Source organism: Nocardiopsis alba DSM 43377 (assembly GCF_000341225.1).
GTDB classification, from domain to species: domain Bacteria; phylum Actinomycetota; class Actinomycetes; order Streptosporangiales; family Streptosporangiaceae; genus Nocardiopsis; species Nocardiopsis alba.
This window is the reverse complement of sequence record NZ_ANAC01000017.1, coordinates 57672-173014: the sequence shown is the minus strand read 5'-3', so window position 1 is coordinate 173014 and position 115343 is coordinate 57672. Positions and strand designations below refer to the sequence as shown.

Here is a 115343-nt window from a genome sequence, read left to right as displayed (position 1 = left end):
TCAAGCCGACCTGGACGCTCTGGTTCCTGGTCGCCCTGTTCCTGTGGCGTCTGAGCGTGCCCGTGTGGAACCGTCTGCGCTGGCCCGTGGCGATCGCGATCGTCATCTCGTTGTTCGCGGCCACCGCCGACCTCGGCTCCACCCTGTCGATGGGGCGCGTGCTCAGCTTCCTGCCCTTCTTCGTGCTGGGCCTGAGCCTGCGCCGTGAGCACTTCGCCCACCTGGACCGACTCTGGGTGCGGATCGCCTCCGTCGTCGTCATGGTGGCCACCGCGGTTCTCGCCGTGCCGATCTCCGAGCACCTCAGCCGGGACTGGCTGTTCTGGCGGGACAGCCTCACCGACCGGGACATCGACCCCCTCCTGCCCAGCATCGGCATCCGGTTGGCCTTCATGGGCCTCGCCCTGGCCATGACCGTCGCCGTGCTCGCGCTCACCCCCAAGCGACGTACCTGGTTCACGTCGCTCGGCGCCTACACCCTGTTCATCTACCTGGGGCACTCGGTGGTCCTGATCGTCTTCAAGGCCTCCCCCTGGTACGACGTGCTCACCGGACCGGTGGCCTTGGCCGCCACCATCGCCTTGGGCGTGGGACTCACCTTCCTGCTGTGCGCCCCCTGGGTACGCGCGTGCATGAAGTGGGCCGTGGAGCCCCAGCCGACCTGGTTCCTCCGCAGGGAGGACCGCGAGGTCCAGGGCAAGAGGACCCCCGAACGCGAGAAGGGGCCGGACCCGGCGAAGACCCCCTCTCAGGGGTGAACGCCGGGCCCGGCCCCGAGGCCGGAACCGAGGTCGTCAGCTCCCGTCGGCGGACCCCGCCGGCGGGACGGCGGCCGCTTCACGGCGACGCGTCTCGAAGCGGCGGGTCTCCTTCCACAGGCGCAGGACCAGCACCATCTCGAAGAAGGCCAACGCCAGTACGGAGAAGACCGCCACCGGGATGATCAGGCTGTCGAGCGGTGAGACGAAGGCGATCAGCACGGTCAGCGGCGCCACCACGCACAGGAACATCTCGAACTCGATCCCGCTGAACAGGTGCGGACGCACCCGATGACGCAGCAGGGCGTCCCGGACCCGGGGGTAGAACCCCTTGGGGGCCGGGGAGCCCGCGGCCGGGGCCGACGGGGCGTCGGGGCCCTCCTCGTCCTCGGGATCGACGGCGCCGCCGACCGCCTCCTCGCGCAGGCGTTCGGTGTCGCCGCTGGCCAGGGCCAGGGCCTGCCTCATCGACTTGCGGGTCTTGGCGACCTGGGCGCCGTTGAGGTAGCGCAGCAGGTCGAAGAAGACCACCACCGGCGCGACGATCAGGTAGGCGGCGTTACCGGTGATCAGCCACTGACCGATCAACAACGCCATCACACAGCCGAAGAACCGGATCCGGTCGAAGACGAAGTCGACCCAGGCCCCGAAGATCGAGCCGTTGCCCTTCAGACGGGCGATCTTGCCGTCCATACAGTCGAGCACGAAGCTCAGGTGGAACAGCAGCGCTCCGGCCACCAGCCACGCCCACCCCAGGTCGCCGGCCCACACCGGGGCGATGAAGCACAGCGCCGAGAGCAGACCCAGGACTCCGGCCCCCAGCGTGAGCTGATTGGGGGTGATACCGGTGCGGTTGGCCGTCCACACCACCAGCCGGCCGGCCAACGGGTCGACCAGGAAGACCGTCCACCAGGCGTCCTTGGCCTTGTAGGTCTCTTCCTTGACTTGCGCGAGCGTGAAACGCGACATTGCGGAGTTCTCCTGGGGCGGCCCACGACCTCGCATGCCCACGGCGCACGGCGTTCGAGCGCCGGAGAAGGGCATGGGTCAGGGCCGGGTAGAGGCGGGAATCGGGTCATCATGCCAGACCGGGGTACCTCCACGGTAATCGGCCACGGCATAATTGACAGGTAAGAGGGGGATCAACAGGGTGCCGCCGGCGACCAGCCCGCGGAGTGGTCCACCCCCTTCGGTCTCGACCGAGGTAGAGGCATTGCGTTTTCTCAACGACCAGGTCCCCAGCCAGGACCTGACCTACAGCGACGTGTTCATGGTCCCCGGCCGCAGCGCCGTGGGCTCCCGGCTCAGCGTGGACCTGTCGTCGCCGGACGGCACCGGCACCACCATCCCCCTGGTCGTGGCGAACATGACCGCCGTCGCGGGGCGCCGGATGGCCGAGACGGTCTCCAGACGTGGTGGTATCACCGTCATCCCGCAGGACATCCCCATCGAGGTGGTGTCCGACGTCATCGCCTGGACCAAGCGGCGCGACCTGGTGTACGACACCGCCATCACGCTGAACCCGACGAGCACCGTCGGTGAGGCGCTCAACCTGCTGCCCAAGCGTGCGCACAACGCCCTGATCGTCGTGGACGACGAGCGTCGTCCGCTCGGTGTGGTCACCGAGGCCGACTGCGCGGGCGTGGACCGCTTCTCCCAGCTCCGCGACGTGATGTCCGCCGAACTGCTGACCATCCCGGCGGGCACCGAGCCGCGCGAGGCCTTCGGCATCCTGCACGAGTCCCGGCACCGGCTGGCACCGGTGGTGGACGGGCAGGGCGCCCTCGTCGGCGTGCTCACCCGGACCGGCGCTCTGCGCTCGACCCTGTACACGCCGGCCGTGGACTCCGAGGGGCGTCTGCGCGTGGCCGCCGCCGTCGGCATCAACGGCGACGTCGTGGGCAAGGCCTCCGAGCTGCTGGCCGCCGGTGTGGACACCCTGGTGATCGATACCGCGCACGGCCACCAGGAGAAGATGATCTCCGCGATCGAGAAGGTCCGCGGGCTCTCGCCCGACGTGCCCATCGCCGCGGGCAACATCGTGACGGCGCAGGGGACCCGCGACCTCATCGAGGCCGGGGCCGACATCGTCAAGGTCGGCGTGGGCCCGGGCGCCATGTGCACCACCCGGATGATGACCGCGGTGGGCCGTCCGCAGTTCTCCGCCGTCCTGGAGTGCGCGGCCGCGGCCCGCGAGATGGGCGGCCACGTGTGGGCCGACGGCGGCGTGCGCCACCCGCGCGACGTGGCCCTCGCTCTGGCGGCCGGCGCCTCCAACGTCATGGTGGGCTCCTGGTTCGCGGGCACCTACGAGTCGCCCGGCGACGTCATGCGCGACGCCCAGGGACGCCAGTACAAGGAGAGCTTCGGGATGGCGTCGGCGCGCGCGGTGCGGCTGCGCACCTCCGACGACTCCCCCTTCGACCGGGCGCGCAAGGCCCTGTTCGAGGAGGGCATCTCCACCGGGCGCATGTACCTGGACGCCGAGCGTCCCGGCGTGGAGGACCTCATCGACCAGATCATCGCCGGTGTGCGCAGCTCGATGACCTACGCGGGCGCCACCACCCTGGCCGAGTTCCACGAGCGGGCCGTGGTGGGCGTGCAGAGCGCCGCCGGTTACAACGAGGGCCGTCCCGTGGAGAACGGCTGGTGACCGAGGATCGCGCCACGATCGAGTGAGGGGAGGGGGCCCGGCCCCCTCCCCTCTCCGTTTCCCGCCTCTTCCTACTTCGCCGCCCCACCGGCCTCGTGCTCCTTGCGGTACAGACCGCACAGACGGTCGGCGTGCCTGATGGGCTCGGGGATCCGGTACTTGGGGGAGACCCGCATGATGAGGTCGGCGGCCCCCTCCAGGTCGACCCGGTGGCCCACGGAGACGTAGACCGGGCGGGTCCGGGAACGGGTGCGCAGAGTGCGGCCGATCACCTCGGCCCCCTCCTCCGCGAGGGCGAAGGTGTCGTCCACGATCTCGGAGCGCCCGGCGACCATCGGGGTCCAGGAACCGCGCTCCTCGCCGGGCGGGGTGTTGCGGCCGTACAGCACGGACTTGGCGGAGCCGACCACCCGCGCGTCGATCAGCACGCCCAAGTGGCTGGCGACCCCGAACCGGCGGGGGTGCGCCAGGCCGAAACCGTCGCTGACGAACACGTCGGGGGTCAGTGACAGTCCCTCGATCGCCTTCAGGACCGGCGGCAGCTCACGGAAGGCGAAGAGACCCGAGACGTAGGGGAAGGAGGGTGTGTCGGCCACCAGGGAGGTCTCGACCACCTCCAGCGTGCGGGCGTCGAGGACGACGGCGGCCGCGGCGAGTTCGGTGTCGCCCACTCCGTAGCTGACGTCCAGTCCGCAGACGAGTTCGACCCCTTCGGCGTCGAGGGGTTCGGTACGCACCCGGTCGGCGAGCAGACGTTGCCGGACCACCGCCTCCTTGGGGTCCTCCGGCCAGTTCTCCGGGTCGTCCAGCGCAGCGGCCGCCCGTTCGGCGATCTCCGTCATGTCCTCGGTCCCCCGTCGTCTTCCTTCGTGCGTCCAGGCGCAGTCTAGGTTTTCGCGAGACGCCCCGCCGTCAGGAGCCCGTCGCGTCGGCCCCGTTGCCGGTGGCCGGGACGGTGAAGACCTCGCCGTTCGGGGGGAGACCCACCCCGGTCCAGGTGAAGGGGAGCCCGGCGGCCCACTTCGGGTTCGCGTCGTCCATGAGTTGGAAGTGCAGGTGGGGCTCGCTGGAGTTGCCGGAGTTCCCGCACAGGCCGATCGGCGTGCCCTTCTCGACCCGGTCTCCGACCCGCACGCTCGCGGAGCCCCGACGCAGGTGGGCGTACAGAGCGTGGACGCCGTCCCCCAGATCGAGGATCACGTGGTTGCCGAGGACGCGGCGCGGGCCTCCCAGGGAACGGGCGAGCCCCTCCAGCATCAGGTAGGCCAGACCGGGATAGGTGTCGCGGCCTCGGTGGTCGCGTTGTCCGTCGTCGACGTGGACGACCGTGGCGTCGGCGACGGCGAGCAGCGGCTCACCGAAGGACGGATAGGCGGTCGCGGGGCGTCCGATCGGGCTCCAAGGGGAGGCGTCCTCACGCCCCTCGACCACGAGGACATCGATCGCGTAGGCCTGTCCGAGCCAGCGGACCCCGTGGCTGGGCACCTTGTCGGCCGGACCGTTCAACGCCTGCCAGGCCCCTCGGACCGGAGGGCCCACCTCCACGGGGGCGGAGGGCTCACGACGCACGGCCATCCGGTCGGCGCTCCAGGTGCACAGTACCGACGTCCCCCAGATCACGAAGCCGATCAGGGCCAGGAGGAGGGGCGAGTGATCGGGAACCGGGACATCGGTGAGCCAGGCGACGATCAGCGCCAGCAGCACGACCATGTACAGCAGGAAGAGTCTCGTCGTCGCCGATCCGATCCCGCGCAGTGTTCTCTCCCGCATGGCCGCTCCCCGCTGTCGATGTGACGTCACTCCTACACCTTCATTATTACGAGATTACGTATTTTTTCAAATTACACGAAGAACCTGGCAAGCGCCCCGTCAAATCCCGATTCGGATCCCCCCTGCCCCTGGAGCGCCTCTTTGTGCCGGAGGCCACAGGGCCCAACGCTCAGGAGCACCGACTCCGGGGAGTACCGTGGACCCGGAATTTGTACTGACCGGTCAGTTCAAAAAGGGAGGCCGCTAAGGATGCGTCGGGCCACCGGAGCACGTGTGCACGCCGAGGACGTCACACTCACCACCCGAGAGGGCCCCGTCTACACGGGGATCGACTTCACCGCGCGCCCAGGAACGCTCACCGTCTTCCAGGCCGATTCCGGCGGTGGACGCAGCGCCCTGTTGCTCACCCTCACCGGGAGGATGCGCCCCAGCCGGGGCACCCTGCACGTGGACGGCTTCTCCCTCCCGAAGCAGGCCCGCAAGGTCCGTCGAATCAGCTCTCTGGGGCTCATGAACGACGTCAACGACCTCGACGAACGCCTCCGGGTCCGCGAGCACCTCTCCGAGGCACGCCTGCTGCGCCTGCGCCCCTCCGCCCGTTCCGTGGCGGACGAGGCCATGGAGGCGGTCGGACTGGCCGACCTGGACCGCAAGACCCTGATCAAGGAACTCCCCCTGCCCGAACGCAGGCGCCTCGGCATGGCCCTGGGACTGGTCTACGAACCCCGCCTCCTGGCCGTCGACGACGTCGACGGCGGCCTGAGCGGCGAGCATCAGGCCGAGATGTGGCGCACCCTCAAGGACCTCTCCGAGGAGGGACTGACCGTCATCGCCACCTGCGCCGACGCCCGCGAACTCGGCACCGTGGCCGACGACGACACCCAGGGCCCCATCCCCATCCACCAGGGAGAGGCCCCCGAAAGCACCGAGGACGAAGGCGTGATCGGCATCTCCGACCTGCTCCACGGCGAGAAGGACGACACCGACGGCGACAAGAGGAACGGCCGTAAGGGAGGCGCCCACCGTGCCCAGAGCTGACAGAGCCCCTCGCTACCGCTTCCTCGCCGTCCCCCGCCTCGGACTGCTCACCATGCGGTCCTTCCTGCGCTCGCCGCTGCCCACCGCGGCGCTGGCCGCCCTCATGCTCATCCCCCTGCTCTACTCGGGGATGTACCTGTGGTCCTTCTGGGACCCCTTCGACCGCATGGAGCACCTGCCGGTCGCCCTGGTCAACGAGGACACGGGGGCCGAGGTCGACGGGGAGGAGGTCGACATCGGCGGGGAACTGGCCGACACCCTGTTGGAACGCGGCGACCTCGACTGGCACCTGGTCGACGCGGCCGAGGCCGCACGAGGCCTGGACGACGGCGACTACTACGTCACCCTCACCATCCCCTCGCACTTCAGCCAGGCCCTCACCTCACCCTCCCGAGACCGTGAGAACCCCACCCCCGCCCTCCTGGTCGCGAACTACAACGACTCCAACAGCTACATCGTCCGGCAGTTGGCGGGCAGCGCCTTCAAGGAGATCCGCGAGACGGCGGCGAGCACCGCCATCGGCGACTATCTGGACCAGATCTTCCTCGGCTTCAACGAGATCCACGGCAAGACCGAGGAGGCGGCCGACGGCGCCGGACAACTCGCGGACGGGGCGGGCGACGCCGAGAGCGGCTCCGGCGAGCTCTCCGAGGGCATCGGCGAGGCCCACACGGGCGCCGGTTCGCTCAGCGGCGGACTCTCCGAGCTGTACTCGGGCTCCGAGGAGCTGGCCGAGGGCGCGGGCAGCGCCTCGGACCAGGTCTCCGCGAAGGTCGAGCGACTGGACGAGCTCGCCGACGACCTCCTCCCCCGCCTGGAAGAGGACATCCCGGACATCCAGGCGCGCGCCGAGACCATCGCCGACGTCACCGACGGCGTCTCCCAGGCCCTCACTCGACTGCCGGAGGAGATCGACGTGAGCGGCATGGAGGCGGTCGACGGACGTCTCGACACGTTCTTGGAGGAGAACCCCGACCTGGAGAAGGACCAGCCCGACCTGTACGCGCTGCTGACCGACCTGGACGACGCGATGGGCACCGCCCTGTCCGTGGCGGGGTTCGTCAACGACAACCGGGACGAGATCGACTCCACCGCCGCCGAGGCCGCCGCGCTGAGCGAGAGGGCGGTCGAGGTCGCCGACGACCTGCCGAACACCGTGAGCAAGGCCGAGGACGCCCGCGACCAGATCGACGCCCTGGCCGAAGGCCTGGAGGAACTGGCCGAGGGTTCCCGGAAGATCCGGGACGGCCTCTCCGACGCCTCCAGCGGTGCGAGCGACCTCGACAGCGGACTGGGCGAGCTCAGCGGCGGCGCCGACCGTCTGCACGACGGTCTGGGCGACCTGTCCTCCGGCTCCGAGGAGTTGGCCGACGGACTCAACGACGGCGTCGACGAGATCCCCACCTACTCCGATTCCGGCCGGGCCGACGCCGCCGACATGATGAGCGAGCCGGTCCGTTTGGACAGCGAGGTGGACAACGAGGTGCCCAACTACGGCACCGGCTTCGCCCCGTTCTTCGTGCCCCTGTCCCTGTGGGTCGGCGCGATGGTGGTGTTCATGGTGCTGCCGGCCCTGTCCAACCGGGGTCTGGCCTCCTCCTCTCCGTCCTGGCGCGTGGCGCTGGCCGGCCGTATGGTCCCGATGATGCTCGGTTGGGCGCAGGTGCTGGTCATGATGGGCGTGCTGCACGTGGGCCTGGGACTGGAGTCACGGAACTGGCCACTGATGCTGGCGTTCCTGCTGCTCACGGCATCCGCCTTCGCCGCCACCGTCCAGTTCCTCACCGTGCGGTTCGGTGCGGCCGGACGGGTCATCGCCCTGGCTCTGCTGGTGCTCCAGTTGACCTCGGCGGGCGGTACCTATCCGATCGAGACCAGCCCGACCTTCTTCCAGGCGATCGCCCCGTACCTGCCCCTGCACTGGGGGGTGACCGCCATGCGGCACCTCATCGGCGGCGGTGACATGAACGTGGTCGCGCAGGCCTTCGGCGTCATGGGTCTGTGGCTGGTGGTCCCACTGCTGCTGACCTGGCTGGCCGTGGCCCGCAAACGCGTCTGGTCGATGTCCACCCTCTACCCCGCCTTGAAGGTCTAGAGAGGAACGGCGTCCTTCGGACCGTGTTCCTCCGGTGTCGGTCGCACCGGCACCGGAGGAACCGAACAAAGGACGTCCTCCGAACAAAGGGCACAATGGAGCCGATGAACATGAGGACCCCCACCCCGGAGAAGCCCGTCGGCGGCCGCCGCGAGGCGACCCGACGCAAGTTGTTCGACGCGGCCGTCACCCTGATCTCCGAACAGGGTTACGGCTCCACCACCGTGGACGAGATCGCCGAGCGGGCCGGGGTCGCCAAGGGCACGGTCTACTACAACTTCGGTGGCAAGGACGAGCTCTACGCCGCCCTCATGAAGTGGGGCGTGACCCGGCTGGCCGACACCCTGCGCGAGGCGGTCCCAGCACCCGGAATGGAGCCCCGTCGGGCACTGACCGAGGTGCTGCGCGCCGGGGTCGTGTTCATCGGCACCCACGAGGCCCTGGCCCGGCTGTTGATGGCCGAGGCCTGGCGCACCAACCGCTCCTGGTACGCCACCGTCCGGCAGATCCGCACGCAGGCGATCGGGGTCATCACCGAGCGTCTGGACGTCCTGGTCGAACGCGGTCTGACCCGGCCGGACCTGGACACATCGCTTGCGGGATCGGCTCTGTTCGGCATGGTGGTGACGGTGGCCCTCGACTGGCGGACCCTGCAACCCGAACGCCCGATCGAGGAGATCCACACCACCCTGGCGCACATGGCCGACGGTCTGATCGGTTCCCCCGCCTCACCGCGTTGAGCGCCCGGCCCGTCCCGAACATCCCGGAGAGGACCCCCTTGCCATGGCCGATCTGTACCCTCTGCTCCCCCTGATCGCCGGCGCGATCCTGCTGTGGATCGTCATGCGCGACACCCGTCTGGAACTACGCCTGGTCCGGCACGGCGTGCGTGCCAAGGGAAGGGTGATCGGCTACCACGAGACGTCGGTCGCCTCACGCATGATCGTGCAGTTCCAGACCGAGGAGGGCAAGGAGGTGCACGCCGAACACGAGAACACGGGTTGGACCGCCTCCCGGGCGGGCGAGATCGTCACCGTCTCCTACGACCCCGATCTTCCCGAGCGGGCCCGGATCGTCGCCGCCCCCTGGTTGAGTCACTGGGTGCGCGGGCTGTTCGGCGGGCTCGGTCTCGCCCTGGTGGCGGCGGGGCTGTTCCTCGGCTACCTGCACTGGAGCGACCTGGCCGCGCCGCTCTCCGAGGATCGGGGGACGACCCGTCTCCTCCCCGTGTGAACGTTCGGAAGGGCCCCGTGGACATCACGGGACCCTTCCTCGCCCACGTGGGGCCCGCACCGTTCAGACGGAGGCCGGGGCCCGTGTCTCCGGAGGCGAATAGCGCACCAGGCGGCCGGGAAGGGCACCGTCGATGGTGGAGCGGGTGCGCACCCTGACCCCGCAGAGCAGGTCGACCAGACCGGTACCGTCCGGACGGACCACCGCGGCGGAGGCGTGCACGGCGACCACGGCCAACGCCCACCAGCCGTGGCCCGAGGCGATGAGCAGGACCACCGGTAGGGACAGCAGCGCGGTCCGGGCCAGGACCAGGTGGCGCCCGGCCGGGCGGGACATGGAGCGTTCGGTCAACGCGAGGTGCACGGCGGCGCGCCCCGGCGAGCAGCGGTCACGACGGAGCATGGGCACCAGGACCCCGAGGAGCAGGGCGACGCCCGAGAGCACGGCGATCCGCGCCCGGGCCTCGAGATCCGACGGGACCGGACCGTAGACGGCGATCAGGGCGAGGACCAGCTGCGATCCGAACCACCACGCCCCCAGGTCCAGGAGAGTGCCCAGAGCCCGCCGGAGGAGGTCGGGCGCGGCCCGGTCGGGGACCGCTCCGGGCCAGGACCGGTGCGGACCGTACGGCCACAGAGTCGGGACCCAACGGGCCAGGAGCCAACCGAGCAGGACCCCGGCCACGGCGACCCCGGTGAGTTCGGGCGCGTCCACGTTGTAGGAGCACGGGTACAGGCCCAGGACCCCGGTGGCGCGGATCGCCGTCACCGCCAGTGCCAGGGCGGTGCCCAGGGCGAGCGTGACCAGGAGTCCGCGACGGAATCGGGCCCGGGCCAGGATCCCCACCGGGAGGAAGAGCCCGAGGGTCAGGGCGATCGAACGCGGATCCGGTGGCGGGGCGGCCTCGGGGACGACCGGGCAGAGCCCGTCGATGGAGGCGGGCAACGGCCAGACCGCGTAGGCGACCAGGCCGGCGCCGACGAGGAGCGCGGCCCGTGTGAGCGTCCCCGACCAGCCCGTCGGGCGTCCATAGCGGCGATGCTGGCCGTTCAGATAGAGGGCGGCGCCGATCACCGTCAGCAGTGGTACGGCCGCGACCGCCACGTCGATGGCCGCCTGTCCGCCGCCGAACGGTTGCCCCATCACGTCTCCTCCCGATTCGGCCTGTTCCGCGCCGTAACGCTAGTACGGCCGGAACCCGTGTGTGCGGGGAACCGGGATTCGGGTCCCGATCCGTTCCCGAGACCCCGCCGTTCAGGGGCGATAAGGAAGCAAGATCCACCTATACGGTCACATGTGAAGTTCGTCCTATGGCTTTCCATAACACCGACCCCACAGGGCACAGCAAGCCCCAGAGCTGCACTTCTATGAACATTCCACCAGTTCATGGCAGACTGCCTACGCCCCCGGATAAACCGGCGTTTCCCAGCCGAGATACGATCCCCCACGCCGAAAAGACCCGCCAGTGGTCACCCCGGCGGCGAATCCGCGTCACCCCGTCCGGGAGGAACGCGGTGTCCGGGCGGGAGTCCGCGTACCCGTCCCCCGTCGCCATCGGCGACCGGGCGACCACGGATCCGGCTCCCCGTAAGACCTCATGACGCGGATCGACAGGAGCACCGTGCAGGAAGTACCGAAGAAACGTGGGCGGACGATCACCGCCCGTATCCGCGCCATGGTCACGATCCCCACGGCCGCCCTGATCGCGCTGTGGCTGATCCTCACCGTCGCGCTCGGTGGCGAAGCGGTCTTCCGACTCCTCCGTGCCAAGGCCACCCACGAACTGGTCACCCCGGCCGCGATCGGTCTGGTCGACGCGATGACGGAGCGGTCGGCGACGATCGCCTACATCGAGAACCCCGACGACGCCGACCTGACCCAGCGCCTCACCGAGGCCCGCCACTCCACCGACGAGTCCCTCGGCACGGTCGTCTCCGAGCTCATCACCTTCGTGGACATCGCCCCCGAAGAGGCGGGCATGCACATCGAGATGCTGTACGACATGTACCAGGACGTCGACGAGATCCGAGAGGCCGTCGACTCCGGGAACGCGAGCCGTGACGACGTCCTCGACTACTACAACGAGCTGGTCCTGCACGGCGCCGACAGCTTCGACAGCCAGGGGCGTCTGAGCAGCGACGGCGGCCCCTCCGTCAACCCCAGCTTCACCGCGGTCTACATGTTCCGCGCGGTGGACGCCTTCTCACGTTCCGACGCCCAGCTCTCCCGGGCCTTCGCCACCGACGAACTCTCGGTCGAGGACCAGCGCGAGTTCACCCGTCTGGTCGGCACCTACCAGGCCTTCCTGGACGCCAACGCCGGCTACCTGGGCGGCCCCGGTCAGGCCGAGCGGTTCGAAGCGGTGCTGGACGGCCCCGAGTACGCCTCGCTCCTCGAGATGCAGGAGCGGATCACGGAGCGCGAGGTCTCCTCCGAGACCATCACCGATCCGGTCACCCTGGCCCCTCAGACCGTCGACGACCTGTCCATGCCGGTGGACCGGGACGAGTGGGACGCGGCCTACGGCCACGTCCTGTCCGAGCTCACCGACATCGGCGCCGATGAGGCCCGTTACGCGGCCTCCCTGACCACCGAGGGCGCCAACCGGTCCGTGCTGATCGCTCTCGGCGGCAGCCTCGGCGTGGCCGCCGTGACCGGACTGGCCTTCTACCTGGCCCGCCGTTCCTCGCGCAACCTCACCGACCGTCTCCTGGCCCTGCGCGACCAGTCCCAGGACCTGGCCGAGAAGCGTCTTCCCGCGATCATGGAGCGCCTGCACCGCGGCGAGCGCGTCGACACCGGCGCCGAACTGCCCGAGCTCCGGGCGGAGGACGACGAGATCGGCGACGTCGCCCGCTCCTTCAACACCGCCCAGCGCGCGGCGGTCGAGGAGGCGGTCCAGCAGACGGAGCTGCGCCAGGGCGTCAACCGCGTCTTCCTGAACATCGCGCACCGGAGCCAGACCCTCGTCCACCGACAGCTCCGCCTGTTGGACCGGATGGAGCGCGAGCAGGAGGATCCCGAGCAGCTCGCCCAGTTGTTCAAGCTGGACCACCTGGCGACCCGTTCGCGGCGTAACGCCGAGAACCTGCTGATCCTCGGTGGCGAGGCGCCCGGACGTACCTGGCACCGCCCGATGCCGCTGATCGACGTCCTGCGCGGCGCGATCTCCGAGTCCGGCGACTACACCCGCGTCAAGCGCGAGCGCATCGCACGCGTCGACCTCAACGGTCCGGCCGTCGCCGACGTCATCCACCTGGTCGCCGAGCTGGTCGACAACGCCGCGATGTTCTCGCCCCCGCACACCAACGTGCGTCTGAGCAGCGAGTCCGTGCCCAACGGCGTGACCGTCGAGATCGAGGACCGCGGTCTGGGCATGTCCGACGCCGAGTTCGCGTCGGCCAACGCCCTGCTGTCCGAGCCGCCCGAGTTCGACGTCATGCGTCTCAACGAGAAGATGCGCCTGGGCCTCTTCGTCGTCTCGCATCTGGCCCACCGTCACGGCATCGGTGTGCACCTGCGCCCTTCCCCCTACGGCGGCGTTCTGGCCATCGTCCTGCTGCCGCAGGAGCTGATCTCCGGGGATCGTGCCCCTCTGCCCGCCTCCGACGAGACCGAAGAGGACATCTGGGAGGTCCGCGAGATCGTGGACCGCACCCCCGAGGCCGCTCTGACGGACGGCGCGCCCTCGTCCTCCGAACCGGCCGGAAAGCCGGTCCTGACCTCGGTGACCACCACTCCGAGCGCCCCCGACCAGGGGAGCGACCTCCTCGGCGGGAGCACCGAGGACCGTCCCCCGCTGCCCACCCGCACCTCCCGGATCAGCGCGGTGCCCGACCGTCCGAAGACCTCGACCCCCTCCCCCGAGCCGGCCGCGCCCGCTCCGAAGCGCCCGAGGGACTCCGAGCCCTCTCCCGAGAACACCACCCCCGAACCCGCCGCCCTGCCCGTCCAAGAGGCGGAGCGGACCGAGAGCGGCCGTCCGCCGCTGCCCAAACGACGTCCCCAGGAGAACCTCGCCCCCCAGTTGGCCGGCGACCCCGCCGGCGAGGGCGGGAGCGGGCCCGCGTCCGGTGCCCCGGGCAAGGCCTCGTCCCCGCTCGACAGCTCGGAACGGCTGGCCCGCCTACGCCGCAACATGTCCGCCTTCCAGAAGGGCACGGACCGTGGACGGCGTGAGAGCAGGCAGAAGACCAACGACACCGACAAGGACGCTTAACCGTGACCAGTACCGAAAGCGCAGGCGGGAACGCCGCGGGCCGGAAGAACATCGACTGGCTGCTCGATGAGCTGCTGGAGCGGGCCGTCGGCTCCCGGCACGCGATCGTCCTCTCCGCCGACGGCCTGTTGATCGGCCGCTCCGAGAGTCTGGAGAAGGAGGACGCCGAGCACCTGTCCGCCGTGGCCTCCGCCTTCCAGAGCCTGGCCCGCGGCACCGGCCGCCACTTCGGCGGCGGCGAGGTGCTACAGACCGTCGTCGAGATGGAGAGCGCCTACCTCTTCGTCACCGGGGCCGGGCGCGGTGCCTGTCTGGCCGTCCTCGCCGAGGAGAGCGCCGACGTCGGTCTCATCGCCTACGAGATGAACGTCCTGGTCGACCAGGTCGGCCGTTATATGGACGCCGCTCCACGACATGAGAGCGCCACCCGGGAAGCCACTCGCTAGGGGTCGATATGCAAGAGCATGACGAGTTCGATCCGAACGATCCACGGCACGGTCTCGAGCATCGTGACCCGATAGACGGGTTCGACGACGACACCGGTGCCGGAGAGGACGACCGACTGGTCCGGCCCTACGTCATCGCGCAGGGCCGCGACCACGCCGACAGCGTCCGCCTGGACATGATCAGCGTGGTGATCGCGGCCAAGCGCGCCGAGGTCGACGAGTTGGCGCTCGAACCGGAGCAGCTCCGCATCCTGGAGCTGTGTCGTCGCCCCCAGTCGGTGGCCGAGGTGTCCGCTCACCTGGACATCCCGGTCGCCGTGGTCAAGGTCCTGCTCAGTGACCTTCTCAACCGCGGTCTGGCCTTGGCCCGCGCCCCCTACACAGCAAAGAGCCCGGTGAGCCGGGACGTACTCCAGGCGGTTCTCGATGGCATCCAGAGACTTTGACCCCGTCGCCGAGGCCCCGGTCCCCTCGGCGCTGAAGATCCTGATCGCCGGTGGCTTCGGCGCCGGGAAGACGACACTCGTGGGGTCGGTCAGCGAGATCGCCCCGCTCAGCACCGAGGAGGTGATGACCGAGGCCAGCTACGGGGTCGACGACCTGTCCGGGGTGGAGTCCAAGACGACCACCACGGTGGCGTTGGACTTCGGTCGGATCACCATCAACGAGAGCCTGGTGCTGTACCTGTTCGGAACACCCGGCCAGGAGCGCTTCTGGTTCATGTGGGAGGAGCTCTCGGAGGGCGCCCTGGGCGCGGTCGTCATCGCCGACACGCGCCGGTTGGAGACCTGCTTCGCCTCGGTGGACTTCTTCGAACGCCGGGACGTGCCCTTCGTGGTGGCGGTGAACTGTTTCGAGGGCGCCCACAGGTACGCGCCGGACGAGGTCCGGGAGGCGTTGAGCCTCAGCCCGGAGACCCCGGTGGTGCTGTGCGACGCGCGGGATCGGGCATCGGCCAAGGAGGTCCTGCTGTCCCTGGTGAACCGGGTCGCCGAACGCGTCGCCGCCTGAACCGCTCCGTCCGGGTCCGGGGCGTCGACCTTTCACGCCATCGTTCCACGAGGTGTGACGGTGAAGGGCGGGCGGGGATACAGAGGACGAGAAGGAGAACATTCGGGACACGGTTCGGGATGTTCGAGGGTACGAAGCGCCTTCCTCTCCTGTACACGAAGGCCTCCCCGGTAAAGTGCGGGGCGGCGAAACGCCCATGGAGTGGTGTTTCACGTACCCGACGACCCTGGACCCGTCTCGGGCGGGTCCGGACGAAGGTGGAGTTCCCATGAAGCGTTTCGAATGGCGCGACAAGATCCGCACACTGGACGCCGAGGAGGACTACGAGGAGATCGTCCGCATCCTGTCGACCCGGGAGTTCCCCTGGGACATCGAGCAGGCCTTGGGGCTGGCCCTCTACCGCACCTACGCGGTTCCGAGCATCGGCGAACTCCTCGGCGGCACCCGTGAGTTCACCGCGCGCCCCCAACACCGCTACGACGACACCGTGCTCATCCTCAACGACATCCTGGAGCACGGCTTCGAGCCCGGCCGCGGCCGTGACGCCCTGCGCCGGATGAACCAGATGCACCGCTCCTACGAGATCTCCAACGACGACTACCGGTACGTGCTGAGCACCTTCGTCGTCATGCCGGTCCGCTGGCTCAACGACTACGGCTATGGCTGGCGACGACTGAGCGACCACGAGATCGCCGCCTCCACGAACTACTACCGCAAACTCGGCAGGCACATGGGGATCAAGGACATCCCTGAGACCTACGAGGAGTTCCGCGAACTCATGGACTCCTACGAGGCCGAGCACTTCGCCTACACCGAGGGCGGACGCGCGGTCTCCGACGCCACCCTCGACCTCATGGTCGACTTCTACCCCGCGTGGCAGCGGCCGCTGGTCCGCCCCTTCACCAAGGGGCTGCTGGACGACAGCCTGATCCGGGCCTTCCGCTACCCCGAGCCGTCCGCCTTCTGGCGCAGGGCCGGGGACGTCGCGCTCAAGGCCCGCGCCAAGGTCGTGCGCCGGATGAGGCCGCGCGAGGAACCGAAGTGGGCACGTTCCAGCTCCAACGTCCGCAGCTACCCCGACGGCTATCACCCCTCCCGGATCGGGACCTTCCCGAAGGGCTGCCCGATCCCCCACGACATGCTCACCCGGGAGGTGCCCGGAACCGGCGCCCACGTCCCCGCGCCCGGCCAGGCCGTCGCCCCCGCGACGTCCGACCCCTCGGGCGACGCGACCACCGGCGCGCGATAGGCGCCCCCGACCCCTTTCCCGGGCCGGACCCTCATCGATACGGCCCACGCCCCCACGAGCGGTCCCCCGTTGTCCATCGCCCCCTCTTCCCCTGAAGGACCCCAGAATGAAGCGTTTCGACTGGCGCGACGAGATCCACCGCCTCGACGCCGAGGCCGACTGCGTGCGCATCGTCCAGATCCTGACCTCCCACGAATTCCCGTGGGACATGGGCAGGGCTCTGGGGATCGCCCTCTACCGCACCTACGCGGTCCCGAGCATCGGCGAACTCCTCGGGCGGACGGACGAGTTCACCGGAAAGACCCAGAAACGCTACGACGACACGGCCCTCATCCTCGGCAACATGATGCGGTACGGGTTCGAGCCGGGTAAGGGCCGCGACGCCCTGCGCCGGATGAACCAGATGCACCGCTCCTACGACATCTCCAACGACGACTACCGATACGTGCTGAGCACCTTCGTCGTCATGCCGGTCCGCTGGCTCAACGACTACGGCTACGGCTGGCGACGACTGAGCGACCACGAGATCTCGGGGATCACCAACTACTACCGCAAGCTCGGAAAGTACATGGGGATCAAGGACATCCCCGAGACCTATGAGGAGTTCCGCGACCTTCTCGACACCTATGAGAAGGAGAACTTCGCCTACACCGAGGGCGGACGCGCGGTCTCCGACGCCACCCTCGACCTCATGGTGACGTTCTATCCGCCACGCGTGTCCGGTCTGGCCCGCAAGTTCTCGATGGCGATCCTGGACGACTCGCTCATCCGGACCTTCCGGTACGACCCGCCCGGTCGGGGCTGGCGCAAGGGCGCCGACATCGCCCTCAAGCTGCGGGCCAAGGTCGTGCGCCGGATGAAGCCGCGCGAGGAACCGCTGTGGGCGGACCTGAACCCGAACATCCGCAGCTACCCCGACGGCTACGACATCGACAAAATGGGCACCTTCCCGGCCACCTGCCCGGTCCGGCACAACGTGGACCCCGTGGCCCACGAGGAGCTGTACGGCGCGGAGGGGGACCGTCCCCGAGAGGCCGCGTCCTCGGGGGCCGACGCCGAGGCGTCCGAGGCCGCGAAGGCCGATGATCGCGTGTGAGCACCGCCCCCGACACCCCCGTCGGAGCCGCTCCGCTGCCTCGCTCGGTGCACGCCTGGTACGGCAGCGGCGCGGTGGCCACGGGGATCTTCAACACCGTCCCCGGACTGCTGCTGCTCATCTACCTGACCGACACCCTGGCCGTCGGTCCGGCGGTGGCCGGGGCGGTGATCTTCCTACCGAAGATCGCCGATCTCCTGATCAGCCCCTACATCGGCGTCCGGTCAGATCGGACGCGTTCCTCCTGGGGGCCGCGTCGGCCGTGGATGCTCGCCGGAGCGGTGACCCTGCCGGTGCTCTTCGCGGCGCTGTTCTTCGGCCCCCCGCTCCAGGGGAACGCCGCCGCCGTCTACGTCGCGGTGCTGTTCGTGCTCGCGGCCCTGGCCTCCTCGATGTTCCAGGTGCCGCACGCGGCCATGCCCGGTGAGATCACCTCCGACTACCACGAACGCTCCACCTTCAACACGTGGCGGACCGCGTTCGTGGGGTTGGCGCTGATGTTGGGCGGGGCGCTGGCCCCGGTACTGCAATCCGCCCCCGAGGACCCGGTGACGGGCTACCGTCTGATGGGCCTGGCCATGGGCGCGGTCATCCTGTTCGCCATGCTCGGCAGTGTGATCGGTACCCGTCGGGCGCCGCGCCCGGCCTTCCCCGCGCGCACCGAGAACATCCTCGGCCAGCTGCGTTCGGCCTTCTCGCACCGTCACTTCCGGGTGTTGTTCCCGGCCAACCTGCTCATGGGCGTGGCGAGCGGGACCATGGTGGCCGGGGTTCCGTACGTGACCGCCAACGTGATGGGCGAGCCCGCCTACACGAGCATCCTCATGGTGTGCGTACTGGTGCCGCTGATCGCCACGGCCCCCCTGTGGAAGCGCCTGTCGGTCCGGTCGGACAAGCGGAGCGCCGCGGGCCTGTCCGCCGTCGTGTTCGCGATGGGCGGCCTCGGCCTCCTGTTCATCCCCGTGTGGGGTGTCCCCGGGGCCGTGTTCTCCTCCGTGCTGGTGGGCATCGGGCTGTCCGGTGTCCACCTGCTCCCCTGGTCGATGCTGGCCGACTGTCTGGCCACCGACGACGGCTCCGGTCGCCGCCAGAGCGGCGTGCTGTCCGGGGTCTGGACCGCGGGCGACGCGCTGGCCCAGGCCATCGGCACCGGCCTGCTCTCGCTGTGCCTCGCGGTGAGCGGGTACGTGGAGTCCGGCGCCGGGGAGGTCGTCCGGCAGAGCGACTCGGCGCTGCGCGGCATGCTGATCGGCAGCACCCTGCTGCCGGCCCTGGTCATGCTCTCCTGCCTGATCCCACTGATGTTCTACCGGCTCACCCGGGAGCACCTCCCCGAGGCCTCCGGCCCGGAGGGTCCCTCCGAGGGGTCCGAGGTCGTGGGGGTCTGACCCTCCCCCGGTGGTCCCGACCGGGGACCACCGGGGACCGTCGGAGAGCGCCTCAGCGGCCCAGACGGCGCCAGAGAGGGCGGGGCAGCAGGCTCAGAGCGGTGAAGAGCGGGCGCAGGACGGGCGGGGCCCACACCGTGCCGGCCCCACTGCGCAGCCCTCGGACGGCGACGTCGGCGACCTGTCCGGGCGTGGCCGGGAAGGGGGCCGGCTCCACATGGGCGGACATCCGGGTGGCCACGTAGCCGGGCCGGACCACCAGGACGCGCGCACCGGACCCGTGCAGGGAGTCCGCCAGCCCCTGGGCGAAGCCGTCCAGCCCCGCCTTGGCGGATCCGTAGACGAAGTTGGCCCTGCGTACCCGGACCCCGGCCACGGAGGACAGGACCATCAGCGTGCCGTGCCCCTGCTCTCTCAGCCGGGCGGCGACCGCCAGCCCGCTGGAGACATGACCGGTGTAGTTCACCGTCGCCGCCCGGGCCGCTTCGACCGGATCCGCCTCGTACGCGGACTGCTCTCCGAGCACCCCGAAGGCGTCCACGACCACGTCCAGGTCGCCGACCAGGTCGACGGCGGCGGCGATGGTCGCGGCGTGGGTGTCGACCGCCTCTGCGTCGAAGTCCAACGAATGGACGTTCGCCCCCGTCACCGTCAGAGTCTCGGGCGGGTCCGTGACCCCGCCGCGCGCGGCCAGCACCACCTCTCGGGCGCCTTCGAGCAGAAGCCGTTCGACCACGGCCAGACCGATCTCACTACGGCCTCCGAGCAGTAGGACACTGCGCACACCTCCCAGGGAGTCGCGCATGGGGGCCACCTTCCTTCCTCATCGGGTCGAGGGCTCTCAGACGAGTTCGAGTCGGCGGGCCAGGTCGGAGACGAGCACCCCACCGGGGTCGACCCGTTCGCGTACCTTCCGCCAGGCCGGCAGCTCCGGATACATGGCGTGCACGACCTCGGCGCTCGCCCGACCGTCCTTGGCCAGGTACAGCCGGCCTCCCGCCGCCAGCACCCGTTCGTCGAACCCGCGCAGGAGGCGGGCCAGACCGGGGTGGTCGACCGGCAGATCCATGGCGAGCGTCCACCCGGGCCGGGGGAAGGAGAGCGGACCCGGGGTCGGGTCCCCCATCCGTTTGAGGACCGCCAGGAACGAGGGGGCGCCCGTTCGCGCGAGATCCTCGACCACCGCCCGGAGCGTGTCCTCCTCGCCGAAGGGGACGACGAACTGGTACTGGGCGAACCCTCGTGGACCGTACAACCGGTTCCACCCCTCCACCGCGTCCAAGGGGTGGTGGAAGGCGTCGAGCGGTCGGATCCGTCCTCGCCGGCGGCGAGGAGCCGCATTGTAGTAGGCCGTGTTGAACGCCTGCGCCGTCCACCGGTTGAGCAGGCCGGACGGCGCCCATCGCGGGGCCGCCGGCGCGGACCTCGGTCGAACCCTCCAGGGCTCGTCCCGCAAAGGGGCGGGCAGATCGGTACGAAGGGCGTGGCGTGCCCGGGTGACGATCCCCCGTCCGGTGTCGCCGCCCCTGGCCAGCAGGTCGATCCATCCGACCGTGTACCGGTGGCCCCGGGGGCCGTCCCCCATCAGCTCCAGGGTGGCGTCGAGGTCTCCGGTGCGATCGATGTCCACCATGACGTGGGACGTCTCGACGGGGCGCACCGCGACGGTGGCCGAGGTGATGACACCGGTGAGCCCCATACCGCCGACCGTGGCGTGGAAGAGGTCGACGTCGCCGCGGTCGGGACCGAGTTCGAGGAGCTCCCCGAGCGGGGTCGCCAGGGTCAGGGAGCGCACATGGGCTCCGAGGGAGGAGTCGATGTGGTGGTTCTTGCCGTGGACGTCGGCGGCGATCGCCCCGCCCAGGGTGACGTGCGCGGTGCCGGGCACGACCGGGAGGACCCGCCCATGACGCAGCAGGTACGTCGTGAGACGGCGCAGGTCGATCCCGGCGGGCGCGGTGATCTCGTCCCGCTCCGTGTCCAGGCGGAGCGGCCCGGTGAGCGAGGAACAGTCCAGGACGAGTCCGCCCGCGGACTGGGCGGCGTCTCCGTAGGAACGGCCCAGCCCTCGGGCGAGGGCGCCGCGCGGCCCCGCCCGGGTGAGCGCCTCGGCGACCTGTTCCACGGTTCGTGGCCGCACCACGGTGGCGGCGGTGGGCGAGGTGCGCCCCCAGCCGGTGAGGAGGGTCGGTCGACTCACAGGTGGATCCCCAGTCCGATCAGGAGGACGAGGCTCAGAAGGGTGGCCTGGAGGGGTCGGTCCTTCAACGCGATCTCCTCCGGCTCCTCGCCCGAGCCCCGGTCCACGAGCAGGTTGTAGCGGAGCACGAACATGACGAACGGAACGATGCTGACCGCGTGGAACACCGATTGCGGGCCGCCGCCCTGTTCCAGCGCCCACAGGCAGTAGGTGACGATCATGGCGCCGGAGGCGACGGTGCGCATCCGCGAGAGGTAGTCGGTGGTGTAGCCGAGCAGGGCCGCCCGCGTGGGGTGCGTCCCACCCTCTTCGCCGAGGTCGGCCTCGCCCACCGGTTCCGGGGCCCCGGTCGCGCGGAGCTCCGCCTCGCGCTTGCCGACCACCACCAGCAGGGCCGCCAGAGACACCACGATCATGAACCACGAGGTGAGCACGACCCCGACCACGATCCCGCCGGCCATCGCGCGCAGCACGTGGCAGGAGGCGACTGCGACGAGATCGACGACGACCATCGTCTTGAGGAAACGCGTGTAGAGCAGGGTGAGCAGGACGTAGCCGGCGATGAGGGCGGAGAGTGCCCCGTTGCCGAGGACGAGTGAGGCGACCGGGGCGACGAGGACCGCCAGGACGCCCACGACCACGGCGATCGGCACCGGAAGCTCGCCCGAGGCGATCGGGCGATGGCGCTTACGCGGGTGGCGACGATCGTGGCGCGCGTCGCGCACGTCGTTGAGCAGGTAGGTCCCGGCCGAGGCCAGACAGAAGAGGCCGAAGGTCGCCAGGCACAGGAGCACGGCCCGAGGGTCGGCGAGCGCCCCGGCCGTGGCGGGGGCGGCGAACACCAGCAGGTTCTTGAGCCACTGGCGGGGGCGGCAGGCCCGCAGGAGGGCGAGGGCGAGTACGAGGCCCCTCCGTCCGGGTCGGTTCCGGGCCGTGGGGATCGCGGTCACGTCTTCCCCCTCGGGTCCGTCGTCGGTGTTTCGGAAGGTCCGGGCCGCCCGTGGGGGTGGCGGGCGGCCCGGAGGGGACGGGGGCGGTGGATCCGATCGTCGAACGCGGGGGTGGCGGACGGTCGGTCCATCCGGTCAGCCTCGTCGGGCGGTGCCTCGACCGGTGACGAACAGGATCACCGCGATGCCGATGAGGCCGGCGCCCGCGATCAGGGCGGCCACGGGCAGCGTGCTGTGCAGCAGGGGAAGGACCTTGCGGGCCTGTTCGGTGTTCTCGATGGACGCGGCGCGGGTGGCGTCGTCGAAGGAGAGTTCACCGCTGAGCAGGGTCAGGACCTCTTCACCGTCCACGACGACGACGCGGTGGTGGTCCTCGCTGATGTTGATGGGGGTGCCGCTGATCGGTTCGATCCAGTAGGTGCGGACCATGGAGAAGGTCTCGTCGCCGACGACGTCGCCCTCACCGTCCAGGCCGGCGACCGAGCGCGGGACCTCCCGCTCGTCGATGACGGTCGGCTCGACGGTCTGGACGAACTTGTAGGCCTCGACGCCGTCGATCTCCTCCACGCCCTCGAACTTCATCGGGACGACCTCCTGGACGGTGGTCTCGAAGAAGTCGTAGTCACGCTGTTCCGTCATGAACGGGAACTTCCAGGCCTGCCCGCTCTGGGCGACGGACTCCTCGTTGATCATGGCGTCACAGCAGTCGACGGCCTCGCCGGTGACCCGGTCGTGTCCGGCGCGACGGCTCGTGGAGCTGATCCCGAAGTCGGTGTCGGCGTCCTTGATCCAGGTGAACTGGTCCCACACGACGACGTCGTCGGTGCTGGACGCCACGTCGGCCCGGAGAGTGGAGTGCGCCTCGACGTTGGCGTCCTCGACCTGTTCGAGGTCCTCGATGTTGAAGTAGGTGACCTCTCCTGTGTTGACGGTGGCGTTGTAGTAGTCCAGTGGAGTCTTCATCAGGGAACCGGACATCCACGTACGCATCATGGGTGCCGAGACGAGACAGAAGACCCCCAGCGCGATGAGAACGACCGCAACGGTACGGCGCATGTGCCCTCCTGGGCGGATGAGAGTCAGATCTGGAACCAGGTTCAGTTCCAGGTAGAGTACTGCCCAGTAGTGAACGACGTCACCTGGGCGTGTCTGAATTTTTATAACACGTTCTAATAGAACGAGTTTCGACTCACTCCCGTTCTGGAAGGCTCCATGGCGCCCACTTCCACCGCGCCCGAGGACCCCGCCTCGGGCGGCCCCCGCACCGCCACCGTCGACCCGGCCCGCCTCCTCCCCCAGGTGAAGGGGCGTCACCACTCCCTCGACGGCGTCCGCGGTCTGGCCTGCGTCATGGTCCTCGTCGTGCACGTGTCCACCGAGACCGGGGACGCGCTCGCCCCCGGCATCGTCGGCGGACTGCTCAGCGCCGCCGCGCTCGCGGTCCCCCTGTTCTTCTGTCTGTCCGGCGTGCTGCTGTACCGTCCCTGGGCCCGCGCCACCCTGGACCTGACCCCGGGTCCCCGGATCCCTTCCTACCTGTGGCGTCGCGTCATGCGCGTCTTCCCCGCCTACTGGGTGGTGGCGGCGGTCGCCCTGTTGCTGTGGGCCGGCGAGTACCGCGACTCGGCGCGGCACTGGTTCGAGGTCATGACCCTCACCTTCCCCCTCAACACCGACCCGCACTGGGCCGGCCCCGGCCCCTACGGCCTGGGCCAGATGTGGAGCCTGTCGGTCGAGGTGGCCTTCTACCTCACCCTGCCGCTGTTCGCCCTGATCCTGCACCTGTGGGCGCGTGGAGGGAGGACCCCCGACGCCCGCGGACGCAGACTCATCGGCGGCATGGTGGTCCTGATCGTCCTGTCGTTCGCCGCGCTGATCCCGCAGTACCTGCCCGAGTACCGCGAGTACATGCACTCCTGGCTCCCCCGCTGCATGGGCATGTTCGCGGTGGGGATGGCCCTGGCCACGCTCTCGGAACTGGCCTGGCGGGAGCGGGGACCGGACGGACCGGTACGCCGCCTCTGCCGGACCCTGGCCTCCTCCCCCGGCCTGTGCTGGGCCGTGGCCGCGGCCTTCTACGCCCTGGAGGCGACCCCGGCCGCGGGCGGACGGTTCTTCGAACCCGGCAACCTGTGGATCTCGTTCGTCGAGAACGCCACCAGCATCGGCTTCGCCTTCTTCATGGTCGCGCCCGCCGCCCTGGCGCCGCCGCCCGCCGACGGCCCTCCGCCCTCCCTGCGCGCCCTGTCCACCTGGCGTGACGGCGCCTGGCTGGACGGGCTGATGCGCCATCGGGTCGTGATGTTCTTCGCCCGGATCAGCTACGGGATGTTCCTGTGGCAGTTCGTCGTGCTGTACCTGTGGCGCGACTTCACCGGCCAGGAGATCTTCACCGGTTCCTTCTGGTTGGACTTCGTCCCGGTCCTGGCCCTGAGCGCCCTGCTCGGCACGCTCACCTTCCATCTGGTGGAGGAACCCTCCCGCAAGTGGTCCCGGCGGGTTCTCGGCGGGCGGAAGGGGTCGACCGGACGCGGCGGAGGCGGGCGTCGGCGCCGCGGAACCCCGTCCACCCCTCCCCCGGCCTGAGCGCGTCAGTCCTTTCCGTCGGACCCCTCGGCCTCCCCGGAGCCGTCTCCTTCGACACCCTCACGCGGGGCGTCCTCCTCGTCCTCCAGATCGGCGGCGGGTGAGAGCGGCCCCAGCGAGGCCCAGGTGACACAGGTCGTCTCGGCGTCGGTGAACAGGGCGAAGGTCGTGTCCCGCGCCTCGATGGGCACGTACACGTATCCGCCGTCGGGGGCGGCGGGCAGGTCCGCCCGGACCTCCTCGTCCCCGACCAGCACGCCCACCTCGGAGTCCTCCTCGGACGTGTAGCCGATCGTGGCCACCTGGTCGATGCCGCCGAACTCCCACACCGACCACGACATCAGACCGTCCCAGCCGTCCATGCAGTCCGAATCCTCGGCCGGGACGAACGCGTTGACGCGGGAGGTGGGGGCGGCCTCCACCAGAAGGCCCTCGTCGTCGAACACGTAGGCCTCGGTGGCGGGTTCCGGCGCGTACATGCGCTCGGCCACGGCGTCGTCGGCCAGTGGGGCCAGCACGTACGAACTGAGTCTGCGCTGCCCGTTCCACTCCAGGACGACATCGGTCGGCACCGCCCTGCTGTAGAGGCCGGCGTCGTCGGGGACCTCGGCCAGGGAGGCCCGCGCGTTGGCCAGGTAGGTCCGCAACCGTTCTCCGTTGAGGGTCTGCGCGTAGGCGTGGGTGGAGTAGGCCGCCGAACCGGCGTAGGCCAGGGTGACCACGAGCGCGGCCGCCCCCGCGACTCGACCGACCCGGACCCGGCCCGTTCCTCGACGCCGGTCGTACCCCTCCCCCGCGTTGCCGACGTGCTCCCGGGCCCTCTCCTCCTTCACCGGAAGGAAGGCCAAGGCCAGGACCAGGGCGAACACCAGAGCCGCGTCGGCGACGTAACGGGGGTCGGCCCCGACCTCGCCGTACATGTGGCCCCGGGCGATCACCGTGGGCACCACGTCCACGAACACCAGGTGTCCGGCCAGCAGGGCCCAGGCACGCCAGGCCCGTCTGCGCAGGAGAAGGGAGGCCACCACGATCGCGACGAACACGATCCAGGCGCCGATCAGCACCGGGCCCAGAGGATCGACCAGCCCTCCGGTGGGGGTGATCGGCCGCCACACGTAGGGGCCGCCGAGCGCCCCGGTGGGGAACACCTCGACGACCATGCGCCGCATCAGGCCCGACGCGGCCTCCCAGACCGGTACCGAAGCGCCTTCGGAACCGTCGCCCGCCCTCTGGCGCAGCAGGTAGAGCGCCAGATACCCCAGGGAGAGGGCGGCCATCCCGAGCCAGTAACGCCGATCCAGCCAGAACGCGTACCGTGCCGACCGCGCGAGCCCGCCCGGATACAGGAAGGCCACCGCGAACGCGAACAGCAGCGGTGGAAGGAACAGGGCCTTGACCGAGAAGAGCATCCCGAAGACGACGGCGCCGGCCGCCCACCAGGCGTACATCGTGACGCCGGTGCGCAGGTGGCGCACGGTCCACAGCAGGGCGAGGACGATCGCGAGCTGGAACGGGACCGCGTTGAGGGCCGCGGCCCACCACCCCAGGACCGGGATGGTCAGCGGTGCCGACGCGTACACGGTGAGCGGGATCAGCAGGGCCCACCGGCGGCCGAACAGCTCCCACAGCAGCCGGAGGAACGCGAGGATCGCGACGGTCTGGAGGACCAGCATCGTCCCCGCGGCCGTCCCCCAGTGATAGGGCAGGAAGGCGTTCTGGAGGTAGACCAGGAACATGGCCCCCGGCATGAAGTGGCCCTTGTGCAGGTCCAGCAGGTACTCGGGGGTCAGCCCGCCGGTGTTCGCCGCGGCGAAGAAGAGGTAGTCGTCCTCCACGAAGGAGGAGGCGGAGAGCACGTACGCCTTGAGCGCCACGGCCACGGCCACGATCGCCAGGGCCGTGAGAAGGAGCCGGTCGTTCCTCGACCGCCACAGCGAGGCGAGCATCTCGCGCGGGGAGGCTCCGGCGGGGCCACCCCGATCCTCCGGGCCCTCGACCGCTCCGCGTACCCTGGTGCCTCCGTCCTCCTCGGACGGCGGCGCCTCCACGGCCCCATCGTCCTGCGGCCCACGCGCCGAGGGGGAGTCAGGCGACATCGGTCCTCTCTTCCCACCATAGGTTGGCCAACCCGGAAAATGGGTGCCAGAATACAACACGTTCCACTTTTCCTTGTGGCCGTTATCGCAGGTCGTATTGGCCTGCCCCTCCAGAACAGGAACAAGCTTCAAAAGAAGCTGTCCGCTGGGCGGCCACCCGCACCGTGGGGGTGATGTCGGTGGGGCTCGAACAGGTCCGCCGCGACTGGACCCGACTCGGTTCCACCGAGCCGCTGTGGGCGGTCTGCGTGGATCCGGACAAGCGTGACGGCGGGTGGGACGACGAGGAGTTCCTCGCCTCCGGCCGCGCCGACATCGATCCGGCGATCGCACGACTGGACGAATTGGGCCTGGCCCCCGAACGCGGTCGCGTACTGGACTTCGGCTGCGGCGCCGGTCGACTCTCCAACGCCCTCGCCGCCCACTTCGATCGGGTGGTGGGCGTGGACATCTCCGCGCCGATGCTCGACGAGGCCCGACGGCTGGACCGTTCCCAGGGCCGGATCGACTTCCGACTGAACGAGCGCCCGGACCTGTCCGCGTTCGAGGACGACTCCTTCGACCTCGTCTACACCGACCTGGTCCTCCAGCACCTTCCCCCCGACCTGGCCGAGGGCTACCTGCGCGAGTTCGCCCGGGTGGTGCGCCCCGGCGGCGCCATGGTCCTGGGCGTGCCCGAGAGCGAACGCCGGACCTTCAAGGGGATGGTGTTCCGTTACGTGCCCTGGCCCCTGGTGGCCTTGGCCCAGCGGGTGATCCTGCGCTATCCGGCGCCCATGCGCATGCACACCCTGCGCACCAAGCGTCTGGCCGAGCTCCTCCCCGACGCCCGGATCGTCGCCTCCGACGAATACTGGGGCGGGGACCACTGGCGCCACCTGCGGCACTACGTCGAGGTCGGGGGTCGGGTGTGACCTCGCCCCACCCCGACTGGACCGTCCCCTTCCGCGCCACCCTCGGCCGCTCCGTGAGACTGTTCACCGCCTTTCGCAAGGAGCAGAGCGACCCCGCCTTCTTCTACGGCCTGCTCGCCCGCGACACCGTCGCACAACTGCGCTCCTACACCCCCCTCGACGGAAGACTCGTGGTGGACGTGGGCGGTGGCCCCGGCTACTTCGCCGACGCCCTGCGCTCCGAGGGCGCCCGCTGTCTGTGCGTGGACGCCGACGCGCACGAGATGACCCTGCACGGGCGGGAGGCCGATACCAACGCCGTCCAGGGCAGCGCTCTGGACCTCCCCCTGCGCACGGGGAGCGTGGACGTGTGCTTCTCGTCCAACGTTCTGGAGCACGTGCCGGACCGGTCCCGGATGGCCGACGAGATGGTGCGGGTGACCCGCCCCGGAGGCCTCGTGTACCTGTCGTACACGCTGTGGCTCTCCCCTTGGGGCGGCCACGAGACCTCTCCCTGGCACTACCTGGGCGGTTCGTACGCGGCCGAGCGGTTCGCGCGCAAGAACGGCCGTCGACCCAAGAACGACTTCGGCCGCACGATGTACGCGGCCTACGCCAAGGAGACGCTGCGCTGGCTGCGCGGCCGCGACGACGTGGACGTGGTGGACCTGCGTCCGCGCTATCTGCCCACCTGGACAAGGCCCATCGTGCACGTGCCTCTCCTGCGCGAGATCGTCACCTGGAACCTCCTCCTGGTCCTGCGCAAGCGCTGAACGTCCCCCATCGGGATGAACCACCGATTGTTCACGATTCGTTGGAAACGACCGCACGGGGATGCTGTAGCCTCCCCTCGTTCCCCAGCCCCATGGAGCCCTCCATGTACGACGAAGTCGGTGTGAACCCGATACAGGCGATGTCCAAGGCCGAACAGGCCGAGGCGCTGTCCGAGGCCATGCTCCTCCTCGGCACCGACCTGGAGGAGATCGCCTCCACCCTCGTCTCCGCCGTGTCCGAACACGTGAGCCCCGCCGTGTCCGACTACGAGGCCGACACCCTCGAACACATCGACCGGGTCTCCCGGAACGGGATGACCCTGGCACAAGAGGTGCAGGGGGCGGTGTCGACGGTCGTCACGACCGACGCCGAGAGCGCCGAGCTCTACCAGGGGAGCATGAACGCCCTCGACATCCGGATCAACTTCTGACCCCCCGTCCCCCCGACCCGCACCGGCCTCCGGAGACATCACGGACCATGACCAGCATCTCCGACCTCTCCCTGGGACTGCCCTCCGACATCCAGGCCGACGTCGCCTCGATCAACGAAGGAGCCGACGGCCTCGACCGGCTCTGCCGGACCATGCTCGGCGACTCCGAAACGGTCGACGCCGGTTTCCGTGCCAGCGCGGGCGAGTTCACCGACCTCATCGCCTGGGACATCGTCACGGCCGCCTCCACCGAACTGATGGCCTGGGAGGAGGCGGCGAAGTCGTTGACCTACGGCGCCGCCACGCTCCGGCTCTGGGCCGGGGACATCAAGGACTACCGGCTGGCTCGGGCCGGGCTCGAACGGCGCTGGGAAGAGGCCGTGTCCAACGCCGAGGCCGCCGTGAGCCGGATCGGCTCACGCCCCGACATGCACGGTTCCCTGACCTCCGGCGCCTTCGAGACGGCCAAGGTCGAGGAGTTGGAGGCGCTGCGCGCCGATCTCCTCTCCGAGCACACCAAGCACTGGGACACCCTGATGGACCAGGCCGACCAGACCAAGAAGGATCTGCGCGACGGCCCCGGACAATCGACGTTGGAGCGTCTCCTGGGTGCCGGTCTTCTCACCGGTGCCCAGCTGAGCCGGTTCTCCGACACCGTTCCCGGCATGGTCCCCGACCTCCCGTCCGAGGGCGAGTCCCCCGCCGTCGTCGGCCTGTGGTGGTCCTCCATGACCGAGGACGAGCAGCGGCAGGCGCTGAAGGAGCACGGCGAACTCCTGCGCGCCCTCGACGGGATCCCCGTGACCGTGCGCGACGAGCTCAACCGCGGTTTCCTCCAAGAGGAGATCTCCCGCTTGGAGGAGGAGGTCGCCGAGGCGGAGGAGTGGCGCGACGCCGCCATGGGCCCCTGGCCCACCGGCGGCGCCTGGGGCACCTACCACGCGATGAAGGGGCTGGAGGACGTCCAGGGGGAGCTCGACACCCTGACCACCCTGCGTTCCAGGCTGGAGGACCCGAACGCCGATCGCTACCTGCTCTCGTTGGACACCGAGGGACGCGGACGCGCCATCGTGTCGAGCGGCAACCCCGACACCGCCGACGGCGTCGCCACCCTGGTCCCCGGTACCACGACCACCTGGCAGAGCGTCAACGGTCTGATCGGCCGGTCCGACGCCCTCCTCGAATCGGCCACCGACGCCGATGAGGACGGCGGGCACGCCGTCGTCACCTGGGTCGGCTACGACGCCCCCAACTTCGTCGAAGCGGCCTTCTCGGGCCGTGCCGAGGGCGCGGTCGACGAGCTGAGCGGCTTCCAGGAAGGGTTGCGGGTCACCCACCAGAACACGTCGCCATCGCACAACACCGTCATCGGGCACAGTTACGGCTCCACCGTGGTGGGGCACACCGCGCAAGGGGACGATGGACTCGACGCCGACGACATCGTCCTCGTGGGAAGCCCCGGCTCCAACGCCGACCACGTGAGCGAGCTGGGCTTCGCGCCCGACGACGTGCACACCTCGACCGCGGAGAACGACGGGATCAGCATGGTCACCGGCTTCACCCACGGCCCGGACCCGACCGCGCCCGGGTTCGGCGCGACGGTGTTCGATTCGGACCCCGGCAGCGAAGGGGGATCATGGCCTCTGGGAGACGCCCACTCCGAGTACTTCGACCGGAACAGCGCCTCCCTGGAGTACATGGGCGAGGTCATCGCGGGGCAGAGGTAGTCACAGCGTGAACGGAACCATCCACCGGATCGCGGCCCTCGTGGTCGCCTCGATGTTGAGCGGCTGCGGTATCGGTACCGCCGGAGAGACGGACATGAACGAGACCATCACACAGGACCGGGCCGCCGAGAAGGTCCGGGAGCACATCGAGCGGACCCTCACCGCGCTCCCCGACGAGGCGGAGCTGGAGACCCGACGGGGCACCCTCTTCGCCTCCTGCGACGACGCCACCGACGGAGGACCCGGCGACCGCGTCACGGTCAGTGAGACCTTCTGGATCAGGGGTCTCCCGGTCGAGGACAACGAGGCCGGCATCGAGCGGATGTACGAGTACTGGACCGCCAACGGCTACCGGGTGCTCAGGGACGAGCGCCCGGACTCGCTGTCGCTGACGGTCGAGCACGAGGAGGACTCGTTCCGGGTCGGCGTCAGGACCAGCGACAAGGGAAGCCTCTCCATCAGCGCAAGCTCGCCCTGCGTCTGGCCCGAGGGGACCCCCGGGGGCTGAGGCGCCGGTCAGCCCGGGGTCAGCCCGATCTCGTCGATCCTGCGCCCATCGGCGGCGATGACCGTGGCGGTCCACCCGCCCAGGTCCACCCGCTCCCCCGGGCCCTCCGGGATGTGCCCGAGCGCGGCCAGGACCATCCCGGCGACCGTGACGTAGGAACCCCGCGGACGGTCGGTCGGTTCCACCCCCAGTCCCGGCAGATCGTGCACGGGAAAGCCTCCGGGGACCAGGAGCGTCCCTCCGACCGACCGCACCGCCCCCGTCGGTTCGGGGTCGGTCTCGTCGTTGATGTCCCCGACCAGCTCCTCCAGCAGGTCCTCCAGGGAAACGATGCCGACGACCTCCCCGGTCTCGCCGACCACCATCGCCAACTGGCGGCGTCCCTCGGTCATCCTCCGCAGGGCCGTGGACAACGACAGCGTGTCGGGCAACAGCGGCACGTCCCGGGCCAGGTCCGCGATGTCCCCCTCCCGACCGATCAGGTCCGACCAGTGCACCACTCCGACCACGTCGTCCATGTCTCCGTGGCGGACCACCGGAGCCCGCGAGTGGCCGAGTTCGGCGAGCGCCTCCAGCGCGTCCTCGGCCCGGGTCCCCGCGGACAGGGCGTCGACGTCCCTGCGCGGCACCAGCACCTCGCGCAGGCGGCGTTCGCGGATCTCGAAGGCGCCGACCAGGATCCGCCGCTGTTCGGGGGTGATGTGCTGATGCGAGACGATCATGTCGCGCAGTTCCTCGTCCGAGACGCCCTCCCCGCCGGCCTTGGGGTCTCCGCCGAACAGGCGCACGACCAGGTCCGTGGTGACCCCGAGCAGCCACACCACCGGCCGGGTCAGCGTGGCGAGCAGGTCCAGGGGGCGGGCCACCGCCAGAGCCCAGCGCTCGGCCCGCTGCATGGCGATCCGTTTGGGGGCGAGTTCCCCCAGCACCAGGGTGATGAAGGACAGGACGATGGTGACCAGCACGATCGCCACCGGTGAGGCGTAACGTCCGAGGAATCCGAGCGGTTCGACCAGGGGCCGGGCCAGGGAGACGGCCGCCGTCGCCGAGGCCAGGAACCCGGCGAGGGTGATGCCGATCTGGATCGTGGCGAGGAAACGGTTGGGGTCCCGCGCCAGCCGGGCCACGGCCCGCCCGCCCGGACCGCGTTCCTCCAGCCTCCGGATCTGCCCCTCTCTCAGGGTGACCAGCGCGATCTCGCTCCCCGCGAACAGCGCGTTCACCACGACCAGGACCAACACGAGACCGAGTTGGGTCCCGTAGCCCTCCATGGGCGCCCCCGTGGTCAGGTTGTACCGCCGTTCGTTTCATTCCCTCCCATCACTCTGGTCACACGTGCCCCGCCCGGGGCTTCGGCACGACCCCGCCTTCCCCCCGGTCGAGGAGGGAGAGGGCCCTGCGCGGGGAACGGGCGTGGCGGCGCATGCCGGCGAACGGGCACTCGTCCCGTTCCAGGTCGATGGAGAACTCCTGGGAGGAGGAGATCCTCTCCAGCTCCTCCCAGGTGATCGGGGTGGCCACCGGGGCTCCGGGCCGGGCTCGGACCGCGTACGGTGCCACCGCGAGCTGTCCGGGACCGTTGCGGAGGTAGTCGACGAACATACGGCCGTGGCGGGCCGCCTTGCGCACCCGGGTGGTCCACTCCTCCGGTGCCCTGGCGGCGACGCGGTCGGCGACCGCCTTGGCCAGTCTCCGGACCTCCATGTCGTCCACCTCCGGGCGCAGGGGCGAGTGGACGTGCAGACCTCGGGAGCCGGTGGTCATCACGTAGGCGGCCAGTCCGAGTTCGGACAGCACCTCGCGCACGACCCGGGCCGCCTCACGACATCCGGCGAAGGCCTCTCGGCCCGAACCGACCGGGTCGAGGTCGAGAACCATACGGTCGGGGAGTCCCAGACGAGGGGTACGGGAGGACCATGTGTGCAGGGTGATCGCGGCCTGATCGGCGCACCACACCAGGGCGGCGGCCTCCTGGCATTCCATCATCCGTCCGGAAGAGGTCCACACCGTGCGGATCCAGCGGGGGTGCGAGGGGTGTTGCACGAGGAATCCGGAGCCGTCCAGCCCTTCCGGGAAGCGTTCGAGCACGACCGGGCGCCCCTTGACCAGGGGCAGCATGAGCGGAGCGATCCTGGCGTAGTAGTCGGCGAGGTCCTCCTTGGTGGCCCCGTCCTCCCCGAAGAGGGGCTTGTCCGCGTGCCGGATCTCCACCTTGCGGCGTCCCGCTCGCACCGTCGTCCGCATCGCCCCCGCCTCCTGTCGGATCGTCGTGCGCCGGATCTACCCGACCCCCACCCCCGAAAACCACACAGAATATTTCATATAGGGCAAATCACATGCGAGTTCCCGGAACAGCGCCACCGAAGCCGCCCATGAGAAAGCCGACGCCCGGCCGGGTCTCCCCCGGCCGGGCGTCGGCTTGGATCCGCGAAGCGCTCGTCCTACTTGCGCTTGTTGATCTCCTCGGTGAGCTGCGGAGCGACCGTGTGCAGGTCTCCCACGACGCCGAAGTCGGCGAGCTCGAAGATCGGGGCCTCGGGGTCCTTGTTGACCGCGATGATGTTCTTCGAGGTCTGCATGCCCGCCCGGTGCTGGATCGCGCCGGAGATGCCCAGGGCGATGTACAGGTTCGGGCTGACCGTCTTACCGGTCTGGCCGACCTGGAACTGGTTCGGGTACCAGCCCGAGTCGACGACGGCGCGGGAGGCGCCGACGGCGGCACCCAGCGAGTCGGCCAGGTTCTCGACGACGCTGAAGTCGTCGGAACCCACGCCGCGGCCACCGGAGACCACGATGGCGGCCTCGGTCAGCTCGGGACGCTCGCCCTTGGCCTGGACGACGCGCTCGACGACCTTGGCGGTCTTGGCGGCGTCGGAGATGTCGACCGAGACGGCCTCCTCGGCGGCGGCGCCGGCGGCGGCCTCCGGGGTGACGGAGTTCGGACGGACCGCGATGACCGGCACACCGGTCTTGACGCGGGCGTGGGTGACGGTGGCGCCACCGAAGATGCTGTGCTCGGTGACCAGCTCGGCGTTGACGTCGACGACGTCGGTGAGCACACCGGAGCCCAGCTTCACGGCGGTACGACCGGCGATCTCCTTGTTCTCGGCGGTGGCCGAGACCAGGATCGCGGCGGCGCCCTTGTCCTGGGCGAGCTTGGCGAGCAGCTCGGCCTTCGGGGCGACGACGTAGTCGTTCACCTCGGCGGGAGCCACGTAGACCTTCTCGGCGCCGAACTCGGCCAGAGTGGCCTTGCCCGACTCCACACCGTCGCCGATCCAGACCGCGACGGGCTCGCCGACGCGGCGAGCGGCGGTCAGCAGCTCGGTGGTGACCTTCTTGACCTGTCCGTCGACGTGGTCGACGAGGACGAGGACCTCAGCCATAATCCTTGAACCTTCCTGAGTCTCTCGTCTACCTACACGAACTTCTTGTCGGCGAGGAAGTCGGCGGCCTTGACGCCGCCGTCGCCCTCGTCCTTGACGATCGTGCCCGCGGCGCGCGGCGGCGCGGCGGCGAAGTCGACGGTCTCGGTGGTGGCGTTGGCCAGGCCGACCTTGCCGGTGTCGATACCCGCGTCGGCCGCGGACTTCTTGTCGACCGGCTTCTTCTTCGCCTGCATGATCAGCTTGAAGGACGGGTAACGGGGCTCGTTGATCTTCTCCACGACGGAGACGACCGCGGGCAGTCGAGCCTCGACCACGTCGTAGCCGTAGTCGGTCTGACGCTGGATCTTGATGGCGTCGCCGTCGATGTCGACCTTGCCGGCCAGCGTGAGCTGGGGCAGGCCGAGGTACTCGGCGAGCGCGGCACCGATGACACCGGTGCGGGCGTCGGTGGACTCCGAACCGAGCACGACCAGGTCGAACTCGATGGTGCCCAGGGCCTGCGCGAGGGCGTAGGCGCTCTGGATGGCGTCGGAGCCGTGCAGCGCGTCGTCGTTGACGAAGACGGCCTTGTCGGCGCCCATGGACAGGGCCTTGCGGATCGAGTCCGTGGCCTGGTCCGGCCCCATCGTCAGGATGGTGACCTCGCCGCCGTGCTTCTCCTTGAGGAGGAGCGCCTCTTCGATGGCGTATTCGTCGAGCTCGTTGATGACACCGTCGGACGCCGCGCGGTCCAACGTCTTGTCATCGGCGTTGAGCTTCCGTTCGGTCGCCGTGTCCGGGACCTGCTTGACCAAAACGACAATATTCATGGCCGGTGGCCGACCTCCCTGCACTCCCATGTCCGCCGTCTGGCGGGCGGGCGCTGGCGCGCCCCGTGACTGCCAACAATGCCGAATGCCGATCGGTCATCCGACGGCGGGTCCCGCTGTTCACGTTCACAGCCGGTCCCGCTCATGTGCTCATACACCATATGTTACTGGCTAGTAGCTTGCAGGCCAACCCGTGGCCCGGGTTCGACTCGGAAAACCCGGAATCCCTCCCCGCGGCCCTCACTCGGAACACGTCGGAACGACGCCCGCCGGTGACGATGACGCCCGGGGAACGGTGACCGCTCCCCACTCTATTGACCGCTCCCCCGTCCGGGGGCGAGGGGGACGCCCCGCTCCCCTCCCCGAACACGGGAACGCCCCTCCTCCTGTGGGAGAAGGGGCGTTCGAAGTGCGAGGGTCGCTTCTATCCGAACCAGTCGGCCGGGCCGGTGAGCGGCCCCATGGTCCAGATCGGGGCCGAACCCAGGCCGATCGACAGGATCAGCATGGTGAGCAGGACGATGGCGACGACCACGCCGATGTACAGGTACAGGTTGTGGAAACGCACCCGTTCCACCAGCCAGACCGCCTGGTGACGGGCCTCACGCCCGCTCGGCATGATGTAGCTGAGCAGGATCATCACGAAGACCGCGAAGGCGCCCGTGTAGTTGGCCCCGTCGTTGCCGGTCTCCAACATCGTGGAATAGACCAGCCCGACCAGGATGCCCGCCACCAGATAGATCAGCCCGAAGCCGACGGTGCGCAGTGTCATACGACCGAACGCCCAGGGGAAGCTGAGCGCCACCACCATGCCGTCGGAGTTGCGGCGACCACGCGTCTGGAGACGTCGCGCGTGCTCGGCCTTGACCACGTCCAACGCGCTCAGGCCGGAGATGAGGACGACGCCCAGGAAGATGCCGAACCAGGGGAACCACAGGGCCGTCCCGGCCAGCGAGAGCATGATCGGGATGAGGACCAGCGGATGCATCCGCCAGGTCTCGTCGTAGTACTCGTCCTCGTCCTCGTCGTATTCGTCGCCCTCGCGGTCACCGCGGAAGTAGTCGCCGACGCGGTCGCCGCCCCCACGGCGGAAACGGCCCAGCAGGCCGCCCCGCTCCCGGTACTCCTCCTCGTCGAACTCCTGGGTCGTCTCACGCCGCCCCTCGGCCCCCACGGGCGTCAGGATGTCCTGGAAGGCCTTCGGGTCCAGCGGCGAGTTGAAGAACCGGGTCTGAGGGGCACCGTCGGGGTCCTCGTCCTGGACCCGGGCGTGCCGGGAGATCTCGTCCTGGCCCATCATCATGGTGCCCTGGGGGTCCTCCCGAGGGGCCAGGGCGGACGGGTCGATCCGCTGCGTGCCCTGGACGTCGTCCCGGACCGGATCGATCCGCTGGGTGCCCTGGGTGTCGTACCCCTGAGCGCCCGTGCCCGGGACGATCCGTTCGGTCCCGGCCCCGGACAGGTCGTCGGTGGCCTCGTCGTCCCACCCGGACGAGTGGGCGTGATGCGTCCGGTCGTCTCCGGAGGAACGGGCGCCGCTCAGGTCGTCGGTGGCCTCCGGGTCCTCGCTCCATCCGTTGGAACGGGCCGCGCCGAGGTCGTCGGTGGCCTCGAGGTCGCTCTCCCGGCCCCCGGGGCGCTCGTTGGAGGGCGTGGACCACGCGCTGTCGGTCGTTCCGGGGGCGCTCCTGGTGTGCGCGCTCCCCCAGCCCTCTCCGGCGCCCCCGCCCAGCAGGTGCCCGGCGGCCGCGCCGCCCATGGCGCCGCCGAGGATCGCTCCTCCCACGCCGCCGTGTCCGGAGCCGTGGCCCCCGGTGTCGGGCACGCCCGGAGCGGGGCTGTGCACGGTGTGGCCGCCGGTCTGGTCCGGCAGCCCGCGCTGCGGTTCGCTCCACGGCAGGTCGAGGTTGAGGCGGCCGGTCTCGGTCACGAGTTCGGCCGCGGTGGGCCGGGCGCTCATGTCACGGGAGACCGCGCGGTTGACGAGGGGGCGCAGCGCCTCGTGCATCCCGTCCATGTCGATCTCGCCGTTGAGGATCCGGAAGAAGATCACCTCGAACGAACCGGCGCCGTAGGGCGGACGGCCGGTGGAGGCGAAGGCCACGGTGCCGCCCCAGGCGTGCACGTCGGTGGCCGGACCCAGGTCCGTCCCCTCGATGACCTCGGGCGACAGGTAGCTGGGGGTGCCGACGAACGTGCCGGTCTGGGTCAGCTTGGCCCCGTCGACGGCGTGGGCGATACCGAAGTCGATGACGATCGGTTCGCCGTTGGAGATGATCACGTTGCCGGGCTTGAGGTCACGGTGGATGACGTCCACCGCGTGGATGTCCTTGATGGCCCTGGCCATACCGGTGACGAAACGGGTCAGAGCGCGCCCGCGGAGGGGGCCGTGGTCGGTGACCGTGGCGTCCAGCGTGGGCCCGGGGATGTACTCGGTGACCACCCACGGCAGTTCCGCCTGGGTGTCCGCGTCGATGACCTCGGCCACGTTGGGGCTCTGTACACGACGCATCGTCTCGACCTCGCGGGCGAGCCGGGCGCGTGCGATGTGGTCTCCGGCGACCTCGGGCTTGAGGACCTTCACCGCCACGAACCGGTCGGTGTGGGGATCCTCGGCCTGGTACACCACTCCCATGCCGCCGGCGCCGATGCGACGGCGGATCACGTAGTGACCGATGCGCTCCGGCAGCTCCTCACCCGTGGGGAAACCTGCCGACATTGCCATCGAGAACTCATCCCCTCAAAAGACCACATACCGCCACGCCCAGTTTATCGGCCGGGGGGATGGGTCAAGCTTGGCTTGTGCGGCCCCGCCCAGGGGCCCGTGTGGTCCGCGGATCCCACCCGGGATCGGGCGCGGAACGCGCCCCGGGGCTCCGGGCGAACCGTCCGTCCTGTGACGACCACTGACGAGTATGACGGAAAAACCGGGTGAGCGGTTCCCCCGTTCCCTTCCCGTATGGCCGGATCCGGTCTTCCACCCCAGGTCCCACCAGGACACTCAACGCGACAAAAAGTAAAAGCAACGACAAGTCACTACAAAAACCTGGGAAGAGAGCGGGGCGGGCGGCGAGGCGAACGCCCGACACCACCCGCCCCGCCCCACAGCGATACCCGTCCCAGGGGCCGGGAACGCCCGAGGTCAGCGCCCTTCGAAGGTCGCCTTGCCCGGTCCCTGCTCGATAAAGCTGCGCATGCCCGCCTTCTGGTCCTCGGTCGCGAAGAGGCCCGAGAACTGGAGTCGCTCGATCTCCAGGCCGGTGTCCAGGTCGGTCTCCAACCCGCGGTCGATGGCCTCCTTGGCCGCGGCCAGGGCCACCGCGGGGCCGTCCGCGTAACGGGCGACCAGCTCCACGGCGGCCGAGTAGACCTCGTCGTCCTCGACGACCCGGTCGGCCAGGCCGATCTCCAGTGCCTCCTCCGCCTTCACGTGACGCCCGGTGAACACCAGGTCCTTGGCCTTGGCCGGACCGATCAGACGCGGCAGACGCTGGGTCCCGCCCGCACCCGGGATGACGCCCAGCAGGATCTCGGGCTGTCCGAGCCTGGCCTTGGCCCCCACGACCCGGAAGTCGGCGCACAGCGCCAGCTCGCATCCACCGCCCAGCGCGTACCCGCTGATGGCGGCGACCACCGGCTTGGGGATCCGGGCCACCGCGGTCAGAGCGTTCTGTAGGGCGCGCGAGTACTCCAGCATCTTCGCGTGGGTGAGCTCGGCCATCTCCTTGATGTCGGCCCCGGCCACGAAGGCCCGCTCACCGCCGTAGAGCACGACGGCGCGCACGGAGTCGTCCGACGACACCCGCGCGGCCGCCTCGGCGATCTCCTCGGTGACCCGACCGTTCAACGCGTTCAGCGCCTTGGGTCGATCGATCCGGATGACGGCCACCGCGGGGTTGTCCGGGTCGACCTCCACGCGAACGAACTCGCCCACGTTCTCCACCTCTTCACTTCGGCGTCAGTGTCGGTTGCCACCTAACCACTCGGGTCAGGAGAAGAGCAGCACCAGGGTGCCCAAGCGCGCGGAGAGGGCGTACGCGCCGATCAGGAGCGCCCCGGTCCCCACCAGCAGAAGGGTGTCCGCCCTCCTCCAGTGACTGATCCGGGCGTGGGTGCGCGGCCCCGTGCCGAAGGCCCGCGCGTCCATCGCGGTGGCCAACAGCGTCCCGGTCCTGATCGAGCGGACCAGCAAAGCGAAGAGTCGACCGAAGAACAGCCGCACCACGTTGAACGGGTTGTACCCGGCCTCCAGACCGCGCGCCCGGCGGGCCAGGGTGATGGTCCGCCACTGGTCGGCCAGGAGCGGGATCAGGCGCAGCGCGGCGAGGACGCCCATGGCGGGGCGCTCGGGCACCTTGAGCCGTTGCACGAGCCCGTCCGACATCTCCGTGGGGTCGCTGGTGATCGCGGCCAACAGTCCGGGAAGCGCGATGGCCAGCAGGCGCACCGCGGCGCCGACGGCCCCTTCCAGCCCCTGTTCGCCGTACAGGTAGTTGACCGTCCCGCTGCTGAGGCCCATCAGCAGAAAGGGCCCGCCCAGGAGCATCAGGGTCCTACGGTCCACACCGCTGAAGGGGACCGTCAGCAGGACCACGAACAGGACCAGGCCTCCGGTGACGGCGTCCACAGCGGGGATCAGGCCGATGGCGATCGCCAGGGCCGCCAGCAGTTTCGCGGCCGGGTTGAGCCCGGTCATCCAGTAGCGGGCCCCGCCCTCGGCGGGAACGTCGAGGGTGAGGGTGTCCCCTCCCATCGTCTCCGCGGTACGGGTGCCGGATCGGGCGGTGCTCACACGTCCTCCTTCGACGAGACGGTGGCTCGACCGTCGGCGACCCCGATACGGGAGTCCACCAGATGTTCCAGGAGCAGCCGGTCGTGGGTGGCCATGACGATGGCCCGCCCCTCCGACCTCAGGGAGCCCAGCAGCTCCACCAGCTCCGTCCAGGTACGGGTGTCCTGCCCGAAGGTGGGTTCGTCCAGGACGAGGACGTCGGGGGCGTGCGAGGGCCCTGAACTGAGCGCGGTGGCCACCGAGAGCCGCCGTTTCTCTCCTCCGGAGAGCGTGTACGGGTGGACGTCGGCCAGCCGGGTCAGGCGCAGTCTCTCCATGAGTTCGCCCACCCAGGCCTCGATCTCGACCTCGCCCATCCCCGCGCGCGAGGGCGCGAAACGCAGCTCGTCCAGCACGGTGGAGGTGACGAACTGGTCCTCCGCGTGTTGGAAGACCGTTCCCACGTGTCGGGCCAGACGTCGGGCCGGCCACTTCACCAGGGGGCGTCGGTCGGCCTCGGCCAATGGCCCGCGAGGCTCGACGCTCCCCCGGTAGGGACCGGAGAGCCCGGCCAGCAGGGTGAGGAGGGTCGACTTTCCCGCTCCGTTAGGTCCGGTCAGGGCGGTCGCCGTCCCGGCCTCGGGGGCGACGCGCACCCCCTCCAGGACCGTGCGGCGAGGGCCGACGCGGACCCCCACCTGGAAGGGGGTCCGCGCCGTCACGTCCACGGCCTCGATCAACGGTGCCCCTCCCGGGGCCGCCGTGAGCGAGGGGGCGGGTTCGTTCCCGGGGATCCACACGCCCTGGGCGGCCAGGGAACGCCCGTGTTCGGCGAAGATCTCGGCGGGGGCGCCGTCGGCGATCACCCCGCCGCCCGGTTCCACCACCACGACCCGGTCGACCAGGTCCACGACCTCGGCGACCCGGTGTTCGACCAGGACGAGGGTGGCCTCGGTCTCGGCCAGTAGACGGGCGAGCAGGGACCGGACCAGCTCGGCCCCGGCCGGGTCGAGGTTGGCGGTGGGCTCGTCCAGCAGCAGCAGGCGAGGGCGCATGGCCAGCGCTCCGGCGATCACCAGTCGCTGCTTCTCTCCGCCGGACAGGGCACCGGTGGAATGCCGCAGACCGTAGGGGAAGCCCACGTCCGCCAGGGCCCCCTCCACCCGGGACCGGATCGCCTCTCGTTCGATACCGAGGTTCTCCAGACCGAACGCCACGTCGTCTCCGGCCCGGGCCATCACGAGCTGGGTCTCGGGGTCCTGGGCGACCAGGCCGACCCGACCCCTACCGCGGGCGGCGGGCTCTCCGTCCACACGGAGCAGGCCCTCCTCCTCGCCGCTGATGGCGCTGTCGGGGCCGGTGAGCCCGGCCAGGGAGTGGAGCAGGGTGCTCTTGCCCGCGCCGGAGGCGCCCAACAGCAGGATCCGCTCCCCGGGTTCGACGACCAGGTCCACGCCGCGCAGGGCGTGGGTGTCGCGGCCCGCGTGCCGCCATCCCCAACCGGAGAGCTCCACACGCGCGCCGCCCACGTTCCTCGCTCCCATGGGTCAGCCCTTGGCCGAGGGGAAGGGGGCCAGGGCGCCGGCGCGCGCCAGGGCGGTGGTGAGGAGCCTGGCTCCCACACCCGCGATGAGGGCGGCGCTGATCACCACGATCACCCCGTAGGTGATCTGGTAGTGGAGCGGCCAGGTGACGTTGTAGGCGATGTTGTCCCGGATGGCCGGGGACAGGCCCGCGAACGCCGCCGCGAGCACGGCCACGCCCATGTTCCAACGCCGGTAGGCGAACGCCAGGAAGACCAGTTCGGGCAGCAGCCCCTGGAGGGTGCCGTCGAGGATGACCGCGAGCCCCCACTGGGTCCCCAGGACCGCGGAGACCGAGGCCGCCGCGATCGAGGTGAGCACGGCCGCGCCGGGCTTGCGGACGATCAGACCACCGAGCACGCCGGAGATCAGCCACATGCCGTAGACGACGGCCTGACCGGGCGGGAAGAACACGAACAGCGGCGTCGTGATCGACCAGACGATGTTCCACAGCCAGAAGACGACACCGACCGCCACACCGATCACGGCGGCGACGACGATGTCGACGGTGCGCCAGCTCTTGAGGCCGGCCCGTACCTCTTGGAGGAATCCGGCACGCGCGACCTCGCGGCCATCGGTCGTGCCGGTCCTGTCTTCGGTACTCATTACCCGAGGGTTCCCTTCGTCGGAGCGACGGAGGGGAATGCGGCCAAGAGCGCCATCACGCGTTCTCACGCGCACGATGGCGGGTTCTCACGACTTCCTTCGCCGGCATGATCCGGATCAGGTGTCTAAGGGTCTGCGGCCCGGTGCCGCACTCTCAGCGCTTCCGCGCTCCCCTGTCGGTTCGGCTCCATTATGCGCCATGAGGCAAATATCGGAGCTCTTGGCCCTCCATACCCCTTTCACCACGACATATAGGCCTCTGTCCACCTCGGGACCATGGACCGCGCGCGAGCGGGTCCGGTGGTCAGGTGCCGGCCCCCTCCCCGGTGTCGGAGCCCTCGGTGCCACCGGAACCTTCGGTGCCTTCGGTGCCCCCGGTACCTTCGGTGCCGCCCGTGCCTCCGGTACCGTCCGAGCCCTCGGTACCGCCCGTGCCGCCGGTGCCGTCCGAACCTTCGGCGCCCCCGGTCCCTTCGGAGTCCGCGGAACCCTCGGTGCTCTCCGTGCTCTCCGTGCTCTCCGTACCTTCGGAGTCCGCGGAGCCGGCGGCGTCCTCGGGGCCGTCCGCTCCGCCCTCGTCATCGGAGTCGTCGTCCTTCTCCCGTCCGGGCGGCTCCGCCGTCGGGTCCCCGAAGGAACCGGGAGAACCGGCGAAGCTCTCGGAGGGCAGCCCCTCCGTCGCCCCGCGCATGGACTCCTGCCAGATCGGTCCGGGCAGGGTCCCTCCGTAGACGACGCCGAAGTACTGTCCGCCGATGGTCACCCCGCGCAGCGGGTTCTGCTCACCACCGCGCACGTCGCCGACGACGACCGCGGAGGCCAGGTTCGGGGTGTGCCCGGCGAACCAGGCGTAGGCGGATCCGTCGGTGGTACCGGTCTTGCCCGCCGCGGGCCGCCCGATGTCCAGGCCCTTGGCCGTACCTCCGTCGAAGGTCTGTTGGAGCAGGTGGTTGACCCCGTCGGCGGCCTGTTGCTTCACCACCCGCTCACAGTCGGAGTCGGCGGTGACCCGCTCCTCCGTGCCGTCCTCGGTCAGAGAGCGCACCGGCCGCGGCTCACAACGGATGCCGCGGGCCGCGAAGGTCGCGTAGGAGTTGGCGACGGTCAGCGGGGACACCTCCTGATCCCCGAGGGTGAAGGAGCTCCACACTCCGAGATCCTCACCATCGGCGCGGTGCACGCCGGCCTTCACCGCCATCTCGGAGGTCTCGCACAGACCGACCTTCTCCTGCAACTGGGCGAAGTAGGTGTTCACCGAGCCCTTGGTCGCGCTGATCATGTTGTGTTCGCCGTCGTCGCTCTCGCCGGCGTTGCTCACGCTCCACGACGACATCCGGTCGCCGCCGCAGTCGGTCATCCCACCGACGGACATGCTCTTGGGCGAGTTGAACCTGGTCCCGTACCCCATCCCCTGTTCCAGGGCCGCCGCCAGGGTGAAGGTCTTGAAGGTCGATCCCGCCTGATAGCCGCCGGAGCCGCCCTCGTCCCGATCCACGGCGAGGTTGATCGAGGTGGTTCCGGAGGCGTCGTCGTCGAACCCGTAGCGCAGGTTCTGGACCAGGCCCCGGATCCGACCGGTTCCGGGTTCGACCAGCGCCTGGGCGGCGAACTTGGTGGAGTCCTCATGCGGGACCCGCTTGTCCACGGCGTCCTGGGCCGCGTCCTGGGCCGCGCGATCCATCGTGGTGCGCACGGTGAGACCGCCCTGGGCGATGCGCTGCTCCCGCTCGGCGGCGGTCTTCCCCAGCATCTCCGAGTCGGCCAGCCAGCGCATGACGTAGTCGCAGAAGAACGGGTAGTCGCTCTCCATGCAACTGCCGCCCCTGGGGGTGTGATCGATGCCCAGGTCCTCGGCCTTGTGGGCGGCGGCCTCCTCCGCTTCCAGGTGACCGGTGTCGACCATGCGGTCCAGAACCAGGTCGCGACGTTCCTTCGCCCCCTCGGGGTTGTTGAGGGGGTCGTAGAACGAGGGCCCCCGGACCAGGCCGACCAGCATCGCCGCCTGACCGGCGTCCAGATTCTCCGCCGAGATCGAGAAGTAGCGTTGGGCCGCGACCTCGATGCCGTGCGCGCCGGCCCCGAAGTAGGCCAGGTTGAGGTAGCCCTCCAGGATCTCGTCCTTGGTGTACCGGTCCTCGATGTCGATGGCGTAGCGCAGCTCGGTCAGTTTGCGGCCGAGGGTCCGTTCGCTGGCGCCGTCGACGTCCCCCTCCGAATCGGCGGTCTCGATGAGGAGGTTCTTGACGTACTGCTGGGTGATGGTGGAGCCGCCCTGCATGTCTCCCTGGGCCGTACGCAGCGCGGCCCGCAGGACGCCCTTCATGTCGAGCCCGTTGTGCTCATAGAAACGGTCGTCCTCGACCGCCATGAGGGCCGAGGGGACCCAGGGGCTGATCGCGTCGAGGGAGACCACGTCCCGTTCGCGTTCGGAGACCTCGGCGAAGGGCTCCCCGGCGTCGTCGGTGAGCAGGACGCCCGACGACAGGTTCGGGACCTCCAGGTGCCCGGGGAGGGCCATGAAGCCCGCGGCGGTGTCCCTGGCCACCAGGCCCGCGCTTCCCGCCCAGGGCAGCACGAGGACGGCACAGAGCAGACCCGCGACGGCGCCCAGACCCGACAGTCGCAGATACGCGTCGCGTCGTCCCCGATTCGCGTCCTTCTCGAACTCCGCGATCCTCTCCTGGAACAGGGCGCGGGCCCGCTCGACCCTCTCCTGGAACAGAGCGCGGGCCCGCTCGATGAACCCACCGCCCCCGTCGACCTCCGTCACGTCGCCCCCTAGAGCCGTGTGCCGCCCCTCCGCCTCGCGACGGTGGGCATCGCGTCGACCACCCTCGCAGGAAGGGCCTCAAGGGAACTCCGTTAAATCGGGTGTGTCACTGAAAAGCTTCCTCAATACCTTGCAAACCACACAGAGCAACAGAAGATTACACAGAGTAGACACATCGGACATGATCGAGTGTCCGGAATAGACCCTCGACCACGTGGGGCGCATTAGACGAGCCCTACCCAGTTCACTCCCACCGGCAACCAGTGGGACAGATCTTCGGACTTTTCGTGATGGAGAATCGAAAAGCAACCGGGGAGAACACAGAATCCACTGCGAATTTATGCCTGCTTCGTCGTTTTTCGAGCGATGAAAACCGACAAATACCCGACCTCGACCACGGGCAAGAGTGTGGCGAGGATCACATGTGCGACTCGGCCTCGACACTCCGCCAAAGCCAGGGCCAGGGCGGACGATGGACATCGGAGACCACCGAAGCCGCAATCCGGACAGTTTCCATTCGGTTCTTCGTCGACTCCATCCTGCCTTTGATCGGAACCCGGTCATTCTTCGCGCGTGCGTCGTCACGCGCCTCCTCATGACGCCCTGACAACGATGATTACGGTGTAGCCAGTGATCGGACGCCTGCCCATAATCGACATATCTCCGGACAACGACCTCGGGCCGGTGAAGGCCGTTCCGGGAGAACGCTTCACCGTCGGCGCGACCGTGATCCGCGAAGGGCACGATTCCCTCGCCGCGGGCGTCGTCGTCCATTCCCCCCGTGGTCGCCGCGAGGCTCTCGTCCCCATGCGCGAGAAGGCCCCCGGGACCGACCGGTACGAGGCCGAGATCAGCCTGCCCTCCGAGGGCGACTGGTCCTTCTCCATCGAATCCTGGACCGACCCCTTCGCCACATGGCTGCACGTCGCCCGCGTGAAACTTCCCCTCGGCGTCGACACCGACCTCGTCCTCGAGGAGGGCGCCCGCCTGCTCGCGCGCGCCGCCCGTCGCACCCCGCGAGACCCCGCCCTCTCCGAGGCGGCCACGCTCCTGCGCGACACCTCGACCGATCCGATGGAACGCTTCACGACGGCCGTCACCGACGAGGTCGTCACCGCCATGGACCGCAAACCCCTGCGGGAACTCGTCACCAGGTCCAGGCGGACCAAGGTCGTCGTCCACCGCGAACGGGCCCTGTTCGGTTCCTGGTACGAGTTCTTCCCCCGCTCGGAGGGCGCCCGGGTCGACGTGGCCCCGGGCGAGGAGGCCTCCGGAACCCTCTCCGACGCGGCCAAGCGCCTGCCCGCCATCGCCGACATGGGGTTCGACGTGGTGTACCTGCCGCCGATCCACCCTGTCGGTACGGCCCATCGCAAAGGTCGCGACAACACGCTGACCGCGGGGCCGGGGGACCCCGGCTCGGTGTGGGCCATCGGTTCGTCCGAGGGAGGACACGACGCCGTCCACCCCGACCTGGGCACCCTGGAGGACTTCGACGCCTTCGTCGCCGTGGCCTCCGACCACGGACTGGAGATCGCCCTGGACCTGGCTCTCCAGTGCTCGCCCGACCACCCCTGGGTCTCCGAGCACCCGGAGTGGTTCACCACGCGCGCGGACGGCTCCATCGCCTACGCCGAGAACCCGCCGAAGAAGTACCAGGACATCTACCCGCTCTGCTTCGACAACGACTTCGAGGGTCTGTACGCCGAGGTCCTGCGGGTCGTGCGGCACTGGATCGACCACGGGGTGCGCATCTTCCGGGTGGACAACCCGCACACCAAACCGGTCGCCTTCTGGGAGCGCCTGCTCGCCGAGGTCGCCGAACGCGACCCCGACGTCCTCTTCCTCGCCGAGGCCTTCACCCGGCCGGCGATGATGCGCACCCTGGCCAAGGTCGGCTTCCATCAGTCCTACACCTACTTCACCTGGCGCAACGACAAGGACGAGCTCACCGAGTACCTCACCGAGCTCAGCCGGGAGACCGCGCACTACCTTCGACCCAACCTGTTCGCCAACACCCCGGACATCCTGCACGCCTACCTCCAACGAGGCGGTCGACCGGCCTTCGAGGCGCGCGCGGTCCTGGCGGCCCTGCTCTCCCCGACCTGGGGGATCTACTCGGGCTTCGAGCTGTGCGAGAACACCCCGGCCCACCCCGGCAGCGAGGAGTACCTGCACTCGGAGAAGTACGAGTACCGCCCCAGGGACTGGGCCGGGGCCGACGCCTCCGGAACGACCATCGCTCCGCTCATCACCAGGCTCAACGAGCTGCGACGAGCCCATCCCGCCCTGCGCGAGCTGCGCAACCTGCGGTTCCACCACGTGGACCGGCCGGAGTTGATCTGCTTCTCCAAGCATCGCCCCGGCGCCCCCGGTGAGCCCGACGACGTCGTTCTCGTCGTCGTCAACCTCGACCCGCACCACGCCCGCGAGGCCACGGTGCATCTGGACCTGCCGTCGATCGGCCGCACGTGGGAGGAGGACCTCAAGGTGACCGACGAGCTGACCGGACGCTCCTACACGTGGCGGGCGAGCAACTACGTCCGGCTCGACCCGGCGACCGGACCGGCGCACGTGTTCACCGTCAACGGCAGATGACGCCCGGGACCCGGCGGCGGGACGGAGCCGCCGCCCGGGCCCGGACGCCCGTTGATCCGATGTCGAACATTCTTGGTGGGGAGCAGTAGATGAGCAAAGACGAGTCCGGACCCGGCGCACACGAGCACGCCGAACACGGTCCGCTCGCCCCGGCCACGGGGGCCGCCACCGGCCCCCTCATGTCCTCCGGTGGAGCCCGGGACCCCCATTGGTACAAACACGCCGTCTTCTACGAGGTGCTCGCCCGCGGGTTCTTCGACTCCAACGGCGACGGCACCGGCGACCTCACCGGCCTGGTCCGGAAACTGGACTACCTCCAGTGGCTCGGCATCGACTGCCTCTGGCTGCTGCCGATGTACGAGTCCCCGCTCCGCGACGGCGGGTACGACATCTCGGACTACTTCAAGATCCTCCCGGAGTTCGGTGACACCGCCGACTTCGTGGAGCTCCTCGACGAGGCGCACCGGCGCGGGATCCGCGTCATCACCGACCTGGTCATGAACCACACCAGCGACCAGCACCCCTGGTTCAAGGCCTCCCGTGAGGACCCCGACGGACCCTACGGCGACTTCTACGTGTGGTCGGACACCGACGACCGCTACGACGAGGCCCGCATCATCTTCGTCGACACCGAGACCTCCAACTGGACCTACGACGAGGTGCGCGGCCAGTACTACTGGCACCGCTTCTTCTCGCACCAGCCGGACCTGAACTTCGAGAACCCGGCGGTGCAGGAGGCGATCCTGGAGGTCCTGCGGTACTGGCTGGACCTGGGGATCGACGGCTTCCGCCTGGACGCCGTGCCCTACCTGTACGAGCGTGAGGGCACCAACTGCGAGAACCTCAAGGAGACGCACGAGTTCCTCAAGCGGGTCCGTGCCGAGGTCGACCGCCTCTACCCGGACCGGGTGCTGTTGAGCGAGGCCAACCAGTGGCCCTCGGACGTGGTCGACTACTTCGGCGACTTCGAGTCCGGCGGCGACGAGTGCCACATGAACTTCCACTTCCCGCTGATGCCGCGCATGTTCATGGCGGTACGACAGGAACAGCGCTTCCCGATCTCGGAGATCCTCGCCCAGACCCCGCCGATCCCCCGCAACTGCCAGTGGGCGATCTTCCTGCGCAACCACGACGAGCTGACCCTGGAGATGGTCACCGACGAGGAGCGCGACTACATGTACTCCGAGTACGCCAAGGAACCCCGCATGCGCGCGAACGTGGGGATCCGTCGGCGACTCGCGCCCCTGTTGGACAACGACCGCGACCAGATCGAACTGTTCACCGCGCTGTTGCTCTCGCTCCCGGGCTCTCCCGTGCTGTACTACGGCGACGAGATCGGCATGGGCGACAACATCTGGCTGGGCGACCGCGACGCCGTACGGACCCCCATGCAGTGGAGCGCCGACCGCAACGCCGGTTTCTCCAAGGGCGACCCCGCGCGCCTGTACCTGCCGCTGATCATGGACCCGGTCTACGGCTACCAGGCGCTCAACGTGGAGTCCCAGCGGGAGAACCCCGGTTCCCTGCTGAACTGGACCCGCCGCATGATCCAGATCCGCAAGCGGCACCCCGTGTTCGGCACCGGCGAGTTCACCGAGCTGAACGCCACCAACCCGAGCGTGTTGGCGTTCATCCGGGAGCACGGCGACGACCGCATGCTCTGCGTCAACAACCTGTCCCGGTTCCCGCAACCCGTGGAGCTGGACCTGTCCCGCTACGCGGGCGTGCGACCGGTGGAGTGCGTGGGAGGGGTCCGTTTCCCGGAGATCGGCGACTCCTCCTACCCGCTCACCCTGCCCGGTCACGGCTTCTACTGGTTCCAGCTGCCGGTGGAACGGACCACGGAGGGGACCGGAGCCGACCGCGGGGAACTGCCCTCGTACGGGCTGCCGGCCGCGGGCCTGAACAGCCCCGACGATCTGGAGGTCCACTGGCCCGTCACCGCATCGTGCCGTTCCGGATCCTCGGAGCCGGACGACGGTGAGCTGGGAAGCGGGCCCGCCTGACATGTCTCAGCTCGAAGAACTCCTCGCGGTCTGGCTTCCTCGACAACGCTGGTTCTCCGGTAAGGGGATCCCGATCCGCCGGGTCCGGATCGAGAGCAGGTACACCCTGGTCTCGGCCGGCCCCGGCGGGCCCGACCTGAACGTGCTCGTCGTGCAGGCGGGGCAGCGCGGGCTCAGTTCCCGCTACCAGGTGATGCTGGGTTCCCGGCCGCCCCGGTCCCTGCCTCCGCGTCTGGCCCGCGCCGCCATAGGCGTCTGCCCGGTCGCCGGCGGCCGTCCCAGGGTGGTGTACGACGCCGCGCACGATCCCGTGCTCACGGAGATGCTGTTGGAACGCTTCGCCGCGGAGGAGGACCCCGAGCGGCGGGGCAGGGTGCGGTTCCGCACCCTGCCCGGCACCGAGGTCCGCCCCTGCGGGGCCGGGCGGCTCCTGACCGGCGAACAGTCCAACACGTCGTTGGTCTACGGGCGCGACTACGTCCTGAAGACCTTTCGCAGGCTCTGGCCCGGCCGCAATCCGGACCTGGAGCTGAACATGGCGTTGTCCGGTTCGCCCTACGTGGCGCGCCCCTGCGGATGGATCGAGGCCGATCTGTCCGGGCACACCTCGCCGACGACGTTGGCCCTGCTCCAGACCTTCGTCCCGGACGCCACCGACGGCTGGGTATTGGCCACCGAGAACGTGCGCACCCTGGTGGAGGGCATGGACGCGGACTTCGGCGAGGAGGCCGCGAGCCTGGGGCGCACCACCGCCCAGGTGCACAGCTCCCTGGCCCGGACTCTGCCCACGGACGTGCTCTCGCCGTCCGCGGCCGCCGAGTTGGCCGACGCCATGGTGGAGCGACTGGCGATGGCCGGAGGCGAGGTCCCCGAGCTGGCCGAGCACGCTCCCCGGGTGATGGAGGCCTACTCCGACCTCGCCCGATTGGACGAGCCGCTGCCGATCCAGCGGATCCACGGCGACTATCACCTGGGGCAGGTCATCCGAACATCGGAGGGGTGGGTACTGCTCGACTTCGAGGGCGAGCCGACCGTTCCGGTGCGCGAGCGGCAACGCCTGTCCAGCCCGTTGCGGGACGTCGCCGGGATGCTGCGCTCCTTCGACTACGCGGCCGGCTACCTGATGGTCGGCCATCCGGGCCGGCCCGAACTGGCCTGGGCCGCGCGTGATTGGGCCCGCCGCAACCGGGAGGCGTTCTGCCGGGGCTACGCCGACGGCGGCGGAGCCGACCCGGACAAGCACCTGACGGTGCTGCGCGCCTTCGAGTTCGACAAGGCCGTCTACGAGGTCCTGTACGAGGCCCGCAACCGGCCCGACTGGCTGCGTGTCCCGCTGGACTCCATCGCCACGGCGGCCGGAGCCCCACCGGTTCCCCGCTGATCCTTCGGCGGCCCTTCTCCGGGAGGGCCGCCCCACAGACCGTCCTCATGTCACCCGTTCATCACGAGTCACACGGAGTCGCATTGCCACCGCGCTCGACCCATACGTCAGCGTCCGAGAGCGCCGCGAAGAAGCCGACCGAGAGGAAGGCGGGCGCCGAGAAGACGGCCAAGACCACCCGGAGGAGGAGCGAGACCGGATCCAAGGGTTCGAAGGGCTCGGGTTCGAAGACCCCGGCCCGACGGCCTCGGGCGACGGCCCCTCTGGCCGACGCCCTGGTGGCCGAGCTCGACCGGATCGTCGACGGCCACCACCACGACCCGCACTCCGTCCTCGGCCTGCACGGCCGCGACCTGCGGGTCCTGCGTCCGGGGGCCTTGGAGGTCCACGCCGTCCTGCCCGACGACACCCGGGTCGCGCTCCCGCACCGCCACCGAGGGGTGTTCGCGGCGCGCCTGCCCCGGAAGATCGACGACTACCGTCTGGCCGTCCGCTACGAGGAGGGCCCGGAGCTTCTGGAGGCCGACTCCTACCGATACGCCCCGGCCCTGGGCGAACTCGACCTGCACCTGATCGGCGAGGGACGTCACGAGGAGTTGTGGCGGGCCCTGGGCGCCCACGTCATCGAGCGCGAGGGAACCCTGGGCGAGGTGTCGGGGACCCGATTCGCGGTCTGGGCCCCCGACGCGCGCGGGGTCCGGGTGATCGGCGACTTCAACTACTGGAGCGGGATCGCCCACCCGATGCGCAGCCTCGGTTCCAGCGGCGTCTGGGAACTGTTCGTTCCCGGCCTGGGCGACGGCGACCTGTACAAATTCCAGCTGCTGGGGTCCGACGGTCACTGGCGCGACAAGGCGGACCCGATGGCCCGGCGGACCCAGATGCCGCCGGCCACCGCCTCGGTCGTCACCGTCTCCGAGCACGTGTGGACCGACGAGCGGTGGATGGCCGACCGCAAGGGGGTGGAGATCCACAAGGCCCCGATGAGCGTCTACGAGGTGCATCTGGGCTCCTGGTGCCCCGGCCTTTCCTACACCGAGCTCGCCGAGCGTCTGGTCTCCTACGTCGTCGAGATGGGCTTCACCCACGTGGAGTTCCTGCCGGTGGCGGGGCACCCGTTCGACGGCTCCTGGGGTTACCAGGTCACCTCCTACTACGCGCCCACGCCGCGTTTCGGGTCGCCGGACGAGTTCCGTCACCTGGTGAACGCGCTGCACGAGGCCGGGATCGGGGTGCTCCTGGACTGGGTTCCGGCGCACTTCCCCAAGGACGAGTGGGCGCTGGCCCGGTTCGACGGGACCGCTCTGTACGAGCACCCGGACCCGCGCCGCGGCGAGCACCCGGACTGGGGCACGCTCATCTTCAACTACGGGCGGACCGAGGTGCGCAACTTCCTCGTCGCCAACGCCCTGTACTGGTTGGAGGAGTTCCACATCGACGGGCTGCGCGTGGACGCGGTCGCCTCGATGATCTACCTCGACTACTCGCGGGACTCCGGCGAATGGGAGCCGAACGTGTTCGGCGGGCGGGAGAACCTGGAGGCGATCGATTTCCTCAAGGAGCTCAACACCACGGTGTACCGCCGCAACCCCAGCGTGGCGATGATCGCGGAGGAGTCGACCGCGTACACGGGGGTGACGAGGCCGGTCGACCACGGCGGTCTCGGGTTCGGCCTCAAGTGGAACATGGGGTGGATGCACGACTCCCTGGAGTACGTGAAGAAGGAGCCGATCCACCGCAAGTACCACCACGACGACATCACGTTCTCGATGGTCTACGCCTACAGCGAGAACTACGTGCTGCCCCTCTCCCACGACGAGGTGGTGCACGGCAAGCGATCGCTGTTCAACAAGGCGCCCGGCGACGAGTGGCAGCGGGCGGCGACCCTGCGGGCACTGCTGTCGTTCATGTGGTCGCACCCGGGCAAGCAGCTGCTGTTCATGGGCGGGGAGATCGCCCAGGGCGACGAGTGGTCCCACCCCGAGGGCGTGCCGTGGTGGCTGCTGGAGTTCGAGCACCACGCGGGCGCTCAGCGTCTGGTGAAGGCGCTCAACGACGCCTACCGGCCCCGGCCCGCGCTGTGGTCGCTGGACACCGATCCGGCGGGGTTCCGCTGGTTGGACGGCGGTGACCGCGAGGGCAACACGCTCTCCTACCTGCGTCATGGGGAGGACGGATCCGTGCTGGCCTGCGCGGTGAACTTCTCGCCGGTCCCCCGCCCACAGCGGCGGATCGGCCTTCCCGAGGCCGGGACCTGGGACCTCGTGCTCAACTCCGACGACCCGAGGTTCGGCGGCTCCGGCCACGAGGCCCCCACCACGGTGGAGGCCGAGGAACGGGAGTGGAACGGACAGCCGTTCTCGGCGGAGATCACCCTTCCGCCGCTCGGCGCGGTCTGGTTCGAACCGCGCCGCTGAGGCCTACCGGCCGTCTTCGAGACCGGGCCCTGGACGTTCCCCCGGAACGCCCAGGGCCCTTCCGGTTCACCTTCCGCGTTATCGCGTCCTCGTGGTGATGAGGGCGACCGCCGCGTCCACGGCGGAATGGAGATGGTCCGGTGGGTCCCCTTCGGGCAGACGGGCGCAGGAGAACCAGAGCCCGTCGATGACCACGAGGAGCAGTTCGGCCACGGCCGCGGGGTCCCGGTCCACGGCGAGCTCCCCCTGGTCGCGGGCGTAGCCGAGCGCGAGCGCCAGGTTCGCGCGAGCGCGGGCGTCCAGATCGGAGAGCACCTTCGCGAAGGCCGGGTCCACGGCCGCGCGGGCGTAGAAGGCCGCCCAGATCCGGGCCTGGGCGCGGCGGCGCTCGTCGGTGGGCAACAGGTCGGTGAGGACGGCGCGCAACCCCTCGGCGAAGGTCAGGGCATCGGGGCCGATCCGGATACGGGAGAAGCGGGCGGCGACCTCGTCCACGGAGGTCTCCAGGGCGAAGAGGAGCAGGTCGTCCTTGGTGGGGAATTCGCGTTGGACGGCACCGGCGGACAGGCCGGCCTCGGCGGCGACCACCCTGACACTGACCCCTTCGAGCCCCTCGCGGGCCGCGATCCGATGGATCGCCTCGGCCACGCTCCGACGACGGCTCTCTCTGTCCACGACCTTCGGCACCCGCTCATTCTGGCATACCGGACCCTTCTGATACGTTCGTATCGATACATACGTATCAGAAAGGACGTCGTCATGCCCGACACACCTCCTCCCCACCCCCGCCTCCGGCGCGCGGCCCTGATCTCGTCCGGGCTCCTCACCCTGCCCGGGGTCGCCGCCCTCGCCCTGGTCCTGGCTCCCCCGCTCTCCTGGGAGGGCTGGCAGTACGCCCTCCTCACCCTGGAGTTCTCCCTCTTCCTCACACTGCCCGCGCTGCTCGGTCTCCTCCTCGCGCTCTCGGCCGGACGGGGAGGGCGCACCCGCGTCACCACCGGGTTCGCCACGGTCAACGCCCTACTGCTGATTACGGCCCTGGTGCCCTCCGCCTCGCTGTGGAACACCGCGCGCGCCGAAGGAGCGCCGCTCTCCCTCGGCGAGTACACCGCGGGCCTGGCCACCTCGACCGACCGGGAGCCCACGACCCTGACCTACCACCGGGTGGACGGGGAGGAACTGCTCATGGACGTATGGGAACCCACCTCCCCCGGTACCGAACCCCTGCCCGTGGTCGTCAACGTCCACGGCGGCGCCGACGACCTCCCCCAGAGTCTGCTGCCGCGCTGGGACACCTGGCTGGCCGACGGAGACCGGGTGGTGTTCGACGTCGACTACCGCTTCTTCCCCGACGGTGCCTGGGAGGAATCGGTCGCGGACGTGCGCTGCGCCCTCGGCCGGGTTCGAGAACAGGCCGCGGAACACGGCGGGGATCCGGAACGGATCGCCGTCACCGGCCAGTCGGCCGGCGGCCTTCTGGCCCTGCTCGCGACCTACGACGACCGGATCCCGCCCTCCTGTGACACCGAGGTCCCCGAGGCGACCGCCGTCGTGGCCTGGTACTCGGCCACGGACGGCACCGCCGACGCCCCCGAGGTCCCCTGGCGCCAGCGCCGCTCCCCCCTCGGCGACGAGTTGCTGGAGTCGAGCGAACGAATGGTCGGCGGCCCGGTGACGGAGTTCCCCGAGGAGTACGAGGCCATGTCCCCGATCCTCGACGTCACCGGAGACTCCCCCGCGACCCTGGTCGTCACGGCCGGCCACGACCTGTTCGTCGACCCCGAGGACAACCGTCGGTTCGTCGCCCGCCTCGCCGAGGCCGGCGTGCCCCACCGGCATCTGGAGCTGCCGTGGACCGAGCACATGTTCGACCTCAACTGGGGCGGCCTCGCCTCCCAGATCACCCGGCACACGATCGACGACTTCCTCACCGAACACCTCTGAGAGGAGCGGCGGGACGGGCCGCCCCGCAGGGTTCAGCCCGCGTCGCGGTGCCAGCGCCTCAGCCGGGCGACGGCCTCGTCCAACACCTCGTCCTTCTTGCAGAAGGCGAAGCGCAGCAGGTGTCGCCCCTCGTCCTGGTGGTCGTAGAAGACCTTGGCCGGTACGGCGGCGACCCCGGCCGCGGCGGGCAGGGCCCGCGCGAGGTCCTCACCGTCCCGATAGCCCAGCGGCCGGATGTCGGCCATCAGGAAGTAGGTGCCCTCGCACACGTTCACATCGAACCCGGCGTCGCCCAGCCCCTCGGCCAACCGGTCGCGTTTGCCCTGGAGGGACAGACGTTGGGCCTCGATCCACTCCCCTTCGCCCTCGATCGCGTCCGCGATCGCGAGTTGGAGGGCGCCGTTCGCGGAGAAGGTGAGGAACTGGTTGACCGTGCGCACGGCCCGCACCAACGGCTCGGGGCCGGTCACCCACCCCGTCTTCCAGGCGGTGACGGCGAACATCTTGCCGACCGAGGAGATCGACAGGGTCCGTTCGCGCATACCGGGCAGGGACGCGAGGGGCACATGGCGACGGTCGTCGAAGGTGAGGAACTCGTACACCTCGTCGGTGACCGCGATCAGGTCGTGCTCACGGCACACGGCCGCGATCTCCTCCAACTCGGCGGAGGTGAAGACCGTTCCGGTCGGGTTGTGCGGGGTGTTGACCATGACGAGCCGGGTCCGCGGGGTGACGGCGGCCCGCAGTTCGGCCGGGTCGAAGGTGAAGCGTCCGCTCTCGGGATCCCGACGCAGCGCCACCGGCCGACGCTCCCCGCCGGCCAGGGAGATCATCGCCGCGTAGGAGTCGTACATGGGCTCGAAGACGATCACCTCGTCGCCGCGCTCCACCAGGGCCAGCAACGAGGCCGCGATACCGGCGGTCGCCCCGACGGTCACGTACACCTCGGAGTCCGGGTCGAAGTCCAACCCGTAGTGACGGGAGCGGTAACGACTCACGGCCCGACGCAGTTCGGGGCGCCCCGGCCCCGGAGGGTACTGGTTCACCCCCTCGAGGATGTGACGCGAGGCGTTCTCCAGCAGGCTTCGAGGCCCGTCGGTGTCGGGGAACCCCTGCCCCAGGTTGACGGATTCGGTCTCGACGGCCAGGCGCGTCATCTCGGCGAAGATGGTCTCGCCGTACGCGCGCATTCGTTCGATCAGCGGTTCTTCCACCCGTCGAGGGTAACCACCCGCTCCGGACCCCCGCCCGCGTGCCCCGGCCGATCCGTACGGAACGACGAGGGCCCCGGTCCGCGCGGCCCCGCCCTACGGGGGTCACGCGGGCCGAGGCCCTCGTCGTAAGGCCCTGTCCTAGAGCAGCAGGCTGAGCACGATCCAGACCACGGGACCCGCGATGAGCAGCGAGTCGATGCGGTCCATCAGACCGCCGTGGCCCGGCATGAAACGGCCCATGTCCTTGACGCCCAGATCACGCTTGAACAGGGATTCGATGAGATCGCCGACCGTGGCCGCCAGCACCACGGCCAGTCCCAGAATCACGCCGACCCACCAGGGGCCGTCCAACAGCAGGGTCACGCACAACGCGCCCGCCACCGCACAACCCACGACCGAGCCGCCGAAACCCTCCCAGGTCTTGTTCGGGCTGATCACCGGGGCCATCTTGTGCCGGCCCAGCAGGATCCCGGCGAAGTAACCACCGATATCGCTGGAGATCGTCACCACGATGAACACCACCAGTCGCTGCTGGCCGTCCTCCGGATGCGCGATCAGCAGCATCCACGTGGCCAACAGGAACGGCAGATAGACCAGGGTGAACAGGTTCGCCGCCGCGTCGGCGACGAACCCCTCGGCCCCGCCCCTCAACCGCCAGGCCAGACAGATGATCGCGGTCAGTGCCGTGATGCCGACCAGCCAGTCGGCCCCACCGAAGTAGGCTCCGGCCTGCATCGCCACACCGCCCACGGCCAACGGGATCACGGCGAGGGTCATGCCCTTGCCGCCGAAGGCGCGGTTGAGTTCACGCAGACCGATCAACACCCCGAGCGAGGTGATGATCGTGAACAGCTGTGGCTTGGGAAAGATCGAGAAGAAGACGAGCGCGCCGAGGACGCACCCGCTGGCGATGGCCACCGGGAGGTTGCGACCGGTCTTGACCGGCTCACCCCCCGGCTTGTGCAGCACGAAGCGCTGCCCGGCGGCCGTGTCCGTCTCGGAAGTAGGACTGTCGTCGGGTCTGTGCTCCGGCGAGGGGTCATCGCCTCCGGAGCCGTGGGAAGGGTGGGTCACCGGCTAAACCTCGAGAAGTTCCGCTTCCTTGTGCTTGAGCAGCTCGTCGATGGAGGCGACGTACTTCTGCGCGAGCTCGTCCAGTTCGGTCTGGGCACGGTGCGCCTCGTCCTCGCCCAGCTCACCGGCCTTGACCGCCTTTTCGAAGGCGTCCTTGGCCCGACGGCGGACGTTGCGGATGGAGACCTTGCCGTCCTCGCCCTTGGTCCGCGCGACCTTCACGTACTCCTTGCGCCGCTCCTCGGACAGCTCCGGGAAGATGACCCGGATGACCTGTCCGTCGTCGGACGGGTTGACGCCCAGGTCGCTGTTGCGGATCGCGTTGATGATCTCGGTACGCGAGTTGACGTCGAACGGCGAGATGACGACCATGCGCGGCTCGGGGACCGAGAAGGAGGCCAGCTGGTTGATCGGCGTACGGGCACCGTAGTAGTCGACGGTGATCTTGTTGAAGGTGGCCGGGGTGGGGCGGCCGGTACGGATCGTCGCGAAGTCCTCCTTCGCCACGGTCACGGCCTTCTCCATCTTCTCCTCGGCCTCAAGGAGGGTTTCTTCGATCATTGTGGGCGCTCCCGGATTCTCGACTGGGTGTTCGTGGCTTGGGTACGCGGTCCGAGGTGCCTCCGCGCGGGCGGAACGACCGCCTCAGGCCTCGGAGGCCGGACCGACGATGGTTCCGATCTTCTCACCACGGACGGCGCGCAGGATGTTCCCCTGGCTCATCAGGTCGAAGACGACGATCGGCAGGCCGTTGTCCATGCACAGGCTGACGGCGGTGGCGTCCATCACCTTGAGGCCGCGGGTGAGGACCTCGTTGTAGTTGAGCTTGTCGAACTTGACCGCGTCCGGGTTGCGCTGCGGGTCGGAGTCGTAGACACCGTCGACCTGGGTTCCCTTGAGGACCGCCTGGGCGCCGATCTCCAGCGCGCGCTGGGCGGCGGTGGTGTCCGTGGAGAAGAAGGGCGCGCCGAGACCGGCGCCGAAGATGACCACACGGCCCTTCTCCAGGTGGCGGACGGCCCGTCGCGGAATGTAGGCCTCGGCGACCTGGCTCATGTGGATCGCGGTCTGGACGCGGGTGTCCACGCCGAGGCGCTCGAGGAAGTCCTGGAGGGCGAGGCAGTTGATGACGGTGCCGAGCATGCCCATGTAGTCCGCGCGGCCGCGCTCGATGCCGCCCTCGGTGAGCTGCGCGCCGCGGAACATGTTGCCGCCGCCGACCACCACGGCGACCTGAATGCCCTCGGAGACCGCCTCGGCGATGGACTCCGCCACGTACTGGACGACCTCGGGTTCGATGCCCAGACCACCGCCTCCGGCGAACGCCTCCCCGGAGAGCTTGAGCATGACACGTTTCCATCCGGAATCGTGCATGGCGGGTGCGGTGGTCATGGCTTCGTTCTCCGACACGGCCTGCGGCCTCCCTTGTTGTCCCCGAGCGGCACAGGGTCCCCCGAGTGCTCCTGCTGTGGAGGGTTCGGGGCGCACAGCACGCCGAACCCGCCCCTATCCACCGAAAGTGCCGGGGAGAATGGTCTCCCCGGCACTTCCATCATGTCAAAACCCCTAGGCCTGGCCGACCTTGAAGCGGACGAAGCGCTTGACGGTCACGCCGGCCTCGTCGACGACCTTCTGGACCGTCTTCTTGTTCTCCTTGACGAACGGCTGTCCGAGGAGGGTGACCTCCTTGAAGTAACCGTTGAGACGGCCTTCCACGATCTTGGGGATCGCCTGCTCGGGCTTGCCCTCCTCGCGGGTGGTCTCCTCGGCGATGCGACGCTCGTTGGCGACGACGTCCTCGGGGACGTCGTTCTTGTCGATGTACTTCGGAGCCAGAGCCGCGATCTGCTGGGCGAGGTCCTTGCCGGTGGCCTCGTCGACCTTGTCCAGCTCGACCAGGACGCCCATGGTCGGGGGCAGGTCCGGGTCGGACTTGTGCAGGTAGTCGGCGACGTAGACGCCGTCGAACTTGGCCAGACGACGGAACTCGAGCTTCTCGCCGATGATGGCGCTCTTGCCCTCGATGTAGGCCTGGAGGCTCTTGCCCGGCTCGATCTCGGCGGCGGCGACCGTGGCCAGGTCCTCGCTGTCCTGGGCGGCGACGAAGTCGGCGACCTGCTCGGCCAGCTCGATGAACTGGGCGTTCTTGGCGACGAAGTCGGTCTCGCAGTTGAGCTCGATCAGGGTGGCCTTGCCCTCGCTCTGACGGCGAAGGACGACGGTGCCCTGGGCGGCGGTGCGGTCCGCGCGCTTGTCGACGGACTTGGCGCCCTTGATGCGCAGAGCCTCGACGGCCTGGTCGAAGTCGCCGTCGGCCTCGGTCAGAGCCTTCTTGCAGTCCATCATGCCGGCGCCGGTCATGTCGCGCAGCTTCTTGACGTCCGCGGCGGTGAAGTTCGCCATGACTGTTCTCGGATTCCCTCGAAAGTGAAGTCTGTTCTGGAAGGTGGAGCGTCCCGGGCGAAGGCCGAGCGGGCCGCCCCGCCCATCAGTGGGCGAGGCGGCGCTCGAACATCGAGTCACCGGGGAGCGGCGACGGGCCGCCTGCTACTCGGCGGCCTTCGGGGCCTGCTCGGGGGCGTCCGCGGGGGAGTCCTCCGAGGTGACCTCGGCCGGAGCCTCGGCGGCGACCTCGTCGGCCGGGGCCACGGTGGGGGTCTCGGCCGGGGCCTGCTCGGCGGCGGCCTCGGTGGCCTCGACACCCTCGGTCTTGCCCTCGAGGAGCTCGCGCTCCCACTCGGCCAGGGGCTCCTCGGCGGCCTTCTCCTCGGTCGCGCCGGAGGCACCGGAACGGACCATCAGACCGTCGGCGACGGCGTCGGCGACGACGCGGGTGAGCAGGCTGACGCTGCGGATGGCGTCGTCGTTACCCGGGATCGGGTAGTCGACCTCGTCCGGGTCACAGTTGGTGTCGAGGATGGCGACGACCGGGATGTTCAGCTTGCGAGCCTCGCTGATCGCGATGTGCTCCTTCTTGGTGTCCACGATCCACACGGCGCTGGGCACGCGGGACATGTCGCGGATACCACCGAGGGTGCGCTCCAGCTTGTCCTTCTCACGGCGAAGGTTCAGCAGTTCCTTCTTGGTGAGGGAGGAACCGGCGACGTCGTCGAAGTCGATCTCCTCCAGCTCCTTGAGGCGCTGGAGCCGCTTGTGAACGGTGGAGAAGTTGGTGAGCATGCCGCCCAGCCAGCGCTGGTTGACGAAGGGCATCCCGACACGGCGGGCCTGCTCGTCGATGGCCTCCTGCGCCTGCTTCTTCGTGCCGACGAACAGGATGGTGCCACCGTGGGCGACCGTCTGCTTGACGAACTCGTAGGCGCGGTCGATGTACGCCAGCGACTTCTGAAGGTCGATGATGTAGATGCCGTTGCGCTCGGTGAAGATGAAGCGCTTCATCTTCGGGTTCCAGCGACGGGTCTGGTGCCCGAAGTGGACGCCGCTCTCGAGGAGCTGGCGGATCGTCACGACTGTGGCCATGACCTGGTCCTCCTTGCGGTGGCGGGAGCGAGTCCCGCCTTCGGTTGTTCCTGACGCCCCGTCCATGCCGCCACACCACACGAGGTGGCGCGGACCGTAGGCACGGACCCTCCCGAGGGAGGCGGGTGGGCGCGCGTATTGTGGGTCGACCCGACAGGGCCGGAAAAGATTCTATCCTCCGCGGAGCACGACCGGGAACGTGCGCCTTCGCGGGGAGATCAAGCGGCGACCTGGGGCGCGAGGGGAGAGGCGCGGACGCTCCTCGGCTGTGGCCGTCGGGTTTTCCACAGGCGCCGGGAGGCTCTGGCGGAACCCGACCGGCGAACGCACTCTGGATGCATGAGCCACCCCCGCTTCTGGGCACTTCCGCTGTTCCTCTCGCTCCTGCTCTTCCCCTTTTTCCCCACTCGAACCGCCCTGGCCGCCCCGGTCGACGAGACGGGTCGGCGTTGGCCCTTGGAGGAGCCCGTGTCGGTACTGCGCGGCTTCGACCCGCCCGAACAACGTTGGCTGCCGGGGCACCTGGGGGTGGACCTGGCCGCCGAACCCGGTCAGGAGGTGTACGCGGCCGCGCCCGGGAGGGTCCACTTCGCCGGCCCGGTGGCCGGGGTCGGCGTGGTCAGCGTCGCCCACGGCGACGTGCGCACCACCTATCTGCCGGTGGACGCGTCCGTGGCCCGTGGTGATCCGGTCGGCCCCGATCCGATCGGCACCCTGTCCGAAGAGACGTTCCACTGCCGCGACCGCCCCTGTCTGCACTGGGGCCTGCTCCGGGGCGACACCTACCTGGACCCGCTCTCCCTCCTGGGCCGCGGAGAGATCCGTCTCCTCCCGCTCGGTCCACCGGGTCGGGGCCCCGGGGCGCCCTCCGGGGAGGGCACCGCCCTCGGCCGTGGCCGGAGGACCGAGAACCGTGGGGGAACTCGTGGCCGGGTCCGTGAGCGGATCTCCGTGGCCCCCCGATCGCCGTGGGCTCGGCGATCCTCACCGTCGTCTTCCGGATCCGCTTCCGCTTCCTCTTTCCATTCCGAAGAAGAAGTCGGAAGTCGAAGAATCCCGAGATGCTCAAATGAGCAACCCACCCGAGCCCCGCTCACATGAGCAAGAAAGGCGCGAAAGCGAAATCGAAGGCGAACACCATTCGGTATCGAGAAGGTCCACGAGTTCCCGAAAGCCGTTCGGTCTCTCCCGCCGGATAAATGGGATCCATGTCACCCCATCGTTCGCCTAGGCGCGGGGGTGGGCCTGACTGTAGGCGTCGCGTAGACGGTCCACGGACACATGTGTGTAGATCTGGGTACTGCGCGGGCTGGCGTGCCCCAGGAACTCCTGCACACTGCGCAGATCTGCTCCCCCGTTCAACAGGTGGGTGGCCGCGCTGTGCCGTAGACCGTGCGGGGCACCGTCCAGACCGGCCTCACGCAGGTGCGTGTGCACGTCCTCACGCGCCTGACGGACGCCGAGCCTTCCGCCGCGGGCTCCGAGGAAGAGGGCGTTCGCGCTTCCGTGGCCGACGAGGTGCGGGCGCCCACGTCGGGTCCAGGCCTCGACCGCGTCCAGGGCCGGGCCGCCGACCGGCACGGTGCGCTCCTTATCTCCCTTTCCCAGGACCCGGACGGTGTCGCGGGTGCGGTCCAGATCGGCCAGATCCAGGGCGCACAGCTCGGCCACCCGGATACCGGTGGCGTAGAGCAGCTCGACGATCGCGTGCCGACGCAGCTCCACCGGGGTCTCCGGGTCCACGGCCGCGAGGGCCTCGGCCGCCTGCTCCTCGTCCAGGACGGTCGGCAGGGATCGCCGTTGGGTCGGGGTGGCCAGACGGGGCCCGGGATCGACCGGCAGGATCCCCTCACGATGCAGGTAACGGGTGAGGGCACGGACGGCCGCCACCCGGCGGGCGATCGTGGACCGGCTCGCCCCCGAGGCGCGCGCTCGGGAGAGCCAGGCGCGGATCAGGGGGACGTCGAGGTCGGCGAGTTCGTGACCGTGCTCGTCCAGATGCGCGACGAGGGAGCGCAGGTCGGCGAGGTAGCCGCGGACCGTATGGGGAGATCGGCCCAGCTCACCGGACAGATGGGCGGCCAGGCGCTCCAGCGCTTCGGGACCCTTCACCCCCGGTCCCGAGGCAGAGAGGCGATGGCGTCGATCTCCACCAGGTAGGTGGGGTCGACCAGACCTCCGACCTCCACCAACGTGGCGGCGGGCAGATGGCCCTCCGGAAGGCATGCCAGGAGAGCCTCCCTGAACTCCTCCAGGTCGCTGATGTGCCTCAGGTAGTAGGTCATCTTGACGACATGGGAGAGGTCGACCCCGTGTTCGGCCAGGACGGCCTCCATGTTGCGGAACACCTGGCGGGTCTGCTCACCGATGCCCCCGGGAGCCTCGCCTCCGGGGCCGGCCGGGACCTGGCCCGAGACGAAGAGCAGGGGGCCGTCGGCCGTAAGGGCGTCGCTGTACGGTTTGGCCATAGCGGAACCGTACCCGAACGGTCCCGTCGGTATCCGCCCTGATCGGCATGCCCTCCCACGTCAGGACCGCCCCGAGGGGGGACGACGCCAGCCGGTGGGAGACCGTTCCACCAATCCGGCGGCGGCCAGCAGCCCCAGGGAACGCATCGTCTGTTCCAGCCCCTCCCCACTGGCCCGGGCGACACCCGCGGTCCCCGCTCCCCTGGTCCCGACCGCGGCCAGGACACGTGCGGTCTCGGCGGACAGATCGGTGTGAACAGGGAGCGGCCCGCCCATCGTCGAGAGCTCGTCCAGCGGCGCGATCTGTTCCACCACGTCGTCGACGCCGGTGACGCAGACTGCCCGGCCCTCCTTGAGGAGCCGGTGACAGCCCACCGAGGTCGCGGAGGTCACCGGCCCGGGCACCGCCATCAGTACCCGGTGCAGCTCGTCGGCGTGCGCGGCGGTGTTGAGGGCTCCGCTGCGCCGTCCCGCCTCCACCACCACGGTGCCCGAGGTGAGCGCGGCGATGAGCCGGTTGCGGATCAGGAAATCGGGGGCGCGCGGTGTCCGGCCGACCGGTCGTTCACTGACCAGGGCCCCGTGCCGGGCCACCTCGGTGAACAGGCCCGCGTGCCCGCGCGGATAGTCCACGTCGAGTCCGCAGGCCAGGACCGCGACGGTCCGTCCGGTGGTCATGGCCGCCCGGTGCGCCGCCCCGTCGATCCCGTAGGCGCCTCCGGAGACCACCGTGAAGGAGCGTTCCGCCAGTCCGTGGGCGAGTTCGGAGGCGACGTACTCGCCGTAGGGGCTGGCCGCGCGTGCGCCCACGATCCCCACCGAGCGCAGACACAGATTGCGCAGGTCACCGTGGCCGCGCACCCACAGGCCGTGGCAGTCGCGGCCACCGGGACGCTCGTCGAGCCGGCCCGGCCATTCGGGGTCTCCCGGAGCGACGAACCGCACCCCGGCCTCGGCCGACCGGGCCAGGAGGGCGTCGGCGTCCACGGCGAGGGACTTGTGCGCCCATCCTCGCCATCGTTGGAGAGCCCGTTCCTCGTCGGTCGGATCCTCCTCGGTCTCCAGGGGTGGTGGCGCCTCCCCCGCCCGTAGGGCCGCCCACACGCGGGCGGCCCCGTGTTCGGCCAGGAGCGCGCCCAACCAGGGGTCCCCGGGACGCACCACCGCGGTCAGACAGGCTCGGGCCCGGGCCTCCTCCTCGTGTCCTCCCATGTCCACCCTCCTCACCAGGCCCGGCCCGACCAGAGGGCGTAGGCGTAGGCGGTCTCCTCCGGCCCGGGGCGTTCCCTACCGGACAGATCGGCCAGCGTCCAGGCGACCCGGAGTGCCCGATCCACGCCTCGAGCGCTGATCTGGCCTCGGTCCATGGCCTGGCCGAGCACCCTGAGGGCCATGGGTTCCAGCGGGAAGTCGCGGCGCAGCCGTGCCCCGGGGATGGCGGCGTTGGTGCTCCACGGGGTGTCCGCCAACCGGGACCGGGCCCGTTCCCGGGCCTGGAGGACCCGTTCCGCGACCACCTCGGAGGATTCGGCGAAGGCCCGGTCGGCGAGGAGTTCGGAACGGGACACCGGTTGGAGTTCGACCTTGAGGTCGATCCGGTCCAGAAGCGGCCCGGACAGGCGGGAGAAGTAGCGTCGCCGCTCCCCCGCCGGACAGGTGCACAGATTGCCCGGCTTGGCGCAGGGGCAGGGGTTGGCCGCCATGACGAGCTGGAAGCGTGCGGGGAAGGTGACGGTGGCCGAGGCCCTGGCGATGACGACCTCGCCGCGTTCCAGGGGTTCGCGCAGGGAGTCGAGCACCCCGCGGCCGAACTGGGGCGCCTCGTCCACGAACAGGATCCCGTGGTGGGCCTTGGAGACCCAGCCCGGTCCGGGGTTGCCGACGCCTCCGCCGATGATCGAGGCCCGGCTGGAGGTGTGGTGCGGGGACGCGAAGGGCGGGAGGGTGACCAGGGGGCTACCGGGCGGGAGCAGTCCGGCCACCGAATGGATGGCGGTGGCCTCCAGGGCCTCGGCCCGGTTCAGCCGGGGCAGGACGGAGGGCAGGCGCTCGGCCAAGAGGCTCTTCCCCGTTCCCGGCGGTCCGAGCATCATCAGGTTGTGCCCTCCGGCGGCCGCGATCTCGACGGCCCTGCGAGCCACCGGTTGTCCGAGGACGTCGGCGAGGTCGGGGCCGTGCTCGCCCGGTTCCCGCGGCCGTTCGCCGTGTTCCTCCTCCGGGGCCGGGCAGGGTTCCCCTCGCAGCCAGAGGCACAGCCCGGACAGGTCCTCGACGACGGCGACGTCCACGTCCGGCACCAGACGGGCCTCCGCGGCGTTGCCCGTCGCGACCACGAACCTGGTGAACCCCTGTTCGGCCGCGGAGACCACGGCGGGCAGCACCCCGCGGACCGGTCGGGTCCGACCGTCGAGGCCGAGTTCGGCGATGAGCACGGTGTCGGCGAGACGTTCCAACGGCACCTCTCCGGCCGCGGCCAGGACGGCTCCGGCGATGGCCAGGTCGAAGAGGCTGCCGGACTTGGGCAGACTGGCCGGGGAGAGACTGATGGTGATCTGGCCGCTGGGCCAGTTCTCCCCGCTGTTGACGACGGCGGCGCGTATCCGGTCGCGGGCCTCGCGCAGGGCGGCGTCGGGCAGACCGACCAGGGTGATGCCGGGGTCGCCCCCGCCCAGGTGGACCTCGACCTCGACCATGTGGCCCTGGACGCCCAGCAGGGTGACACAGTGGGTGCGGGAGAGCGACATCAGCGCAGCCCCCGTTCGTGGAACAGCAGCACGCGCCCGTCGAGCAGCAGGACACCGACCCCGTCGACCCGTGACGGGTACGGAGGAAGACGGTGCTCTCGGGCCCAGGCCCGACCCAGGGCGCGCAGACGGCGCCGTTTGCGCGGGGTGACGGCCTCCGTCGGATGGCCGAAGCGCAGTGAGCCTCGTGTCTTGACCTCGACGACGACCAGGACTGACCCGTCCCTGGCCACCAGGTCGAGTTCACCGGCACCGTGCGGGGCCCGCCAGTTGCGGGCGAGCACCCGCATGCCGTTCCGTTCGAGGTAGCGCGCGGCGAGCTCCTCGCCGCGCCGTCCGAGGATGTTCCGATATCCCGGGCTCCGGTGTCGGGTCGACCGTTCCAAGGCGACCACCTCCCGTTACCACGTTCGGTGATCGCGCCCTCTCACACCAGAGGCTCCTTCCCGCCTGTGGACAACCCCGGATCCGGCGGGGTCGTCGGATCCGGGGCGGTGGGACGTCGACGGCGGTCGGTTCGGGGTCGGGACCGGATTACACGGAGCTCGCCGCGCAGAGGCCGTCGAGCCGATCGGCCTCGATCAGCAGGAGTCGGCCGTCGCCCCGCAGGATCGCCTCGTGGAGTCGTTGCAGCAGCCTGGTGGGTTCCACGCCCAGTTCCTGGGAGAGCCGGAGCCGGGTTCTTCGGAAGACCTCCAGCGCGTCGGCCTGGCGACCGGAACGGTAGAGGGCGAGCATGAGCAGGGCGAGCAGTCGTTCCCTGTAAGGGTGGCCGTCGGCGAGGTCGGTGAGTTCCGGCACCACTTGGGCGTGGCGGCCGCGATCCAGGGCGATCTCGAGTCGTTCCTGATCGGCCAGCAGCCTCAGCTCCTCCAGTCTTCGGATCTCTCCGGCGATGATGCCGGTGCCCGCGATGTCCGCGTAGGGGCGCCCCCGCCACAGGGCCGTGGCCTCGCCGAGCAGTCCACCGGCCTGCTCCAGTTCACCTCGGCCGCGGGCCGACCGGGCCCGGGCGATGGCGGCCTCGAAGCGCATCGCGTCGACGTCGGCCGCCTCCACGACGATCCGGTAGCCCGCCCCGTTGTGCACCACGCGACCGCTGTCGCCCAGCACCTTTCGGAGCCGGTGGACGTAGACCTGGAGGGTGCTGCGCGCCCCGTCCGGTGGGGAGTCCTCCCACAGCGCCTCGGCCAACTCGTCCAAGGAGAGCGGTCGTCCGCTTCGGCACAACAGGACGGCGAGCAGACGGCGAAGCATGGGGGCGCGAAGTGTGACCGGAACTCCGTCCCGATTTATCGTGAGCGGGCCCAGAGTCCCGAACTCGATAACGTCGCCTCCTGTCGGAAAAGGCCTCATGCGTCTCCATCCTTTTCGGAACGGGATCATCTTGTCACTAATAACCGTCTTATGACCAGATATCGCAGTCGGAGACGTTCAAGGTTCATCCGAAGGTGGATCCATCGAAAGATCTCGCGCAACCGAGAAGTAATCAGGATGTAAGTGGCACCCATCATGATCGGACGAGCGCCGGCACGCAGTGATGGGGAAGAGGGCGAGATGAACGCTACCGACCGGCCCACCGTTTCCACGGGGTCGGCGCCATCGCCGTTGTGGCTGCCGATGACCTCGATGGGCATGTTCGAACGGGGCGGGACCACCTTCGTCTCCGGTGACGGGGTCCGGGTGAGCGACTCGGAGGGGCGGAGCTATCTGTCCGCGACCGCCGGCCTGTGGAACGTCATCTGCGGCTGGAACCACCCGGTGATCATCGACGCCATCACCGACCAGTTGCGACGCCTGTCCTACGGGACCCTTTTCCGATTCGACCACGATGTCGCGCGCGAGCTCGCCGGACGGCTGCTGACGATCGCCCCCGGTCACTTCGAACGGGTGTACTTCTCCACCTCGGGGTCGGCCGCCAACGAGGCCGCGGTCAAAATCCTGCGCCGCTATCGGAGCATCATCGGAGAAACCGAACGGCGTTTGGTCGTGTCCTTCGACACCCATTCCTGGCATGGCACCGGAATCGGTTCCATGGCTCTCACCGGTGAGGACGTCGACCAAGAGGCCTACGGGGTCGATCGGCGGTGGCATCGGAAGCTGCCGTTCCCCGAGACCTTCGCCGCCGAACGGGGGCTGGGCCCCGACGAACGGACCTGTCGCGAGGCCCTCGCCGAGCTGGAACGTACCGAGGGCGACCGGGTCGCCGCGGTCATCGTCGAACCGATCCTCTGCTCCGGCGGGGTTCTCATGCCTCCGGAGGGGTTCCTGAAGGAGGTGGCCGAGGCCACCGCCCGCATGGGGGCCCATCTGATCGTCGACGAGGTCGCGACCGGCTTCGGGCGGACCGGTTCGATGTTCGCGATCGAACGCACCGGGATCCGTCCCGACGTGGTCACCATGTCGAAGGGGATCACCGGCGGCTACCTCCCGCTCGCCGCCACCCTCTTCCCGTCGGAGGTCTATCGGGCCTACGAGGAGGCGGGCGCCTACCTGTCGCACGGGGAGACCCAGTCCGGCAACCCGGCCGCCTGCGCCGCCGCCCTGGCCACGTTGGAGGTCATGGAACGGGAGAGGCTGGTGGAGCGGTCCGCCGAGGCCGGGGCCCGCTTGCGACGACACCTCGACTCCCTGCTCGACCTGGAGATCGTCGGGGAGGTCCGCGGCGAGGGTCTGGCGCTGGCCGTGGAGCTGGTGCGGGACTCGGAGAGCCGGGCGCCGCTCTCACCGATGGACGTCGGCATGATCGCCCACCTGTGTCAGCGGAACGGCCTCCTGGTGCATCCGAGCCGGCGTTCCCTTCTGTTGTTCCCACCTCTGACCGTCACCGACGACGAGGTGGACGAGATCGCGACCCGATTGGGCCAGGCGTTGAGGGCGGTGCGGACACGATGACCACGACCGACGGCGGAGCCGACCCCAACCCCCACTGGTGGGTCCCCACCCGTGTCGTCTTCGGCGCGGGCCGGGTGAACGACGTGCCCTTGGAGATCGAACGGATCGGCCGCCCCTTGGCGGTCGTCGTGGACGAGCACGCGCTGGAGGCCGTGCCCGCGCTCGCGGCACTGGTGGAGCGTCTCTCCCCCGAGGTGCTCGTCCGTCGCGCCGCCACCACACCGACCCGCGGGGAGGCCGAACTCCTCTCGGGCCGCCTGCGCGAGGCCGGCGTCCGCGCGGTCTGCGCCATCGGCGGCGGAACCGTGCTGGACCTGGCCAAGGCGGCGGCCGCGGCCGTCATGCTGCCGAGGCTGCTCACCGGTTGGGAGCCCGGCGGCGGGTTCGTCCTCCCCGAACCCGCGCCCCGCCCCGGTCTGCCGGTGGTGGCGGTGCCGACCACCGCGGCGACCGGCAGCGAGGTCAACGCCAAGGCCAGTCTGGCCGACGGCCCCGATCGCCGGTTCCTGGTCCACTGGTCGCTCTTCCCCCGGGTGGCGGTGGTCGACCCGACGCTGCACACCTCTCTGCCGCCCGCGTTGACCGCCGAAGGGGCGGTCGAGACCCTCGCTCGGCTCCTGGTGCCGATGGTCTCGGACCCGCCCGTCTCGCCCCTGACGGACGAGGTGGCGATCGGCCAGATCAGGGCCGTGCTCCCCGCGGCGGAGCGGGCCGTCGCGGACGGCGACGATCTGGAGGCGCGCGGAACGATCGCGTTGGCCGCCTCCGTCAGCACCTTCACGGTGCACCAGATCGGACGCCACATGCACTCGTTCTGGGTCTGGTATCCGATCAACACCCTGACGGCGCTGGGTCTGCGCAAGGGTCCGGCCCTGGGGGTCCTGTTGACCCGTTGGGCGCGACTGGTCGTGGACGGCGACAAGCTCGCCGGGGACGCGGGGAGGCTGGCCGACCTGGGCGGTCGTGCGCTGGGCCTCGTGGGGTCGCCGACCCCGACCGAGGTCGCCGACGCCCTGGTGGAACTGTTGCGCGGTTGGGGCTTCCCGACCGACATCGAGGAGCTCGACCTGGACCTCGACGCCGACGAACTGACCGAACGGACGTGGCGGGCCTGGTCGGAGCCGCTGCGGCCGCGCACCCGGGCACAGGTCGCCGCCCTCTTCCGGGGAGCCTGATACGACGAACGTCGAAGGCCCGGCCGGACCTCTCGTCCGGCCGGGCCTTCGCGATTCCTACAGCGGCACCTCCAGGCCCGCGCCGACGTGGGCGGCCACCCCGATCGGGGCCACGCACATCGTCGAGGAGGCCGGCAGGTCCAACGCCTCCTCTATACCCGGACCGTCGTAGGCGCAGAGCGGGAAGGTGCCCAGGCCCCGGTCGGCCGCGACCAGGGCGCCCGCCTGCAACGACGCGCCGATGGCGACCGCGCCGACCCGGAAGGCCGCGGCCCCGTGTTCCCGTACCAGCGCGGGCAGGTCCAGGACCGGCACCACCACCCCGGCCAACGACAGGTTGAGCCGGTGTCCGGGAGCCCCCACCCGGGTGGCCACCCTCGGATCCTTGGGCGGGGCCAACAGGCAGCGTCCTCCCAACGGCGCCAGCACCGCGTCGACCGCCTCGGCCACCGGTTCCAGCGTCTCCGGGGACGGGGCCGGGGCCACGAACCCGCCGACCGGGCTACGGCGGCGCAGCATCGCCCGCGCGGGGTCGCCGGGCATGGTGATCTCGCCGAAGGCCAGTTCCTCGCCCGGCTCGGTCCGTCGGACCGCGCACAGGACGTCCTGCGGGTAGCGGTCGGGGACCGTCGGCACCCGAACCGGGGCGGGTTCGCTCGCCGGCGCCACCTCCTGAGAGGGGCCGACGGTGACGACGGCGAAGGCGGTCTCGGTCTCCTCCCCCAGCTCCAGGAGGTGCTCGATCTCGTCGTCGACGAACGCCAGACGCGGGGAGCACTCCCATCCGAGGGTCCGACCGGCGACCAGGAGCTGGGCCAGGGTGTGGCCGGTGTCGAGCAGGTGGAGCCGATGAGCGAACCTGCCGTAGCGTCCGGTGGTGCGTTCCAGGCGGGTCGTCAGCACGATCGTCAGGTCGGTGACCGGGCCGCCCAGGGCGCGGGCCAGACGCGGTCTCGGGTCCTCGGAGGTGACCTGGGTGAGGGCGTGGTGGACGGGGTTGTAGCGATGGGCCCCGGTCGGCAGCCCCGACCCTCCTCCCGAGAGCAGCCACAGGTCGACCGGGTAGGCCGCTCCCCCGCTGGCGACCAGCCGGAGCAGGGTGGTCATCACGTGCTGCTCGTCGAACCCCCATCCGGGCGCCCCGGTGGGAAGGAACGCCCGGGCCCCCGAGACGGTCAGGAAACGGTGTCGGGCCAGACCGTTGCCGGTGGCGAGCATGCGGGAGATCCGGTCGACCGGACCTTCGGGGTCCCGGACGGGCCGGGGCAGCGGATGTTCGGCGATCCCTGGACGGCCCGCCCGCGTCGGGTAGAGCTGGTAGGCCCCCGACACCTTCGGCAGTTCCCGGTCGGCCAGGTAGGCCGCCACGATCTCCCGATTCGTGTCGGTCGCGATCATGTCCTCGGCCGTGCTCATGACTGCCCTCCCACTAGATCCGTCGCGCCGGCGGCCACCATCGCCACGGCGTCGACCCCTCGGGCCTGTTCCACCGCGTCGGCGACCACGTGGCAGTACAGGAATCGGTCCACCGGGCGGACGCCGATCCGCGCCAGGTGCAGGTACAACAGGTTCAGCGCCACCCGATAGCGGAGGAACCACGAAGCCTCGCGAAGCGTGCGCTCGAAGTCTCCGGAGTCGCGCAGAGTCCGGTGGAAGGCGCTGTGCCGGGTCTGTTCCCCGGTGACGCCCTCGCCCGGACCGGCCGGGACGTCGAGGTCCAGACGGCCGTCGGCGAGCAGGGGGCCGGCCTCCTCGGCGGAGCGCACCAGTTCGCGACCGACGAGCTCGGTCACCTCGTCCAGCCGCGGCGGCGAGGTCTCGTCCGCGTGCGCCTCCACCCGACGCACCAGCGGCGCACGCAGACGCTCGGAGCGTTCGTCGAACAGGGCGCGGACCGCGGCCGGGTCCGGAGCGCCCATGATGTGGGCCTCGGCGTGCGAGCGGTAGGAGACGAAACCGCGCTCGATGTAGCCCCCCACCCGTCCGGCGATCACCAGCATCAGGTCCACGACGTGGGAGCTGAGCGCGGGCCCCTCTCCGACGGAGACGGTCAGCGCCGCCTCCGCGGTCCTCTGGGAGAACCCCTCGAACAGGGCCACCGCGTCGGGGGTGCCGAGGACGTGCAGTCGGGGGTCGTGCGCCTCCTCCTCGACGGTGTTGTCCGGCTGGAGCGGCTCCAAGGGTCCGTGCTCCCGCTCTCGGGCGGCCAGGAGGCGGTGGGGTTCGCGCAGCGCGTCGGGGTCGAGGATCGTGGTCGACGGGTGGGCCGCCAGGGCCGGCCTCAGATGACGGTCGGCGGCCGGTCGCACGATCCGTTCCCAGGTGGGTTCGTCGGCCTCCACCACGATCCGCAGGTGCGGTCCTCGTCGCCAGTGGCGTGCCCAGAACGCGGGCAGACCGGCCTCGGCGAGCTCGGCCAGCAGTGGCCGGACCCCGGCCCGCAGCAGGGGGGCGGGGTCCGGATCGTGATAGGCGACCCGGAGTCGTCGGGCGGCCGTCATGGCGACACCGATACGGGGTCGGCCAGGGCCAGCCTGAGGAGTTCCATCAAGAGTGCCTCTCGTTCCATGTGGACGCCGAGTCGGTTGTTGTGCATGTGCAACGCGGAGAGCGTCACCATCCCCCGATCGAGCCGTTCGATGTCGTAGGGCACGATGTCCTCGGGCGGGTGGAGCCCTCCCCGTTCCTCGAGGTCGGCGAGCCGCTCTTGGAGGTGTCGGCAGGCGGTCGACCACCGATCCTCTCCACCGGTCTCCGACGTGGCCATCGCGTGGTGGACGAGCCGTCGGACCTGGTCGCCCGACCGCTGCCAGGCCTGCTCGACGAGGGCCTGCCAATGGGGTCCGATCCGCTCCCCCATCCACCGACGGACCATGTGATCGACGAACCGTCCCGCCCACTCGGCGTCGCCGAGCGTGGCCAGCCCCCGCGCCATGCACCACACCGCGCGGGCGGTGGGGTCGGTCGGGGTCCCCACGTAGTCCAGGGCGTCCAGGCTCGACGCGGTGAAGAAGTCCTCCACATGCTCCATCGCCTCGGGACCGCCGTACATGCCGGTCTCCGGACGGTACGTCTCCCAGGTCAGGGTGTTGTCCGGGAGCAGTTCACCACCGCCCTCGTCCCCCGAGGTGCCGATCAGTTCGGCCAGCCTGGCGTAGTCGGCCGGGTCCGCGGCCACCTGTGAGGGGTTCCGTTCGACCAGCGTCGCGAAGCGGTTCCGGACCTCCTCGCGGGCCCGGGCGTGGTCGTCGGGGTCGGGCAGCCACAGACGGAGACGGACGTGCGGCCCACCGGTCCAGTAGCGGAGGAAGAACCAGCGCGGCGACCGATCCCCCAACGCCTCCACGGTGGGGGCGACCACCTCGGTGACCACCACGGACGGGTCCCGGTGGTAGTAGCAGTACGCGGTCAGCCAGCTCATGGGCGGTCCCCCGGCAGCTCGACGGCGTACTCCGCCACCCGGTCGGGACCGAACACGGCGGGCGCCGCCTCTTGGAACACCAACGTCTCCCGCCCCTTGGACATCCGTGACAGCTCCTCCACGCCCCACCACGAGCACAGGTCCAACGGGCGCGGCTTACGGTCCTTGGCCTTGGCCATGACCTGCTCCTCCGCCGACCCGCCCGGGTCGGCGGCCCGGGCGAAGACCACCTCCGGCAGTCCGAGTTCCTCGGCCCGTTCCCGTACCTCGAAGAACCGGTCGAAATCGTCGCCTCCGGCTCCGTCGAACTCCCGACACGGCACGATCCAGGTCCGACGCTCCAAGAGGACCCGACCCACCCGCAGTCGAGGCAGGATCGAGATCTCGGAGGGCTTCGGGTCCACGTACAGCTCCCTGGACCGTCCGACCAGGGCCCAGGCCTCCGACAGCGGCGTCGTCAGGTCCAACAGGAACCGCAGCGCCGGCGGAAGCCAGCAGCGGGCCATGGTGCCCCGGTGGATCAGCCGTACCGGCCGGTCCTCGACCCGCCACCACAGTGTCGGGAGCCCGCTGTCCGGGTTCACGCGGATCTCGAGGTCGGCGGGGCGCACCCGCCGTTCCGGAGGCAGTGTGGGGACGCAGCCCGGCCACTCCAGCTCGTGTGAGGCCAAGGGGGCCACCCGGTTGAGGGAGGAGCGGAACAGCCCCATCACCTCGACCCGCAGCGGACCCTCCCACGTCTCCTCCCGCGCCGGACGACCCACCCTGCGGCTCACCCGGGCCGCCGAGGCCCCGTGCCCCGGGGCGGCCGCGTTGAAGACCACGGTGCCGTCGGGCAGGGGTTGGAGGAAGAGCGTGGTGGGGTGGTCGTGGGGCAGCCACGGGGGCAGGTCGGAGAGCGACCGGTCGAGGGCCTCGGTGTCGGCGTGGACGGTGTCGCCGTCGTGGTCCTCGGGGAAGAGCACGTCGAGCAGGCCGGCCTGGATTCGACGCAGTTCCTCCACGCGAGGCAGCCCGGTCTCCCCCAGGTGGAAGGGGTTCTCACGCAACTCTCGAAGCTCTCCGCCGCCCCCGCCCGCGGCCATGGTGCCGCCCGGGGAGGCGACCGCCTCGCCCCAGGCCATCCAGGCCTCCACCGGTCCGACCGGGGTGCCCGCGCCGAACCGGCGTTCGATCAGGTCGGCCATGGCCAGCCGGCCCGGAAGGGCGCCGTCGAACACCGCCACCAACCGGCGGACGCGGTGCAGGTCCTCCTCCATCCCCTTCAGGTCCGGCGCCCGGGGCGGGGTGTTCCAGTCCGGAACGGCGTCCTCGTAGCAGAGGTACTTGCCGGGGATCAGTGTCGCGTCCCCGCCCGCCGCCGACAGAGCCCGTTCCGTGGCCGAACGCAGGAGCCCCAGGGACATCCACCGGCCCGTGGGTTCGTCGGCCTTCTCGACGTCGCGCACCGCCTCGGCGAGTCTCCGAACCGGGTCTCCGGCGGGCGACTCCAACCGGTCGGCGATGGCGGACGGACGATCCGAGATCTGGTCGGGCACGTCGAGGTCGGCTTGGAGCACACCGGCCGTGACCAACCGGTCCAGAGACGTCGAGGCCTCCTCCTCGCCCGCTCCGAACTCCCCGGTGAGCAGCTCGACGAGTTCGGTCGGTGCGGCGCCTCGGCCCGCCCTCTCGACGAGACGGAGCACCCAGGGCAGGGCGGGGACCCCGAGGAAGCGACCGTCCGGGTGCACGACGAGGAGCCGTTCTCCGGAGACGGTCAGCGTCGGGTTGGCGCGCAGGATCCTCGGCCCGTGCGCGGCCACCAGCAGACGTTCCAGCCGGGACTCGATCTCGGCGTTGAGTTCCAGATGCCGTGACAACCGGTCCGGCGCGGGGAGCCCGGATCCGAGGGACGACACCTCCGCGCTTTCTCCATCGACGGTCCCGCCGATGAGGCCCGCCGTGGTCAGGGTGGAGAAGGGGCTGGTCTTCAGCGCGGTGCGCAGGACGTACGAGAGGACCCGCCGCCGGGTATTGAGGTGCTCGGCGGCGTCCGGAGGTCCGGCGAGCCACGCCTCCACGTCCGGGAACAGCGCGTCGCTGGCCATCGCCAGGGCTCGTAGGAAGTCCTCGTCCCGCACCAGCGCGGCGAGACGGTGCGAGGCCTCCGTCCTCTCGGTCCGGAACGCCTCCTTCGCCCGCGTCAGGTCGCGTTCCCACCTCTCGTGGTCGGAGCGCAGCCGATCGAGGAGCTCTCGCCCCTCCTCCGTCAGTCGGGCGAGCGCGCCCTCCGACAACGGCAGGGGCGCCCGACCGTTGTGCACCGCCCGACGGCAGGCCAGGAGAGCCCGTCGGACATCACGGTCCTCACAGCCGCCGATCGCCGGATAGAGCAGGTCCGCCGCCCGATCGCCGCGGTCGCGCATCCCGCGCCGCAGCTCCCGAAGGTCGCGGAGGCGGCGCACGGTCTCGGGCAGCCGCCCGACCCGGGCGCTCTCACCGGGCAGCCCCGCGACACGTACCACCGTCATGGTCTCAACCTCGTCGCCAGATGCCAGGGCGCGTTGGGGCGCCCCAGCACCAGTAGGAACACCGGGATCTCCCGTTCACCGTCGAGCCCCAACAAGGAGGCGAACTCCTCGGCGTCGTAGCTGTTGGTGACACGGGCGGACAGTCCATGGGCCGCCGCGGCCAACGAGATCCGCTGCGTGACCACACCGGTCGACAACTGCGTGGCGCGGAACGCTCGTCCGGGGTGGTGCTCCAGCAGCCCTTCCGTGTACGCGGTGACCGCGACCAGCAACGGGGAGGTACGCGCGTTGATCTCCGTCCGCCAGACGTTCATCGCCTGTAGACGGGACCGCAGGTCATCCCTCCCCACCGGCCGCAGCGCCCCGTCCACGAGCCGGTAGTGCCCCCGCGGCAGATCGTCCACGGCGCCGACGAGGGCGTGGACCCCGACCTCGGGCGGCGCGGTCTCGTGCCACAGGTCGTCTCCGAGCGGCCGGACCGCGTCGAGCAGGAGGTCGGAGACGGTCCCCAACGGCAGCGGCTCCGCCGTCGGAAGGAAGACGTCGGGCCCGGAGTCACGACGGACCACGGCCGTGGCCGTGTCCATGGCGCTCTCACCGCGTACGGGCGCCAACGGCACGTCGAACGCGGTCGCCTCCGCGGGCTCCGGCTTCCCCGGCCGGACGCGCGCGTCCGGCCGGACCGGGGCCAGCTCCTCCGGGTCCCGCAGCCACGAGGCGCGTTCGACCGCCAGCATCCGCGCGCTCAGCACCGGGTCGATCCCGGAACCGCCCGCGACCGGGACCACGATCCGCTCCGGCGGCGGTGACGGGACCGGAGCCGGACGGTACCCGGGCTCCTTCGGGGCCTCGAAGGCGTCCCACAGCGGAAGTACCGCCAGGACCGACTCGGAGTCGTCGTCGGGAAGGGCCAGCAGTCGGGCGACCTCCTCGTCGAGGAAACGCGTCCGCATCTGACCGCGCATTCCCAGGGCCGAGGCGACGACCAGCAGGTTGCCGGCGACCAGACCGGCCTCCTGGGCCGCCAGACGGTAGGAGTAGTTCCGGTAGCGAAAGGCCGTCTTCCCGAGTCGCGCGGTGACGACGAGGACGTTCCTCGCGCCGTCGAAGTCCGCGGCGGCGGCCGCCGCCAACTCCTTCGCCCCGACGTCGTCGCGCAGTTCGGAGAGCTCGTGATGGGCCGGATCGTAACGGTGGACCCCCTCGGGGGCGTCCGCCGACCACAAGGCGAGTTCGACCGGGTAGAAGCAGCGCGCGGAGGCCACCGTCCGGTGCCACGGCCACTCCACCTGAGGTCCGGCGTCCATGCGGGAGAAGCCGTACCCGTAGAACAGCAGGGCGCTCAGCCGTTCCGGGTCCGGCCCGCCCGGGGCGCCCGACGCGGGTCGGGTCGCCCCGGAGGGCTCGTATTCGTCGCGCAGCGCGGCCCCGAGCGGCCCCAGTCGGTGACGCGGCCTGGCGGGAAGCGCGTACCTGCGTCGCGGCACGGCCGGGCGGGTGAACAGCGGGGGGCGGTCCGGATCGTCGAGCCCGCCCTGCCCCTCCGCGTGGATCTCCTGCCATCGGTAGTGCACGTCGTACAGGTACTTCCGCACCAGAGCCGCGTCCTCGGCCGCCGACCCGGGTGTCGCCGTGTTCGGGTCGGTATCGGTCATGGGAACGGGTGCGGGTCGGGGTTGACGTCGTCGTAGCCGGCCGCGGCCGCCGCCTTGTAGGCGCGGTCGAGCCCGCGGACCCGCCGGAACCTGTGCCCGAAGGTCATCGGCAGCATCCCCGGCACGATCACCTTCACGCAGGACAGTCCGCCCGCCCTGTGCTCGGGCGTCGTCTGGTCGACGACGATCACTTCGAGCCCGTGCTCCGCCAACAGGTCGACCGTGCTCTGGAGGAGCGCCCTCAGGTCGGTCGGTTCACCCGTGGTCAGCGCCGGGTGCGGTTCGGACAGTCCCCGCTCGGAGCCCTCATAGAGGAAGGCGAGCCGGTCCTGCGCCTCCGGGCGGCCGTACAGCTGGCTGTGGTGCAGCATCGACGTGCACAGCTCGCTGTCCTCGACCATCCGTCGGGCGTACTCCTGTGTCTCCTCGTCCTCGTCCTCGTGCTGGGCGATGATCGGGGCGAGTTCGAGCAGACCCGCGCTCACGGCCGACTCCATGTCGAAGTGGGAGGCGGAGGCGCACAGGAACCGGGCCCGCCCCTCGCGCTCGCCCTCGTCGACGACACCGATCCAGACGCTGGGGATGCCGTGTTCGGTGGTGGTGTCCCAGGCGTGCACGGTGTAGCCGGTCTGCCTCTCGATCCGCTCCAGCAGGAGCGGCATCGTGGAGGTCTTCGCGGTGCTCAGGTCGAGTTTGGCCGGGGATCTGCGCGAGTACCAGGTCATCAGGAACGCGTCCCGTTCGATGACCTCCATCAGCCCGTGCAGGATCGCCTCCGGCATCGAGCCGCCGACCGCGCAGCCGTTCGACACCTCATAGAGGTAGCGGGGCAGGTTCGGGCGCACCAGCCTGGTGCGGTAGTAGGCGTAGGTCTCCGGGACCAGGACCGGGGCGTCCTTGGTGAGGGACCTCGCCCACACCCAGTCGACCTCGGACTCCTCGGTCCACCTCCGGCACGGGAAGCCGGGCTCGTCGTAACGGTGCTCGTCGTGGAGCCCCAGACGCCGCAGGTCGATCGCCTCGGGAAGGTCCGCGAAGGTCCCCTTCACCACGCTGCGGTGCCCGGAGGCGCTCATCCCGCCCCAGCGTTCGACCGCCTCGGCGACCGCGGCGGTCCCCGACTCCCGGTAGGACGGGGTGCGTCCGATGCCCTGTTCGACGTCGGTCGAGTTGCGCAGGCCGAGCGGGGCGGACATGTTCGGGAACACCCCGCGCCCGTACTTGAACAGGGTGCGTACCAGACCCATGTCGCGGTCGACGTAGGTGGGCAGGAACGAGTCGTCGTCGACCAGGGACCTGGTCCGCAGCGAGCCCGGAGAGTGCGCCACGGACTCGGTCGGCCGCAGTGTCTCGGTGTCCTCGGGGTTGTCGTCGGTGAGGGAACCGCACGTCGCGCACATCGGGTCCGGGAGGAGCCGGGCCCGGCGGGCCCCGATACCGATCAGCCGCACCACCATCACCGGCAGCACGTCCTCGGCCGACCGGTCCAGTTCGACCAACTTGACGGCGAGGTCGGCGGCGACGCCGGCGTGCGCGGAGGTCAGCGCCGGCGGCCGCCAGGTCCGGAGAAGATCCGGGTACCGTTCGTCGATCTCCGCCATGGGCTCGGGGAACTCCCGGGCCAGGACCAGCCGCGACTCGAGGCAGTCCGGGCAGCCCGGACGTCCCGGACGGATCACCGGGCCGATGAACAGTCGGTCGCGGCGTGCGAGCACCGGCAGTACCGGCCCGTCGGTCTCGGGGATCTCCGGCAGTTCGCCGGCCTCCCCGACCACCACGGTGTACTCCGGCGGCACGGTCGCGCGCATCGCCTCGGCCAGGATTCCGGCGCCGATCACGGTCGGCCCTTCGAGCTGTGTTCCGGTCACAGTTCCACCACCCTGATCAGGTACGGCGTGGCCGTGCGCAGGATCGGCTCGCCGTCGAGCTCGACGACCCCGAGTCGCGTTCCTCGGGAGGCCAGCAGCTTCACCGCGTCCTCGGTCGTGAGCACGGGTCCGGTCGACGTGTCCGTCGAGCCCTCCGGTTCGGGGACGGTCTCCGGCATCGGGGGCATCGTGATCGGGTCATGGCCGCACTGCGCGACGAGGGTGGCCCGTTCCAGGGCCGTGGCCAGCGCACCCGCCGTGTCGAGGCCGCAGGCACGGGCCAGCGGTTCCTCTCCGGCGACGACCAGCACCGTGGGAAGTTCGGCGTCGAGCCGGAACGCCCGCACCGTCTCCCGCGTGAGCGATTCCAGTCGACGCACCTGCTCGCCGAGCGCCTCGGGGACGCCCTCCAGGTCGATCGTCGGCGCGCTCGACGGCTCGGGGACCGCCCGCTCCGCGGCGAGGTCCAGTACCGCGGCGGTCAGAGCGCTCTCCCGGTCCAGGGCGGCCCCGATCCCGGGGACGCGAGGGGCTTTGATCCCCACCGGTTCGACGTTCGATCCCGTCTCACCGCCGAGGATGTCCAGGGCCGGTCCCCGGGAGGGGTGGGAGGCGGCCAGGCGGCCGAGGGCGGCCAACGTGGCGTCGTGCCGCGCGTCGATGAGGGAGTCGGCGACACCGAGCGCCTGGGAGACCTCACCGTCCCGCGCCAGGCTCGCGACCGCCACGCGCAACGGAAGCTGGGTATGGTGCTCCTCGATCTCCAACAGCGGGCCGGTGAACCGGTCGAACAGGGGGGCCGCGGCCAGGGAGAAGGCCTCGCTCTCGATCGAGGCGGGCCACTCCATCGGATCCGTCTTCGCGACGCGGCCGACCGGCAGCACACGCGAGGTCTCCGACTCCAGGGTCTCCAGGTCGATGCGTTCGAGCTCGTCGGCCACGGGCTCCGGGTAGGCCCCGGTCACCAGGCGGAACGCCGCGAAAAGGGCCGTGTTGGCGGGGACACCCGTGGCGGGGCCGATCATCCAGGCCGAGGGGCCGACCGGCAGGACACCGGTGTCGGTCCAGCGGGCCTTCGCGTCGGCCCAGGTCGACGAACCGCCCGGGTTCGGACCCACCCACGCCACGTCCTCGGAGACGAGGACGGGGAGCAGAGGCGCCGTGCAGGCCTCGGCCACCGTGTCGATCAGCTCCGGATCCTCGGTCAACGCGACCACGAAGTCGGCGGCGGCGACGGCGGAGGAGAGTTCGGAGGCGGGGGTCTCCACCAGTTCTCGCTCGGAGTCCTCCTCACGCAACGCCCGCACGTCGTCGGCCCGGCCGGAGCGGGCCTCGGCGTCGTCGGACGGGTCGACGACCTCGACCCGGCGGCAGCCCAGCTCCCAGGCGGCGCGCGCGGCGGCGTCGGCGAGCGGCGCGCTTCCGACGATCACCAGGCGGGTACCGCGCCAGCGTTCGAAGCGGGCCGGCCCCGAGTCGCAACGGAAGTCGACATAGGCGATCTCCGCCTGGTAGCGCTCCAGCTCCTCGTCGGTCAGACCGTGCGGCCGGTCGTCACCGACGTCGCGCACGAAACCGTTGCTCTCCAGCAACGAGACCAGGTCCCCGACCATCTTCCGGTGGGCCGGCCGCAACCCCGAGGTCAGTTCGTCGAGCGTCGCGGTCCCGTCCAGGCTCGGAGCGAGCCGTTCCACCCAGTCGTAGATCGACCCTCCGCGCAGCGTCACCGACCGCGCGCTGTCGATGATGAAGGCCCCGTCTCGCGTTGGTACGTAGTAGACATCCGGCCGAAGCTTCGGTCGCATCCGAGCCCTCTCCCTCACTCTTGTCAGATGGGCTCCGGAACGTGTCCGCCGCTCCGGAGCCCTCACGCCGGGTCAGCTGCAGCAGCAGCACGGGCAGCAGCTACAGCAGCTGCAGCAACCTCCCCCGCCCGAGGCGCCGATCTCCATCATGGCCAGCGTGGAACCGAGCGACTCGATACCACCGGGCTGGTTGGCGCCGAACCCGAGGACACCCTCGTCGGTGGTGCTGAACTCCTCGACCGGCAGATCTCCGAGACTGTTGGACAGGTGGGTCTCGATCGACATGAGAACCTCTTCCCTCCCACGTGCGTTGCACGTCGGAACCGGGGAAACATGGGTGTCGCCATCATCGCCGGAGCCACTTACACCCCACCTACAGGGCACTTGCACCTTGTGAGCGCCTTCTTCGAATTCCTCCCGACCTCGCGGACAACGTTCCGAGGAGGGGGTCGAAAGACGACGTCGGCGGGCCGACCGGGCTCACACCCGACCGACCCGCCGACCGCACCGCCGAGACCCGCGAGAGGCCTCGAAGGCGCCGTTCTAGCTGCAGCAGCAGCACGGGCAGCAGCTACAGCAGCTACAGCACTCGCCGCCGCCCGAGGCGCCGATCTCCATCATGGCCAGCGTGGAACCGAGCGACTCGATACCACCGGGCTGGTTGACACCGAAGCCGACGACGCCCTCGCTACTGGTGCTGAACTCCTCCACCGGCAGATCTCCGAGACTGCCGGAGAGGGGGCCGGTCTCGATCGACATGAGAACCTCTTCCCTCCCACGTGGACGACACGTGGGGATCGGGGAACATGGGCGTGGCCATCATCGCCGGAGCCGGTTACACACCGCCTACCATCCGGTTGCTCTCCTGGCGGAGCCGGGGGTGACGACCCGAACGCGAACGGTGATCGCGTTTCGGAGGGCGCGGGCGACGACGAACGACGGCGGCCGAGGAGACCCGGCTCCCCTGTCGATCGGATCACCGGGTCAGGAGCAGCAGCAGCACGGGCAGCAGCTGCAGCAGCTGCAGCAGCCACCGCCGCTACCGGAGGCGCCGATCTCCATCATGGCCAGCGTGGAACCGAGCGACTCGATACCACCGGGCTGGTTGGCACCGAAGCCGAGGACACCCTCGTCGGTGGTGCTGAACTCCTCGACCGGCAGATCTCCGAGACTGTTGGACAGGTGGGTCTCGATCGACATGAGAACCTCTTCCCTCCCTCGTGCGAACACGTAGGGGTCGGGGGAATATGGGCGTCGCCATCATCGCCGGATCGACTTACACGGCACCTACACCGTGGTTGCGCGGGAGGAAGACGGGGCCGGAGGACCCCTGCCCAAGGGGAACGCCCCGCGCGGAGGACCGCTCGGGGCGTTCACGACCGGAGGAAGGTCGGTCGCGGATCCGGGTTCACCGACCCGGGGCGGACCCGTCCGTGGGGGGCATCTCCAGATCCGACTTGGTGATCTCCTCGACGTTGACGTCCTTGAACGTCACCACGCGCACGTTGCGGACGAAGCGGGCCGGGCGGTACATGTCCCAGACCCAGGCGTCCTCCATCACGACCTCGAAGTACATCTCGCCGTTCTCGGTGGAACGGGGCTGGAGGTCGACGTGGTTGGTGAGGTAGAAGCGCCTCTCGGTCTCCACCACGTAACCGAAGAGGCCGACCACGTCGCGGTACTCGCGATAGAGCTGAAGCTCCATCTCGGCCTCGTACTTCTCCAGGTCCTCAGAACTCATCTGCGCGCTCGCTTTCGTCAGCACTCTCCGGTCGTGATGTGCCGGTTCCCCTCACGTGGAGACACCGCGATCACCCGACTTGTTCCCGCCGGGGACACGGGCCACTCGTTCGAAGAACGCCGATACGATCCAAGATCCATCATGCGTCACGAAACGCGTCTTCGGGCCCCGACGAGAGGATTTCTCCTCGACGCATCGGACGTCCTCTCCGAACGGAGACCTCGAAGCCTCCCGACGGGGCCGCGGATCACTCGGATTCGAGCTCTTCGAAGGCGGGGGGAACGCTCAGACCTCCGGCCTGGCCGAACGGCCAGATGATGACGAACGCCCGACCCACCACGTGGTCGATCGGAACGGTACCGCCGCCGGGGTTGTTCTGGTTGGAACGGGAGTCGCTGGAGATGGCCCGATGGTCGCCCATCAGCCACAGCTCGCCCTCGCCCACCTCGATCGGCCCGAACTCGGTGTGGCTCTCCACGCTGCCCGGGTAGAGGTAGGACTCCTCGTTCAGGGGCTGCCCGTTGACCAGGATCCGGTTCTGCTCGTCACAGCACTCGACCGTGTCGCCGGGCAGGCCGATGACCCGCTTGATGTACTCCTTGCCGGTGGGCGCGGCGCCCAGCTGCTGCTGCACCCAGGTGAAGGCACCGCTGACCGGGTTGGTGGGCTCGGGCACCTGGACGGTGTTGGGGTCGTCCCACGACCCGTCGCCGTCGAAGACGATGACCTCACCGCGCTCGATGTCGCGGATCTGGTAGACGACCTTGTTGACCAGCACCCGGTCCCCGACGAGCAGCGTGTTCTCCATCGACGTGGAGGGGATGTAGAACGCCTGCATCAGCCAGGTCCTGATCACGAACGCCAACACCAGGGCGATCACGATCAGGATCGGGAGTTCCTTCCAGAAGGACCCCTTCTTGGTACTGCTCTGCGAATCGCTCATCGTGGCGTCCGTCCTCTCCTCCGACTCCTCGCCACCGGCATCGGAGACACCACTGGCTCCCAGGCGCTCATGCGCCTGGGAGCCAGTGTCGGAGCCATGCTCCTCCGGGCCGGACCGGACGGAATCCTCGTCCTGGACCCCGTCCGCGCCGAGGCCCTTCTCGTCTTTGCTCATCGGCCGAAAGCCTATCCTGCCTCCTCGCCGAACGGCGTGGTTCCGGCCGGATACGGCTACGGGAGCGAAGACTACTTGGCGGCGGGCTCGCGACGCTCGCGGATGCGGGCGGCCTTGCCGCGCAGGTCACGCAGGTAGTACAGCTTGGCGCGACGCACGCGACCGCGGGCGGCGACCTCGTACTTCTCGATGGCGGGGGTGTGGATCGGGAAGGTACGCTCCACGCCCACGCCGTAGCTGACCTTGCGGATGGTGAAGGTCTCACGGTTGCCGGCGCCCTGACGGCGGATGACGACACCCTTGAAGACCTGGACACGGGTACGGCTGCCCTCGGTCACGCGGACGTGAACGTTGAGGGTGTCACCCGGGCGGAACTCGGGGACGTCGGTGCGAAGCTGAGCCTTCTCAAGCTCCTGAATGGCGGTGTGCATCTCGCGAATCCTCATCGGTAGCGCGCCGCGTCCTGCCCCCCGGCCGCTCCGGGGAGGGGTTTCACGGGCGGGACCCCTTCGGGTCCGAACAGTGGAACCACCCGGTGACCGACACAGAGGCCGACGTCGTACCGCCGGCATGCGGATGCCTCAGGGTCACCGAGGGGGAACCCACCCAGTCTGCCACATCCGGCGGGGCCGCTCGAACGGCCCGCCACGTGCTCTTGCGAACACCGCTCAGCCCTGAGGGGCGCCTTCGTTCGGCTCGGAGGAGGGCCGCTCGGCCTCCTCCGCGAGCACCTCGCGGTCACGACGGTCCAGCCCTTCGTCCGGGGTCGCCGCGATCAGGTCGGGACGGTTGCGCGCGGTCTTGCGCAATGCCTGGTCCCGACGCCAGCGATCCACGGCGCCGTGGTTGCCGGACAGCAGCACCGGCGGGACCTCCAGTCCGCGCCAGGCCACGGGCTTGGTGTAGACCGGCCCCTCCACCAGGTGCTCCATGCCCCCGGAGGCGAAGGAGTCCTGCACGTGGGACTCGCGGTTGCCGAGCACCCCGGGCAGCAGCCGGGTGATCGCCTCCACCATGACCAGCGTGGCGGACTCTCCCCCGTTGAGGACGTAGTCGCCGATGCTGATCTCCTCGACCGGCATGCGCTCGGCCGCGTCCGCCGCGACCCGGGAGTCGATCCCCTCGTAGCGACCGCATCCGAAGACCAGGTGTTCCTCACCGGCCAGACGTTCGGCGTCGGCCTGGGTGAAGGGACGGCCGCTGGGGGTGGGGAGGATCAGCCGCGCGGGCCGGTCCGCGACGACCTCGTCGAGCGCCTCGCCCCACGGCTCGGGCTTCATCACCATGCCGGGACCGCCGCCGTACGGGGTGTCGTCGACGGTGTTGTGCCGGTCGTGGGTCCAGGAGCGCAGGTCGTGGACGCGCACGTCGAGCAGGCCCGCCGTACGGGCCTTGCCGATCAGGGACAGGTCCAAGGGGGCGAAGTAGTCGGGGAAGATGCTGATGATGTCGATGCGCACGGCGTACTCGTTCGGTCAGTCGGTGCTCTGGAGGTCGAGCAGTCCGGGCGGCGGGTCCAGGGTGAGGCGTCCCGCGGCGACGTCCACCTCGGGGACCAGCGCGGCGACGAAGGGCACCAGGACCTCGTGTCCGGCCTCGGCGGTGATCACCAGCACGTCCTGGGCGTGGTGGAGGACGTCGTCGATCCGACCCACCGTCTCTCCGTCGGTGGTGACCGCGGTCAGGCCGATGAGCTCGTGGTCGTGGAACTCGTCCGGATCGTCCAGGGGGGCGATGTCCTCGGAGTCCACCAGGAGCGTGGTGCCGCGCAGCGCCTCCGCGGCGTCGCGGTCGGCCATGCCCTTGAAGCGGACGAGCAGCCTGCCGCTGTGCCGCCGGATCGAGGCGATGGTCAGCGGTCCGACGGAGGCCGGGTCGGTGTGGAGGACGGCGCCCTCGGAGAACCGGGCGTCGGGGTCGTCGGTGCGCACGTCGACGGCGACGTCGCCGCGGATACCGTGCGCTCGGCCGATCCGGCCCACCACGAGTCGCATGAATGTCTTCCTTAGATCGTTCCGGCCCCGGGCCGGTCCCGGGGAACGTCGTGCCCGGGCACCGACGGGTGCCCGGGCACGACTGCGGGGCGCCGACCATCCCGGTCGGCGCCCCTAGAGGCGGGTCAGCGCACTTCGTGCAGGTCCAGCAGGTCCACGCGAACGTAGCGACCACCTGCGAGCGAACCGACGACGGTCCGCAGCGCCTTGGCGGTGCGGCCGTTACGGCCGATCACCTTGCCGAGATCGTCCGGGTGGACCCGGACCTCGAGGACCTTGCCCTTGCGGAGCCGCTTGGCTCTCACCTGGACGTCCTCGGAGTTCGCGACGATCCCCTTCACGAGGTGCTCAAGCGCCTCTTCCAGCACGATCAGGCCTCGCCCTCGGACTTCTTCTCGGCCTCGGCGTTCTCAGCGGGCTTGTCGTCCGCCTTCTCCGCCTTCTTCTCGGCCTTCTTGGTCTTCTTCTCCTGGCCGGGGAGCACGAGCTCCTTCAGCGCGGCCTGGAAGGCGGCGTCGGCGGCCTCGGGGTCCTTCGCCTCGGCGACCTGAAGCGGGGCCGGCGCGGCCAGACCCTTGAACTTCTGCCAGTCACCGGTCTTGCGCAGGAGGACCTTCACCGCGTCGGAGGGCTGGGCGCCCACGGACAGCCAGTACTGGACCCGCTCGGAGTCGACCTCGATGAGGCTCGGGTGCTCCTTGGGGTGGTACTTGCCGATCTCCTCGATCGCCTTGCCGTCACGCTTGTTGCGGGCGTCGGCGACGATGACACGGTACTGGGGCGTACGGATCTTGCCCATACGCTTGAGCTTCAGTTTGACAGCCACTGGAGTGGTCTTCTCCCGATTAACGGTGTTAGGCGCCTGACGGCGGACCACGTGGGGTTGTGGAACCCGTCGAGGCATGACGTGGGCGACGGGCTAGTTAGAGGGCTGGACCGCCACCGTTAGTCGACTTCTCATTGTGCCAGACGCCGACGTGTTACTTGGACAGGACACCGGCACGAGTCCCGCCGCGTCCACCGGTCGTCCTCACGAACACGGCCCGCCCCGGGATCCGGGGCGGGCCATGACACTCGTCACCGACCGTTCGGTCGCGTTCGTCCTACTTGTCCTTGCCGAACTTGAAGTTCGACAGGTCCGGCATGTTGGGGCCGCCGAAACCGGGCGGAAGGGTGGGCTGCTGACCGCCGCCCAGGCCCGGAGGGAGCTGCGGGGTCTCCTGGGGCCCCTCCTCCTGACGCCGCCGGCGCTCGGCCTCGCGTTCGGCCTCCTGCTGACGGGCCTTCATCGGGTTGCCGCTGCGCTGCTTGCCCTTCTTGACCTTCTTCGCCTTCTTGGCCTTCTTACCGCCGCCCATGCCCGGCATCCCGGGCATCCCCGGCATGCCGCCGCCGTTCTTCATCTTGCGCATCATCTTCTGCGCCTCGAAGAAACGGGTGACCAGACCGTTGACGTCGCCGACCTGGGTACCGGAACCGTTCGCGATACGCAGTCGACGCGAACCGTTGATCATCTTGGGGTTGGCGCGTTCGGCCGGGGTCATCGACTGGATGATCGCCTGGATGCGGTCCAGGGACTTGTCGTCGATGTTGTCGATCTGGTCGCGCATCTGGCCCATGCCCGGCATCATGCCGAGCAGGTTGCCGATGGGCCCGAGCTTGCGGACCATCATCATCTGCTGGAGGAAGTCGTCCAGCGTGAAGTCCTCGTCCGAGGCCATGGTCGAGGCCATCTTCTCGACCTCGGCCTCGTCGAACGTGCGCTGCGCCTGTTCGATGAGGGTGAGGACGTCGCCCATGTCCAGGATGCGCGAGGCCATCCGGTCCGGGTGGAAGAGGTCGAAGTCCTCGAGCTTCTCGCCGGTGGAGGCGAACATGATCGGGCGACCGGTGAGGTGCCTGATCGACAGGGCCGCGCCGCCTCGGGCGTCGCCGTCGAGCTTGGTGAGCGCCACCGCGTCGTAGCCGACGCCGTCGAGGAAGGCCTGGGCGGTGTTGACCGCGTCCTGACCGATCATCGCGTCGACGACGAAGACGATCTCGTCCGGCCGCACCGCGTCACGGATGTCCGCGGCCTGTCGCATCATCTCGGTGTCCACACCGAGACGACCGGCGGTGTCGATGATGACGACGTTGTGGTTGTTGCGACGGGCGTGCTCGATCGACTCGCGGGCCACCTCGACCGGGTCGCCGACACCGTTGCCCGGCTCGGGGGCGAACACCGGGGTGCCCGCGCGCTCACCGACCACCTGGAGCTGGGTGACCGCGTTGGGCCGCTGGAGGTCGGCGGCGACCAGCAACGGTGTGTTGCGGTCCGCCGAGAGCCACTTGGCCAGCTTGCCGGCCAGGGTCGTCTTACCCGCGCCCTGGAGACCCGCGAGCATGATCACGGTGGGCGGGTTCTTCGCGAACCGGATCTGGCGGGTCTCGCCACCGAGGACCTCGACGAGTTCCTCGTTGACGATCTTGATGACCTGCTGGGCGGGGTTGAGGGCCTTGGAGACCTCCTCACCGCGGGCGCGCTCCTTGATCCGCGCGATGAAGTCGCGGACCACCGGCAGCGCGACGTCCGCCTCCAGCAGCGCGAGACGGATCTCGCGCGCGGTCGCGTTGATGTCCTCCTCGGACAGGCGACCCTTGCCGCGCAGCGAGGAGAAGACCGATGTCAGCCGGTCGGAAAGCGTCTCGAACACGAGTCAGGCCAGTCCTTCGTCTCGGGATTGCTCATCTAGACTACCCGCCCGCTCCTCCCCGGCGTCACCTCCGTCGTCGTCCGCGTCCTCGAACGACGACGCGGGGCGCGCGAGGCCCTCGGCTCCGCACGCCCCGCGTTCCGGGACACCCTGGGATCACTCTCCCCCGTCGGCCCCCTCGGCACCGTCCTCGGTGCCCTCGGTCTGCTCGGTGGTCGCGCCGTCCTCGGCGCCCTCACCGTCCTCGGTGGCCTCCGCGTCACCGGACAGCGTGGCCTCCTTCTGCTCCACCAGGGCGGCGAGCATCTCCTCCTGCTGGGAGGAGGTCAGGCCGCGGGTGGACAGGACCGCGTCGGCGTCGATGTTGTAGTCCTCGGGGTCGGAGCTGGTGACGTTGTAGTCGATGCCGCACGACAGGTCGAGGGTGCCACCGGCCTCCAGGGAACCGGACTCGGAGCACTCCTGGGTACCGAGCTCGTCGTTGCTGAAGGTCACGTCCATCCGGATCAGGACGGTGCCGCTGCTGTTGGACCCGGCGTCGTAGACGGTGCCGGACCAGGTGCAGCTCGGACCCTCGTCACAGTTCAGGCTGCCCGTGTCCGCCTGCCAGGCGGCCTCCACGCGCGCGTCCCGGGAGTTCGTCAGCTCCTCCTCGGCCGCGGTGGTCAGACCGGAGTAGAGCTCCTCGACGGCGGCCTCGTCGGCCTCGGCGAGGTCCAGCCGGACCTGGGGACCGTTCTCGGCGCCCTCGGGGACCAGTTCCTCGATGGCGATGCGCACGAGCCGGTTGGTCTCGGCGTCGACCCAGACCTGGTTGCGCTCGCCCGCCAGATCGATCCGGTAGACGCGGGTGCCGTCGAGGTCCTCCTCCACCGCGTTGTCGTCGTCCAACTCCATACCGCCGAGGATCTCGGCGAGCGCCGGCGGCGCGAGGGTGCTGGAGGGGTTGATGCCCGCCTGCCCGGTGGTGGCCCGGACCCAGTTGCCCTCGAAGTCGTCGCTGTCGGGGCCGAAGACGTTCCGGTCGAGCCAGAACTCCTCGTCGGCGCGCAGGAACAGCTTGCCGTCGGCGACCGCCACCTCGGCGTTGGCGCCGTTGACCTGGAAGGTCCCCTGCGCCGCGCCGCCGTCGGCGACGGTGAGGGTGGTCTCCTGGACGTCGGCGCCGACACTGCCTGCGACCTGTCCGGTGGCGACCAGGGCCGGGTAGCCGGCGAGGTCCGTCAGGGCCTCCTCCAGCAAGGGGGCCGCGTCGACCGGAGCGGCGGTCTCGGAGGCGGGCTCCTCCGTCTCCTCGCCGTCCCCGAGGGAGCATCCGGCCAGGCCCAGCACGGCGATCGTGCCCATCGCGGCGAAGGCGAACCGTCCGCCTCTTCGCCCCCTGGTGTGAGTAACCGGCGCCATCTTGCCTCCTGCCCCCTACGAACGCGGGGTGCTGATACGAATCGGCGTGAAGTGGGTCGTCGGAGAGGGATCGGCTCCTGACGGCCGCCCTCCGCTCTCCGGTACGGGGTGCGGGTGCGTGTCCCCTCCGGTTCGCACCGGACGGGGAGGGTGGACTCGAGGTCACCCGTCGATGGTCCGCCGCCCTCACGGGGTCGGACCGCCGCACCGCTCCGAAAGGGTACCGAACCGCGACATGGGCCATCGCCGAGAACGCTCGGCGATCATGTGCGCATATCCGACGCCCAGGATGAGAACTGTACTTCCAGCGGAAGAGTGACCTGTCCATCACGCCCGGGAACGTCCGCGCTCCCGCGGACGCCCGATTCCACACCCCGGTGAAAGCGGAAGGGGCCGGCGGGTGTCCCCCGCCGGCCCCTTCTCACCTCAGCGCGTCGATGGTCCGGAGGCGTCGACCTCGACGTTGAGATCGCTCCCTCCGCCCCGCGATGAGGCCTTCTCCCCGCCCGGAGGCATCGACGGGGAGAGGGTCCGGTCCTTCGTCGCCTCGAACTCGTCGAAGGAGTAGGCCGACTCGGAGTGCAGCTCGTGGTCGAGGCCGTTGGTCTCGATCTCCTCGGGAAGACGGAACCCGATGATGAGGTCGATCACCTTCGCGATCAGCCAGGTGACAGCGAAGGAGTAGAGGAGGACACCGACGATGGAGACGGCCTGCGCGGCCAGAAGGCCGGGACCCCCGCCATCGAGGATCCCGCCGCCCTCGCCGCCGGGCACCGCGGAGGAGGCGACCAGTCCCAGGGCGAGGCAACCGACGATGCCGCCCACCAGGTGGATACCGACCACGTCGAGGGCGTCGTCGTATCCGAACCTGAACTTCCAGCCGATCGCGTAGGCGCACAGGGAGCCGGCCAGGGCTCCGACGACGATCGCGCCGACCGGGGTGACGTCGGCCGCGGCCGGGGTGATGGCGACCAGGCCGGAGATCGCGCCGGAGGCCAGGCCCAGGGCGCTGATCCTCCCCGAGCGGAGGCGTTCGACCAGCATCCAGGCGACCATGGCCGCGGCCGTGGCGACCTGGGTGTTGACCAGGGCCAGCGCGGCCTGCTCGTCGGCCGCGTAGGCGGAACCGCCGTTGAACCCGAACCAGCCGAACCACAGGAGGGCGACGCCCAACAGAACGAAGGGCATGTTGTGCGGTCGGGTCCCCTCGGAGCCGAAGCCCTTGCGCCGACCGAGGACGATGACCAGGGCCAGCGCGGCCGCCCCGGCGTTGATGTGAACGGCGGTGCCGCCGGCGAAGTCGATGACCTCGGGCAGCCCCGTGTACTCGTGCAGCGAGGAGATCCAGCCGCCGCCCCAGACCCAGTGGGCGACGGGGAAGTAGACCGCCAGGGCCCAGACCGGAACGAAGAGGAGCCAGGCCCCGAACTTGGCGCGGTCGGCGATGGCCCCACTGATCAGGGCCACGGTGATCACCGCGAACATCAGCTGGAAGCCGGCGTCCACCAGGAGGGGGTATCCGCCCTCCGGGTCGACGCCGGTGACGAGGTCGGCGAGGCCGACGTGGTCGAGTCCGCCGATGAACAGGTCGAGGGCTCCCCTGCCGGGGGCGTAGGTCAGGGAGTGACCGACCAGCACCCACAGGACGCTGACGAGGGCGATGCTGCTGAAGCTCATGAGCATCATGTTGAGGACGCTCTTGGCCCGCGCCATGCCTCCGTAGAAGAAGGCCAGCCCCGGGGTCATGAGCATCACCAGCGCGGCGCTCATCAACAGCCACGCGGTGTTTCCCGTGTCGATCATCTGTCGCCTCCAAAGGACGTCTCGCGAAGGCGGTGTTCGACGAGCGCACCGTCGAGCCCGGTCGTGTCCACCACGGCGACCACTGTCCGACCCCGGTGTTTCCCGACCGAGCCGGCCGTGTTGCGCGAACGTGAAAGAGCCGGGCGTGGTGTTACGAAGACGTGAACGCCCGGACCGCACACGCGAAGACGGCCGGGCGCCCCGTTCGGGGTGCCCGGCCGTCGTGCCCGGTGGCGGCCTCGGCTCAGCCGAGGATGGCGTCCACGAAGACCTCCGGGTCGAAGGGCGCCAGGTCGTCCGGGCCCTCGCCGAGACCGACGAGCTTGACCGGGACGCCCAGCTCCCGCTGGACCTGGACGATGATGCCGCCCTTGGCGGTGCCGTCGAGCTTGGTCAACGCGATGCCGGTGACGTTGACGACCTCGGCGAAGACCCTCGCCTGGCGCAGGCCGTTCTGGCCGGTGGTGGCGTCAAGGACGAGGAGGACCTCGTCGACCTGGGACTTCTTCTCCACCACACGCTTGACCTTGCCGAGCTCGTCCATGAGCCCGGTCTTGGTGTGCAGACGGCCCGCCGTGTCGATGATGACGGTGTCGGCACCGTCCTCCACACCGCGCGCCACGGCGTCGAAGGCCACGCTGGCGGGGTCGGCCCCCTCCTCCTTGCGCACGACCGGAGCGCCCACCCGGGAGCCCCAGGTCTGGAGCTGTTCGCTCGCGGCGGCACGGAAGGTGTCGGCCGCGCCGAGGACCACGCTGTGGCCGTCGCCGACCAGGACGCGGGCGAGCTTGCCGGAGGTCGTGGTCTTGCCGGTGCCGTTGACGCCGACGACCATGATCACGGCGGGACGGTCGCCGAGCGGTCCGGTGCGCACGGCGCGGTCGGTGTCGGATCCGATCTGCGCGAGGAGCTCCTCGCGCAGCAGGGCGCGCACGTCGTCGGTGTCCCGGGTGCCGAGCACCTTGACCCTGGTGCGCAGGTTCTCGACGATCTGGGTGGCCGAGGTGACACCGATGTCCGCGGTGATCAGCGTGTCCTCGATCTCCTCCCAGGCGTCCTCGTCGAGGTTCTTGGCGGAGAGCAGGTTGAGCAGCCCCTGACCGAGGGAGCTCTGGGAACGGGCCAGACGCGCCCGTAGGCGGACCATGCGTCCGGCGGACGGCGGCGGGGTCTCGATCTCGGGTTCGGCCGGTTCGACCGGGGACGCGGGAAGGGGCTCCTCCACGGGAGGGGCCTGGGCCGGAGGTGTGACGACGGTCCCCGGATCCCGTTCCCGGTCCTCCTCCGGCGCGGCCGTCCCGGTCTTCTCGACGACCTCCGGCTTGGCCTCCTCCTTGCCCGGCGTGACCGAGCGTCGGGCCTTGACCAGGAAGAACCCGCCGACCACCAGAAGGGCGACGACGACGATGATGCTTACGAGCAAGGTGTAGTCCATAGCGGGACCAGTCTCCCAGAGTGTTCGACGCCTTCGCATCACACGGTGGTGACGCGCGGGCCGCGATCGGCCTCGTCAGAGCCCGCTCAGGTGCCTCTATGACGTGTGGTGCGCAGGATGAGCACGAAGAAGGGCGCGCCGAGAAAGGCGGTCACCACGCCGATCGGCAGCTCCGCGGGGGCGACCACGGTACGGGCGACGATGTCGACGGTGACCATGAAGGCGGCGCCGATCAGGATGGTGACGGGAAGGATCGCCCGGTAGTTCGACCCCACCAGGCGACGCACGATGTGCGGCACGACGATGCCCACGAACCCGATCAGTCCGCTCACCGAGACCGCCGCCGCGGTGGCCAGAGAGGCCGCCGCGATGACCGCGCCGCGCACGAGGGCCGGGTTGAGGCCGAGGCTGACCGCCTTGTCGTCCCCCAGCGCGAGCATGTCGAGCAGGTAGCCCGAGAGCAGGAGGACGCCCAGTCCCACCAGCGCGTAGGGGAGGATCAGGCGCACGTCGTCCCAGCCGCCGCGGCCCAGACCGCCCAACAGCCAGGCGTAGATGCGCTGAAGCTGATCCACGCCCATCTGTTGGACGAGGGTCTGCGCCGCGGACAAGAAGGAGGAGACCGCCACACCGGAGAGCACCAACGCGGCGGTGCCCCCTCCTCCGGCCGTGGCTCCGAGCAGATAGGCGGAGGCCACGCCCGCGAGGGCGCCGACGAAGGCCGCGACGGGGACGAGCGCTCGAGGGTCACCGAAGAGGTCCTGACCGAACACCATGACCATGGTGGCGCCGAGACCCGCGCCGGCCGCCGCTCCGAGCAGGAACGGATCGGCCAGGGGATTGCGGAAGACGCCCTGGTAGGCGCCTCCCGCGGTGGCCAGGAGGGCACCGACGATCGCTCCCGCCACCACTCGGGGCAGACGCAGCTCCATGAGCAGCGCCTCCTGCCGTTCGGTGAGGGGGGTCTCCACCCCGCCGAACGGCAGGAGGGAGAGCAGGTGACGGAAGACGTCGGCGGCCGTGATGGACGCCGCGCCGGCGGAGATGCCGAAGAGACCGGCCACGAACAGCGCCGCGGCGCCGCCCAGCAACCAGCCGAACGGGATTCCGAACCCCTTCACTCCTCCGCCTCTCGCCCGCCGTTCCGTTCGGTCCTACCGACCGGCGCTCTCCTTGACGGCCTCGCCGACCTCGTCGGCGAAGTCGACGACGCGCGGTCCCCAACGGGAGGAGGTGTCGGGGTCGAGCAGATGGACGGCGTCGTTCTCGACGGCGGCGACGGTGTCGAAGGCCGGGCGGTCGGCGACGGCCTCCACCGCGGCCTCGTCCCCGTAGGAGAGGAAGATCAGGTCCGGGTTCTCCTCGACCACGAACTCCGCGGAGAGCTGCGGGTAGTCGCCGCTCTCCTCGTCGGCGGCCCGATCGGCGATGTTCACCAGACCGAAGGCGGAGTAGACCTGCCCCACGAAGGTGGCGGAGGTCGCGGAGAAGAGGGTGTCGTCGAGCTCCTGGTAGAAGGTGAGCTCGGTGTCGCCCAGCTCGGCGCAGACGGACTCGACGATGCCGTTGAACTCGCTCTCGACCCGGTCGGCCTCGGCGTCGGCCTCCTCGGTGTTACCGGTGACCTCGCCGAGTACGCGGATCTGGGCGTAGACGTCCTCCATATCGGTGGCGCCGCCCAGTACGAGGGAGGGGATGCCGACCGCGTCGAGCTGGTCCACCGAGTCCACGGCGCTGTCGGCGAGGACGACCAGGTCGGGGTCGTACTCGCCGATAGCCTCGACGCTGGGGGTGAAACCGCTGAGTTCGGTGGTGGGGGCCTCCGGCGGGAAGTCGGAGTACTCGTCGGCGGCCTCGACCAGGTCGCCCGCGCCGATGGCGAAGAGCGTCTCGGTGTTGCTCGGTGAGAGCGAGACGATGCGCTCGGGGGCCTCTTCCAGGGTGACCTCGCCGACGGCGTCGGTGACGGTCACGGGGAAGGTCCCGTCGCCGATGGGGGCGCGGTCGGCGGAGGCCTCGGGGACGCCGCACTCCGCGGACGCGGTGTCGGTCGTGGTCTCCTCCGCGCCCTCGGGCTCGGAGTCGCCGGTGCCGCAGGCGGTCAGGGCGAGCGTGGCGCCCAGGAAGGCGGCGGGCAGGGCGAGGCGGGACGCGTGTCTGTGACGGGAACGGTGGTCCCGGTCACCCCACACGGCGGCGAGGGCGGGATGGGACGGGCGGGAGATCCGCACGGTGCTCCTTCGATGGACCGGGGAGGAGCACGGCCCAGGCGGGGACGGCCGGTCCTTCCCACGAGGACTGGAACGTCGGCGTCGAAGAGGCGACCTGGCTCGTCCCCGCCTGGGCGGGGCTTCACAGTTGCGGGACAGCGCCGGGTTGGCGGCCGGATGCGGCCGTGTACCGGACTTCGCTCGTTCGACACCGGTCGTGCCGTTCGGAGCGGCACAACCCCTCTACTGTACTCGGCGGTCGTTCGCGGCGAACATGGCGATCACACCCGCTTTGACCTGCGTGTCCTTCGACCTCGGCCGGGGTTTCCAATGAAACGGTCGTCCTTCCGGCCTACTTTTCGGTCGAGCACGTTCTTATTACTTGTCCAAGAAAGAGCGATCAGTCCGTTTTATTAATAGTTGTTACAGCAGGGGAAACATAGTCCACTTCGACCCGCCATGTAGCCATATTGAGTCTTAATGAACATTGACACCCCACATCGCACACGGCAATGATCACGTTGCCATGCGCGCCGACCATCCGATTCCCCGGACACCCCTCGGCGTATCCCCCCGTGTGTGCGTCTCCATGCCCGGCGGGCCGCCGTTCCCCCACTGTCCTGAGGCGCGCACGAGAAGGGATGTGTTGACAAGGTGGTACCCCACCGCTCACGCCTGGCCTCCCTCGCCGGGTTGACACTCATGGCCGGACTGGTCGTGGCCACGCCCGCGAGCGCCGACGAGGAGGCCGGGCTCGCCCCCCTGTACCCGGCCCCCACCGCGGAGAACGGCGAACTCGCTCACCAGGTCCAGGACCTGTGGTTCATCGAACTGGAGAGCCCGCCCACCTCCGAGGGCACCTCCGCGGCCCGCGTCGAGAACGAGCACACCGAATTCCGCGCCGAGGCGGAGGAACAAGGACTCGAATACACCGAGCGCCTCTCCTTCGACGAACTGTGGAACGGTCTCTCCGTCGAAATGGACGACACCCAGGTGAGCGCCGCCCGGGAGATCTCCGGTGTGGCCGCCGTCCACCCCGTGGTGCGCTACGAGATCCCCGACCTGGACGACAGCGCTCCCGAGATGGACACCGCGCTGGGCATGACCGGCGCCGACATCGTCCAGAGCGAACTCGGCATCACCGGCGAAGGCCTGCGCGTGGCCATCATGGACACCGGGGTCGACTACACCCACCCGGACCTCGGCGGCCCCGGTGAGTTCCCCACCGAGCGCGTGGTGGCCGGCCATGACTTCGTCGGCGACGACTACAACGCCGGGAACCCGAACGCCGACACCCCCGCCCCCGACGACGACCCGCAGGACTGCAACGGCCACGGCACCCACGTCGCCGGTATCGTCGGCGCCGAGGGGAAGGTCACCGGTGTGGCCCCCGACGTCGTCTTCGGCGCCTACAAGGTCTTCGGCTGCACCGGCTCCACCTCCGCCGACATCATGATCGCCGCCATGGAACAGGCTCTGGCCGACGACATGGACGTGCTCAACATGAGCGTCGGCTCGGCGCACTCCTGGCCGCAGTACCCGACCGCCATCGCCTCCGACAACCTCGTCGACGAGGGCATGGTCGTGGTCGCCTCCATCGGCAACGAGGGGGCCAGTGGCCTGTACTCGGCCGGTGCCCCCGGGCTGGGCGCCGACGTCATCGGGGTCGCCGCCTACGACAACACCCACATCCGCGCCTCCGCCGCCGAGGTCACCCAGAGCGGTGAGACCGTCGCCTACATGGAGATGGGGGACGCGCCCCTGCCGCCCACCTCGGGCGAGAGCGACGAACTCGTCCACATCGGCCGAGGCTGTCTGGCCGCGGGCGACGAACTCGAAGGCGACCCCGCCGGCAAGACCGCGCTGATGGTGCGGGGCGAATGCACCTTCACCGAGAAGTACGACGCCGCCGTCGACGCCGGCGCCACCGGTGTCGTGGTCTACAACAACCTGCCCGGCATGTTCGCCGGCGGCGGCATCGTCGACCGGGGCGCCTTCTCCATCGGCGTCACCGACGAGATCGGCGCGCACCTCCTCGAACTCCTGGAGGCCGGCGACCCCGTCACCCTCACCTGGACCGGCGAAGAGGCGACCATCCCCAACCCGACCGGCGGCCTCATCAGCAGCTTCAGCTCCTACGGCCTGGCCGCCGACCTGGACCTGAAGCCGGACATCGGCGCCCCGGGCGGTCTGATCAACTCCACCTACCCGATGAACCGGGGCGGGTACGCCACCGTCAGCGGCACCTCGATGTCCGCTCCGCACGTCGCCGGCGGCGTCGCCCTCCTCCTGGAGGCGCGTCCCGACCTGGAGGCGCACCAGGTGCGCGACGTCCTCCAGAACTCGGCCGACCCGAAACGCTGGTGGGGGAACCCCGACCTCGACGCCCTGGACAACGTGCACCGTCAGGGCGCGGGCATGCTCGACGTCCCCGGGGCCGTCCTGGCCACCACGTCGCTCTCCCCCGGCAAGCTCGCCCTGGGCGCCACCGAGGGGCCGGTGACCGAGACCGTCACCATCACCAACGACGGCGACGCCGAGACCACCTACGAGATCTCGCACGCGCCCGCCCTGGGCACCCACGGCGACACCTTCGAGCCGCGGTTCAACGACTCCTACGCCGAGGCCTCCTTCGACTCGACCGAGGTCACCGTGGCGGCCGGCGCCTCCGCCTCCGTCGAGGTGACCTTCACCCCGCCGGCCGACGAACTCCACCAGATGATCTACGGCGGCTACGTCGAGGTCACCGAGGTCGACGGTGAGAAGGAGACCTACCGCGTCCCCTACGCCGCCTACAACGGCGACTACCAGGCGATCGAGGCGATGACCCCGATCACCGACGGGGACGGCGTCACCCACGACCTGCCGTGGCTGACCAGGATGACCGACTGCGCGGTCCTCTCCGGGCTGGACTGCTCCGGCGACGGAGGCTCCTACGAGAACCGTGCCGACGGCGAGACCTACACCCTGGGCGTGGTCGACGGTCTGCCCGACGTCCCGTACGTGATCGCGCACTTCGACCACCACGTCACCAAGCTGGAGATGACCGTCGTCGACGAACGTACCGGCCGTCCGGTCCACCCGGACCGCAACGTGGCGGTGTCCGTCGACTACGTCAACCGCAGCGCGAACGGCACGGCCTTCTTCGCCTACCCCTGGGACGGCACCGTGACGGACCGGCACGGTCGCGTGACCGACGTCCGTGACGGCTCCTACCGGCTGGAGGCCCGGGCCCTGAAGGCGCTCGGCGACCCGGAGAACCCGGACCACTGGGAGACCTGGACCTCCCCGGTCATCACCATCGACCGAGGCTGATCCACCCACGCACGACGCGGGGCCGGCCCCCTCTGCGGAGGCCGGCCCCCTTCGTTCGTCGTGGGGGTGGGACGAGGCGGGCGTACACTGCGAGACCTGGACGCGACCGCCGTCTCCCCACCTCGAAGGGACACATCGACCCATGGCCGGATTCCTCAGCCGACTCTTCGGCCCCGAACCCGAACCCGTCCGGGCGGAGCTCGACCGCGCAGGGTACGAGGAGGTCCTGGGTCTCCTGCGGAGCGGCCACAAGATCCACGCCATCAAGCGGATCCGAGAGCTCACCGGGCTGGGACTGGCCGAGGCCAAGAACCTCTCCGAGGCCATCGAGGCGGGACGATGGGCGCCCGCCCCCGCGCCGGGACGGAGCCTCGCCGACCGCGTCCGGGAACTGCTGTCCCAGGACCGTATCGCCGACTCGGTCGCGCTGGTCGCGAAGGAGACCGGGATGACCGAGGACGAGGCCTCCCGCTTCATCGGCTCCCTCGACCGCTAGGGGCCGGCTAGGGCTCGTCGCCCCGGGTGGAACGCAGACGCGCCGCCCCGTACCCGAGCAGGGCGGTCGAGGGCAGGGCGATCGCCATGGACAGGCCCGCGCGACGGACCTTGCGTTCGGCGCAGGAGGCGTCCACCCACTCCTGTCGGAGCAGCTGTTCGAGATCCTCGCCCCGATCCCGGTGATCGTCCCACAGGGACGGGCCCACCCACACGATCGGGGTGCAACGCACCCTGCCCTCCTCACCGGGCGGGGGTTGGGCCCCGTACGAGGTGCCGAGCAGGACGCACACCGTGAACACACCGGACCCACCGGTGGCCAGGCAGGCACGCACCGCGCCGGGATAGTGGCGCATGCGTCGTCTGGCCCACAGGGCCAGGGGGATGAAGAACACGGCTGCCGTTTCATGAAGGGGATCGGGGCATCCGCAAGGCTAGAGCCCCCCGCCCGTCAGGATCAGCCTCCGAGCGCCCCGCCCTCGGTGAGTTCGGCCACGCGCCGTTTCCCCGATACCCCTCGGCGATCTACGAAGCGGGGCGTTCGAGCTTCTGGCTGATCACCTGGGAGATGCCGTCACCCTGCATCGTCACGCCGTACAGGGCGTCCGCCGCCTCCATCGTGCGCTTCTGGTGGGTGATCACGATGAGCTGGGACGAGGCCCGCAACTCCTCGAAGATCACCAGCAGACGCTGGAGGTTGGTGTCGTCCAGGGCCGCCTCGACCTCGTCCATGACGTAGAACGGCGAGGGCCGCGCCTTGAAGATCGCCGCGAGGAAGGCCACCGCCGTCAACGAGCGCTCGCCACCGGACAGCAGTGACAGCCGCTTGACCTTCTTGCCCGGGGGCCGGGCCTCGACCTCGATACCGGTGGTCAGCATGTCCTCGGGGGTGGTCAGCACCAGCTTCCCCTCGCCACCGGGGAACAGACGGCCGAAGATCGCCGCGAACTCGCGTTCCACGTCCAGGTAGGCGGAGGAGAAGACCTCCTGAACCCGGGCGTCGACCTCGGCGACGATGTCCATCAGGTCGCGTCGGGTCTTCTTCAGGTCCTCCAACTGGGCGTTGAGGAAGGCGTGCCGTTCCTCCAGAGCGGCGAACTCCTCCAACGCCAGGGGGTTGATCTTGCCCAACTGGTTGAGCTGACGTTCGGCGGTCTTGAGCCGCTTGGCCTGCACCTCGCGCACGTACGGTAGCGGGACCGCGTCCTCGCCCGCGTCCACCGGTGGCGGCACCGGGACGCGGGGGCCGTACTCGGCGATGAGGGTGGGCACGTCCACGCCCAGCTCCTCCAAGGCCTTGGTCTCCAGTTGTTCCAGGCGCAGCCTGCGCTCCGCCCGGGCCATCTCGCCACTGTGCGCGGAACTGGTGAGCTTCTCCAGTTCGACGGAGAGTTCGCGTACTCGGGCGCGCACGGTCTTCAGCTCGCCGTCCCGGGCCTCGCGTTCGGCCTCGGCGGCGGAGCGCTCGGTCTCGGCGGCGGCCAGGGAGAGCGCGATCCGCTCCAAGGCGAGACCGGCGCTCTCCGCGACGGCCCGGGCGACGGTGGCCTGGGCCGCGCGCCGACGACGACGTTCGGCCTCACGCTCCACGGCCCGACGTTCCTCGGCAGCCTGGGCCCGCAGCGCCTCGGCCCGGCCCGCCATCGAACGCGCGCGCTCCTCGGCGGTGCGCACCGCCAGCCGACGTTCCATCTCGGTGGCGCGGGCCTGTTCCGCCAGAGCCGACAGTTCCTCACGGTGGTCGGCGTCGGGAGCCTCCTCCTCGACGGCCGCGGCGATCTCCTCCGCCTCGGCCAGCTCCTCCTCCAACCGCTCCAGCCGCTCGCCGTCCTCGCCGCGCGCGGCGGCGGCCTTGACGGCGGCGGCCGCGTAGCGCTCGGACTCGGCCTCCGCCGAGCGGGCCTGACCGGCGAGCTTGCCCAGGCGCTGGGCCGCCTGATTGCGCGCGCGGTCGCTCTGACGGCGCCGGGCGGTGAGCTCCTCGGCGGCGGTGGCGACCTCGGCCCGTTCCCGGCGGGCGGTCTCCAGCTCGGCCGCCACCCGCTTGGCGTTCTCGGTGGCGGCCTCCAGCCGTTCGGCGGCCTCGTCCACCGCGGCCTGGACCTCCAGGAGGCTGGGCGCGGCGGCGGTTCCGCCGTGGACCATCTCGGTGGCGAACACGTCGCCCTCGGGGGTGACGGCTCGTACGCCCGGCAGGGCCTCGACCAGTTCGAGCGCGCTCCGGGTGTCCGGGACCAGGGCCACCCGGTCCAACAGGGCGGCGACGGCGTCGGCCAGGTGCTCGGGGGCCTGGACCGCGTCGGCGGCGTAACGCACTCCCGAGGGCACCTCCGGCCAGGAGGCACGGTCGAGCGAGGGGACCGCCCGGGCCACCACGATGCCGGCCCGGCCCGCGTCCTCGGACTTGAGGAGTTCCAGGGCGGCCATGGCGCTGTCGTGGTCTCGAACGGCCACGGCTCCGGCGGCCACCCCGAAGGCGGCCGCGACGGCGGTCTCGTGTCCGGAGTCGACCTGGACGAGGGCGGCCAGACCGCCGAGCATGCCGGGCAGCCCCGCTTCCAGGAGCGTGCCGGCACCGTCCTTGTGCGCCAGCCCCAGTTCCAGGGCCTCCTTACGGGCCGCCAGGGCGGCGCGCTCGCCCTCGGCGGCGCGTTCCTCTCCGCGGAGACGGTCGAGTTCGACGTCGGCGGCGGACAGACGTCGTGCGTACAGCTCCTGGGTCTGGTCGAGTTCGGCGTCGCCCTCATCGAGACCGGCGGCCTCCTCGGCGGCCATCTCGTACTCGGTCTGGGCGGTGGTCGCGCGTTCGGCGGCCTGGCGGGCCGACTCCTCCAGCCGGGTGATCTCGGTCTCGTGGGAGGCCACGCGTCCGCGCAGACTCTCCACCCTCGCGGCGAGCCGGACGATGCCCTCTCGGCGTTCGGCGGCGGCCCTCGAGGCCGCCTCCAGGCGCCGCTCCTCACGGCGCAGGGCGTCCTCGGCGGCGGCACGCTCGGTGACACCGGTCTCCAGGATCTCGCGGGCCTCCTCCAGCCCCGCCTGGAGCTCCTCCTCCTGGGCGGCGACCTCCTCGGCCTCCATCTCCAGTTCCTCGGGATCCCGGCGGCGGATGATCTCGCCCTGCACGGCGACGAGGTTCTGGTGCCGTTCGGTGGCCAGGCCGCGTACGGCGTCCAGGCGTTCGGTGAGGCGGGAGAGCGCGTGGTAGGTGTCGCCGGCCCTGGCCAGCGCGGGCGCGGCCGCGGTGGCCTGCGCCTCCAGCTCGGCCTCGCGCCCTTGGGCCTGTTCGAGGGCGGCCTCGGCGGCCCCGCGCCGCTGGAGGACCTCCTTCTCGTCGGCCTCCTCCTTGGCGAGCTGTTCGGTGAGGGTGACGATGTCGTCGGCGAGCAGCCGCAGGCGGGCGTCGCGCAGGTCGGCCTGGATGACGGCGGCCTTACGGGCCAGTTCGGCCTGGCGGCCCAGGGGTTTGAGCTGACGACGCAGCTCGGCGGTCAGGTCGGTGACCCGGTCGAGGTTGCCCTGCATCGCGTTGAGCTTGCGGATCGCCCGCTCTTTGCGCTTGCGGTGCTTGAGGATGCCCGCGGCCTCCTCGATGAGGGCGCGGCGCTCTTCGGGACCCGCGTGCAGGACGGTGTCCAACTGGCCCTGACCGACGATGACGTGCATCTCCCGGCCGATGCCGGAATCGCTGAGCAGGTCCTGGATGTCCAACAGACGGCAGGTGTCGCCGTTGATCGCGTACTCGGAGCCGCCGTTGCGGAACATCGTCCGCTTGATGGTGACCTCGGTGTAGTCGATCGGCAGGGCACCATCGGTGTTGTCGATGGTGAGACTGACCTCGGCGCGGCCCAACGCCTGGCGGGTGGAGGTGCCCGCGAAGATCACGTCCTCCATCTTGCCGCCGCGCAGGGACTTGGCGCCCTGTTCGCCCATCACCCAGGACAGGGCGTCGACGACGTTGGACTTGCCCGAGCCGTTGGGCCCCACCACACAGGTGATTCCGGGCTCGAAACGAAGGGTGGTGGCCGACGCGAACGACTTGAAGCCGCGCAACGTCAGATTCTTCAGGTACACCAGCACCTCCCACGACGGTCACCGTTGTCGCCACGGGTGGTCACCACGAGGCCGACAACAAGGGTGCCACGAAGCGGGGCCCGAAGAGGGAGGTTGGGCACTTCACCCTGGATGAACTGCGCCACCGTCGTCGCGCGAAGGGCGGGTGAACGGGGGTCCGATGACAGGGAGAGGATCCGGCGGACACGGAGGGTTGTCCTCAAGTCCGCCGGGTACAACGGTAAAAGAAGCCGCAAAGAAAGGGAAAGGGCGGCGGATGAACGGATGATCGACGGCACCACCGCGGGTGGAGGCCGTTATGAGACCGACCGATGCCGGTCGACGATCCGGCCAGGGACGCCTGTGCTGCGGTAGGCGTCCCCGTCAGTGGATCGGTGCGTCTCGTTCGGACCGTCGATCTCGTGGACGGTGAACGGAGCGACGCGGGTCAGGCGAGCGCGGGCTCGCGGTCGGTCGCACTGGTGGCGACGTCGGTGACGGCCATGCTGAGCTGGTCGTTCTGTGCCTGAAGACGGCTGATCTCGTCCTCGAGGTCGCGTACCCGCTTCTGAAGCCGTCGCATCTCCGAGACCATTCGAGGGTCGGAGCCGCCGACGTGGCCGAACAGAGCCTTCGCCATGATGTGGGTCCTCCACACTGAGTGACCAGTGGTGATGCGCACGTAGGACGTTCCCGTGGCCTACTCGGTCGATCGCCGATCTCACGGGTGGAAGGTGCGCGGTATGCCTTCCAGAGTCTCACCCTGCGCGCCGCTGGTCAAGATTGGATTACAACGGTCCGTAACTTCCACACCCCGTACAGAGATGATCAGGGCATGTGGCCGGGCACGGTCCGAATGTGATCCACCCCGGTTCTACGGGCCCCTCCGACGGAACCGCTCCCCCTCGCCGGCCGCGTACTCGCGTGCCGATCGGAGAACGGGGTCGGGTGGTCGGCCCTCGGGTGGTCCGTGGGCCATCGCGACCTCCCGGTCGCGCCGCTCCACGGCGCTTACTCGAACCGCGTTACCCTTCCAGCATACTCACCGTTCGACGAAACCGTCGAAGGAACCCCCCGCCTCGCCCCAACGTTCGACCACGGAATCCACACGACCGGGTGTTCCGTCGCCCTTGAGCCGGTCCAGAAGCCGTTCGCAGGCGCTCTTCGGCCCCTCCGCGACGACCTCGACCCGACCGTCGTCCAGGTTCGTGGCGGCCCCCGTCAGACCCAGTTCGAGCGCGCGAGACCGCGTCCACCAGCGAAAACCCACTCCCTGAACGCGTCCGCGCACCCACGCGTTCATGCGGACCGGACAGTCCTCTTCCCCCATGACCCAGGCACTCCCTTACTTCGTGGGGACACTTTCCTCACCGACACGCCCGATTCTCTCGGCACGCTCCCACGGACCTCATGGACATGGCCCGAGCGCCTTCCGACAGATCGGATGACCGAGTCTCCCACGCCTCCCGGCCGTGACGGGTCGGGGCGGGTTCCCCCATCGAAGGCCGGACGGTCATACGCCGCCGGCGTTCTTCGCGCCGTCTCAGTGCAGAGCCGCGTCCGCCGGGGTGGTCCGCCAGGCATGGAAGGGGACGGTGAGCCCCGCACGGGTCGGAGCGCAGATCAGCGGACCGGCGTACGCGACCAGGTCGGGCGCGAAGGGGATGAGCCGGACGAGCCGCGGCGCGCCTCCGTCGACGGAGGCGCGGACGGTGAGCGCGTCCCCGGATCGGCTGACCCGGATCAGGACCCGGCGGTCGAGCCAGTCCGGGACCGGGGCGACCGACCAGTCCGACATGCCATCGGTGACGACCGCCCCGAGTTGGGGCTCGCCGTCCGCGAACTCGACCCCGGCCTTGATCCAGTGGGCCTCGCCGACCTTGATGAACACACCGGCCTGATCGAACTGCTCGGAGAAGGCGGCGGTGAACTCGACCTCGACGGCGCTGTCCCGGGCGAACGGAGAGAGGAGTGCGTGCTCACTCGCGTGGACGAACCCGTAGGAGGTGGTGCGCCAGGCGTCGCTGCCCTCGGCGGCCGTCACGAGCAGCTCCGAGCCGCGTTCCACGGCCGCGACGGGCGGGTGCGTCCAGCGGCCACTCGACCAGGCCAGGACCTTCGTGGACGCGGTCATGAAGGGCGGACCCCTCGGGGCGCCTTCTGGCAGCTCGGGCAGCTGAACGACGAGCGGTTCATGAACGCCTCGCGCACGATGGGGGTCCCACAACGGCCGCACGGCCGGTCACGGCGCCCGTACGCGTTCAGCCCGCGTTCGAAGTAGCCGCTCTCCCCGTTGACGTTGACGTAGAGACCGTCGAAGGTGGTGCCGCCCACCTCCAGAGCCTCGGACATCACGTCGGTCACGTGTCCCAGCAATTCCAACGCCGCCGCGGTGTCCAGCCCCCGCGTGGACCGGGCCCAGTGCAGACGCGAACGCCACAGCGCCTCGTCCGCGTAGATGTTGCCCACACCACTGATCAGCGACTGGTCCAACAGGGCGCGCTTGACCTCGGTCCGCTTGGCCCGCAGGGCCCGGACGAACACCTTCGGGACGAACTCCGGATCCAGCGGGTCCAGGGCGATGTGGTCCACCGAGGCGGGCACCTCGACCCGTTCGCCCGGTTCGTCCACCAACAGGTGACCGAAGGTGCGCTGGTCGACGAAGCGCAACTCGTTGCCGTCGGCCAACGGAAGCCGCACCCGCAGGTGCTTCTCGTCCGGTTTGCCCTGCGGCTGCACCAGCATCTGGCCGCTCATGCCCAGATGGGTCAGGAGCATCTCGCCGCTGTCCAGCACCAACCACATGTACTTGCCGCGGCGACGCACGGCCGTGGGGGTACGCCCCTCCAGACGTCCGGCGAAATCCGCGGGACCGGCCACGTGCCGGCGGATCGAACGCGGGTGCAGCACCTCGACGTCACCGATCCGACGGCCCACCGCGTGGTCGACGAGACCACGACGTACGACCTCGACCTCGGGCAGTTCCGGCATCGCTCAGCCCTGCCCGCCGCCGGAGCGGCCCTTGGAACGGCCGCTCTGCGTCTTACCGGAGCCCTGGCCCTTCTGGGGCCGGTCTCCGCCCTGCGCGGCGCTCTGCTCGGAGCGGGCGCGGATGGCCTTCCAGGCGGACTCGGCGGCCTGCTGCTCGGCCTCCTTCTTACTGCGCCCCTCCCCCAGGCCATAGCTCTCCCCCGCGACCCGGACGGTGGCACGGAAGGTCTTCTGGTGGTCGGGGCCGCTCTCGTCCACGTGGTATTCGGGCACACCGAGCATCTCGGCGGCGGTGAGCTCCTGGAGGGAGGTCTTCCAGTCCAGCCCCGCGCCCAGCCCGGAGGCGGTGGCGATCAGCGGGTCGAAGAGGCGGTGCACGAACTCCGAGGCCACGTCCAGGCCGCGGTCCAGGTAGACCGCGCCGATGATGGCCTCCAGGGTGTCGGCGAGGATCGAGGACTTGTCGCGTCCCCCGGTGCCCTCCTCGCCCCGCCCCAGACGGATGTAGGCGCCGATGCCCAGACCGCGCGCGACGTCGGCGAGCGCGCGCATGTTCACCACGGCGGCGCGCAGCTTGGCCAACTGCCCCTCGGGCAGGTCGGGGTGCTTGCGGAAGAGCGTGTCGGTGACCACCAGGCCGAGCACCGAGTCCCCCAGGAACTCCAGACGCTCGTTGGTCGGCAGCCCGCCCTTCTCGTAGGCGTAGGAGCGGTGGGTCAGGGCACGGAGCAGGATCTTGGGGTCCACCTCGACCCCGATCGCCTCGTGGAACGACCGGGCCTCGGAGACGGAGAGTTGGCTTGCCACGCGAGTTCGCTTCCTGTCGGGCGCGCCGGGCGCGCGCGGAACGGAGCGGCTTCCCCGGACCGACAGGACGCTCGAAAACGAGGTGATCGTCGCGGGAGCCTGCGCTCCCCCGGCGGCCACCACGAACTCGGGAGTCCCGACGGGACCGGAATCACCGGTGTCGAGGTGTTACGGAAGGGTGTCTTCCCCGACTCTGACAGATCACTCTACAAAGCCCGGGCGACGAAAGGACGTTCGGCGCGGTCACACCCTGAACAGCACGGCGGGGCGGCACCCTCATGGGTTCCGCCCCGTCGTGCGTTCGTCGAAGACCGGGATCGGGCGACAGGGCCCGGAGCCGGACAACCCGACGACCTTAAGCCGGGTTCGTGACCTGGCGGTTGTTGTAGGTGCCGCAGGTCGGGCACGCGATGTGGGGCTGCTTCGGGTCACGGCAGCGCGGGCAGTTGACCAGCACCGGGCGCGACGCCTTCCACTGGGAACGGCGGGTCCGGGTGTTGCTCCGCGACATCTTCCGCTTCGGGACGGCCACTTCAATCCTCCTGGGTCACCCCCGCGCGGTCGCGGGAGGTCGCTTATCTGGTCACCCCGCGCGCTGTGGCGGGGAGGGTGTGCTCCGGTCGGTCGGGCCCTGAGGCACCGCGGGCGACCGGTTCACGAGCTCATTTCCGGCCGGGGTCGTCCGCGATGGAGCGGAGCGCCTCCCAGCGCGGGTCGACGCCGTCGCCGTGCCCGTGGTCGGGACCGGCCTCGGCGAGTTTGACACCACACTCGGAACACAGGCCGGGACAGTCCGGTTCGCACAGGGGCGAGAGCGGGAGCGCGAGCACGACGGCGTCTCGGACCACCGGTTCGAGGTCGAGCAGATCGCCCTCTAGATAGTAGTCCTCATCCTCGTCGTCCGCGTCCTCGTCACCGGCCGAGGCGGTACCGTCCTCGTCGTCGGCGTAGCGGTACAGCTCCTGGAAGCCCGCCTCCAGCTCCTCGGACAGGGGTTCGAGACAGCGAGAGCACTCGGCCGTGAGGCGTCCGGTGACGGTCCCGGTGACCAGAACCCCCTCCATGACGGCCTCCAGTCGCAGGTCGAGCTCGATCTCCTGGCCTTCGGGCACGCTCGCCATCGCCGTCGTGAACGCCTCGGGGAGGGTCACGATACGACTGACGGTCCGCATCGACCCCGGCTGGCGACCCAGCTGGCGGGTGTCGACCACGTACGGGTCACGGGCATCTAGACGAGACAGGGTGATCGCGCTTTCAGGAGAGGTTCCGGGGGCCGGGCACGAGCTCGCCGACGCCGAGGCGTCGGTCGGTCACGGTGGTGCTGACCGGCCTGAGCGCACGCCGAAGACCGGCGACGCCCATGATCGAACCACGATTCTACCTACCATGTCCCGACCACCCAAATCGTGCTGTGCTCGCCTTGGTCCACGGGCGGCTCGAGTCGTCCTGTAGAACACTCCCGGCCCCCGAACCGTGTTCGCTCCGGTCCTCCGCTCCGCTTCGGACCGTGTTCGAGCGGTTCAGGCGTACTTCTCGCGAAGGCGCTCCTGGACGTAAGGGGTGACCAGGCTGGAGACGTCGCCCCGGTGCAGGGCCAGCTCTCGGACGAGGCTGGAGGAGAGGAACGAGTACTGCGGGTTCGCGGTCATGAACATGGTCTCGACCCCGGAGAGGCGGTAGTTCATCTGGGCGATCTGGAGTTCGTAGTCGAAGTCGCTCACGGACCTCAGGCTGCGCACGATGGTCTCGATGCCGTTCTCGCGGCAGAAGTCGACGAGGAGTCCGTCGAACTCGCTGACGCTCACGTTGTCGAACTCGGAGGTGCTCTCACGGAGCATGTCGAGTTTCTCGGGGACGGTGAACAGGCCCCGCTTGTTGACGTTGTTGAGCACGGCGGTGACGACCTCGTCGTACTGCTTGGCGGCTCGACCGATGATGTCGATGTGACCGTAGGTCACCGGGTCGAAGGAACCCGGACAGACGGCTCGGCGCACGATGGATCGCCCCTCTCCAGAACTGCTCACGACTCTCATGGTCGTCGGGGTTCCTCACCCGACCCCCGATTCGGACAACACTCACATCATGCCCGCAATCACCCAGGGTGGGTTCGAAGAACGTCATCCCCACGACCTTCCATGGATCGTGTGAACCTTCCCGTGCGATAAGCCGGAAAACGTGACGTGTGCCCGCTTTCTACCCGGTTGCCCTCGCGTACCAGAGGATCGCCTCGCCGTACTTCCGGCTGCGATCGAGCTCGATCCCCTTCGGCCAGGCGGGTTCCGGACCGCGTTTGGAGCGCTCGACCACGACCACCGTGTCCGTCGTGGTCCAGCCGTGGGCGACCAGGTCCGACAGGATCGAGCCGACCTCCTCGTCGGTGACCGCGTAGGGCGGGTCGGCGACGACCAGGTCGTAGGGGTCACCGGTGTTGTCCCGGGCCAGGACCCGCTCCACCCGGTCGGCGACCAGGCGCGCTCCGGGCATGCGCAGGGCGGCGATGTTGTCGCGGACCACCTGGGCGGCCCTGCGGTCGGCCTCCACCAGTAGGGCGTGCGCGGCGCCGCGGGAGAGGGCCTCCAGACCGATCGCCCCCGATCCCGCGTACAGGTCCATCACCCGGACCCCCTCGAGGGAGCCCAGGTCGGATTGGACCGAGGAGAACAACGCCTCCCGGGCGCGGTCACTGGTGGGCCTGGTGGTGCGGCCGTCGGGGGCGGTGATCCGTCGGCCACCCGCCGCCCCTGCGATGATGCGGGTCATGGCCACCACGGTAGTGGGGTCTTCGGCCGCCCCTCCCCCGCGCCGCCCGGTGGATCGACGACGCGGGGAGACCGATCAGGTCTTGTCGAGGTACTCGGCCCGCTCCTCGGGGAGCAGGGCCGCCAGCGCCTCCGCCAAGGGCGGATACGCCTTCAGGTCGGGGTCCTCCGCCACGTGGCGGGTGGCCTCCTCCCGGGCCTGGCCGATGAGTTCCTCGTCATAGGCCAGGGTGAGCATCCGCAGGCTGGAGCGGTTCCCGGACTGGGCGTCGCCGAGCACGTCGCCCTCACGCCGCATCTCCAGGTCGGCGCGGGAGAGCTCGAAGCCGTCCGTGGTGGAGGCCACCGCGGCCAGGCGCTCACGGGCCGGGGTGCCCTCCTCGGAGTCGGTGACCAGCAGGCACAGCCCCGGAAGCCGACCACGGCCCACCCGTCCGCGGAGCTGGTGGAGCTGGGAGATCCCGAAGCGGTCGGCGTCCATGATCGCCATGACGGTGGCGTTGGGGACGTCCACTCCCACCTCGATGACGGTGGTGGAGACGACGACGTCGGTCTCCCCCGCGTTGAGGCGGCGCATGACCGCGTCCTTGTCGTCGGGCGCCATCCGGCCGTGCAGGGCCTCCAGGCGCACATCGGCCAACGGCCCCTCCTTCAGCCGGGCCAGGACGTCGAGGACGGCCAACGGCGGCCGGGCCCCCTGGGCTTCCTCCTCCTTCGGGGCGTCCACCTCGTCTCCGGCCTCTCCCCCGCCGGAGCCGTCGGGTCCATCGCCGATCCGGGGGCAGACCACGAACGCCTGGTGTCCTCGACCGACCTCCTCGCGGATCCGTTCCCAGGCCCGGGCCAGGTAGTGGGGTTTCTCACCGGTGGGGACCACGTGCGTGGACACCGGGGACCGTCCCTGGGGCAGCTGGGTCAGCGCCACCACGTCCAGGTCTCCGTAGACGGTCATCGCGACCGTGCGCGGGATGGGTGTGGCGGTCATGACCAGGACGTGGGGTCGACCGTCGGTGGCCTTCTCCCGCAGGGCGTCGCGCTGTTCCACCCCGAAGCGGTGCTGTTCGTCGACCACGACCAGGCCCAGGTCGGCGAAGGAGACGTGCTCTTGGAGGAGGGCGTGGGTGCCCACCACGATCCCCGCGGCCCCCGACGCGGCGTCCAACAGGGCCTCCCTGCGGGAGGCGGCGTTCATCGAACCGGTCAGCAGGGCCACGCGTGTGGCGTTCTCCGCTCCGTCGATCTGCCCGGCCCTGGCCAGGTCCCCGAGCATGGCGCCGATCGAGCGGTGGTGCTGCTGGGCGAGGACCTCGGTGGGGGCGAGCATGACGGCCTGTCCACCGGAGTCGACCACCCGCAGCATGGCGCGCAGGGCCACGAGGGTCTTGCCCGCGCCCACGTCCCCTTGGAGGAGGCAGTGCATGGGGTGGGTGGCGTCCAGCCGTTCGGCCAATCGATCGCCGACCTCGCGCTGACCGTCGGTGAGGGTGAAGGGCAGCCGTGCGTCGAAGGAGTCGAGGATGCCGCCCTCCGCTCCCGGTCGGGGTCGGGCGGGCAGGTCCTCGGATTCACGGCGGCGTCGAGCCAGGGCCAGTTGGAGGACGAACGCCTCGTCCCACTTCAACCTGCGCCGGGCCGGGCGCAGTTGATCCATGTCCCGGGGCCGATGGATACGGGTCAGGGCCTCGTGCACGCCCAGAAGTCCCCGGTCCTCGCGCAGCCGGGGCGGGAGCGGGTCGGGTATGTCCACCGCGTAGTCGAGGGCGACCCCGATGGAGCGGGCGATGGTGGCCGAGTCCAGCCCCTTCACCGCGGGGTAGACCGGGATGACCTCGTCGGCGTAGGCGCGGGCGGCCTCCCCTTCCGAGCCGTCCTCGTCGAGCAGGACGTACTCGGGATGGTCGAGCTGTCGGCGTCCCTTGAAGGTCGAGACCCGACCGGAGAACATCGCCAGTCGTCCCGGAACCAGGGCGTTCTGGTGGTAGGAGCCGCGGTTGAAGAAGGTCAGGTGCAGGCGGCCGGTGCCGTCGGTGACGGTGGCCTCCATCATGTCCATGCGGCGGCGTCCCTGCCGGGCCGGAACGGTCTTCCTGCGGGCGTCGAGGACCTTGGCCTGCACGGTGACGTCCTCGCCCTCGCGTAGCAGCGCGAGGTCGGTGAGGTCGCCACGGCGGTCGTAGCGGCGCGGGTAGTAGCGCAGCAGGTCCCCGAGGGTGCGCAGGTCGAGTTTGTCGGCCAGGGCCTTGGCCGTCCTGCCGCCGAGCGGTCCCTTGCGCAGCGGCTCGTCCCAGGTGCTCACTGTCGTCCCCGTCCTGGACTGGTACGTCGATCCAACGCCACGTTAGACCTCCGGTGAGACGCGCCGGTCCCGCCGCACGAAGGCGGATCGGAGCGCCGTCGGCCCCGGATCGATCGGGGTGCTCTCCGGCGAGCCACACGTCCACTGCTCAGGAACGGTATACTCGGCAGAGTTCATCGCGTTTTCGCCATGCCCGTGTGGCTGATCTCGATGCTTCGGTGAGGTGCGCAAGGCTTCGGCCGCACCATGCCCCACCGTTGCGCGAACGGATACCGTCCAGTGGTCCGATTCCACCTTCGGACATGTCCGTCGTGTACTCTTCCGAGGTTGGCGTTCTCGCCGACCTGTCCGCCCGACCTCTCCCGGTCGGATGAACCTTCGCGTGCGGCGACGTGCGCGATCCCGAGCGCTTGAATGGAGTTACCGTGGCTTCCGTCTGCGACGTCTGCGGCAAGGGACCAGGGTTCGGTAACAGTGTTTCCCACTCGCACCGTCGCACCCGCCGCCGCTGGAACCCCAACATCCAGACCGTTCGCACCCGCGTGGGCGGCACGCCCAAGCGTGTGAACGCGTGCACCTCGTGCATCAAGGCCGGCAAGGTGACCCGCTAGGTCTCCCGCCCCTTTTCGAGATTGTGGGAAAGGCCCTCCGACTTCGGTCGGGGGGCCTTTTCCGTGTGCGCGTCCGGTGGCCGGCGCCTCCGGGCCCCTCGGAGCGGTTCAGAGTCGGCACACGTGGCCGTTGAGCGAACAGCGGGTCGGGCTCTGGGCGGAACCGATGGCCTCGAAGGTGAGCGAGACCGAGTCTCCCGGGGCCAATCCGGCGTCGGGTCCGGAGCGGCGGGCCAGGATCCCGTCCTCCATCGGTTCCCAGTCCGCGCCGTCGACGTGGGTGATCTGGACACTGTCGAAGGCCAGGGCCAGTTCCCAGCCGTCGAGGGAGCTCCTGGAGGTGTTGGTGACGATGACGTGTCCGGTGAACCCGAGTTCCGAGGACTCCAGTACCTGGTAGACGACCGTGGCCGGTTCGGTCCCGGCCTGGGTCCGGGGGCCCTCCCGCTCCTGTCGCCCGGCGGGGTCGCTCTCCTCGGGCCCGGGTGAGACCTCGTCGTGGTCGCTCCCGTCGCGGGGCCCGGTCTCCTCGGTCGCGCCGGGGGCCCCGCCGAACTGAAGGTAGATCTGAGTGGTGCTGTAGCCGAAGAGGAGCAGGCCCAGGATCACGCCGGAGACGATGAGGACGTTGAGGAGTCGGGGAGGTTCGACCCGTTTGGGGACCGTGCTCTCGAGGAAGCCGCCGATCCGCCGCAGGGCACCGGCGTTCTCCGGTTCGCTGCGGTGGGCTCCGCGGCGGGGGCCGTACCGCTTAGCCATGCCGCCTCATAGACCGCCTCTCGACGCTGCTCCGTCTTCCTACCTCGACCGTGATCGGAATGGTCCCGGTGGATCGGCCCGGTGCCGCTCGATGGGCCGATCGGCCGCCCTTGGGGCGACGCCGGCCGCGATGGCAAAGCCTAGCGCGATCGGTAAACGGGACAAATCCAAAAGGGATCACCCTCGACGGAAATGATCCCACCCTCCACCGTCCATCACGGTTCCGTCCACGGTGACACGTACGTCACCGCTTCGCGCCCCTTCCGGGAGAGAACGTGTGGCCCCCACCCTGCGCCAGTGATCGGGGAGTTCGACCTCGGAGGGGAAGACCGCGGCCAGCGCGTGATCCTCTCCTCCCGAGAGCATGAGACGGCGGGCGGCGTCCAGAGCCTTCCCTTCGGGGGCACCGAGTACACGGACGGCTTCGAGGAGCGCCGGCTCGGGGGAGAACGCCTCCGATTCCAGGTCGATGGCCACCCCGCTCGAAGCGGCGATGTGCCCCAGGTCCTGGAGGAGCCCGTCGCTGACGTCGAGCATGGCCGTGGCTCCGAGTCGGGCCGCCTCCGGGCCGGCGGTGTAGGGGGGCGAGGGCCTACGGTGCTCGTCCAGGCACTCACCGGGCCCCTCCAGCCCTTGATCGAGCAGGGCCAGTCCGGCGGCGGAGAGCCCCAGATGCCCGGTGTAGGCGACGATCTCTCCCGGTCCCGCGCCGTCCCTCCGCACCGGGGAACGCCCCTCCAGGTCACCCAGCGCGGTGACGGCGATGGTCAGCACGTCCGACCCCACCATGTCCCCGCCGACGACGGCCCCGCCGGCGAGCGCGCACTCGTCCCGGGCGCCGGCGGTGAACTCCTCGGCCCACACCACGGGAAGGTCGGGCGGGGCGGCGAAACCGATGAGCATCCCGGTCGGGCGCGCGCCCATCGCCATGATGTCGGCGTAGTTCTGCGCCACGGCACGGTGTCCGACGTCACGCGCGGTCGACCATTCCCGTTTGAAGTGGCGCCCCTCGACCAGCAGGTCCGTACTGGCGACGGTGCGCCCGTCGGGAGAGGCCACGACGGCGGCATCGTCACCCGGTCCGAGGATTACATCGGCCGTCCTGGGGAATTGGCTCGTCACGCGTGTGATCAGAGCGAACTCACCAAGGCCCT

Annotated in this window: 99 protein-coding genes and 1 riboswitch (2 of these 100 cut by a window edge); of the genes, 30 read left to right on the top strand and 69 right to left on the bottom strand. The window is 70.0% G+C overall.

The annotated features are described in order from the left end of the window. Positions 1-758 carry the 3' portion of an acyltransferase family protein gene (locus D451_RS0118670; protein WP_202421580.1) on the top strand. Its footprint begins 388 nt before the window's first position, so 758 of the gene's 1146 nt are visible here — the last part of the coding sequence; its start codon lies off the left edge, out of view; the stop codon is at positions 756-758. Between the two features lie 36 nt (positions 759-794). Here the strand turns inward: D451_RS0118670 and D451_RS0118665 are convergent, their stop codons facing one another. After that, positions 795-1727, bottom strand: coding sequence for a CDP-alcohol phosphatidyltransferase family protein (locus D451_RS0118665; RefSeq protein WP_017535553.1), 933 nt, complete (start codon positions 1725-1727; stop codon positions 795-797). A gap of 244 nt (positions 1728-1971) precedes the next feature. Between D451_RS0118665 and D451_RS0118660 the strand changes: the two genes are divergently transcribed. Beyond that, positions 1972-3411: a GuaB1 family IMP dehydrogenase-related protein gene (locus D451_RS0118660; RefSeq protein ID WP_014909822.1), complete on the top strand. Its 1440-nt coding sequence runs from the start codon at positions 1972-1974 to the stop codon at positions 3409-3411. Positions 3412-3482: 71 nt separating this feature from the next. Here the strand turns inward: D451_RS0118660 and D451_RS0118655 are convergent, their stop codons facing one another. Beyond that, a complete protein-coding gene (locus D451_RS0118655; protein ID WP_017535552.1) occupies positions 3483-4253 on the bottom strand; it encodes an endonuclease V in 771 nt (256 codons plus the stop codon). A gap of 70 nt (positions 4254-4323) precedes the next feature. After that, positions 4324-5181: a murein hydrolase activator EnvC family protein gene (locus D451_RS0118650; protein ID WP_017535551.1), complete on the bottom strand. Its 858-nt coding sequence runs from the start codon at positions 5179-5181 to the stop codon at positions 4324-4326. Positions 5182-5430: 249 nt separating this feature from the next. Here D451_RS0118650 and D451_RS0118645 point away from each other — a divergent pair, with 249 nt between their 5' ends. The 4 genes from D451_RS0118645 to D451_RS0118630 all read left to right on the top strand — a co-directional run bounded on the left by D451_RS0118645 (position 5431) and on the right by D451_RS0118630 (position 9547). After that, positions 5431-6219 (top strand): ATP-binding cassette domain-containing protein, encoded by a 789-nt coding sequence (locus D451_RS0118645; RefSeq protein WP_017535550.1) that lies wholly within the window; start codon positions 5431-5433, stop codon positions 6217-6219. A gap of 52 nt (positions 6220-6271) precedes the next feature. Beyond that, entirely contained in the window at positions 6272-8314 is a 2043-nt protein-coding gene (locus D451_RS0118640) for a YhgE/Pip domain-containing protein (RefSeq protein WP_017535549.1), read from the top strand. A gap of 104 nt (positions 8315-8418) precedes the next feature. Further along, positions 8419-9054, top strand: coding sequence for a TetR/AcrR family transcriptional regulator (locus tag D451_RS0118635; protein WP_237449981.1), 636 nt, complete (start codon positions 8419-8421; stop codon positions 9052-9054). A 43-nt stretch (positions 9055-9097) separates the two neighbouring features. Next, a complete protein-coding gene (locus tag D451_RS0118630) occupies positions 9098-9547 on the top strand; it encodes a DUF3592 domain-containing protein (protein ID WP_017535548.1) in 450 nt (149 codons plus the stop codon). A 63-nt stretch (positions 9548-9610) separates the two neighbouring features. Here D451_RS0118630 and D451_RS0118625 read toward each other — a convergent pair whose 3' ends face one another. Further along, positions 9611-10690 (bottom strand): hypothetical protein, encoded by a 1080-nt coding sequence (locus tag D451_RS0118625; protein ID WP_017535547.1) that lies wholly within the window; start codon positions 10688-10690, stop codon positions 9611-9613. Between the two features lie 454 nt (positions 10691-11144). Here D451_RS0118625 and D451_RS0118620 point away from each other — a divergent pair, with 454 nt between their 5' ends. From D451_RS0118620 to D451_RS0118590, 7 genes are all read left to right on the top strand, one after another. After that, positions 11145-13766 (top strand): nitrate- and nitrite sensing domain-containing protein, encoded by a 2622-nt coding sequence (locus D451_RS0118620; protein WP_017535546.1) that lies wholly within the window; start codon positions 11145-11147, stop codon positions 13764-13766. 2 nt (positions 13767-13768) lie between these two features. Beyond that, complete coding sequence (locus tag D451_RS0118615) at positions 13769-14212, top strand: roadblock/LC7 domain-containing protein (RefSeq protein WP_014908573.1); 444 nt, start codon at positions 13769-13771, stop codon at positions 14210-14212. A gap of 8 nt (positions 14213-14220) precedes the next feature. After that, a complete protein-coding gene (locus tag D451_RS0118610; protein ID WP_017535545.1) occupies positions 14221-14658 on the top strand; it encodes a DUF742 domain-containing protein in 438 nt (145 codons plus the stop codon). Beyond that, positions 14639-15223, top strand: coding sequence for a GTP-binding protein (locus D451_RS0118605; RefSeq protein WP_014911992.1), 585 nt, complete (start codon positions 14639-14641; stop codon positions 15221-15223). The genes D451_RS0118610 and D451_RS0118605 overlap by 20 nt, the downstream gene beginning before the upstream one ends. Positions 15224-15491: 268 nt before the next feature. Then, positions 15492-16472 carry an oxygenase MpaB family protein gene (locus D451_RS0118600; protein WP_017535544.1) on the top strand — a complete coding sequence of 327 codons (981 nt, stop codon included), beginning with the start codon at positions 15492-15494 and terminating at the stop codon, positions 16470-16472. Between the two features lie 106 nt (positions 16473-16578). Continuing rightward, positions 16579-17568 (top strand): oxygenase MpaB family protein, encoded by a 990-nt coding sequence (locus tag D451_RS0118595; protein WP_017535543.1) that lies wholly within the window; start codon positions 16579-16581, stop codon positions 17566-17568. Beyond that, positions 17565-18956, top strand: coding sequence for an MFS transporter (locus tag D451_RS0118590; protein ID WP_014909633.1), 1392 nt, complete (start codon positions 17565-17567; stop codon positions 18954-18956). The genes D451_RS0118595 and D451_RS0118590 overlap by 4 nt, the downstream gene beginning before the upstream one ends. A gap of 52 nt (positions 18957-19008) precedes the next feature. Here the strand turns inward: D451_RS0118590 and D451_RS0118585 are convergent, their stop codons facing one another. From D451_RS0118585 to D451_RS0118570, 4 genes are all read right to left on the bottom strand, one after another. Beyond that, the gene (locus D451_RS0118585) at positions 19009-19761 is read right to left on the bottom strand and encodes an SDR family NAD(P)-dependent oxidoreductase (protein ID WP_017535542.1); all 753 of its coding nucleotides are present in this window, start codon (positions 19759-19761) and stop codon (positions 19009-19011) included. Between the two features lie 36 nt (positions 19762-19797). Continuing rightward, entirely contained in the window at positions 19798-21156 is a 1359-nt protein-coding gene (locus D451_RS0118580; RefSeq protein WP_017535541.1) for an FAD-binding protein, read from the bottom strand. Beyond that, positions 21153-22106 (bottom strand): decaprenyl-phosphate phosphoribosyltransferase, encoded by a 954-nt coding sequence (locus D451_RS0118575; RefSeq protein ID WP_017535540.1) that lies wholly within the window; start codon positions 22104-22106, stop codon positions 21153-21155. The genes D451_RS0118580 and D451_RS0118575 overlap by 4 nt, the downstream gene beginning before the upstream one ends. Before the next feature lie 135 nt (positions 22107-22241). After that, the gene (locus tag D451_RS0118570) at positions 22242-23162 is read right to left on the bottom strand and encodes a DUF3068 domain-containing protein (RefSeq protein ID WP_014913621.1); all 921 of its coding nucleotides are present in this window, start codon (positions 23160-23162) and stop codon (positions 22242-22244) included. A 156-nt stretch (positions 23163-23318) separates the two neighbouring features. On the opposite strand from D451_RS0118570, the gene D451_RS0118565 reads away from it, so the two are divergent. Further along, positions 23319-24692: an acyltransferase family protein gene (locus D451_RS0118565; protein WP_017535539.1), complete on the top strand. Its 1374-nt coding sequence runs from the start codon at positions 23319-23321 to the stop codon at positions 24690-24692. 5 nt (positions 24693-24697) lie between these two features. Here D451_RS0118565 and D451_RS0118560 read toward each other — a convergent pair whose 3' ends face one another. Next, positions 24698-26788: a hypothetical protein gene (locus D451_RS0118560; protein WP_026125176.1), complete on the bottom strand. Its 2091-nt coding sequence runs from the start codon at positions 26786-26788 to the stop codon at positions 24698-24700. A gap of 173 nt (positions 26789-26961) precedes the next feature. Here D451_RS0118560 and D451_RS0118555 point away from each other — a divergent pair, with 173 nt between their 5' ends. From D451_RS0118555 to D451_RS0118535, 5 genes are all read left to right on the top strand, one after another. Then, complete coding sequence (locus tag D451_RS0118555) at positions 26962-27702, top strand: class I SAM-dependent methyltransferase (RefSeq protein WP_193789616.1); 741 nt, start codon at positions 26962-26964, stop codon at positions 27700-27702. Beyond that, on the top strand, positions 27699-28454 hold the full coding sequence (locus D451_RS0118550; RefSeq protein ID WP_017535536.1) for a class I SAM-dependent methyltransferase: 756 nt from the start codon (positions 27699-27701) through the stop codon (positions 28452-28454). Before D451_RS0118555 ends, D451_RS0118550 begins: the two co-directional genes overlap by 4 nt. 104 nt (positions 28455-28558) lie before the next feature. Further along, positions 28559-28885 (top strand): hypothetical protein, encoded by a 327-nt coding sequence (locus D451_RS0118545; protein ID WP_014909406.1) that lies wholly within the window; start codon positions 28559-28561, stop codon positions 28883-28885. A 47-nt stretch (positions 28886-28932) separates the two neighbouring features. Next, positions 28933-30612, top strand: coding sequence for an alpha/beta hydrolase (locus tag D451_RS0118540; protein WP_017535535.1), 1680 nt, complete (start codon positions 28933-28935; stop codon positions 30610-30612). A 7-nt stretch (positions 30613-30619) separates the two neighbouring features. Then, on the top strand, positions 30620-31120 hold the full coding sequence (locus D451_RS0118535; protein ID WP_014909017.1) for a hypothetical protein: 501 nt from the start codon (positions 30620-30622) through the stop codon (positions 31118-31120). An 8-nt stretch (positions 31121-31128) separates the two neighbouring features. On the opposite strand, the gene D451_RS0118530 is transcribed toward D451_RS0118535, so the two are convergent. The 10 genes from D451_RS0118530 to D451_RS26625 form a co-directional block, all read right to left on the bottom strand. Next, the gene (locus tag D451_RS0118530) at positions 31129-32391 is read right to left on the bottom strand and encodes a hemolysin family protein (protein ID WP_014912493.1); all 1263 of its coding nucleotides are present in this window, start codon (positions 32389-32391) and stop codon (positions 31129-31131) included. A 58-nt stretch (positions 32392-32449) separates the two neighbouring features. Beyond that, the gene (ligD, locus tag D451_RS0118525) at positions 32450-33364 is read right to left on the bottom strand and encodes a non-homologous end-joining DNA ligase (protein ID WP_017535534.1); all 915 of its coding nucleotides are present in this window, start codon (positions 33362-33364) and stop codon (positions 32450-32452) included. Between the two features lie 197 nt (positions 33365-33561). Continuing rightward, positions 33562-34506 (bottom strand): electron transfer flavoprotein subunit alpha/FixB family protein, encoded by a 945-nt coding sequence (locus D451_RS0118520; protein WP_014910905.1) that lies wholly within the window; start codon positions 34504-34506, stop codon positions 33562-33564. Positions 34507-34538: 32 nt separating this feature from the next. Continuing rightward, positions 34539-35318: an electron transfer flavoprotein subunit beta/FixA family protein gene (locus D451_RS0118515; protein ID WP_014908698.1), complete on the bottom strand. Its 780-nt coding sequence runs from the start codon at positions 35316-35318 to the stop codon at positions 34539-34541. A gap of 424 nt (positions 35319-35742) precedes the next feature. Continuing rightward, positions 35743-38043 (bottom strand): protein kinase domain-containing protein, encoded by a 2301-nt coding sequence (locus D451_RS26630; protein ID WP_234305805.1) that lies wholly within the window; start codon positions 38041-38043, stop codon positions 35743-35745. Positions 38044-38460: 417 nt separating this feature from the next. Beyond that, positions 38461-39261, bottom strand: coding sequence for an enoyl-CoA hydratase/isomerase family protein (locus D451_RS0118505; RefSeq protein WP_017535533.1), 801 nt, complete (start codon positions 39259-39261; stop codon positions 38461-38463). Between the two features lie 45 nt (positions 39262-39306). After that, entirely contained in the window at positions 39307-40071 is a 765-nt protein-coding gene (locus D451_RS0118500; RefSeq protein WP_026125174.1) for an energy-coupling factor transporter transmembrane component T family protein, read from the bottom strand. Positions 40072-40106: 35 nt separating this feature from the next. Beyond that, positions 40107-41633, bottom strand: coding sequence for an ABC transporter ATP-binding protein (locus tag D451_RS0118495; protein WP_017535531.1), 1527 nt, complete (start codon positions 41631-41633; stop codon positions 40107-40109). A 3-nt stretch (positions 41634-41636) separates the two neighbouring features. Next, positions 41637-42278 (bottom strand): ECF transporter S component, encoded by a 642-nt coding sequence (locus tag D451_RS0118490; protein ID WP_017535530.1) that lies wholly within the window; start codon positions 42276-42278, stop codon positions 41637-41639. 77 nt (positions 42279-42355) lie between these two features. Beyond that, positions 42356-42463: riboswitch (TPP riboswitch) on the bottom strand. Positions 42464-42582: 119 nt separating this feature from the next. Continuing rightward, positions 42583-45048 (bottom strand): transglycosylase domain-containing protein, encoded by a 2466-nt coding sequence (locus D451_RS26625; RefSeq protein ID WP_017535529.1) that lies wholly within the window; start codon positions 45046-45048, stop codon positions 42583-42585. Between the two features lie 630 nt (positions 45049-45678). Between D451_RS26625 and D451_RS0118480 the strand changes: the two genes are divergently transcribed. The 4 genes from D451_RS0118480 to glgB all read left to right on the top strand — a co-directional run bounded on the left by D451_RS0118480 (position 45679) and on the right by glgB (position 53450). Continuing rightward, positions 45679-47646 carry an alpha-1,4-glucan--maltose-1-phosphate maltosyltransferase gene (locus tag D451_RS0118480; RefSeq protein WP_017535528.1) on the top strand — a complete coding sequence of 656 codons (1968 nt, stop codon included), beginning with the start codon at positions 45679-45681 and terminating at the stop codon, positions 47644-47646. Positions 47647-47735: 89 nt separating this feature from the next. After that, entirely contained in the window at positions 47736-49652 is a 1917-nt protein-coding gene (gene treS, locus D451_RS0118475) for a maltose alpha-D-glucosyltransferase (protein WP_017535527.1), read from the top strand. Between the two features lies 1 nt (position 49653). Then, positions 49654-51033 carry a maltokinase N-terminal cap-like domain-containing protein gene (locus D451_RS0118470; protein ID WP_017535526.1) on the top strand — a complete coding sequence of 460 codons (1380 nt, stop codon included), beginning with the start codon at positions 49654-49656 and terminating at the stop codon, positions 51031-51033. A gap of 83 nt (positions 51034-51116) precedes the next feature. Then, positions 51117-53450 carry a 1,4-alpha-glucan branching protein GlgB gene (gene glgB, locus D451_RS0118465; RefSeq protein ID WP_017535525.1) on the top strand — a complete coding sequence of 778 codons (2334 nt, stop codon included), beginning with the start codon at positions 51117-51119 and terminating at the stop codon, positions 53448-53450. Between the two features lie 78 nt (positions 53451-53528). Here the strand turns inward: glgB and D451_RS0118460 are convergent, their stop codons facing one another. Beyond that, on the bottom strand, positions 53529-54137 hold the full coding sequence (locus tag D451_RS0118460; RefSeq protein WP_017535524.1) for a TetR/AcrR family transcriptional regulator: 609 nt from the start codon (positions 54135-54137) through the stop codon (positions 53529-53531). A 72-nt stretch (positions 54138-54209) separates the two neighbouring features. On the opposite strand from D451_RS0118460, the gene D451_RS0118455 reads away from it, so the two are divergent. Further along, positions 54210-55394 (top strand): alpha/beta hydrolase, encoded by a 1185-nt coding sequence (locus D451_RS0118455; RefSeq protein ID WP_026125173.1) that lies wholly within the window; start codon positions 54210-54212, stop codon positions 55392-55394. Between the two features lie 32 nt (positions 55395-55426). Here the strand turns inward: D451_RS0118455 and D451_RS0118450 are convergent, their stop codons facing one another. From D451_RS0118450 to rpsB, 6 genes are all read right to left on the bottom strand, one after another. Beyond that, on the bottom strand, positions 55427-56608 hold the full coding sequence (locus D451_RS0118450) for a pyridoxal phosphate-dependent aminotransferase (RefSeq protein ID WP_017535522.1): 1182 nt from the start codon (positions 56606-56608) through the stop codon (positions 55427-55429). Between the two features lie 138 nt (positions 56609-56746). Beyond that, positions 56747-57682, bottom strand: a complete 936-nt coding sequence (locus D451_RS0118445; RefSeq protein WP_014913189.1) for a phosphatidate cytidylyltransferase — start codon at positions 57680-57682, stop codon at positions 56747-56749. A gap of 3 nt (positions 57683-57685) precedes the next feature. Continuing rightward, positions 57686-58243 (bottom strand): ribosome recycling factor, encoded by a 558-nt coding sequence (gene frr / locus D451_RS0118440; RefSeq protein WP_014909708.1) that lies wholly within the window; start codon positions 58241-58243, stop codon positions 57686-57688. 84 nt (positions 58244-58327) lie between these two features. Continuing rightward, positions 58328-59074 (bottom strand): UMP kinase, encoded by a 747-nt coding sequence (gene pyrH, locus D451_RS0118435; RefSeq protein ID WP_014910714.1) that lies wholly within the window; start codon positions 59072-59074, stop codon positions 58328-58330. A gap of 174 nt (positions 59075-59248) precedes the next feature. Then, positions 59249-60085 carry a translation elongation factor Ts gene (tsf, locus tag D451_RS0118430; protein ID WP_014908220.1) on the bottom strand — a complete coding sequence of 279 codons (837 nt, stop codon included), beginning with the start codon at positions 60083-60085 and terminating at the stop codon, positions 59249-59251. Positions 60086-60229: 144 nt separating this feature from the next. After that, positions 60230-61162, bottom strand: a complete 933-nt coding sequence (gene rpsB / locus D451_RS0118425) for a 30S ribosomal protein S2 (protein WP_014910120.1) — start codon at positions 61160-61162, stop codon at positions 60230-60232. A 339-nt stretch (positions 61163-61501) separates the two neighbouring features. Here rpsB and D451_RS0118420 point away from each other — a divergent pair, with 339 nt between their 5' ends. Next, positions 61502-62263 carry a M23 family metallopeptidase gene (locus tag D451_RS0118420; protein ID WP_017535521.1) on the top strand — a complete coding sequence of 254 codons (762 nt, stop codon included), beginning with the start codon at positions 61502-61504 and terminating at the stop codon, positions 62261-62263. Between the two features lie 126 nt (positions 62264-62389). Here D451_RS0118420 and D451_RS0118415 read toward each other — a convergent pair whose 3' ends face one another. From D451_RS0118415 to D451_RS0118390, 6 genes are all read right to left on the bottom strand, one after another. Beyond that, positions 62390-63274, bottom strand: a complete 885-nt coding sequence (locus tag D451_RS0118415; protein ID WP_014911445.1) for a tyrosine recombinase XerC — start codon at positions 63272-63274, stop codon at positions 62390-62392. Continuing rightward, complete coding sequence (locus D451_RS0118410; protein WP_014909393.1) at positions 63271-63630, bottom strand: RidA family protein; 360 nt, start codon at positions 63628-63630, stop codon at positions 63271-63273. Before D451_RS0118410 ends, D451_RS0118415 begins: the two co-directional genes overlap by 4 nt. A 60-nt stretch (positions 63631-63690) precedes the next feature. After that, entirely contained in the window at positions 63691-64842 is a 1152-nt protein-coding gene (dprA, locus tag D451_RS0118405) for a DNA-processing protein DprA (protein ID WP_017535520.1), read from the bottom strand. Positions 64843-64853: 11 nt separating this feature from the next. Beyond that, the gene (locus D451_RS0118400; RefSeq protein ID WP_017535519.1) at positions 64854-66374 is read right to left on the bottom strand and encodes a YifB family Mg chelatase-like AAA ATPase; all 1521 of its coding nucleotides are present in this window, start codon (positions 66372-66374) and stop codon (positions 64854-64856) included. Then, the gene (locus D451_RS0118395) at positions 66374-66769 is read right to left on the bottom strand and encodes a YraN family protein (RefSeq protein ID WP_017535518.1); all 396 of its coding nucleotides are present in this window, start codon (positions 66767-66769) and stop codon (positions 66374-66376) included. The genes D451_RS0118400 and D451_RS0118395 overlap by 1 nt, the downstream gene beginning before the upstream one ends. 139 nt (positions 66770-66908) lie before the next feature. After that, positions 66909-67631: an AfsR/SARP family transcriptional regulator gene (locus D451_RS0118390; RefSeq protein ID WP_017535517.1), complete on the bottom strand. Its 723-nt coding sequence runs from the start codon at positions 67629-67631 to the stop codon at positions 66909-66911. 300 nt (positions 67632-67931) lie between these two features. On the opposite strand from D451_RS0118390, the gene D451_RS0118385 reads away from it, so the two are divergent. Then, positions 67932-69269, top strand: a complete 1338-nt coding sequence (locus D451_RS0118385) for an aminotransferase family protein (protein WP_234305806.1) — start codon at positions 67932-67934, stop codon at positions 69267-69269. Further along, complete coding sequence (locus D451_RS0118380) at positions 69266-70444, top strand: iron-containing alcohol dehydrogenase (protein ID WP_017535515.1); 1179 nt, start codon at positions 69266-69268, stop codon at positions 70442-70444. The genes D451_RS0118385 and D451_RS0118380 overlap by 4 nt, the downstream gene beginning before the upstream one ends. Positions 70445-70501: 57 nt before the next feature. Here D451_RS0118380 and D451_RS0118375 read toward each other — a convergent pair whose 3' ends face one another. The 23 genes from D451_RS0118375 to D451_RS0118265 all read right to left on the bottom strand — a co-directional run bounded on the left by D451_RS0118375 (position 70502) and on the right by D451_RS0118265 (position 96085). Beyond that, a complete protein-coding gene (locus D451_RS0118375; RefSeq protein WP_014913393.1) occupies positions 70502-71860 on the bottom strand; it encodes a SagB/ThcOx family dehydrogenase in 1359 nt (452 codons plus the stop codon). After that, the gene (locus tag D451_RS0118370) at positions 71857-72945 is read right to left on the bottom strand and encodes a thiopeptide maturation pyridine synthase (protein WP_017535514.1); all 1089 of its coding nucleotides are present in this window, start codon (positions 72943-72945) and stop codon (positions 71857-71859) included. Before D451_RS0118370 ends, D451_RS0118375 begins: the two co-directional genes overlap by 4 nt. Next, on the bottom strand, positions 72942-73865 hold the full coding sequence (locus tag D451_RS0118365; RefSeq protein WP_017535513.1) for a thiopeptide-type bacteriocin biosynthesis protein: 924 nt from the start codon (positions 73863-73865) through the stop codon (positions 72942-72944). The genes D451_RS0118370 and D451_RS0118365 overlap by 4 nt, the downstream gene beginning before the upstream one ends. After that, the gene (locus D451_RS0118360) at positions 73862-76378 is read right to left on the bottom strand and encodes a lantibiotic dehydratase (protein ID WP_017535512.1); all 2517 of its coding nucleotides are present in this window, start codon (positions 76376-76378) and stop codon (positions 73862-73864) included. Before D451_RS0118360 ends, D451_RS0118365 begins: the two co-directional genes overlap by 4 nt. Beyond that, entirely contained in the window at positions 76375-78033 is a 1659-nt protein-coding gene (locus D451_RS0118355; RefSeq protein ID WP_017535511.1) for a nitroreductase family protein, read from the bottom strand. Before D451_RS0118355 ends, D451_RS0118360 begins: the two co-directional genes overlap by 4 nt. Then, positions 78030-79901: a TOMM precursor leader peptide-binding protein gene (locus D451_RS0118350; protein WP_017535510.1), complete on the bottom strand. Its 1872-nt coding sequence runs from the start codon at positions 79899-79901 to the stop codon at positions 78030-78032. Before D451_RS0118350 ends, D451_RS0118355 begins: the two co-directional genes overlap by 4 nt. Continuing rightward, positions 79898-81706, bottom strand: coding sequence for an NAD(P)-dependent oxidoreductase (locus D451_RS0118345; RefSeq protein WP_017535509.1), 1809 nt, complete (start codon positions 81704-81706; stop codon positions 79898-79900). The genes D451_RS0118350 and D451_RS0118345 overlap by 4 nt, the downstream gene beginning before the upstream one ends. Positions 81707-81778: 72 nt before the next feature. Then, complete coding sequence (locus tag D451_RS0118340) at positions 81779-81991, bottom strand: hypothetical protein (RefSeq protein ID WP_014909974.1); 213 nt, start codon at positions 81989-81991, stop codon at positions 81779-81781. Positions 81992-82249: 258 nt separating this feature from the next. Continuing rightward, a complete protein-coding gene (locus tag D451_RS0118335) occupies positions 82250-82465 on the bottom strand; it encodes a hypothetical protein (protein WP_017535508.1) in 216 nt (71 codons plus the stop codon). Positions 82466-82690: 225 nt separating this feature from the next. Then, positions 82691-82906 (bottom strand): hypothetical protein, encoded by a 216-nt coding sequence (locus D451_RS0118330; protein ID WP_017535507.1) that lies wholly within the window; start codon positions 82904-82906, stop codon positions 82691-82693. A 208-nt stretch (positions 82907-83114) separates the two neighbouring features. Beyond that, positions 83115-83447 carry a DUF2469 domain-containing protein gene (locus D451_RS0118325; protein ID WP_014908883.1) on the bottom strand — a complete coding sequence of 111 codons (333 nt, stop codon included), beginning with the start codon at positions 83445-83447 and terminating at the stop codon, positions 83115-83117. A 247-nt stretch (positions 83448-83694) separates the two neighbouring features. Continuing rightward, positions 83695-84564, bottom strand: coding sequence for a signal peptidase I (gene lepB / locus D451_RS0118320; RefSeq protein WP_017535506.1), 870 nt, complete (start codon positions 84562-84564; stop codon positions 83695-83697). Between the two features lie 71 nt (positions 84565-84635). Beyond that, positions 84636-84995 carry a 50S ribosomal protein L19 gene (gene rplS / locus D451_RS0118315; protein ID WP_014908393.1) on the bottom strand — a complete coding sequence of 120 codons (360 nt, stop codon included), beginning with the start codon at positions 84993-84995 and terminating at the stop codon, positions 84636-84638. A gap of 237 nt (positions 84996-85232) precedes the next feature. After that, the gene (gene trmD, locus D451_RS0118310) at positions 85233-86024 is read right to left on the bottom strand and encodes a tRNA (guanosine(37)-N1)-methyltransferase TrmD (protein ID WP_017535505.1); all 792 of its coding nucleotides are present in this window, start codon (positions 86022-86024) and stop codon (positions 85233-85235) included. A gap of 15 nt (positions 86025-86039) precedes the next feature. Next, entirely contained in the window at positions 86040-86558 is a 519-nt protein-coding gene (rimM, locus tag D451_RS0118305; RefSeq protein WP_014912623.1) for a ribosome maturation factor RimM, read from the bottom strand. A 125-nt stretch (positions 86559-86683) separates the two neighbouring features. Continuing rightward, the gene (locus D451_RS0118300; RefSeq protein ID WP_014910206.1) at positions 86684-86926 is read right to left on the bottom strand and encodes an RNA-binding protein; all 243 of its coding nucleotides are present in this window, start codon (positions 86924-86926) and stop codon (positions 86684-86686) included. Between the two features lie 2 nt (positions 86927-86928). Next, a complete protein-coding gene (gene rpsP, locus D451_RS0118295) occupies positions 86929-87384 on the bottom strand; it encodes a 30S ribosomal protein S16 (protein WP_014912015.1) in 456 nt (151 codons plus the stop codon). 277 nt (positions 87385-87661) lie between these two features. Further along, a complete protein-coding gene (gene ffh, locus D451_RS0118290; RefSeq protein WP_014908911.1) occupies positions 87662-89251 on the bottom strand; it encodes a signal recognition particle protein in 1590 nt (529 codons plus the stop codon). A 156-nt stretch (positions 89252-89407) separates the two neighbouring features. Beyond that, on the bottom strand, positions 89408-90655 hold the full coding sequence (locus tag D451_RS0118285) for a LolA-like protein (RefSeq protein ID WP_026125171.1): 1248 nt from the start codon (positions 90653-90655) through the stop codon (positions 89408-89410). Positions 90656-91081: 426 nt separating this feature from the next. Beyond that, entirely contained in the window at positions 91082-92458 is a 1377-nt protein-coding gene (locus D451_RS0118280; RefSeq protein ID WP_017535503.1) for an ammonium transporter, read from the bottom strand. A 244-nt stretch (positions 92459-92702) separates the two neighbouring features. Continuing rightward, on the bottom strand, positions 92703-93893 hold the full coding sequence (ftsY, locus tag D451_RS0118275; RefSeq protein ID WP_014911541.1) for a signal recognition particle-docking protein FtsY: 1191 nt from the start codon (positions 93891-93893) through the stop codon (positions 92703-92705). Between the two features lie 86 nt (positions 93894-93979). Continuing rightward, positions 93980-95014: a FecCD family ABC transporter permease gene (locus D451_RS0118270; RefSeq protein WP_014911109.1), complete on the bottom strand. Its 1035-nt coding sequence runs from the start codon at positions 95012-95014 to the stop codon at positions 93980-93982. 33 nt (positions 95015-95047) lie between these two features. Next, positions 95048-96085: an ABC transporter substrate-binding protein gene (locus D451_RS0118265; protein ID WP_394296799.1), complete on the bottom strand. Its 1038-nt coding sequence runs from the start codon at positions 96083-96085 to the stop codon at positions 95048-95050. A 672-nt stretch (positions 96086-96757) separates the two neighbouring features. On the opposite strand from D451_RS0118265, the gene D451_RS0118260 reads away from it, so the two are divergent. Both D451_RS0118260 and D451_RS0118255 read left to right on the top strand, forming a co-directional pair. Continuing rightward, the gene (locus D451_RS0118260; RefSeq protein WP_017535501.1) at positions 96758-99418 is read left to right on the top strand and encodes a S8 family serine peptidase; all 2661 of its coding nucleotides are present in this window, start codon (positions 96758-96760) and stop codon (positions 99416-99418) included. A gap of 142 nt (positions 99419-99560) precedes the next feature. Next, complete coding sequence (locus D451_RS0118255; protein ID WP_017535500.1) at positions 99561-99914, top strand: ribosomal protein L7/L12; 354 nt, start codon at positions 99561-99563, stop codon at positions 99912-99914. 7 nt (positions 99915-99921) lie between these two features. On the opposite strand, the gene D451_RS0118250 is transcribed toward D451_RS0118255, so the two are convergent. The 12 genes from D451_RS0118250 to recG form a co-directional block, all read right to left on the bottom strand. After that, positions 99922-100308 (bottom strand): hypothetical protein, encoded by a 387-nt coding sequence (locus D451_RS0118250; protein ID WP_014908723.1) that lies wholly within the window; start codon positions 100306-100308, stop codon positions 99922-99924. A gap of 130 nt (positions 100309-100438) precedes the next feature. Continuing rightward, positions 100439-103987, bottom strand: a complete 3549-nt coding sequence (gene smc / locus D451_RS0118245; RefSeq protein ID WP_026125169.1) for a chromosome segregation protein SMC — start codon at positions 103985-103987, stop codon at positions 100439-100441. Between the two features lie 427 nt (positions 103988-104414). Beyond that, complete coding sequence (locus D451_RS0118240) at positions 104415-104606, bottom strand: hypothetical protein (protein WP_014910437.1); 192 nt, start codon at positions 104604-104606, stop codon at positions 104415-104417. 402 nt (positions 104607-105008) lie between these two features. Next, positions 105009-105296, bottom strand: coding sequence for an acylphosphatase (locus D451_RS0118235; RefSeq protein WP_017535498.1), 288 nt, complete (start codon positions 105294-105296; stop codon positions 105009-105011). A gap of 213 nt (positions 105297-105509) precedes the next feature. Then, the gene (locus D451_RS0118230) at positions 105510-106100 is read right to left on the bottom strand and encodes a DUF1349 domain-containing protein (protein ID WP_017535497.1); all 591 of its coding nucleotides are present in this window, start codon (positions 106098-106100) and stop codon (positions 105510-105512) included. Then, positions 106097-106957, bottom strand: coding sequence for a bifunctional DNA-formamidopyrimidine glycosylase/DNA-(apurinic or apyrimidinic site) lyase (gene mutM / locus D451_RS0118225; RefSeq protein ID WP_017535496.1), 861 nt, complete (start codon positions 106955-106957; stop codon positions 106097-106099). The genes D451_RS0118230 and mutM overlap by 4 nt, the downstream gene beginning before the upstream one ends. A 3-nt stretch (positions 106958-106960) precedes the next feature. Beyond that, entirely contained in the window at positions 106961-107764 is an 804-nt protein-coding gene (gene rnc / locus D451_RS0118220) for a ribonuclease III (protein WP_014913219.1), read from the bottom strand. Positions 107765-108119: 355 nt separating this feature from the next. Next, positions 108120-108296, bottom strand: a complete 177-nt coding sequence (gene rpmF / locus D451_RS0118215; protein ID WP_013151268.1) for a 50S ribosomal protein L32 — start codon at positions 108294-108296, stop codon at positions 108120-108122. Between the two features lie 130 nt (positions 108297-108426). After that, positions 108427-108975, bottom strand: coding sequence for a YceD family protein (locus D451_RS0118210; RefSeq protein WP_026125168.1), 549 nt, complete (start codon positions 108973-108975; stop codon positions 108427-108429). 309 nt (positions 108976-109284) lie between these two features. After that, entirely contained in the window at positions 109285-109758 is a 474-nt protein-coding gene (gene coaD / locus D451_RS0118200; RefSeq protein WP_014911546.1) for a pantetheine-phosphate adenylyltransferase, read from the bottom strand. Between the two features lie 199 nt (positions 109759-109957). After that, positions 109958-110524, bottom strand: coding sequence for a 16S rRNA (guanine(966)-N(2))-methyltransferase RsmD (rsmD, locus tag D451_RS0118195; RefSeq protein ID WP_017535493.1), 567 nt, complete (start codon positions 110522-110524; stop codon positions 109958-109960). Between the two features lie 75 nt (positions 110525-110599). Beyond that, positions 110600-112819: an ATP-dependent DNA helicase RecG gene (gene recG, locus D451_RS0118190; protein WP_017535492.1), complete on the bottom strand. Its 2220-nt coding sequence runs from the start codon at positions 112817-112819 to the stop codon at positions 110600-110602. A 425-nt stretch (positions 112820-113244) separates the two neighbouring features. Between recG and rpmB the strand changes: the two genes are divergently transcribed. Then, the gene (rpmB, locus tag D451_RS27395) at positions 113245-113430 is read left to right on the top strand and encodes a 50S ribosomal protein L28 (protein WP_013151263.1); all 186 of its coding nucleotides are present in this window, start codon (positions 113245-113247) and stop codon (positions 113428-113430) included. Positions 113431-113538: 108 nt separating this feature from the next. Here rpmB and D451_RS0118185 read toward each other — a convergent pair whose 3' ends face one another. Both D451_RS0118185 and D451_RS0118180 read right to left on the bottom strand, forming a co-directional pair. Beyond that, positions 113539-114189, bottom strand: coding sequence for a cellulose binding domain-containing protein (locus tag D451_RS0118185; protein WP_017535491.1), 651 nt, complete (start codon positions 114187-114189; stop codon positions 113539-113541). 177 nt (positions 114190-114366) lie between these two features. After that, positions 114367-115343, bottom strand: the 3' portion of a protein-coding gene (locus D451_RS0118180) for a thiamine-phosphate kinase (RefSeq protein WP_085994778.1). Its footprint extends 16 nt past the window's final position; 977 of the gene's 993 nt are visible here — the last part of the coding sequence; its start codon lies off the right edge, out of view; it ends in the stop codon at positions 114367-114369.

What these genes read in the sequence shown, in the direction of transcription:
- D451_RS0118665 (WP_017535553.1), bottom strand. Translation starts at nt 1,727, where the DNA reads ATGTCGCGTTTCACGCTCGCGCAAGTCAAGGAAGAGACCTACAAGGCC.
- D451_RS0118655 (WP_017535552.1), bottom strand. Translation starts at nt 4,253, where the DNA reads ATGACGGAGATCGCCGAACGGGCGGCCGCTGCGCTGGACGACCCGGAG.
- D451_RS0118650 (WP_017535551.1), bottom strand. Translation starts at nt 5,181, where the DNA reads ATGCGGGAGAGAACACTGCGCGGGATCGGATCGGCGACGACGAGACTC.
- D451_RS0118645 (WP_017535550.1), top strand. Translation starts at nt 5,431, where the DNA reads ATGCGTCGGGCCACCGGAGCACGTGTGCACGCCGAGGACGTCACACTC.
- D451_RS0118640 (WP_017535549.1), top strand. Translation starts at nt 6,272, where the DNA reads ATGCGGTCCTTCCTGCGCTCGCCGCTGCCCACCGCGGCGCTGGCCGCC.
- D451_RS0118635 (WP_237449981.1), top strand. Translation starts at nt 8,419, where the DNA reads ATGAACATGAGGACCCCCACCCCGGAGAAGCCCGTCGGCGGCCGCCGC.
- D451_RS0118630 (WP_017535548.1), top strand. Translation starts at nt 9,098, where the DNA reads ATGGCCGATCTGTACCCTCTGCTCCCCCTGATCGCCGGCGCGATCCTG.
- D451_RS0118625 (WP_017535547.1), bottom strand. Translation starts at nt 10,690, where the DNA reads ATGGGGCAACCGTTCGGCGGCGGACAGGCGGCCATCGACGTGGCGGTC.
- D451_RS0118620 (WP_017535546.1), top strand. Translation starts at nt 11,145, where the DNA reads ATGACGCGGATCGACAGGAGCACCGTGCAGGAAGTACCGAAGAAACGT.
- D451_RS0118610 (WP_017535545.1), top strand. Translation starts at nt 14,221, where the DNA reads ATGCAAGAGCATGACGAGTTCGATCCGAACGATCCACGGCACGGTCTC.
- D451_RS0118605 (WP_014911992.1), top strand. Translation starts at nt 14,639, where the DNA reads ATGGCATCCAGAGACTTTGACCCCGTCGCCGAGGCCCCGGTCCCCTCG.
- D451_RS0118600 (WP_017535544.1), top strand. Translation starts at nt 15,492, where the DNA reads ATGAAGCGTTTCGAATGGCGCGACAAGATCCGCACACTGGACGCCGAG.
- D451_RS0118595 (WP_017535543.1), top strand. Translation starts at nt 16,579, where the DNA reads ATGAAGCGTTTCGACTGGCGCGACGAGATCCACCGCCTCGACGCCGAG.
- D451_RS0118585 (WP_017535542.1), bottom strand. Translation starts at nt 19,761, where the DNA reads ATGCGCGACTCCCTGGGAGGTGTGCGCAGTGTCCTACTGCTCGGAGGC.
- D451_RS0118570 (WP_014913621.1), bottom strand. Translation starts at nt 23,162, where the DNA reads ATGCGCCGTACCGTTGCGGTCGTTCTCATCGCGCTGGGGGTCTTCTGT.
- D451_RS0118565 (WP_017535539.1), top strand. Translation starts at nt 23,319, where the DNA reads ATGGCGCCCACTTCCACCGCGCCCGAGGACCCCGCCTCGGGCGGCCCC.
- D451_RS0118560 (WP_026125176.1), bottom strand. Translation starts at nt 26,788, where the DNA reads ATGTCGCCTGACTCCCCCTCGGCGCGTGGGCCGCAGGACGATGGGGCC.
- D451_RS0118555 (WP_193789616.1), top strand. Translation starts at nt 26,962, where the DNA reads ATGTCGGTGGGGCTCGAACAGGTCCGCCGCGACTGGACCCGACTCGGT.
- D451_RS0118545 (WP_014909406.1), top strand. Translation starts at nt 28,559, where the DNA reads ATGTACGACGAAGTCGGTGTGAACCCGATACAGGCGATGTCCAAGGCC.
- D451_RS0118540 (WP_017535535.1), top strand. Translation starts at nt 28,933, where the DNA reads ATGACCAGCATCTCCGACCTCTCCCTGGGACTGCCCTCCGACATCCAG.
- D451_RS0118530 (WP_014912493.1), bottom strand. Translation starts at nt 32,391, where the DNA reads ATGGAGGGCTACGGGACCCAACTCGGTCTCGTGTTGGTCCTGGTCGTG.
- ligD (WP_017535534.1), bottom strand. Translation starts at nt 33,364, where the DNA reads ATGCGGACGACGGTGCGAGCGGGACGCCGCAAGGTGGAGATCCGGCAC.
- D451_RS0118520 (WP_014910905.1), bottom strand. Translation starts at nt 34,506, where the DNA reads ATGGCTGAGGTCCTCGTCCTCGTCGACCACGTCGACGGACAGGTCAAG.
- D451_RS0118515 (WP_014908698.1), bottom strand. Translation starts at nt 35,318, where the DNA reads ATGAATATTGTCGTTTTGGTCAAGCAGGTCCCGGACACGGCGACCGAA.
- D451_RS26630 (WP_234305805.1), bottom strand. Translation starts at nt 38,043, where the DNA reads ATGGCAATGTCGGCAGGTTTCCCCACGGGTGAGGAGCTGCCGGAGCGC.
- D451_RS0118500 (WP_026125174.1), bottom strand. Translation starts at nt 40,071, where the DNA reads ATGGGAGGGGACACCCTCACCCTCGACGTTCCCGCCGAGGGCGGGGCC.
- D451_RS0118495 (WP_017535531.1), bottom strand. Translation starts at nt 41,633, where the DNA reads ATGGGAGCGAGGAACGTGGGCGGCGCGCGTGTGGAGCTCTCCGGTTGG.
- D451_RS0118490 (WP_017535530.1), bottom strand. Translation starts at nt 42,278, where the DNA reads ATGAGTACCGAAGACAGGACCGGCACGACCGATGGCCGCGAGGTCGCG.
- treS (WP_017535527.1), top strand. Translation starts at nt 47,736, where the DNA reads ATGAGCAAAGACGAGTCCGGACCCGGCGCACACGAGCACGCCGAACAC.
- D451_RS0118470 (WP_017535526.1), top strand. Translation starts at nt 49,654, where the DNA reads ATGTCTCAGCTCGAAGAACTCCTCGCGGTCTGGCTTCCTCGACAACGC.
- D451_RS0118455 (WP_026125173.1), top strand. Translation starts at nt 54,210, where the DNA reads ATGCCCGACACACCTCCTCCCCACCCCCGCCTCCGGCGCGCGGCCCTG.
- frr (WP_014909708.1), bottom strand. Translation starts at nt 58,243, where the DNA reads ATGATCGAAGAAACCCTCCTTGAGGCCGAGGAGAAGATGGAGAAGGCC.
- pyrH (WP_014910714.1), bottom strand. Translation starts at nt 59,074, where the DNA reads ATGACCACCGCACCCGCCATGCACGATTCCGGATGGAAACGTGTCATG.
- tsf (WP_014908220.1), bottom strand. Translation starts at nt 60,085, where the DNA reads ATGGCGAACTTCACCGCCGCGGACGTCAAGAAGCTGCGCGACATGACC.
- rpsB (WP_014910120.1), bottom strand. Translation starts at nt 61,162, where the DNA reads ATGGCCACAGTCGTGACGATCCGCCAGCTCCTCGAGAGCGGCGTCCAC.
- D451_RS0118420 (WP_017535521.1), top strand. Translation starts at nt 61,502, where the DNA reads ATGAGCCACCCCCGCTTCTGGGCACTTCCGCTGTTCCTCTCGCTCCTG.
- D451_RS0118410 (WP_014909393.1), bottom strand. Translation starts at nt 63,630, where the DNA reads ATGGCCAAACCGTACAGCGACGCCCTTACGGCCGACGGCCCCCTGCTC.
- dprA (WP_017535520.1), bottom strand. Translation starts at nt 64,842, where the DNA reads ATGGGAGGACACGAGGAGGAGGCCCGGGCCCGAGCCTGTCTGACCGCG.
- D451_RS0118400 (WP_017535519.1), bottom strand. Translation starts at nt 66,374, where the DNA reads ATGTCGCTCTCCCGCACCCACTGTGTCACCCTGCTGGGCGTCCAGGGC.
- D451_RS0118390 (WP_017535517.1), bottom strand. Translation starts at nt 67,631, where the DNA reads ATGCTTCGCCGTCTGCTCGCCGTCCTGTTGTGCCGAAGCGGACGACCG.
- D451_RS0118385 (WP_234305806.1), top strand. Translation starts at nt 67,932, where the DNA reads ATGAACGCTACCGACCGGCCCACCGTTTCCACGGGGTCGGCGCCATCG.
- D451_RS0118380 (WP_017535515.1), top strand. Translation starts at nt 69,266, where the DNA reads ATGACCACGACCGACGGCGGAGCCGACCCCAACCCCCACTGGTGGGTC.
- D451_RS0118375 (WP_014913393.1), bottom strand. Translation starts at nt 71,860, where the DNA reads ATGAGCACGGCCGAGGACATGATCGCGACCGACACGAATCGGGAGATC.
- D451_RS0118370 (WP_017535514.1), bottom strand. Translation starts at nt 72,945, where the DNA reads ATGACGGCCGCCCGACGACTCCGGGTCGCCTATCACGATCCGGACCCC.
- D451_RS0118365 (WP_017535513.1), bottom strand. Translation starts at nt 73,865, where the DNA reads ATGAGCTGGCTGACCGCGTACTGCTACTACCACCGGGACCCGTCCGTG.
- D451_RS0118360 (WP_017535512.1), bottom strand. Translation starts at nt 76,378, where the DNA reads ATGACGGTGGTACGTGTCGCGGGGCTGCCCGGTGAGAGCGCCCGGGTC.
- D451_RS0118355 (WP_017535511.1), bottom strand. Translation starts at nt 78,033, where the DNA reads ATGACCGATACCGACCCGAACACGGCGACACCCGGGTCGGCGGCCGAG.
- D451_RS0118345 (WP_017535509.1), bottom strand. Translation starts at nt 81,706, where the DNA reads ATGCGACCGAAGCTTCGGCCGGATGTCTACTACGTACCAACGCGAGAC.
- D451_RS0118340 (WP_014909974.1), bottom strand. Translation starts at nt 81,991, where the DNA reads ATGTCGATCGAGACCCACCTGTCCAACAGTCTCGGAGATCTGCCGGTC.
- D451_RS0118335 (WP_017535508.1), bottom strand. Translation starts at nt 82,465, where the DNA reads ATGTCGATCGAGACCGGCCCCCTCTCCGGCAGTCTCGGAGATCTGCCG.
- D451_RS0118330 (WP_017535507.1), bottom strand. Translation starts at nt 82,906, where the DNA reads ATGTCGATCGAGACCCACCTGTCCAACAGTCTCGGAGATCTGCCGGTC.
- D451_RS0118325 (WP_014908883.1), bottom strand. Translation starts at nt 83,447, where the DNA reads ATGAGTTCTGAGGACCTGGAGAAGTACGAGGCCGAGATGGAGCTTCAG.
- lepB (WP_017535506.1), bottom strand. Translation starts at nt 84,564, where the DNA reads ATGAGCAAAGACGAGAAGGGCCTCGGCGCGGACGGGGTCCAGGACGAG.
- rplS (WP_014908393.1), bottom strand. Translation starts at nt 84,995, where the DNA reads ATGCACACCGCCATTCAGGAGCTTGAGAAGGCTCAGCTTCGCACCGAC.
- rimM (WP_014912623.1), bottom strand. Translation starts at nt 86,558, where the DNA reads ATGCGACTCGTGGTGGGCCGGATCGGCCGAGCGCACGGTATCCGCGGC.
- D451_RS0118285 (WP_026125171.1), bottom strand. Translation starts at nt 90,655, where the DNA reads ATGGCGCCGGTTACTCACACCAGGGGGCGAAGAGGCGGACGGTTCGCC.
- D451_RS0118280 (WP_017535503.1), bottom strand. Translation starts at nt 92,458, where the DNA reads ATGATCGACACGGGAAACACCGCGTGGCTGTTGATGAGCGCCGCGCTG.
- ftsY (WP_014911541.1), bottom strand. Translation starts at nt 93,893, where the DNA reads ATGGACTACACCTTGCTCGTAAGCATCATCGTCGTCGTCGCCCTTCTG.
- D451_RS0118255 (WP_017535500.1), top strand. Translation starts at nt 99,561, where the DNA reads ATGGCCGGATTCCTCAGCCGACTCTTCGGCCCCGAACCCGAACCCGTC.
- D451_RS0118240 (WP_014910437.1), bottom strand. Translation starts at nt 104,606, where the DNA reads ATGGCGAAGGCTCTGTTCGGCCACGTCGGCGGCTCCGACCCTCGAATG.
- D451_RS0118235 (WP_017535498.1), bottom strand. Translation starts at nt 105,296, where the DNA reads ATGGGGGAAGAGGACTGTCCGGTCCGCATGAACGCGTGGGTGCGCGGA.
- D451_RS0118230 (WP_017535497.1), bottom strand. Translation starts at nt 106,100, where the DNA reads ATGACCGCGTCCACGAAGGTCCTGGCCTGGTCGAGTGGCCGCTGGACG.
- mutM (WP_017535496.1), bottom strand. Translation starts at nt 106,957, where the DNA reads ATGCCGGAACTGCCCGAGGTCGAGGTCGTACGTCGTGGTCTCGTCGAC.
- rsmD (WP_017535493.1), bottom strand. Translation starts at nt 110,524, where the DNA reads ATGACCCGCATCATCGCAGGGGCGGCGGGTGGCCGACGGATCACCGCC.
- D451_RS0118185 (WP_017535491.1), bottom strand. Translation starts at nt 114,189, where the DNA reads ATGGCTAAGCGGTACGGCCCCCGCCGCGGAGCCCACCGCAGCGAACCG.